The sequence below is a fragment of the Providencia sp. genome, assembly GCF_040396775.1.
Taxonomy (GTDB): Bacteria; Pseudomonadota; Gammaproteobacteria; order Enterobacterales; family Enterobacteriaceae; genus Providencia.
Window position 1 is genome coordinate 1 of record NZ_JBEBNT010000001.1, and the last position, 115343, is coordinate 115343.

General features: G+C 40.4%; 107 protein-coding genes, 3 pseudogenes and 1 riboswitch (1 of these 111 running past the window's edge). Of the genes and pseudogenes, 48 read left to right on the plus strand and 62 right to left on the minus strand.

Annotation, left to right across the window (positions count from 1 at the left end):
• Positions 1-246 precede the first annotated feature (246 nt).
• On the plus strand, positions 247-663 hold the full coding sequence (gene umuD / locus ABWP91_RS00005) for a translesion error-prone DNA polymerase V autoproteolytic subunit (RefSeq protein WP_353241426.1): 417 nt from the start codon (positions 247-249) through the stop codon (positions 661-663).
• Positions 663-1925 carry a translesion error-prone DNA polymerase V subunit UmuC gene (gene umuC / locus ABWP91_RS00010; RefSeq protein WP_353241427.1) on the plus strand — a complete coding sequence of 421 codons (1263 nt, stop codon included), beginning with the start codon at positions 663-665 and terminating at the stop codon, positions 1923-1925. The genes umuD and umuC overlap by 1 nt, the downstream gene beginning before the upstream one ends.
• A gap of 270 nt (positions 1926-2195) precedes the next feature.
• On the opposite strand, the gene ABWP91_RS00015 is transcribed toward umuC, so the two are convergent.
• Complete coding sequence (locus ABWP91_RS00015; protein WP_353241428.1) at positions 2196-2846, minus strand: DUF421 domain-containing protein; 651 nt, start codon at positions 2844-2846, stop codon at positions 2196-2198.
• A gap of 8 nt (positions 2847-2854) precedes the next feature.
• Positions 2855-3301, minus strand: coding sequence for a DUF3290 domain-containing protein (locus ABWP91_RS00020; protein WP_272518172.1), 447 nt, complete (start codon positions 3299-3301; stop codon positions 2855-2857).
• Between the two features lie 1375 nt (positions 3302-4676).
• Between ABWP91_RS00020 and ABWP91_RS00025 the strand changes: the two are divergent.
• Positions 4677-4844: pseudogene (locus tag ABWP91_RS00025) on the plus strand (NADP-dependent isocitrate dehydrogenase); the annotation flags it as partial.
• A 330-nt stretch (positions 4845-5174) separates the two neighbouring features.
• Positions 5175-6353 carry a hypothetical protein gene (locus tag ABWP91_RS00030; protein WP_353241429.1) on the plus strand — a complete coding sequence of 393 codons (1179 nt, stop codon included), beginning with the start codon at positions 5175-5177 and terminating at the stop codon, positions 6351-6353.
• Positions 6354-6749: 396 nt separating this feature from the next.
• Here the strand turns inward: ABWP91_RS00030 and ABWP91_RS00035 are convergent, their stop codons facing one another.
• The 5 genes from ABWP91_RS00035 to nqrE form a co-directional block, all read right to left on the minus strand.
• The gene (locus ABWP91_RS00035) at positions 6750-7196 is read right to left on the minus strand and encodes a GNAT family N-acetyltransferase (protein WP_353241430.1); all 447 of its coding nucleotides are present in this window, start codon (positions 7194-7196) and stop codon (positions 6750-6752) included.
• A gap of 119 nt (positions 7197-7315) precedes the next feature.
• Positions 7316-8302, minus strand: coding sequence for an acetyl esterase (gene aes, locus ABWP91_RS00040; RefSeq protein WP_353241431.1), 987 nt, complete (start codon positions 8300-8302; stop codon positions 7316-7318).
• Between the two features lie 420 nt (positions 8303-8722).
• Positions 8723-9046: a helix-turn-helix domain-containing protein gene (locus tag ABWP91_RS00045; protein WP_353241432.1), complete on the minus strand. Its 324-nt coding sequence runs from the start codon at positions 9044-9046 to the stop codon at positions 8723-8725.
• A 725-nt stretch (positions 9047-9771) separates the two neighbouring features.
• The gene (locus ABWP91_RS00050) at positions 9772-9981 is read right to left on the minus strand and encodes a hypothetical protein (protein ID WP_353241433.1); all 210 of its coding nucleotides are present in this window, start codon (positions 9979-9981) and stop codon (positions 9772-9774) included.
• A 602-nt stretch (positions 9982-10583) separates the two neighbouring features.
• Positions 10584-11183 carry an NADH:ubiquinone reductase (Na(+)-transporting) subunit E gene (gene nqrE, locus ABWP91_RS00055; protein WP_353241434.1) on the minus strand — a complete coding sequence of 200 codons (600 nt, stop codon included), beginning with the start codon at positions 11181-11183 and terminating at the stop codon, positions 10584-10586.
• An 89-nt stretch (positions 11184-11272) separates the two neighbouring features.
• On the opposite strand from nqrE, the gene ABWP91_RS00060 reads away from it, so the two are divergent.
• Both ABWP91_RS00060 and ABWP91_RS00065 read left to right on the plus strand, forming a co-directional pair.
• A complete protein-coding gene (locus ABWP91_RS00060) occupies positions 11273-11491 on the plus strand; it encodes a hypothetical protein (protein ID WP_353241435.1) in 219 nt (72 codons plus the stop codon).
• A gap of 325 nt (positions 11492-11816) precedes the next feature.
• The gene (locus ABWP91_RS00065) at positions 11817-12206 is read left to right on the plus strand and encodes a nuclear transport factor 2 family protein (RefSeq protein ID WP_353241436.1); all 390 of its coding nucleotides are present in this window, start codon (positions 11817-11819) and stop codon (positions 12204-12206) included.
• A gap of 103 nt (positions 12207-12309) precedes the next feature.
• Here the strand turns inward: ABWP91_RS00065 and ABWP91_RS00070 are convergent, their stop codons facing one another.
• Both ABWP91_RS00070 and ABWP91_RS00075 read right to left on the minus strand, forming a co-directional pair.
• Positions 12310-13152 carry an MBL fold metallo-hydrolase gene (locus ABWP91_RS00070; protein ID WP_353241437.1) on the minus strand — a complete coding sequence of 281 codons (843 nt, stop codon included), beginning with the start codon at positions 13150-13152 and terminating at the stop codon, positions 12310-12312.
• Positions 13153-13311: 159 nt separating this feature from the next.
• Entirely contained in the window at positions 13312-14979 is a 1668-nt protein-coding gene (locus tag ABWP91_RS00075) for a methyl-accepting chemotaxis protein (RefSeq protein WP_353241438.1), read from the minus strand.
• Between the two features lie 369 nt (positions 14980-15348).
• Between ABWP91_RS00075 and ABWP91_RS00080 the strand changes: the two genes are divergently transcribed.
• Together ABWP91_RS00080 and ABWP91_RS00085 are read left to right on the plus strand one after the other, a co-directional pair.
• Complete coding sequence (locus ABWP91_RS00080) at positions 15349-15687, plus strand: GlpM family protein (RefSeq protein ID WP_353241439.1); 339 nt, start codon at positions 15349-15351, stop codon at positions 15685-15687.
• 157 nt (positions 15688-15844) lie between these two features.
• On the plus strand, positions 15845-16246 hold the full coding sequence (locus ABWP91_RS00085) for a hypothetical protein (protein WP_353241440.1): 402 nt from the start codon (positions 15845-15847) through the stop codon (positions 16244-16246).
• A 54-nt stretch (positions 16247-16300) separates the two neighbouring features.
• Here the strand turns inward: ABWP91_RS00085 and ABWP91_RS00090 are convergent, their stop codons facing one another.
• Entirely contained in the window at positions 16301-17083 is a 783-nt protein-coding gene (locus ABWP91_RS00090; protein WP_353241441.1) for a class I SAM-dependent methyltransferase, read from the minus strand.
• Between the two features lie 87 nt (positions 17084-17170).
• Positions 17171-17662 carry an N-acetyltransferase gene (locus ABWP91_RS00095; protein ID WP_353241442.1) on the minus strand — a complete coding sequence of 164 codons (492 nt, stop codon included), beginning with the start codon at positions 17660-17662 and terminating at the stop codon, positions 17171-17173.
• A 127-nt stretch (positions 17663-17789) separates the two neighbouring features.
• Between ABWP91_RS00095 and ABWP91_RS00100 the strand changes: the two genes are divergently transcribed.
• Positions 17790-18134, plus strand: a complete 345-nt coding sequence (locus tag ABWP91_RS00100) for a DMT family protein (RefSeq protein ID WP_353241443.1) — start codon at positions 17790-17792, stop codon at positions 18132-18134.
• A gap of 59 nt (positions 18135-18193) precedes the next feature.
• Here the strand turns inward: ABWP91_RS00100 and ABWP91_RS00105 are convergent, their stop codons facing one another.
• Positions 18194-19345 carry a pyridoxal phosphate-dependent aminotransferase gene (locus ABWP91_RS00105; RefSeq protein WP_353241444.1) on the minus strand — a complete coding sequence of 384 codons (1152 nt, stop codon included), beginning with the start codon at positions 19343-19345 and terminating at the stop codon, positions 18194-18196.
• A 272-nt stretch (positions 19346-19617) separates the two neighbouring features.
• Between ABWP91_RS00105 and ABWP91_RS00110 the strand changes: the two are divergent.
• A pseudogene (locus ABWP91_RS00110) lies at positions 19618-20121 on the plus strand (DUF1543 domain-containing protein).
• 54 nt (positions 20122-20175) lie between these two features.
• Here the strand turns inward: ABWP91_RS00110 and ABWP91_RS00115 are convergent.
• A complete protein-coding gene (locus ABWP91_RS00115) occupies positions 20176-20526 on the minus strand; it encodes a hypothetical protein (RefSeq protein WP_353241445.1) in 351 nt (116 codons plus the stop codon).
• Between the two features lie 165 nt (positions 20527-20691).
• Entirely contained in the window at positions 20692-20916 is a 225-nt protein-coding gene (locus ABWP91_RS00120) for a HEAT repeat domain-containing protein (protein ID WP_353241446.1), read from the minus strand.
• Positions 20917-21195: 279 nt separating this feature from the next.
• Here ABWP91_RS00120 and ABWP91_RS00125 point away from each other — a divergent pair, with 279 nt between their 5' ends.
• On the plus strand, positions 21196-21567 hold the full coding sequence (locus ABWP91_RS00125; RefSeq protein WP_353241447.1) for a hypothetical protein: 372 nt from the start codon (positions 21196-21198) through the stop codon (positions 21565-21567).
• A gap of 61 nt (positions 21568-21628) precedes the next feature.
• Here the strand turns inward: ABWP91_RS00125 and ABWP91_RS00130 are convergent, their stop codons facing one another.
• A complete protein-coding gene (locus tag ABWP91_RS00130; RefSeq protein WP_353241448.1) occupies positions 21629-22000 on the minus strand; it encodes a hypothetical protein in 372 nt (123 codons plus the stop codon).
• 367 nt (positions 22001-22367) lie between these two features.
• A complete protein-coding gene (locus tag ABWP91_RS00135) occupies positions 22368-22619 on the minus strand; it encodes a penicillin-binding protein (protein WP_353241449.1) in 252 nt (83 codons plus the stop codon).
• Positions 22620-23214: 595 nt separating this feature from the next.
• Here ABWP91_RS00135 and ABWP91_RS00140 point away from each other — a divergent pair.
• Both ABWP91_RS00140 and yddG read left to right on the plus strand, forming a co-directional pair.
• Positions 23215-24675 (plus strand): alanine/glycine:cation symporter family protein, encoded by a 1461-nt coding sequence (locus tag ABWP91_RS00140; protein ID WP_353241450.1) that lies wholly within the window; start codon positions 23215-23217, stop codon positions 24673-24675.
• Positions 24676-24841: 166 nt separating this feature from the next.
• A complete protein-coding gene (gene yddG, locus ABWP91_RS00145; protein ID WP_353241451.1) occupies positions 24842-25738 on the plus strand; it encodes an aromatic amino acid DMT transporter YddG in 897 nt (298 codons plus the stop codon).
• A 50-nt stretch (positions 25739-25788) separates the two neighbouring features.
• Here the strand turns inward: yddG and yidA are convergent, their stop codons facing one another.
• Positions 25789-26601, minus strand: coding sequence for a sugar-phosphatase (yidA, locus tag ABWP91_RS00150; protein WP_353241452.1), 813 nt, complete (start codon positions 26599-26601; stop codon positions 25789-25791).
• Between the two features lie 228 nt (positions 26602-26829).
• On the minus strand, positions 26830-27213 hold the full coding sequence (locus ABWP91_RS00155; protein WP_353241453.1) for a helix-turn-helix domain-containing protein: 384 nt from the start codon (positions 27211-27213) through the stop codon (positions 26830-26832).
• 346 nt (positions 27214-27559) lie between these two features.
• On the opposite strand from ABWP91_RS00155, the gene mgrB reads away from it, so the two are divergent.
• Together mgrB and ABWP91_RS00165 are read left to right on the plus strand one after the other, a co-directional pair.
• Positions 27560-27694: a PhoP/PhoQ regulatory lipoprotein MgrB gene (mgrB, locus tag ABWP91_RS00160; RefSeq protein WP_490731485.1), complete on the plus strand. Its 135-nt coding sequence runs from the start codon at positions 27560-27562 to the stop codon at positions 27692-27694.
• Between the two features lie 231 nt (positions 27695-27925).
• Positions 27926-29299, plus strand: coding sequence for an amino acid permease (locus tag ABWP91_RS00165; RefSeq protein WP_353241455.1), 1374 nt, complete (start codon positions 27926-27928; stop codon positions 29297-29299).
• 65 nt (positions 29300-29364) lie between these two features.
• Here the strand turns inward: ABWP91_RS00165 and pagP are convergent, their stop codons facing one another.
• Positions 29365-29940: a lipid IV(A) palmitoyltransferase PagP gene (pagP, locus tag ABWP91_RS00170; RefSeq protein ID WP_353241456.1), complete on the minus strand. Its 576-nt coding sequence runs from the start codon at positions 29938-29940 to the stop codon at positions 29365-29367.
• Positions 29941-30534: 594 nt separating this feature from the next.
• Here pagP and ABWP91_RS00175 point away from each other — a divergent pair.
• The 3 genes from ABWP91_RS00175 to thiD all read left to right on the plus strand — a co-directional run bounded on the left by ABWP91_RS00175 (position 30535) and on the right by thiD (position 33910).
• Complete coding sequence (locus ABWP91_RS00175) at positions 30535-32091, plus strand: YjjI family glycine radical enzyme (protein ID WP_353241457.1); 1557 nt, start codon at positions 30535-30537, stop codon at positions 32089-32091.
• Positions 32063-32929 carry a YjjW family glycine radical enzyme activase gene (locus ABWP91_RS00180; protein ID WP_353241458.1) on the plus strand — a complete coding sequence of 289 codons (867 nt, stop codon included), beginning with the start codon at positions 32063-32065 and terminating at the stop codon, positions 32927-32929. Before ABWP91_RS00175 ends, ABWP91_RS00180 begins: the two co-directional genes overlap by 29 nt.
• Positions 32930-33112: 183 nt before the next feature.
• Positions 33113-33910, plus strand: a complete 798-nt coding sequence (thiD, locus tag ABWP91_RS00185) for a bifunctional hydroxymethylpyrimidine kinase/phosphomethylpyrimidine kinase (RefSeq protein ID WP_353241459.1) — start codon at positions 33113-33115, stop codon at positions 33908-33910.
• 49 nt (positions 33911-33959) lie between these two features.
• Here the strand turns inward: thiD and yegS are convergent, their stop codons facing one another.
• The 7 genes from yegS to ABWP91_RS00220 form a co-directional block, all read right to left on the minus strand.
• Entirely contained in the window at positions 33960-34859 is a 900-nt protein-coding gene (gene yegS / locus ABWP91_RS00190; protein WP_353241460.1) for a lipid kinase YegS, read from the minus strand.
• A 439-nt stretch (positions 34860-35298) separates the two neighbouring features.
• Positions 35299-36684: a prephenate-dependent tRNA uridine(34) hydroxylase TrhP gene (gene trhP, locus ABWP91_RS00195; RefSeq protein WP_353241461.1), complete on the minus strand. Its 1386-nt coding sequence runs from the start codon at positions 36682-36684 to the stop codon at positions 35299-35301.
• A 126-nt stretch (positions 36685-36810) separates the two neighbouring features.
• Positions 36811-37506 carry an envelope stress response regulator BaeR gene (gene baeR, locus ABWP91_RS00200; RefSeq protein ID WP_353241462.1) on the minus strand — a complete coding sequence of 232 codons (696 nt, stop codon included), beginning with the start codon at positions 37504-37506 and terminating at the stop codon, positions 36811-36813.
• Positions 37507-37508: 2 nt separating this feature from the next.
• A complete protein-coding gene (gene baeS / locus ABWP91_RS00205) occupies positions 37509-38897 on the minus strand; it encodes an envelope stress sensor histidine kinase BaeS (protein ID WP_353241463.1) in 1389 nt (462 codons plus the stop codon).
• Positions 38887-41988: a multidrug efflux RND transporter permease subunit MdtC gene (gene mdtC / locus ABWP91_RS00210; RefSeq protein WP_353241464.1), complete on the minus strand. Its 3102-nt coding sequence runs from the start codon at positions 41986-41988 to the stop codon at positions 38887-38889. The genes baeS and mdtC overlap by 11 nt, the downstream gene beginning before the upstream one ends.
• Positions 41988-45110 carry an MdtB/MuxB family multidrug efflux RND transporter permease subunit gene (locus ABWP91_RS00215; RefSeq protein ID WP_353241465.1) on the minus strand — a complete coding sequence of 1041 codons (3123 nt, stop codon included), beginning with the start codon at positions 45108-45110 and terminating at the stop codon, positions 41988-41990. Before ABWP91_RS00215 ends, mdtC begins: the two co-directional genes overlap by 1 nt.
• Positions 45110-46360, minus strand: a complete 1251-nt coding sequence (locus ABWP91_RS00220) for an MdtA/MuxA family multidrug efflux RND transporter periplasmic adaptor subunit (RefSeq protein ID WP_353241466.1) — start codon at positions 46358-46360, stop codon at positions 45110-45112. Before ABWP91_RS00220 ends, ABWP91_RS00215 begins: the two co-directional genes overlap by 1 nt.
• A 398-nt stretch (positions 46361-46758) precedes the next feature.
• Here ABWP91_RS00220 and ABWP91_RS00225 point away from each other — a divergent pair, with 398 nt between their 5' ends.
• Positions 46759-47049 carry a hypothetical protein gene (locus ABWP91_RS00225; RefSeq protein WP_353241467.1) on the plus strand — a complete coding sequence of 97 codons (291 nt, stop codon included), beginning with the start codon at positions 46759-46761 and terminating at the stop codon, positions 47047-47049.
• Positions 47050-47124: 75 nt separating this feature from the next.
• On the opposite strand, the gene ABWP91_RS00230 is transcribed toward ABWP91_RS00225, so the two are convergent.
• From ABWP91_RS00230 to purM, 7 genes and pseudogenes are all read right to left on the minus strand, one after another.
• Complete coding sequence (locus ABWP91_RS00230; protein WP_353241468.1) at positions 47125-48480, minus strand: MFS transporter; 1356 nt, start codon at positions 48478-48480, stop codon at positions 47125-47127.
• A 588-nt stretch (positions 48481-49068) separates the two neighbouring features.
• Positions 49069-50349: pseudogene (gene mgtE, locus ABWP91_RS00235) on the minus strand (magnesium transporter); the annotation flags it as partial.
• Between the two features lie 365 nt (positions 50350-50714).
• Positions 50715-52244, minus strand: a complete 1530-nt coding sequence (gene ppx / locus ABWP91_RS00240; protein ID WP_353241470.1) for an exopolyphosphatase — start codon at positions 52242-52244, stop codon at positions 50715-50717.
• 4 nt (positions 52245-52248) lie between these two features.
• Entirely contained in the window at positions 52249-54318 is a 2070-nt protein-coding gene (gene ppk1 / locus ABWP91_RS00245; RefSeq protein WP_353241471.1) for a polyphosphate kinase 1, read from the minus strand.
• Positions 54319-54372: 54 nt separating this feature from the next.
• Positions 54373-54960 carry a spermidine N1-acetyltransferase gene (speG, locus tag ABWP91_RS00250; protein ID WP_353241472.1) on the minus strand — a complete coding sequence of 196 codons (588 nt, stop codon included), beginning with the start codon at positions 54958-54960 and terminating at the stop codon, positions 54373-54375.
• A 245-nt stretch (positions 54961-55205) separates the two neighbouring features.
• Positions 55206-55844 carry a phosphoribosylglycinamide formyltransferase gene (gene purN / locus ABWP91_RS00255; RefSeq protein WP_353241473.1) on the minus strand — a complete coding sequence of 213 codons (639 nt, stop codon included), beginning with the start codon at positions 55842-55844 and terminating at the stop codon, positions 55206-55208.
• On the minus strand, positions 55844-56884 hold the full coding sequence (gene purM, locus ABWP91_RS00260; protein WP_353241474.1) for a phosphoribosylformylglycinamidine cyclo-ligase: 1041 nt from the start codon (positions 56882-56884) through the stop codon (positions 55844-55846). The genes purN and purM overlap by 1 nt, the downstream gene beginning before the upstream one ends.
• Positions 56885-57242: 358 nt before the next feature.
• Here purM and upp point away from each other — a divergent pair, with 358 nt between their 5' ends.
• The 3 genes from upp (at position 57243) to hda (ending at position 60105) form a co-directional block, all read left to right on the plus strand.
• Positions 57243-57869: a uracil phosphoribosyltransferase gene (gene upp, locus ABWP91_RS00265; protein ID WP_047757238.1), complete on the plus strand. Its 627-nt coding sequence runs from the start codon at positions 57243-57245 to the stop codon at positions 57867-57869.
• Between the two features lie 109 nt (positions 57870-57978).
• Positions 57979-59271, plus strand: coding sequence for a uracil permease (gene uraA, locus ABWP91_RS00270; protein WP_353241475.1), 1293 nt, complete (start codon positions 57979-57981; stop codon positions 59269-59271).
• 129 nt (positions 59272-59400) lie between these two features.
• Positions 59401-60105: a DnaA inactivator Hda gene (hda, locus tag ABWP91_RS00275; protein WP_273803179.1), complete on the plus strand. Its 705-nt coding sequence runs from the start codon at positions 59401-59403 to the stop codon at positions 60103-60105.
• Positions 60106-60824: 719 nt separating this feature from the next.
• Here the strand turns inward: hda and arsC are convergent.
• Both arsC and bepA read right to left on the minus strand, forming a co-directional pair.
• On the minus strand, positions 60825-61181 hold the full coding sequence (gene arsC / locus ABWP91_RS00280) for an arsenate reductase (glutaredoxin) (RefSeq protein WP_353241476.1): 357 nt from the start codon (positions 61179-61181) through the stop codon (positions 60825-60827).
• A 10-nt stretch (positions 61182-61191) separates the two neighbouring features.
• Positions 61192-62655: a beta-barrel assembly-enhancing protease gene (gene bepA / locus ABWP91_RS00285; protein WP_353241477.1), complete on the minus strand. Its 1464-nt coding sequence runs from the start codon at positions 62653-62655 to the stop codon at positions 61192-61194.
• Between the two features lie 196 nt (positions 62656-62851).
• Between bepA and ABWP91_RS00290 the strand changes: the two genes are divergently transcribed.
• Positions 62852-63916, plus strand: a complete 1065-nt coding sequence (locus ABWP91_RS00290) for an AI-2E family transporter (RefSeq protein ID WP_353241478.1) — start codon at positions 62852-62854, stop codon at positions 63914-63916.
• 53 nt (positions 63917-63969) lie between these two features.
• Here the strand turns inward: ABWP91_RS00290 and bcp are convergent, their stop codons facing one another.
• Both bcp and ABWP91_RS00300 read right to left on the minus strand, forming a co-directional pair.
• Entirely contained in the window at positions 63970-64440 is a 471-nt protein-coding gene (gene bcp / locus ABWP91_RS00295) for a thioredoxin-dependent thiol peroxidase (RefSeq protein WP_206086558.1), read from the minus strand.
• A 14-nt stretch (positions 64441-64454) separates the two neighbouring features.
• Complete coding sequence (locus tag ABWP91_RS00300; protein ID WP_353241479.1) at positions 64455-65012, minus strand: glycine cleavage system transcriptional repressor; 558 nt, start codon at positions 65010-65012, stop codon at positions 64455-64457.
• 286 nt (positions 65013-65298) lie between these two features.
• On the opposite strand from ABWP91_RS00300, the gene dapA reads away from it, so the two are divergent.
• From dapA to purC, 4 genes are all read left to right on the plus strand, one after another.
• Positions 65299-66207, plus strand: coding sequence for a 4-hydroxy-tetrahydrodipicolinate synthase (dapA, locus tag ABWP91_RS00305; RefSeq protein ID WP_219247522.1), 909 nt, complete (start codon positions 65299-65301; stop codon positions 66205-66207).
• A 16-nt stretch (positions 66208-66223) separates the two neighbouring features.
• A complete protein-coding gene (gene bamC, locus ABWP91_RS00310; protein ID WP_353241480.1) occupies positions 66224-67276 on the plus strand; it encodes an outer membrane protein assembly factor BamC in 1053 nt (350 codons plus the stop codon).
• A 192-nt stretch (positions 67277-67468) separates the two neighbouring features.
• Positions 67469-68128: a hypothetical protein gene (locus ABWP91_RS00315; protein WP_353241481.1), complete on the plus strand. Its 660-nt coding sequence runs from the start codon at positions 67469-67471 to the stop codon at positions 68126-68128.
• A 433-nt stretch (positions 68129-68561) separates the two neighbouring features.
• The gene (gene purC, locus ABWP91_RS00320) at positions 68562-69275 is read left to right on the plus strand and encodes a phosphoribosylaminoimidazolesuccinocarboxamide synthase (RefSeq protein ID WP_353241482.1); all 714 of its coding nucleotides are present in this window, start codon (positions 68562-68564) and stop codon (positions 69273-69275) included.
• 57 nt (positions 69276-69332) lie between these two features.
• Here the strand turns inward: purC and ABWP91_RS00325 are convergent, their stop codons facing one another.
• The 6 genes from ABWP91_RS00325 to ABWP91_RS00350 all read right to left on the minus strand — a co-directional run bounded on the left by ABWP91_RS00325 (position 69333) and on the right by ABWP91_RS00350 (position 73724).
• Complete coding sequence (locus tag ABWP91_RS00325; protein WP_353241483.1) at positions 69333-70133, minus strand: energy-coupling factor ABC transporter ATP-binding protein; 801 nt, start codon at positions 70131-70133, stop codon at positions 69333-69335.
• A complete protein-coding gene (locus ABWP91_RS00330) occupies positions 70117-70983 on the minus strand; it encodes an energy-coupling factor ABC transporter ATP-binding protein (RefSeq protein WP_353241484.1) in 867 nt (288 codons plus the stop codon). Before ABWP91_RS00330 ends, ABWP91_RS00325 begins: the two co-directional genes overlap by 17 nt.
• Positions 70974-71678 (minus strand): energy-coupling factor transporter transmembrane component T, encoded by a 705-nt coding sequence (locus ABWP91_RS00335; RefSeq protein WP_353241485.1) that lies wholly within the window; start codon positions 71676-71678, stop codon positions 70974-70976. The genes ABWP91_RS00330 and ABWP91_RS00335 overlap by 10 nt, the downstream gene beginning before the upstream one ends.
• Positions 71679-72260: an ECF transporter S component gene (locus tag ABWP91_RS00340; RefSeq protein WP_353241486.1), complete on the minus strand. Its 582-nt coding sequence runs from the start codon at positions 72258-72260 to the stop codon at positions 71679-71681.
• 36 nt (positions 72261-72296) lie between these two features.
• Entirely contained in the window at positions 72297-72722 is a 426-nt protein-coding gene (locus tag ABWP91_RS00345) for a PPC domain-containing DNA-binding protein (RefSeq protein WP_353241487.1), read from the minus strand.
• A gap of 357 nt (positions 72723-73079) precedes the next feature.
• Positions 73080-73724 carry an epoxyqueuosine reductase QueH gene (locus ABWP91_RS00350; RefSeq protein ID WP_353241488.1) on the minus strand — a complete coding sequence of 215 codons (645 nt, stop codon included), beginning with the start codon at positions 73722-73724 and terminating at the stop codon, positions 73080-73082.
• Between the two features lie 255 nt (positions 73725-73979).
• Between ABWP91_RS00350 and ABWP91_RS00355 the strand changes: the two genes are divergently transcribed.
• Positions 73980-74432, plus strand: a complete 453-nt coding sequence (locus ABWP91_RS00355; protein WP_219247534.1) for a DUF441 domain-containing protein — start codon at positions 73980-73982, stop codon at positions 74430-74432.
• A 7-nt stretch (positions 74433-74439) separates the two neighbouring features.
• Positions 74440-76461, plus strand: coding sequence for a tRNA(Met) cytidine acetyltransferase TmcA (locus ABWP91_RS00360; protein WP_353241489.1), 2022 nt, complete (start codon positions 74440-74442; stop codon positions 76459-76461).
• On the opposite strand, the gene ABWP91_RS00365 is transcribed toward ABWP91_RS00360, so the two are convergent.
• Complete coding sequence (locus ABWP91_RS00365) at positions 76445-76633, minus strand: YpfN family protein (RefSeq protein ID WP_353241490.1); 189 nt, start codon at positions 76631-76633, stop codon at positions 76445-76447. The genes ABWP91_RS00360 and ABWP91_RS00365 overlap by 17 nt on opposite strands.
• 236 nt (positions 76634-76869) lie before the next feature.
• Between ABWP91_RS00365 and ABWP91_RS00370 the strand changes: the two genes are divergently transcribed.
• Complete coding sequence (locus ABWP91_RS00370) at positions 76870-77262, plus strand: DUF454 family protein (protein ID WP_353241491.1); 393 nt, start codon at positions 76870-76872, stop codon at positions 77260-77262.
• Positions 77263-77308: 46 nt separating this feature from the next.
• On the opposite strand, the gene ABWP91_RS00375 is transcribed toward ABWP91_RS00370, so the two are convergent.
• From ABWP91_RS00375 to ABWP91_RS00390, 4 genes are all read right to left on the minus strand, one after another.
• Positions 77309-77977 (minus strand): M15 family metallopeptidase, encoded by a 669-nt coding sequence (locus ABWP91_RS00375; RefSeq protein ID WP_353241492.1) that lies wholly within the window; start codon positions 77975-77977, stop codon positions 77309-77311.
• The gene (gene dapE / locus ABWP91_RS00380) at positions 77974-79101 is read right to left on the minus strand and encodes a succinyl-diaminopimelate desuccinylase (protein ID WP_353241493.1); all 1128 of its coding nucleotides are present in this window, start codon (positions 79099-79101) and stop codon (positions 77974-77976) included. Before dapE ends, ABWP91_RS00375 begins: the two co-directional genes overlap by 4 nt.
• A gap of 13 nt (positions 79102-79114) precedes the next feature.
• The gene (locus tag ABWP91_RS00385; RefSeq protein WP_353241494.1) at positions 79115-79486 is read right to left on the minus strand and encodes an ArsC family reductase; all 372 of its coding nucleotides are present in this window, start codon (positions 79484-79486) and stop codon (positions 79115-79117) included.
• A gap of 178 nt (positions 79487-79664) precedes the next feature.
• Entirely contained in the window at positions 79665-80285 is a 621-nt protein-coding gene (locus tag ABWP91_RS00390; protein ID WP_353166737.1) for a LuxR C-terminal-related transcriptional regulator, read from the minus strand.
• A gap of 598 nt (positions 80286-80883) precedes the next feature.
• Here ABWP91_RS00390 and maeB point away from each other — a divergent pair.
• From maeB to ABWP91_RS00415, 5 genes are all read left to right on the plus strand, one after another.
• Positions 80884-83163, plus strand: a complete 2280-nt coding sequence (gene maeB, locus ABWP91_RS00395) for an NADP-dependent oxaloacetate-decarboxylating malate dehydrogenase (protein ID WP_353241495.1) — start codon at positions 80884-80886, stop codon at positions 83161-83163.
• 130 nt (positions 83164-83293) lie between these two features.
• Positions 83294-84169, plus strand: coding sequence for a ChaN family lipoprotein (locus ABWP91_RS00400; protein WP_353241496.1), 876 nt, complete (start codon positions 83294-83296; stop codon positions 84167-84169).
• A gap of 127 nt (positions 84170-84296) precedes the next feature.
• Positions 84297-85091, plus strand: a complete 795-nt coding sequence (locus ABWP91_RS00405) for an energy transducer TonB family protein (protein ID WP_353241497.1) — start codon at positions 84297-84299, stop codon at positions 85089-85091.
• Between the two features lie 12 nt (positions 85092-85103).
• The gene (locus tag ABWP91_RS00410; protein ID WP_353241498.1) at positions 85104-87278 is read left to right on the plus strand and encodes a S9 family peptidase; all 2175 of its coding nucleotides are present in this window, start codon (positions 85104-85106) and stop codon (positions 87276-87278) included.
• Positions 87279-87433: 155 nt separating this feature from the next.
• On the plus strand, positions 87434-89695 hold the full coding sequence (locus ABWP91_RS00415; protein ID WP_353241499.1) for a TonB-dependent receptor: 2262 nt from the start codon (positions 87434-87436) through the stop codon (positions 89693-89695).
• A gap of 54 nt (positions 89696-89749) precedes the next feature.
• Here the strand turns inward: ABWP91_RS00415 and xseA are convergent, their stop codons facing one another.
• Positions 89750-91126, minus strand: a complete 1377-nt coding sequence (gene xseA, locus ABWP91_RS00420) for an exodeoxyribonuclease VII large subunit (RefSeq protein WP_353241500.1) — start codon at positions 91124-91126, stop codon at positions 89750-89752.
• Between the two features lie 171 nt (positions 91127-91297).
• Here xseA and guaB point away from each other — a divergent pair, with 171 nt between their 5' ends.
• A complete protein-coding gene (gene guaB / locus ABWP91_RS00425; RefSeq protein WP_219247559.1) occupies positions 91298-92764 on the plus strand; it encodes an IMP dehydrogenase in 1467 nt (488 codons plus the stop codon).
• Between the two features lie 84 nt (positions 92765-92848).
• Entirely contained in the window at positions 92849-94426 is a 1578-nt protein-coding gene (gene guaA, locus ABWP91_RS00430) for a glutamine-hydrolyzing GMP synthase (RefSeq protein ID WP_353241501.1), read from the plus strand.
• A gap of 71 nt (positions 94427-94497) precedes the next feature.
• Here guaA and ABWP91_RS00435 read toward each other — a convergent pair whose 3' ends face one another.
• On the minus strand, positions 94498-95379 hold the full coding sequence (locus ABWP91_RS00435) for a LysR family transcriptional regulator (RefSeq protein WP_353241502.1): 882 nt from the start codon (positions 95377-95379) through the stop codon (positions 94498-94500).
• A gap of 113 nt (positions 95380-95492) precedes the next feature.
• Here ABWP91_RS00435 and ABWP91_RS00440 point away from each other — a divergent pair, with 113 nt between their 5' ends.
• The 3 genes from ABWP91_RS00440 to ABWP91_RS00450 all read left to right on the plus strand — a co-directional run bounded on the left by ABWP91_RS00440 (position 95493) and on the right by ABWP91_RS00450 (position 98911).
• Positions 95493-96476, plus strand: coding sequence for an aldo/keto reductase (locus ABWP91_RS00440; protein ID WP_353241503.1), 984 nt, complete (start codon positions 95493-95495; stop codon positions 96474-96476).
• A 222-nt stretch (positions 96477-96698) separates the two neighbouring features.
• The gene (gene alr / locus ABWP91_RS00445) at positions 96699-97955 is read left to right on the plus strand and encodes an alanine racemase (protein ID WP_502935772.1); all 1257 of its coding nucleotides are present in this window, start codon (positions 96699-96701) and stop codon (positions 97953-97955) included.
• A gap of 218 nt (positions 97956-98173) precedes the next feature.
• Positions 98174-98911 (plus strand): phosphatase, encoded by a 738-nt coding sequence (locus tag ABWP91_RS00450; RefSeq protein WP_353241504.1) that lies wholly within the window; start codon positions 98174-98176, stop codon positions 98909-98911.
• A gap of 68 nt (positions 98912-98979) precedes the next feature.
• On the opposite strand, the gene ABWP91_RS00455 is transcribed toward ABWP91_RS00450, so the two are convergent.
• Entirely contained in the window at positions 98980-99450 is a 471-nt protein-coding gene (locus tag ABWP91_RS00455) for a GNAT family N-acetyltransferase (RefSeq protein ID WP_353241505.1), read from the minus strand.
• Positions 99451-99851: 401 nt separating this feature from the next.
• Between ABWP91_RS00455 and ABWP91_RS00460 the strand changes: the two genes are divergently transcribed.
• Complete coding sequence (locus tag ABWP91_RS00460; RefSeq protein WP_353241506.1) at positions 99852-100052, plus strand: acid-shock protein; 201 nt, start codon at positions 99852-99854, stop codon at positions 100050-100052.
• 106 nt (positions 100053-100158) lie between these two features.
• Positions 100159-100983 carry a 23S rRNA (guanine(745)-N(1))-methyltransferase gene (gene rlmA, locus ABWP91_RS00465; protein WP_353241507.1) on the plus strand — a complete coding sequence of 275 codons (825 nt, stop codon included), beginning with the start codon at positions 100159-100161 and terminating at the stop codon, positions 100981-100983.
• Between the two features lie 42 nt (positions 100984-101025).
• On the opposite strand, the gene mntP is transcribed toward rlmA, so the two are convergent.
• From mntP to pabB, 8 genes are all read right to left on the minus strand, one after another.
• On the minus strand, positions 101026-101607 hold the full coding sequence (gene mntP / locus ABWP91_RS00470; RefSeq protein ID WP_353241508.1) for a manganese efflux pump MntP: 582 nt from the start codon (positions 101605-101607) through the stop codon (positions 101026-101028).
• Positions 101608-101796, minus strand: a riboswitch (yybP-ykoY riboswitch).
• Between the two features lie 151 nt (positions 101797-101947).
• Positions 101948-102406, minus strand: a complete 459-nt coding sequence (locus ABWP91_RS00475) for a DUF986 family protein (protein ID WP_353241509.1) — start codon at positions 102404-102406, stop codon at positions 101948-101950.
• Between the two features lie 90 nt (positions 102407-102496).
• The gene (locus ABWP91_RS00480) at positions 102497-103348 is read right to left on the minus strand and encodes a PTS mannose transporter subunit IID (protein ID WP_353241510.1); all 852 of its coding nucleotides are present in this window, start codon (positions 103346-103348) and stop codon (positions 102497-102499) included.
• Positions 103349-103361: 13 nt separating this feature from the next.
• Positions 103362-104162 (minus strand): PTS mannose/fructose/sorbose transporter subunit IIC, encoded by an 801-nt coding sequence (locus ABWP91_RS00485; RefSeq protein ID WP_353241511.1) that lies wholly within the window; start codon positions 104160-104162, stop codon positions 103362-103364.
• An 82-nt stretch (positions 104163-104244) separates the two neighbouring features.
• Positions 104245-105210: a PTS mannose transporter subunit IIAB gene (gene manX / locus ABWP91_RS00490; RefSeq protein WP_353241512.1), complete on the minus strand. Its 966-nt coding sequence runs from the start codon at positions 105208-105210 to the stop codon at positions 104245-104247.
• Between the two features lie 654 nt (positions 105211-105864).
• Complete coding sequence (locus ABWP91_RS00495; RefSeq protein WP_353241513.1) at positions 105865-107229, minus strand: L-serine ammonia-lyase; 1365 nt, start codon at positions 107227-107229, stop codon at positions 105865-105867.
• A 278-nt stretch (positions 107230-107507) separates the two neighbouring features.
• A complete protein-coding gene (locus tag ABWP91_RS00500) occupies positions 107508-108068 on the minus strand; it encodes a CoA pyrophosphatase (RefSeq protein ID WP_353241514.1) in 561 nt (186 codons plus the stop codon).
• A complete protein-coding gene (gene pabB, locus ABWP91_RS00505) occupies positions 108052-109431 on the minus strand; it encodes an aminodeoxychorismate synthase component 1 (protein WP_353241515.1) in 1380 nt (459 codons plus the stop codon). The genes ABWP91_RS00500 and pabB overlap by 17 nt, the downstream gene beginning before the upstream one ends.
• Positions 109432-109555: 124 nt before the next feature.
• Here pabB and ABWP91_RS00510 point away from each other — a divergent pair, with 124 nt between their 5' ends.
• A complete protein-coding gene (locus ABWP91_RS00510) occupies positions 109556-109741 on the plus strand; it encodes a YoaH family protein (RefSeq protein ID WP_353241516.1) in 186 nt (61 codons plus the stop codon).
• 192 nt (positions 109742-109933) lie between these two features.
• Positions 109934-110299 (plus strand): protein YebF, encoded by a 366-nt coding sequence (yebF, locus tag ABWP91_RS00515; RefSeq protein ID WP_353241517.1) that lies wholly within the window; start codon positions 109934-109936, stop codon positions 110297-110299.
• Positions 110300-110375: 76 nt separating this feature from the next.
• Here the strand turns inward: yebF and ABWP91_RS00520 are convergent, their stop codons facing one another.
• A complete protein-coding gene (locus ABWP91_RS00520) occupies positions 110376-110606 on the minus strand; it encodes a DNA polymerase III subunit theta (protein ID WP_353241518.1) in 231 nt (76 codons plus the stop codon).
• 293 nt (positions 110607-110899) lie between these two features.
• On the opposite strand from ABWP91_RS00520, the gene ftnA reads away from it, so the two are divergent.
• The 4 genes from ftnA to ABWP91_RS00540 all read left to right on the plus strand — a co-directional run bounded on the left by ftnA (position 110900) and on the right by ABWP91_RS00540 (position 113338).
• Positions 110900-111403: a non-heme ferritin gene (ftnA, locus tag ABWP91_RS00525; protein ID WP_353241519.1), complete on the plus strand. Its 504-nt coding sequence runs from the start codon at positions 110900-110902 to the stop codon at positions 111401-111403.
• Positions 111404-111641: 238 nt separating this feature from the next.
• Positions 111642-112028 (plus strand): CopC domain-containing protein YobA, encoded by a 387-nt coding sequence (yobA, locus tag ABWP91_RS00530; protein WP_353241520.1) that lies wholly within the window; start codon positions 111642-111644, stop codon positions 112026-112028.
• Position 112029: 1 nt separating this feature from the next.
• Positions 112030-112926 carry a copper homeostasis membrane protein CopD gene (gene copD, locus ABWP91_RS00535; RefSeq protein ID WP_353241521.1) on the plus strand — a complete coding sequence of 299 codons (897 nt, stop codon included), beginning with the start codon at positions 112030-112032 and terminating at the stop codon, positions 112924-112926.
• Between the two features lie 64 nt (positions 112927-112990).
• Entirely contained in the window at positions 112991-113338 is a 348-nt protein-coding gene (locus ABWP91_RS00540; RefSeq protein WP_353241522.1) for a DUF2511 domain-containing protein, read from the plus strand.
• A 421-nt stretch (positions 113339-113759) separates the two neighbouring features.
• On the opposite strand, the gene ABWP91_RS00545 is transcribed toward ABWP91_RS00540, so the two are convergent.
• Both ABWP91_RS00545 and ABWP91_RS00550 read right to left on the minus strand, forming a co-directional pair.
• Positions 113760-113993: a DUF1480 family protein gene (locus tag ABWP91_RS00545; protein ID WP_206086170.1), complete on the minus strand. Its 234-nt coding sequence runs from the start codon at positions 113991-113993 to the stop codon at positions 113760-113762.
• Positions 113994-114140: 147 nt separating this feature from the next.
• Positions 114141-115343 carry the 3' portion of a PqiB family protein gene (locus ABWP91_RS00550; protein ID WP_353241523.1) on the minus strand. The gene runs 1137 nt beyond the window's last position, so 1203 of the gene's 2340 nt are visible here — the last part of the coding sequence; its start codon lies off the right edge, out of view; it ends in the stop codon at positions 114141-114143.

The window sequence follows — 115343 nt, forward strand, 5'->3', positions numbered from 1 at the left end:
ACATGCGTGTCGAAATGCCACCTAACTCACTCTACAATCAAAAGCAAGCTGAAGCAGAGAGATTCGCTAAGATAGAAGCAGAGCGATTAGCGCAAGAAGAAGCTAAACGTGTAGCAGAGGAAGCGGAAAGGGAAGAGCAGGAAGCTGCGGAACGCGAATAACACGAAGTTATAGAAAATTGATCTTTACATACGCATAAAATGGTTAAATAATACTGTTTATGCATACAGTATTATTTGGTGTCGTATGAAACTAAGATTGATTGAAACAGATGATTTATTAGCAAGCTTTCCCCTCTTTCTTGACAGAGTGCCAGCAGGCTTTCCATCGCCAGCTGCGGATTATGTTGAAGACCGCATTAATTTAAATAGCGCCCTCATTAAGCACCCTGAAAGCACATATATGCTCAGGGTCGAAGGGAATTCAATGATTGATGCGAATATCAATGATGGTGATGTTGTTATTGTTGATAGTGCGGTCACAGCAAAAGAGGGAGATATCGTTATAGCTAGCTTTGAGGGGGAGTTTACGGTTAAGAAACTACACCTAAACCCGCCTATGCTACTGCCTATGAATCCCGCTTATTCACCAATCGTTATTAGTGATGAGCAGGATTTTCAAATATTTGGTGTCGTTACCTACATTATTCATCGGGCTCAATAATGTTTGCGCTTGTTGATGTGAATAGTTTTTATGCAAGTTGTGAGAAAGTCTTTAGGCCAGATCTGGCAGGGAAGCCAGTAATTGTTTTAAGCAATAACGATGGTTGCGTCATTGCACGGTCGTCAGAAGCAAAAAAGCTTGGCGTTAAGATGGGGGAATTGTATTACGAGCGTCGCAATTTTTATAAACAAAACAATATCAATACATTTAGTTCTAACTATGTACTTTATGCTGATATGAGTAATAGAGTCATGTCTTTGTTATCCGTATTCGCACCACGCCTAGAAATCTATTCAATCGACGAGGCTTTCCTTGATTTTACGGGTATGAATAACACGTTTAACCTTGAGGAATACGGCCGAGAAATTCAATCAGCTATCCTGCAAAATACGCACCTTCCCGTAGGCATAGGCATTGGTCCTACAAAAACCTTAGCGAAAATAGCCAACCATGCGGCAAAAACATGGAAAAAAACGGGTGGAGTTGTTGAGCTCTCCTGCAAGCAACGGCAGCGAAAATTATTATCTCTTATCCCAATCGAAGAGGTGTGGGGTATTGGGCGTAGTATATCGGCAAAATTAAGAATTATGGGTATAAATACCGCTCTGGATTTAGCGAATGCACCGGTAGCTACTATCCGTAAAACGTTCGGAGTAACATTAGAAAGAACCTTGAGAGAACTCAATGGTGAGTCGTGTCTTGAGCTTGAAGAAGTCCGAAAAATTAAGCAGCAAATACTGTGCTCTCGTTCATTTGGCCAGAAAGTTTTAGACATAGAAACAATGCGTAAGGCAGTATGTGATTATGCAGAACGCGCAGCAGAAAAGTTAAGGGAAGAGAAGCAACGCTGTAAAATTATCGGGTTATTTATTCAAACTAGCCGTCACGCATCAGGTGAAGATTACGCGAATAGCATCAATATAAAACTAGAATACCCCAGCAGTGATACCAGAGATATTATCAATGCAGCAATGCGAGGGTTAAATACTATTTGGCGTGACGATTACCGATACTATAAAGCAGGCATCATGCTATCTGATTTTACCGATTCAGATGTTACCCAGTTTGATATGTTTTCAACACAAAAGCCATTTCGTAACAGCGATGAGTTAATGAAAACATTAGATGCCATTAATAAGAGTGGGCAGGGGAAAGTGTGGTTTGCAAGTAAGGGCGGTGATAGCGGATATAAAATGAAAAGAGAAATGTTATCGCCTGCTTACACGACTAATTTTGATGAATTACGAGTAGTTAAAAGCTAGGGCATGGGTTGGATGCTTTAAACGCATTACTGAATAAGTAAAAAGCAGGGAGAAGAGCTGTGAAACACAAATAATATGGACTTTGCTTTTTTGCCTGACACAGCTGGGACACAGAGCCAAATTGAATCTAACGGACAACTTTGTGTCAAAGCAGGAGTTAATGTCAGCATCTCTAGACAAGGTAGAACGTGATGACATGCGTAAAATAGCACCTTATTAGCCATAAGGTACTAGAAGTATTATCAGAACAATACAAGGTGCAAACCTGACTTAAATCTCGGTATTATTTTTCTCATATCCATATAAATTAATCCTACCCGACAAATACTCACCTAAATATACTTCACTGATTTTACTGAAACCTTGTCTCGATATATTGTCTTCTAACCACTCAATATCTTTGTTGATAATTTCGAGTAGGTCATGGTTAGCTAAGCCATCAACAATAATTGGATAACGTATATTTTCATCACCGCTTTGGATGATTGTTAATTGTCCATTTTGTTCGAGAACAACGCGTTTTAGCTGCTCTATTTCGTAAATGCCATTTGATCTTAGTTTGAACATCAAATCATTAGCGGAAACGCCATTTTTTAGACACTCTTTAACATTAACACTGCCATTATGTATCAAGGTTATAGGTTTACCATCAATAATTCGCTTAATGAACGGATTATTCTCTTTTAAAAATTTAAGGGCGAAAACAAGCAAAGTCCAGATGATTAACACGAGTATAAATTGCAGTACTGTTATTGATTCATTGTAAATGACACCACCAATAATACCGCCTAGAACATAGTTTTGAACCTGATCCATTGCTGATGAGGGGGCTAAATTGCCTTTGCCCATGAGGTTTATTTGAACAATCAAACATAGGATTCCCAATCCAAGTTTGATAATAATAGGTGTATAAATAATCATTTTATGCCTTATTTTTTTATGATTGTTATTTCGGGATTTGTTAACCAAACTTTTTCTAAGCTGTAAGTTTGTTGATCTAAGCTTAAGTGAATACGGTAATACCGGTCATCAATTTTAATGATGATGCCATCGGATAATTGTACCGAGTTAGAAAATATAGAATTGATATCTACACCTTTCTCTTTTGATAATAACCTTACGAAATTAACCATTTGTGATGATTTTGAGTGTATATTTTGGCTATCAGTATAATCTTCATACTGAATACCTGAAATGAAGAGTAAAAATAAGAAGGCGATAATCGTTAAATCCCGATATTTAGTTTGTAGGCGGTGACGCATATACAAGATAAAAAAAACTATTAATACAAACAAAGTTCCAAAAATAACAATATATTTTAAATAATCATTTATATTAGACTGCGTTTGCAAGTAATCTATCCCATAAAAATTCATATAGACATCATTCCTGATTGTTTACGATATTCATCTTCATTATAGTGATTTATTGCCATTTTAACTCTGGAATTAAAAAATAATTAAGAGTTGTTATACCTTATCCAAGGTTTGTTGGTGATTTCTTTAGCTGGAGTTAAATCACAAAGCATGAATAATATCTATCCATTACTTAAACTATCTCTTTGTATTCTCTGCATGCTGGCGGTTGAATGCCAATATTGGACTTTGCTAGTAGGCAGGTACAATGAGTAGCGCGATACAGCACTGTTACTATCGCTGTAAATAAAAACATGTTTTAAAAAACAGTATTGACCTTAAATCTCAAATGAGTAAATTAGTAATCAGCAGCACAATAAAAGTAGTTAGAAAATGGAAAGAAGTTCTGGGAAAGCCATTTTGCTTTACAGGCCACGAAGTTTGTTATTTGGGATCTAGTTGCTTTCAGGCCTTGTAGTGATTGTGCTGTTCTGCAAAATGGTAGTATTAGTGCGACGATGTAAGGCCTTGTTTTTAATTGATGCTGACGGTTTTTTATTTATGGTAACCGTATGAGCAAAGGGCAACGCATCAAAGAGTATATGTCGCGAGGGGGATGTGCTTGTTTAGATTGCCAGGCTTAGGTTCTGAAAGCGCAGGCAGATGTATGATGAGATAAATAGAGGGAGGATTTTAGTATTAATGCCTAATATTATCTGTAGTAAACGGGTACATTTGAAAGCAGTATAAACGTAGTATTATTTTTTTAAGTTCATTAATGTTAAATTTGAAGTCTGAAGTACCTTAAAAGCCCTAACCGCAATGGTTAGGGCTTTTTAATATTACTTCCTCGTCTTAATTGTAAGTTCTCCCAACAAATCAATAAAACTAACTTTGATAATTTTCTCAGATGGCTCCTTGATACCTTATAGGTTTGGCTAGGTTTAATTAAGATAAGCAAGCTGTAACAGCCTACTTATTGGTTATATTTCCTAAATGTTAATCTTGCGGTTACAGTTGTTAAAAGAACTGTGAACGTCTGTACTTCGCTCAAATCAGACTGTCGACTTTAGTTAACTGATAATACAGTAAAGAGATTTTGAGCAACTATATAAGACGATTGTTGTAAGAGGTTTTTAATCCTAGTTTTGTCCTACTTGAAACTTAGACAAAAAACGTAAGTGGATGTCTGCTCTTCTCTTTGGAGGTTGGCTGACATGGCAGGATTTGAATCTATAGAAATCGACTAATTTGCGGTCAATGTTTGACAATTAGTAGTTATCAAAACTAAGTTAATCATTTATGTTATCAATAACTTAAAAGTCTCTATTTTTACTATGAGAAAGATAAAATAATAATATTATAAATATCAGATGATTATGATTAATGCAGCTATATACTGTTACGCCATATGGGTTGGACTGAAGCGGCTGACTTAATCGTTAAAGGTATGGAAGGCGCAATCGCGGCTAAGACTGTAACTTACGATTTCGAACGTCAGTTAGAAGGCGCTAAATTACTGAAATGTAGCGAATTCGGCGATGCAATGATCGCACATATGTAATTTATTACGTGGTGTGATTAATAACGGGAGCCTAAAAACTCCCGTTTTTTTGTACTTTGAAAAAGTCTTCTGCAAAACAGGCTACAAAATAATTGTTATTTTATAGTTAAAACCTGCCAATATTTTATTCCAACATGGCAATATTATTTATTAAAATTGTTGCTGTGATTTTATGCGCTATATATTAATGAATAAATAGTTTTTAATTCCATTGAAACACCTTGATTGCGTAATTTGTTGTTACAATTTATGCGTGTATTTCATACATAGAGAGATAAAAGGATTATATGATTAATGTAATTTAAAATGATTAAAACCATGGCGCTATTGATGAATAATAAAATAAGTACTTTTTTGTGTGTAACCGCACTAGCTTTTGGGATGTTTACTCCGATTTCTTATGGCGATAATTTGCGTGTTGCTGTAGGTTCTACAGGCTATCTTGGTGAGGTATCACCACCTTTGCGAGTCGTGAACTTTGAGCAACAAGCTGGGACAAGATGGATAAATGCAAACTATCCATTTATTGAATTAATAACGTGGAAAAAAGGTGGAGCCCCGTATTGGCAATTTACATATTATGCTCCAGAAAATGCTTACGGGGTCACACTTGTCAATGAGTTTGATAAAAACAACAAAATTGTTTTATTAATAAACGGTACTTTTAGTACAAGGTATTTGCGTTATAAAGTTCCTGGTAACGTAAATTCAGGGCATGAATGGGAAAGCGCATCTTTTTCGCTGGCAAACTCTAAAATGACATCATCAAATAGGATGTATCATGTTCCTATGGATGGCAACTCAGGCCCATTAAGTTATGGCATAGAACCTAAAAGTGGTATCAGTGGTTATCTTGTTGACAGTGGTAGTGCTGAAAAAATGAAGTTTACCGGAATTATTACAAGCTATTCAGCATATGCACCACAACCGTTAAAAAAAGGCCGTTATTTTGCGGATGACAGATTAATAATGGCCCACCGTGATGGTCCTGGTGATGGCTTTTTAAACAGCCAATCGAATGCGACGTTTATTAATGAGTACCAGGACTTAGGTGTATTTGTGGTGGATACATGTAAAGTTGCGCCACTCACAAATACACAAATTGATTATGGATCTCAATTGGCAGGCACTTATCCTATACCTAAAAACTTAGCAAATTCACTTGCACAGCTTAATGTTAATTGTGTTAATAGTGGCAAATACTTTATGTCGATTAAGCCAATGAATGAGTTGGTTCAAGGTAATCAAACGGGTATGGTGCTAAATGCAGTCAGTGGAGGCGCTGATGATTTACCGTATATTGCCACATCAGTAGGAACCGCGGCTAAAGGTGATGAAGTCTGCCGCACTGACTCTTCAGATGCGGTTAATTACACTGAAAGTAAGCAGGTGTATAGTTCAACAGGGGCAAACTTTACTCAAGGGTTAAATTTTGCACTATGTGCCAATGGGAAAATAGCACCAGGCGCATATCATGGAAGTATGGTTGTTAATTTTCTGATTGAATAATAATGGACTATTGTATGAAATCAAAATAGCCTTTGATGGTTTGTGTTTCAGGTGCCTCTATAAGCTATTGGTATAACTAAGATGAGAATAATTCTCGCCATCTTAATTAACTAAAAGAGGAACACGAGAATGCGAACTAACTCACTAATGAGGTTTTTTGTAAAATTAGCTAATTAACTGAAATATAATGAATTAAATGGCGATTTGATCGCACACTATGTCATTTATTACATAGTGTAATTAAAAACGGGAGCCTAAATATTCCCGTTTTTAGTGTCTAGGAAAATTATTCTACAAAATGATTCGAAACCGGTGTATTAATTTTCAATAGTTAGAGAGAAAACCATAGGGTTGTTTTTAAGGTGTTGAGTTTATAATAAAAATTTATATTTATTATCATTCCTCTTTAAGGTGAATCAACGCAAGCATGTCTTCATTGTCTTCATCCATGCCAATCTCAATGAAACCGAATGAGAAGTAAAAATCTTTAGCGACAGGGTTGTTCGGGTTATAGCATATCCCAATTTCAGTGATTGATTGTGTTTGTTTTATTTCTGTAAGCGCGAGACTCAGAGCTTCTCTACCTATTCCTTTATTTTGATGACGTTGGTCAATCATAAATCGCCAAATTGATATTTTTATTGGACTTTCTTGTACCCACATAAAGAAACCAACAGGTTCATCCTCACAATAAATAGCCCTTACGGTATAATTTTCATTATAGGCGGCTTCAACCAGTGACCAAGTGTTAGATGCGACATAATCTTCTTGCTCATTAGATACGTCTAAAAGACAAATGGGTTCATAGTTTTCGTTTGTCACTGCTTTTAGTGTAATTAGCATAATAGCCTCTGTTTTAGTTTTATACGGTTATTTTACTTGTAAGTATTAAGTAAAAAAAGAGATACAGAGAATTGAGTCATAACGTTTTAAATTAGAGGCTATTTCTTAGCGTTTAGCGTTTAGCGTTTAAGTTGGCCTTTAAAATACGCAGCACCATCTCGAATTGCTTCATCGGCAATATCCATCATACGGCTATAATGTAAAAACGCATGCAAGGTACCTGGGTACATTTTATATTTGCAGGGTATCTTATTGGCATTTAATGTATCAAATAATGCGGTGCTATCATCTAAAAGTGGGTCAAATTCCGCGCTGGCAATAAAGCAAGGTGGAATGTTATCAGTTAAATCGTTATTGAATAAACAGTAGTATGGCGCTTCACGGCTTCCTGACCCACCAAGGTACGCATTATCATAACTTTCAAGGTCTTTTTGTGTTAAGCCATCCCATTCCCCGCCATAAAGGCGACGGCTCGCTGAGTCCTGTAAGCCATAGAGCCCGTACCAAAGCAAATTAGCTTTAATTTCTTGACTTGCAATATTATTATCACGAAGCCAAAGGGTGGTGGCTAATGACAACATAGCCCCAGCAGAGTCGCCAGCAAAGCCTGTCTGGCACATATTAATATGATACTTTTCGGTATTACGAGAATAAAACTGATATACCGTGGATATCTCCTCAATTGCTTGAGGGTAGCGAGCTTCGGGGGATAAAGAATAATCTACACCAATAACGGTGCAGCCAGTATATAATGCCAGCAATCGCATTATCCTGTCGTGGGTATCAAGGTTACCTAAAATAAACCCGCCGCCGTGGATATAAAATAATGTTGCTGGCGTATTGATTGCAGGCTGAAATAGACGAGTGAGGACATTCCCATAAAGCGTTTGGACACTAACATCCTTGGTCGAACGCATGGATGGCGCATCTGCATTCCAAAATTTTCTATCTTCGTTATAAGCATCACGTAATGATGATAAATCAGCATTATTAGGTGAATCAGATGTGTTTTTTGAATAAAAATCAATGACTTTTTTCATTTCTGTTGAAATGAGTTTAAGCACGTTTACTTTATTTTTAAGGTTCATTTTTTCTCCTACCATCATTGTTTTTATTGTAGATGGCTTAGAGTATTAAGATGTGATCATGTTATCCAATATTAAAATTGCTATTTTTTATTAGGCTTTAAAGTAAAAATATTATTTGTAGATTAATTTTTAAAGGTCAGAGGCTTTAATAAGCCCCTGAGTGTAAATACTATGATTAATTATTCTAAATAAATGCTAATTAACTGATTGATGTCGACATTTAAAATTTTAGAGATATAAAACAAAGGATCTGCATAAATGGATTTTTCACCATTTTCATAAGCCAAATAAGATGCTGTTGATATGTATAATAAATTTTCTATTTCATAAGTTGAAATATGCTTTAATATCCTTATTCTTTATGTACAGGCCGGGGTTTTTATTGTTTTTTAACATTTATTTTTCTAAGTTAGATATTAAGTGTTGAATATAATATTCCTATATATAAAGGTATTGATTCTTTTGGGATGATGGATTTAAGTATAACTTCAATCCTAAATCCATAATTTCACCTTCATTTTCCAGCTCTTTGAGTAAAGAAACAAAAAAGGATTCTACACTGATATTGAACTTCATGAGAAATAGTAGTATTAAGCTAAATGAAATGGTGTTAATGCCATTTTCATAACGTGAAATTTGTTGTTGACTAACATTAAGTAGCTCGCTAACTTCAGCGCCCGTCATATCATTTTCAATACGTTTTTGCCTTAAATAATTTCCCACTAAGGTATTAACTTTGCTATTTAAAATAGCACGATCCATATTAACCTCTATTGTTATTAAGAATTTTCTGAGACAAAAAACTAGTCAAATATTCACATCAAGTACAATCGTTTTAAACATTTATTATTCCTCTTTTGATAGGTTAAAGCTATTGACTGATTTCAAACAATTGATTGATATTAATAGTAAAATAATGATAATACATTGAAAAATAAGTGCATAAATTAATTCATTATTCTTATGTACTTTCTTTTCGGCGTACAGGTTGATTAATGCAAATACTCTCTATGCGAGTATTTGCGATAGCATTTTTTATGTATTAATAAATAATAATACGAATAGGTATTTTATTATTATTGTATGGGATTTTATTTATTTACTATTTTAGATGTTATTTTTTATTAGTTTTAATACAAAATAAATTATTGTTTTTTACATTACAAATACAATTTAGAATTAAAATGTTACCTTGGGAAATGTTTTGTTACAATTATTGTAGTGAGATAGGCTCGAATTGCTTTATTACCTCTTTGGAATAGATATAGTTTATTGAAATTCATCGCTGCTTTATATCAAAATTAGGCGGGATAGTTTAGTTTATCGGCATGTTATTTTAAAACTTGATGATAGTGTTGTAATCATTGTCACTAATATGTTCAGATGGCACGAAATGATTTAAAAAGATAGAGGTGAAGGGGGCTCTGATAAATCAGCATTAGGCTGAATTAATCTAGTGGATGATGTATCAGAGCAGTTAGCCTTGTTTACCCATTAGAGCAATGCTCAAAATTATGTTTAGCCTGTTTAATCGCTTGCTTTTCAATCTCCCTCAAGGTGAGGTTCATCATATCTAGCCCTTTGATATCCATTCTGAAATGGTGAGTAGATTTATCATCTCCAGTTAGAATGATATCTAAACCAATTGTTTTGGTATTTTCTTCTAAAATATTTATTTGAGTTAAGTTAAACCGCATGGTGCTACCTTATTGTAAAGTTTTTAATGGTGGTCTTATAAAACTAATACGACTCTATGTTAAATAGCCATGTATTACCTTAACAAAGGGTTAAATATTGTAACGCACAGCGTAAGGTATAACGTAAAATTATACCTTCTGGGTGGGGGCGTCTAAGAGTTGTAAAATGAATGCCTTCATCAACTTATATGACTAATTTTATAGAATGATTGGTTATTAAAAGATAATTGCAGGACACGGTACTTTGGCGTGCTACCGTTGTTATAAAAGATATAAAAAAAGCCCCTGCAAGCAGGGGTATCTAATGGAAATGTATCTGTATAATTATAGTTATAAAGTGCCTATCATTTGAGTCGGCAAATGGATCATACCAGCGTTTATCTTTTAAGCCAATTTAGAGTAAAAATAAAAAGGTGATAATGGTTGGATATTGGATAGAAAAAATTCAGATTGAGAGAGAATCAGGAGCGGGGATATATGTTACTAAGATAAGAGCAAGTCTCTTAATCAGTGGGGTAAAATGTTAAAAAGTAAAAATCCTTATTCACTTTTTAACATAGTGGGATGAGATAATTTTAAAAATATGCATGATTAATGCAAAATTAGAGTGAAATCCCTGAAAAAGACATAAAGCCAAGAGACATTAAACCTACGGTAATAAAGGTGATCCCTAATCCCCTTAACCCTTTTGGAATATCGGAATATTTCATTTTTTCACGAAGGCCTGCGAGCGCGATAATCGCTAGCATCCAACCAATCCCGCAACCTGCACCATAAACAACAGATTCAGTGAATGTGTAGTTTCTTTCAACCATAAAAATGGTTGCACCAAAAATAGCACAGTGAATAGTTAATAACGGTAAGAAAACCCCCAGAGAGTGGTAGAGGGAAGGTATAAATTTATCTAAGAACATTTCTAAGATCTGGACTAGAGCTGCTAAAACAGCAATAAACGTTACAAAGGATAAAAATGATAAGTCAATACCTTCAGCTATAGCCCCGTCTCTAAGAGCATAGTTATAGATCAAGTTATTGATAGGTGTTGCTATAGTCAGTAAGGCAACCACAGTTAAACCTAATTTGAATGAGGTTTTAACTTCTTTAGATACCGCTAGAAAAGTACACATACCGAGGAAGAAACTCAATGCCATGTTTTCAATGAATGCAGCGCGAATAAATATGTTTAAATGATTTTCTAACACAAATTCTCCTTTATATATGCTATGATAACATTTAATAATAAAAACAATTAGTTATATTTAATGTTACCTATATAAATGGGAGATTGCATATGCATAAAACTGCCCCCCAAGAAATTATAGATATCGTTTTCAGGACTTATCCAAGATTACTTGAAAAAACTGATCACTATGAAGTTACCAAAAATGGTAAATATCATAGCTTAAGATTATGGATAAAAGGAGAAGAATTAGCAAGATACATTATTTTAGAAAAGTGTGAAATTTATGGTAGATATTATATTACACATGGATTTTGTGATCTGGACTGAAAAATAATACGAATAGCCTAAAAATAGAGGGTTATTTTGGTTCACAATTTGTTTATTTGATCCAGAGTTATAAAAAAAAGTAATATACCATCATGAATTGCAAGGGTATTTTATGGTTTGTGTGCATATTTAATCGTTTTGATTTTTTAAAAGTTGAAAAGGATATCAAAAGTAGCATAGACCTAATTTAAAGTTTAAGTGTGTTTTAGCAATAAAAACTTGAGGTTAATTATAATGCCTAAAGAATATAGACGCCCCCCTTGAAATAGTTGATTTGCAACATATAACAGAGTAATGGCACTTATAAAAAATCAAGAGGTAACTTGTGGGAAATATACAGTTGGTTAAACAGGCTTTAGATTCAGTGTTAGGAAAGCAAATCGGCTCAATACCTGTTATAGAACAGTTCTTTTCTAGGAACTACATTCAAGTTGTTGACGGTAAAGAAATTGATTTCGATGAATTCGTTGCGCACATGAAGGTATTAAAGGAAGCAACTGAATCAATTAAGATAACAATTAAATCTATCGCAGAGGGTGATAGCTGCGTTCATACTCAACATTTTGCAAAGGCACTGAAAAAAGACGGTTCTTGCAGTGAGTATGAAGTCTTTGCCTGTTTTACTATCTTAGATAATAAAATCGTACGTTGCGAAGAACTTACGCGGATGATTCAAGGTGGTAAGTCTGACCGTGACTTGGGGTCAAGAACTTAACGTATTTATAGGTAGATCATTTGCTGAGCATAAATATGATTTTTTGTTTGTCAGATTAACTGCAAGGTACATGAAATGCCCAGCTTATTGCTGGGCGCGCTCGTTAACATGGATAAGTGAGCTGTAAGCCAGCACCAACCTCTTTAACAGGGGCATGCTTTGCTAAGTGTATCTTAGCTGTTAGGTCAGTACAGTGGCATGGGTGGATCTGCATTAAGTCCTGTTGAGTAAAGTAGTTGCCCGTCTGTTCTAAAATATCATCTGAGGCTTGCTGTAAGTGAAAGCCGCCAATTACCGTGACAATTTTATTTATGCCAGTGACGTGTTTTGCATATTCAACAATATTACAAATACCAGAATGAGAGCAGCCTGTTATCACAATCAGTCCTTCTGTTGTTGTAATTGCGAGTGCTGTGTCATCAAGGACATAGTCATCAACGTGCTGTTGGTTTTCATCCAGTGTTATACCGATAGGTTCTTTCCCTTCAAAATGATTATTTCGAGGTATTTGGCCTAAAAATATAATATTGTCAGATAAATAATATGGTTTTATAGATTCAACACATGTGAAATAAGCATCAAGTACATTTTTGGGCGTGTTCGCACCAATCACTTTCGATTGAAATTGTTTTGGTTTTAATGCATCAGGATGATAAATCAGGCACTTGGCTTGCTTCGTTTCAACATTACGACGGTCAAAATGCTGGATTAAATGGCCTAATCCCCATGTATGGTCATTATGGCCATGTGAAAGCACAAGGTCGGTGATATCGGCTAAGTCAATATTAAGAGTTTGGGCATTATTAATAAAAATGTCAGAGTAACCAGTATCAAATAATATTTTTTTGCCATCAGCTTCAATGTGATAGCAGACACCAGGTTCACCACAAAAATAGCTGTCGATGAGTGTATTGTTATCAACAAGAACGGTAATTTTAATTGTCATAATGGGCTCGTTGTTATTCAAAATAAGCGTTATATGTTATATCAGATAATCTATTGAAAATATTCAATGGCAGGGAAACACGAGTTAAAGAAGAAAGAATATGGAAGAAAATAAGAGCATGGGCACCATGAAGAGTGCCCAGTGGTTTAATAATTTAATTTAGTGAAGTTTTTTAATTTGTAGATCTTTTTTTTGCTCAACGATGTCAGACTTTGGTGTATCTTCGGCTTCAACATGAAAAATAGCAATAATATCTTCCAACAAATTGGATTGGGATTCGAGCGCTTTTAGTGAAGATTGTAATTCACGCGTCATTGAAGCATTCGCCTGAGTTGTGTTATCTAATTCATTGATAGCTAAATGAATTTGGCTTACACCGTGAGTTTGTTCATTAGAGGCAAGCGCAACACTTTGGATCATCTCGTTAATATTAGAGGTATCTTGAGCGATAGAGACAATATTATCGTTAGCATCCGCAGCCAGTTGAAAACAATGATTTATTTTGTCATTTGAATTATTGATGAGTAATTTAATTTCTTTGGATGCTTGCGTACAACTAATTGATAACTCACGGACCTCATTAGCCACGACAGCAAAACCTTTCCCATGTTCACCTACTCGTGCGGCTTCAACGGCTGCATTTAGCGCCAACAGGTTTGTTTGGAAGGCGATATTATCAATTGTAGAGGTGATTTTGCTGATTTCTTTCGAAAAGTCGACGATATCATCCATATTCTCAACAACATCAGAAATTAGCTCATTACTCTTATCTATGGTGAGACTCGTTGCAGACATGAGCTGACAAGATTGGTTTGTGTGTGCGGCATTGAGCTTAAATGAAGAGTCTAATTCTTCAACGCTGGCGGCTGTTTCAACGATTGCTGCGGCTTGCTGGTCTGCACGGATGGATAAATCATGGTTCATTTGAGTGATATCATTTAACTCAACTTTAATATGATGGGTATTGTCATAAATATTTTTTACAATTTCAATGAGCTTACTTTGCATATTAGAGACATGCATTTTAAGTAGCTTTATTTCAGAAAGACCCTTGTTATCAAATTGATGATAAAGAATACCTTGACTGACTTTTTCGATACCATCAATAACTTGGTTGAGAGGGCGGATAAAGAAAAATTGCAAAATAAAACGAATGAACAGTGTGACAATCGTGATTATTGTGATAATCACAATAAGACCAATGATGCTTTGGTTATAAAGCTTTTCGCTTGAGACCGCGATGTCATGGTAACTTGTATTAAGTTGTTGGTGATAATTTATGTAATTCTTTTCAAATGCATCTTGAAATGATTGTGTGGGTTGATTTAAAAAATCATAGGTTTTACCTTCGACTAAGAACACAGAAAGTTCATTCAGTGCCGCATATAATGTATTGTAAGATTTTTCTAACTCAGTAAACGCTGCATTGTTCTGATACATGGAACTTTCAGAAAAACTTTTCCAATACACGTTGGTTTGTGTCATTTTCTGATGATAAAACTGAATAAGGCTGTCGATATCCGTATTCGACGTTTTCATTTTATTGATGATCAGTAAATGGCGAGAGCTTGCGCGGTTTAAGGTATTTCGTGCTTGAAGCAAAGATTGCCACGTATTGTTTAATTCAGTTTGCTCGTTATAAATTACATCCAGATTATTAAGCGTTGCTTGATACTGCTTTAACGAGCTAAAGAAAAACCAGCAAGTTGACAGTAGCAGAACGATCAGCAGTCCTGAAATAAACCAGACCAACGTCGTCGTTTTGAGGCCAGTGAAGGTAAATTTAGCCGAGTTGAATTTAATTTTTTTTGAAGTATCAGACATCATTGATTATTTCCTTTCATACCATCGAGCAGTATGCTTTGAATACATACAAATAACGACTTTCAGACATAACGTTGTTAACCAGGCGCAAATCAAAGCTGTCCAATAGGCTAAAATGTTATATATAGTCACGCGAAAGCATCAGGCGTAGGGACCAATTCAATGTATCGGCACTCGTGATGGATACTTTATATGCAATAATATGACTTAGTTCATAAAAATGAATGAAAAATAGGTATGTTCACTTATTTCTTGAAATAGTTAACAAAATGAAAAGAAAACTTATGAACTGTGGTTTGAATTGATAACGTGGTTAACTTTTCAGCTGTAAGAGACGAGAATAGTCTAAATTTAAAAAGGAATTGAGCGCTTATGTTTTCATTATTCTTAAAGTGTTTAATTGGTGCTATAGCCGTACTTATCATTGCCTTATTTTCTAGAAGTAAGGCCTATTATATTGCTGGACTGGTGCCCTTATTTCCAACTTTTGCACTTATCGCACATGTGATTGTTGTACAAGAGCAAGGCACTGAAGCATTAAGAAAAACGGCATTATTTGGATTATGGTCCTTAATTCCGTATGCGATGTATTTACTCACGGTCTATATATTTGCAACGAAAATGACGGCGTGGGGTAGCTTAAGTTTAGCAACAATAATATGGATAATTACGGCTGCTATTTTAGTTTATATTTGGCAACTTGTTCAGTAAGTAACGATGAGTAGTATTAAGTTAAATTTTCAGTGGAAATATTTTATATGGGTTCTTAGGCTATAAAAATAAACCATCTGATTAGCTTTGAGGTCGCAAAACAATAGGTATAAACTATAATAATATTTACTGATTTCTCGCGGGTTATCTATATAAAATGTTATTAAGATCTTTAGTTTTATTACTTGTCGCTGGGTGTGCATACATTGCAGGAATCATGACAGAAGTCACTCTTGATCCAGAGTTAGATACAGATAGTAGAGTGAGAAGCTCAGTTGAAGACTTCTTGGCATATCCGTCCGCAGCAACGTACAAGAATGTGAAATACTATGTATTAACAAAAAGTGATGAAGGCGAAGAAACAGGTTACTACTGTGGTGAAGTTTTCGGTTTTGAAAATGAGTTGCCCCATGGCTATAAGCGGTTTATTGTTAGGTTACATAAAAATAGAACGGGTAAGGTGATGATTTCAATTCCATTTGTGGAAAAAACAGATGATATTATTCCCCCTGAACAATTTGAATCTGTCTGGGATCGTTATTGCCACCGTGATGAGTAGCTTATTTTAGTAAATTAACATTCGTTAGCCAATAGGCCAACGAATGTAAGATATTTAGCGAATTTTAATGGCTAATGTTGATAGGAATGTTGGCAAATAATGGTCAATAACAAAACGTGGATGTGGCTGCCAGTCTTCCTCAAAACCTGCAATTTGGAACCCTACTTTAATCTGACCACCAATTAAATCTGTTAAAGAGTGACCAAATACAAAAGCTTCTTGTTTTTCATTCTTGAGTGCAATTTGCTCTTCAGATAAAGCACTTAATTCAGAAAATGGCATGGTGTAACTGGGTTTGATGAGGCCTTGTTCATAGTATTTCTTATCCCGATCACCAATAAAAACGATAGGGTTAAAAAAGCTAGATAATAATTTTCCACCTGTTTTTAATACACGGTGACATTCTTGCCAAACAGGATTGACATCTGGAATATACAGGTTAGATATAGGGTGGAAAATAATATCGAACTCTTCATTAGCAAACATGGATAGTGAACGCATATCTCCTTGTACAGTTTCTAATGTTAAATGATCACGTTCTGCGACCATTCTATCTTGCTTAAGTTGTTTTATTGAAAAATCAAAAACGGTAACGTGTGCACCCGCTGCGGCTAATACTGGCGCTTGCTGGCCACCACCAGATGCGAGGCAAAGAATTTTTTTCCCTTTAATGTCACCTAACCAATCTTTTGAAACAGGGCTTGGGGTAAGATGAACTTGCCAGTTGCCTTGTTTAGCTTCCAAAATGGTTTGTGAATCAACTGGTGTAGACCACGCTTGTTGTGATTCGGCTTGTTTATCCCACGCCTTTTGGTTTATAGAAAGAAAATCAGTCATAAAATGTACTCTTTTGATACTAAATTATATTGAGTTTATCAAAAAACGAGCAAATTAAAATAAAAATGTACTGATTAGTACTAAAAATTAACTACCGATGACTAAATAATATTCTATTTCATCGAAGATAAAGTTGGCAGCAACATTCATGCCTAGTTTTTGGTGGGCGGCTAATGAACGCAAATTTTGGGTATTAATAAACGCAACGGGTTTACCTGTATGTAGCGCACAAATTTCATCATATAAGTTTTTAAGGATATTTTTCCCTCTGTAATCTTTATTGATGCAAACGGGCCCATAGAGCCAATTATTTTTCATTAACTCAGGAAATTGTTCGAGAATAAATAGTGCAATGGGTGGTAATGTGGCCGATGATTGACTGAAGCTAAAAACTACGCCGATAATATTCTGAGCAGTAACTGCAATAATGGTTCCTGAGCTTCCCATCAGCATACTCTTGACTTTAGGAAGTGGAAACTCGCCTAGAAGGTCACCGTGGTTAGATGGCGCATTAGCTTGTAATAAATGCGCGACGTTTGGACTGTCATCAAGATCCATTAAGCGATATTGAATAAACATTTAACTCTCCATTTTTCCCCGTTGAAGTAGGTTTTAGAATGAAATGATTAGCCTAATGATGCCATATTGAAATCGTAATTTTTTCATTTCATAATAATGCCAATTATCTTTCTATTATGAAACTAAAATGCTAGCAAAATTATACCCTGTATTTTTACTTGTTATTTCAAATGTTTTTATGATGTTTGCTTGGTATGGACATTTGAAGTTTACGGCAAAGCCTTTATATGTGGTGGTGTTTTTTAGTTGGTTAATTGCTTTTGTTGAATATTGTTTTGCTGTGCCAGCTAACCGATTGGGGCATCAGTTTTACAGTGCAGCAGAGTTAAAAACAATGCAGGAAGTTATCACACTCTGCGTGTTTGTGCTCTTTTCGGTTTTATATTTAGGAGAGAGCATAACAGTTAACCATATTATTGGTTTTGCTCTTATTTTTGCGGGGGCATTTTTTATCTTTAAAGGCCCGTTTTAACATAAAAGGAGCAGGTTAGTGCCTGTTCCTTTTATTTTGGTAGCGTGGGTTCAGGGATATTATGCCCAGCCTTTTTTATGAAACTCTTTTAGAACCGTGACGAATTGTTCCATTTCCTCAGGAGTTCCTAGCGTTAAACGGTTCCAACCTACAGCTGGTGGAAACTCTCTTCCAACCATCACATTAGCGTCTGCCATGCGTTGCTTGTAGGTTTTTACATCGCCATTCACTTTATGGAAGATGAAGTTTGCTTGCGAAGGCGCATATTCCAACCCTAATTCATTTAGTGCTGTTTCGACAATTTTACGCGATAAATTGTTGGATTTAAGGCTGTGATTGATAAAGGCCTTATCTTTCAATGAAGCAAGGGCGGCTACAGCACCTGCTGTATTTGTGTTATCAATGGATAAAAATTCGTCTACGGCAGCAATAACCTCTGGTGCTGCTACGCCATAGCCAACACGTAACCCTGCTAGCGCAAATATTTTTGAAAACGTTCGTGTAACAATAAGATTTTTTTGACCTTTTTTAACTAACTCTATTGCACTGATAAAGTTAGGATCTTCAACGAATTCAGCATACGCCTCATCAACAATAAAAAATTGGTTATCGGAAGCTTTACTCATCCAGCCATCTAACTGACTATGAGGGGTGATCATGGCCGTTGGGTTGTTTGGATTACAGATATAAATCATCGATAAACCATCAAAGTTATTTGCGGCTTGCTCCATTTTTTCTAAATCAAAAGATAAATCTGTTTTTAGAGGGACTTTTGTAATTTGTACGCCAAGTGGAAGCGAGTACAGCTCTGTATAATTGAATGTCGGATCAGGAGTCACAAGTTGAATGTTGATCCCTTGGTTTTTGGCTTTATTTGCCAACATAGCAACAGCAGCTTGGATGGTTTCTGATGAACCATTACCGATACTGATATGCTTATCAGATAAATCATAAAGCGAACCAATATTAGTGATTAATTCAGCTCGAGCATCGTCAGGGTAGCGAAAAGAATTAGGTAAAGCAGCAATAATTGCGTCTTTAGCTTTTGGTGACATCCCTAATGAATTTTCATTAAAATTGAGCAATAACGGGTGCTTAGCGTCTGGTAATTGTGCCGTTGGTGTTTTAGCAGATGCTTGATTGATAAAAGAATTTAGCGCTAATCCACCAGCAACCAATGAAGAGGATTTTAGAAATGAACGACGATCCATAATTATTCCCTGAAATTATTATTTTTGAGTCTATTAGATTACTCAAAATAATTTTAAAGTAAATAATTATATAGTTAAAGTGATTTTTTATTCACTTTGTCGTGTTGTCAACAATGATGCTGAGTAGAGGGCGTAATACGAATAAAGCTAATATGATGAAAATGATAGATAAAAATTTAGACGGTTATTTATCAATAAAAAGAAAAATTGCGAATTGAATTTTAAGGGTTATATAGTTACTTATGTAACTCTTATGGTGAATAGGAGCAAGAATGAAATTATTTATGTTTTACACTGGGGGGAATGAGGGTAAATCTAACATCGAAGTCCATGATGTTCAGTTTGTTGTTGCAGAAATACCGACGGATGCATGGCCTGCATTGAGGGAAGCATGGTTTGGGGACAAAGATAAAATACATATAGATGGTTATGCTCCCATTCAGTGGGTGGATGGGTTTGATGTTATGTTGAGCCGAGAACCTTCAATAAATAGCGAAAAGTTTTATTTTGTCAATGTGGGGGGGGATGCCCCAAACAATTTAGCTGAGTTACATGAGTTTGACTTATTTGTTGGAAAAACAGCAGCTGAAGCGAAACAAAAAGCGATTAAAACGCGATTTGTTGATAGCCAGTAGCAACATAAAGATAATTTGAAAGATGTGGATGACTGCGTGTTACTACATCTAGTTGGTGATTTTTATATTCACCTTACAGAAAATAAGTACGGGGAGCACTTTATGCCACAGTGGCAAGGTTATCAACCCATTGGCTTATAAGAACAATTGGGTTATATAGCCCACAGGGTAGCATTCACTACCCTGGGTTTTCAATTACTGAGCTTGTACTGGTGTATTGGCTGTGATTTCAACTACAGCAACTTTAACCATATACTGTTTGCCGTTTTCACCTTTAGGAACATCTGCAACTATTTTTTTTAGTGCTTCTTCAGGTTGACTGGTTTGTATTGATGTTGAATATTGCATCATTCCGTGATGGCGTTTATTGTAGTTATTATTACGATAGTTATCACAAGGGCGATTGTTATATTGTTGCTGATTTTGGTACCCGCCGCGATGCCAAGAGTCGTTACCATTTCCGTAGCCATCGCCATGATAGGCAAATGTTGAGAAACTTGCTGCCAGTAAACTTGCCGAAATAATTAATGGTTTAAGAATATTCATATTTCATCTCCTTTGGAATATTTATTAATTATTATATTGGCAGCTAAATTAATTAATTCAATTGAATTTACTTATCTCAATAGATAAATCATATTTGATACAATATTCATTCATTATTTCTTCACAATGGAAATAAGTTGTTAAAATAATAAATTTATCGTTAATCTACTGATTGTCTGTAAAAAATTTAGCAAGTTTGCTGAGTGAAGTGATTGATGCAACTGCAATATCTTTATTGTAATCATCACAAAGGTTTAATAATCTGTCGATAGCATGTTGTTGTTCAATAGAACATTTATAGTCACCTAATGCATTAATAGCTGCAATTTTAACATCATTATTTGTACCATAAGTTAATTCAACTAAATTTTTAACGATTTTTTCTTTCATAAATTAATAGACAGTCAAAATATAGGAATACACTAAGTATAAAACTAGAAAGAAAAACTTAAAATGTTTTTTTTATCAATGATTAACAAAATGATATAAAAACAACTAATATTAATAAAAATAAATAATGATAATTAAAAAATAATGTTAGCGACTAAATGATAACGTTGGAATGAAAAAGTAATAAAGTGGTGATATTAAAGGCTCATTTTGTTCACCGTGATGGCTATTATGTCTTTATAATACATTAAGTAAACACATAGTATGAAGGATAACCGTTTGAAACGTATAAAAACAAAGCTCTTGATCGTTTTATTGTTGGCTCTGGGTGTTTTTTCCTACCATTTTTATACCACTATTGGCGATTCAGATGTTGAAAATATCGCTAAGCAGCTGGTAGAAAAGAAATTAAACCAAGCAGGTGCTATCACATTTAAGGACGTCAGAATTACGTTAAAGAGTGAATATAAAGAAGGGGATAGCTACCGAGTATGTGGTCTATATCAAATTGCTTCCCACAATGAAATGCTGCCATTTGTTGCTAATGTGAGTGTGCAAGAGGGGAAAATTTCGACGCATAGTCAATTGTTAGTTAGCGAGACTCCAGAGTTGCAATTTTCAATAGAAAATTTATGTGCCAAAGCACCCTAATATGAAAAAGAGCGCAATAGCATGTTGCGCTCTTTTATTCGGTTGGCAAAATTTACTTGGATTACGACTTATTCAGAAGTAATTCTGTTTGAATCTTACACGCTGAAATTGAATCATTTAGTGATTTAGTAAATTCTGAGTCGTTCTTAAATTGTGATTTATTACTGCGAATGGCATCAATAGCGGACGTAAGATTTTGACGAAGATCCGTCTCTACAGTCTCTAGCTTTTTCAAATCGACATTTTCACTTTTCAATTTTGCGATAGCTTCAAGGGTTAGGTCACTACTACTCTTGTTAGTGCTGTATGCTTCACTTAGCGCTTGGCCAGTTATTTCACAATAATCTTTGGCGGTTTCACTAATATTTAATGGGGCATTGGCTGCCATGGCTAAAGCTGGTGACAGGCAAAGAGCCAGTAATAAACGCTTCATAGTCATACCTCTGTTTGCACTCAATGAATAGTTACTCTAAATAATATCTAGAAACTACTATAGCAGATTAGGACTAAAACGGGGAAGTTGGGTTGTATTTCGCATCATTTCATAAAAAAGAGCCAGTATAAATACTGGCCGCTATAAATTAGCAAAAGCAATGTAAATGAAAATTACGTTATATACTTTATAATATAACGATGAGGGGTAAAGGGGTTTTAGCGAAGAGAGTAAAAATATCATGTTAAGTATGATCTGGATCAGGATTTAAAACAGAGGTAGGAAAGCTAAAGAGGGAGGATGATATAAAAATATTGATAGCTGACTGCAACTTTAACGATGCAGCCAGTCATGAGATGCGTACAGATTACTGATTTTTCAGCCAGTGGCCATGTTTTAAAACATCCTCAACAAGCTCGTGTAAAACGATATGAGCTTCATTGTCATTATGGAAGCCTTTTGTTGTGAAAGTTGTTGGGCCGCTATCATGTGTAATCAACAGGTTGCTGCTTGGGTACACTTCTAAAACTCGCGCTTTTAATTCAGCGCAGAAAGTATCATAAGTTTTGGCTGGGAGCTGTTCAATTGAATCATCGGATACTTTGATATTAATTTCCATGTGTAAGCCTCTTGTCAATAAAGCAAATTTGCGCTCAGTGTATTGTTATCAGAAAGCATAAGCAATATTTATTTTTAGGCTATCATAATTTGATGATTTAATGTTGTAATTATTATTATAAGAATGAACTTGTTCTATTTTTAATAAAATTAGAAATAGACTAATGTTCGAGTTTTGAATTTATTTTTAAACCGTTATTTATAATATTTTTATTTTTGTTTTATGCAATGAATTAAGATTAACCATTAATTTAAATGGTTAGTGGTTTAAAAAAGCAGCTAAAAATCAAACGATTGATTTTTTAAGTGCGAGTTAATTCAAATTTCATTTAATTTGTTGATTTTGTTGTTTATTTTTGGTTCTTCTGATATTTGTTTAAATTGTTTTTTTGTATTTTTAGAGGTTAGTGATTAGTGATGGAAAAAATGAATTTACATTAAAGATAAAAAAATATAATTTCAGAGTTCGATAGGCTGTACATTAATTGTGTATTTATTTGTTTTTTTAGTCTTTATATTAAAATGTTTGGCTGATATGGAGCAAGATTAATGACTAACTATTTACGTTAGTTGATTTAATAAAAAAGGAGAGTAATTTGATAGAATTTATAAACTCATTAACGAATATTATTTGGGGTTCGCTGCTTATTTATTTATTACTTGGTGCAGGGTTATATTTCACAATTCGTTCAGGTTTTATTCAAATCCGGCATTTTGGCCATATGTTTAGTATCTTAAAAAATAGCAACCAATCCGATAGTGCAGGAATTTCTTCATTTCAGGCGTTATGTACTAGCCTAGCAGCGCGTGTTGGGACAGGAAACTTAACAGGTGTTGCTATTGCATTAACTGCTGGTGGGCCGGGTGCAATATTTTGGATGTGGGTAGTCGCGTTACTTGGAATGGCAACGTCATTTGTCGAATGTACATTGGCACAGCTATATAAAACAAAAGATGATCAAGGGAATTACCGAGGTGGGCCTTCATATTATATGCAAAAAGGCTTGAATCAACGTTGGATGGGTGTGCTTTTTTCTATTTTTCTCATTATCGCATTTGGGTTAGTGTTTAACGCTGTTCAAGCTAATTCAATTGCCCAAGCGACTGCAGTTGCTTTTGACTTCAATCCACTTTATGTCGGTATTGGCTTAGTTTTTCTAAGCGGTGTCATTATTTTTGGTGGATTAAAATCAATAGCAAAAGTGGCTGAACTTGTTGTACCTATTATGGCGCTTGCCTATCTGCTTTTAGCTTTCTGGATAGTTGGTCACCATATCGAACGCTTACCCGATGTGTTTACGATGATTATTCGTAATGCATTTGGGCTACAAGAAGCAGCGGGGGGCGCTGTGGGTTATGGTGTTGCTCAGGCGATGACTCAAGGCATTCAGCGTGGTTTGTTCTCTAATGAAGCAGGCATGGGGTCTGCGCCGAATGCAGCGGCTTCTGCGTCTCCTTATCCGCCGCATCCAGCATCCCAAGGGTATGTCCAAATGCTTGGAGTCTTTATGGATACGATTGTTATCTGTAGTGCGACAGCCATTATTATTTTATCGTCTGGGGTATTAGATAGTGGGGTGGATAAAATTAATGGCATCGAATTAACGCAATTAGCGTTGTCATCGGCGGTAGGTAGTTGGGGAAGTACATTTATTGCAATTGCGATATTTTTCTTTGCTTTTACATCAATAATCGCAAACTATGCTTACGCTGAAAGTAACATGATCTTTTTAGAAAATAACCATACTGCAGGGCTATTTATTTTTCGTTTAGCGGCACTGGGTATGGTGATGTTTGGTGCTTTGGCTGAAATGCCATTTATTTGGAAGCTAGCTGATTTATCTATGGGGTTAATGGCCGTGACAAACCTAATTGCGATTCTTTTATTATCAGGGATTGCATTTAAATTAGCCAAAGATTACAACCAACAATTAGCCGCGGGAAAAATTCCCACATTCGATATTAACCAACATCCCGAATTGAAAAAACAATTTGAAGAAGGAATTTGGGAAAAAGAGCAAGTAGAAAAATGGGTTGAAAAAGAAAGCTCGCGTTAATCAAAAAAATATTTAATCATAAAATTCTTAGGTTAATGCCTAGGAATTTTTTTATGTTGTAAAGAAAAGTACTTGCATTCCAATGTGTTGAGCTATAAGGTTTTTTAAAAGAATAATAGTTTTGTTTATTAGGTGTATTTTTGGAAATTAACTGGCAGAGAAAATAATGAAACTAGGTCAATACGCTGCGACACTGTATGGGGTTATTTCTATCCTTCTGTGGAGCACCATGGTTGGGCTGATCCGTAGTGTCAGTGAAAACTTCGGCCCTGTAGGTGGTGCTGCATTAGTGTATACCATTGGTTCGATTGTTTTAGTTTTAGCAATGGGCCTTCCAAAGATAAAACAATACCCTAAACGTTATTTATTTTGGGGGACATTGCTGTTCGTCAGCTATGAAATATGTTTTGTTCTCGCGCTCGGTTTAGCCAATAACCGCCAGCAAGCGATTGAGCTTGGAATGGTGAATTATTTATGGCCAAGTTTTACTATCGCTTTAGCTGTATTTTTTAATCGTCAGCGTTTTACCTTATTACTTGCTATAGGGTTAATTCTTGCATTTATGGGGCTTGTCTGGGTTATTTCCGGCGATCAGCCACTTTCCACTGATTCTATTTTAGCCAATATCCAAAGTAATCCACTTTGTTATTTTCTCGCCTTTATCGGCGCGATTTTTTGGTCATTTTATAGCAATGTAACGAAACGCATCTCAGGTGGGCACAATGGAATGGTGCTCTTTTTTATTATGACGGCAATGGGACTATGGGTTCTCTATTTATTTAGCGCGCCAAGTGAATTTAATATCACGCCAAATAGTCTGACGTTATTACTTATCGCTGCTATTGCGACGGGGGGCGCGAATGCCTTGTGGACGTTTGCTGTCATCAAAGGCAATGTCGCTTTTTTGGGAACGCTATCATATTTCACTCCCGTTATTTCAACGGCATTCGCTTCCGTTTTATTAAGCACAGCATTAACGTTGGGCTTCTGGCAAGGCGTCTTGATGGTTACTATTGGTTCAATTATCTGTTTTCTTGCAACGAGACAAAAACAGATTAGATAGCGTGTGAAAACAGCTCACGTACATGGGCTGTTTTCTGGTTGACTGACGAATTACACATTAACAAATTTATTAATGGCGATAGCGACACCATCTTCTTCATTCGTATTGGTGACAAATTTCGCCATCTTACGTATAGACTCAGCAGCATTGCCCATCGCAACACAAACACTGGCATATTGCAGCATTTGAATATCATTATTTTGATCGCCGATGCTCATGACTTTATCTGGGGTCAGACCCAATTTCTCACAGATTATCTGAAGTGCAGCACCTTTATTGGCAGCTTTATTGGATACTTCAAGAAAATAAGGGCTGGTTCTTGTCAGTGCATAATTTTCGAAGACATTTTCAGGAATATAACTGATACCCATTTCCAAGGTTTCTGGGTGGTCAATCATCATAAATTTTGTGAATGCAAGGGAGTTGTCCATTTCATTGACAGGGCAGTATACCAGCGGCGTATTGGTAAGATAAGCATCCATCACGGTGTAGTGACTAATATGGCGGTTAGTTGTGAACATTGTATTGTCAGCAAGGGCATGCATGTGAATACCCACATTTCGGCTTAATTCTTCAAAATATTGAAAGTCATCAAAGTCTAATGGTGTTTCCACCAAATGACTACCATCACTCGCTTGGTGGATTACGCTGCCATTATTGCTAATGCAATAATTATTAGCGGTATCAAGGCCTAACTCTTTAAGGTAAGGAGCAATCCCTGAAAAAGGGCGTCCTGATGCGAGTACGACATAAACCCCTTTTTGACTGGCTTGTATGACGGCATCTTTAACTGCGGGGGATATTTGATGTTGGGGATTGAGTAATGTGCCATCTAAATCAATAGCAACCAGTTTGATAGACATCCACTGCCTCCTGAAATTAATACATTACCACAGTACCTTACTCTAATTATTCGGAATGTAAATTATCTAAGTGGGTATAAATTAAGGAATGGAGGATAAAAAAACGGTTTTGAACAGCGCGTCATTTCAACGACTGTTCAAAAGTATTAAACGGAATGATGGGTTGAAATGACAATGTGTTAGAACATTAATTAAAAAATTTAAGGTATTAATGTGATTAACACATATTCACTCATACTCTCTGGTTAAGTGCAGCGGTTCTTTGACATCAAGTTGGATTTGGTCATTTTGCCTAAAATCAAATGGCGTAATGCCATACTCCTTACGGAACATATAGGTAAAGTGAGATTGAGAACCAAAACCAAAATCGAGGGCAATATCGAAGATAGATTGGCTACTATTGCGTAATAAATTAACGGCTCCAGCTAAACGGCGCTGGCGGATATATTTTCCCAAGGAAATCCCAGTAACTTCTTTGAATATTTTTTGCATATGCCAAAGTGAGTAGCCAGAGTAGGCTGCGAGCTCTTCCAGATGTATGACTCGACCCAGATGTTCTTCTATCCATTTACTCAACGCATAGACAAGTGCTAAGTGGTTATCTTGTGGCATCTCAAATAATTTCTTGTTTTACGGTAGCTGAAGTATACACAACTTCATTTCCCCATGACAAAGGCTGGTTGTGCGATATTCACCAATTTTTGAATAAAAAAAGCACAAACAGAATAAGTTAACGAAGGATAGCGCTTAAAATAAGCTCAATTATTGTAAAGATGAGCCAATTGCTTATTTTCCTCAAATTTCACGTAAAGGATTGGCGTACTATTCACTATTCGAAAATTTACCTGCAATGCAATTAAAATGCACGGTCATAAAATGACAGGGCATAAGTATTGTAATCATTTGAAAAATAAAAATCATCTTTGTTATTTTGAAGGAATGCCAGGTGTTAGGTCGTATCATTGTTATCACAATTAGCGTTTTACTTGTTTGCCTGTTTCTGTACTTGCTTGCTATGGATAGTGTTTGCGATCAGGGAGGTGATAACTTTATTTTTGGAATTTGCCGTGTAACCGACTTGTTACCATTTTGAATTTGCTTTTTAATGCACAATCCTTGATATTGAAGCGCGATAATAATTATTCAGTATCAGTGCGTAATACACGAATAAATAAAGGCAACAAATCAAAAATGCCTTTACGCCTTGTAAATGTAAAAACAGCATCATAAGAATGTGGTTTTAATAAGAAAATTCAAATAAACTTGTCCGATTATTATAATTTTGGACGATAAAAAGCAAGTAATAGGACGAAAGGGTAAAGTTATGGCGCAAGAGCAGCAAATGCTAAAGCGGGGATTGAAAAATAGGCATATCCAGTTGATTGCATTGGGGGGCGCTGTTGGTACAGGTTTGTTCCTCGGGATTGCAACAACGATACAAATGGCTGGGCCATCTGTACTTTTAGGTTATGCATTGTGTGGCGTTATCGCCTTTCTGATTATGCGCCAATTGGGCGAGATGATTGTACAAGAACCTGTTGCGGGCTCTTTTAGTCATTTTGCTTTTAAATATTGGGGTGGTTTTGCGGGCTTTTTATCTGGTTGGAATTACTGGTTTATGTTTATCCTTGTTGGCATGACGGAGTTAACTGCCGCAGGAAAATACATGCAGCATTGGTGGCCTGAGCTACCAATTTGGGTATCCGCAGTGATATTTTTTATCGCCGTGAATGCAGTCAACTTGATTAATGTTCGTTCTTACGGTGAAACTGAATTCTGGTTTGCATTAATTAAAGTGGTTGCAGTTGTCGGTATGATTATCTTTGGTTGTTACCTCCTGCTAAGCGGTCATGGTGGCCCACAGGCTAAAGTCAGCAACTTATGGGAATATGGTGGTTTCTTTGCGAAGGACTTCCATGGCCTCCTGATGGCACTGGCTATTATCATGTTCTCGTTTGGTGGTTTAGAGCTGGTGGGTATTACAGCAGCTGAAGCAGAAGATCCTGAGAAAAGCATTCCAAAAGCCATCAACCAAGTTGTTTACCGTATTTTAATTTTCTATATCGGTTCACTTGCCGTCCTCTTGGCGCTTTATCCGTGGGTTGACCTCGATGGTAAAACAAGCCCATTTGTCTTGATTTTCCATGAGTTAGGCGATTTACTTGTGGCGAATACCTTAAACTTTGTGATTTTGGTTGCGGCGCTTTCTGTCTATAACAGTGGCGCTTATGCAACAAGCCGCATGTTATTTGGTTTGGCTCAACAAAATAATGCCCCAAGATTCTTAGCCAAAGTGAATAAAGGCGGTGTTCCTGTTATGGCATTGTTGGTTTCGGGTATTGCAACGTCAGGCGGAATACTAATTAGCTTTGTGATGGAAGGAAAGGCATTCGAATTATTAATGTCTTTAGTCGTCACTACGTTGGTATTGAACTGGATTATGATTTGCGTCTCAAACTTGAAATTCAGAGCGGCAATGAATAAACAAGGCATAGCAACCAAGTTTAAGAGTATCTGGTATCCATTTGGTAACTACCTGTGCTTAGCATTCCTGCTATTAATCCTAGGGATTATTTTAACAATGGATGGGTTACGCGTTTCGGTTCTGATGATCCCTGTGTGGATTGGTGTGCTGTGGATTGGCTATCAATTCTCTGGTGCGAAGAAGCAAGATGTCGCGAAACGCCAACAAAGCTAAAATTAAACGTTAAAAAAATGGCCAGTAGATAAACAATCTCTGGCCTTTTTTGTATTACAAGATTCTTACCACTGCCAACGTAACCATGCAAACAACACGTTTCCGTTATTGTAGGTTCCAGGAATATACGTTGCTTGAAGTGAAAGCTTATCATATTCGACCGAAACTAAAGGAAGCGGTGCAGGGATTGGAATGTAATACATATCCTTACGTGCGGTGACACTTAATGTGAACCCCGCTCCCATTCGAAAACCGTCAAGGTCTCCGGGGATCCACATTTTTTGGTAGGCGTAGCCACCAATAGGTTCCCAGTCATTATGTGAATCTTTAAAGGCCATGGCATAAATCGCGTGCCAGTCATTATCTTCATCATAACGGTATTTACCAAAACCAATCCCCCAAGGGCGTTCATTGTATTCATCCGTTTTCTTTTTGTCGTACATTGCACGGTTGTGCCATGTGACAGCTGGAACATACAATTCATACTGGTCAGAATCCCAAGTGGAACTCACATTCCCTTTGAAAGTATCCCAAAGATTGGTTGATTGGTCTTGTGCAAGTGCAGGTGTTGACATGCTAAGGGAAGCACCCAGTAGTATTGAGGTACCGATGACCCATTGTCTCTTTTTATAAACTCTCATTGAAGATCCAGTTCTTTATCGCTGATATAAATGATAATTAGCTCGCTAATGATTATCAGATTAGCATTTTTATAATAATTATGAGCTGAATTATTTTAATTAAGATACGCCAAAGATGACAGTGTTTATTCGATTGTTAAGAAGAATAATTAAATAAGACTGTCGTAGCAGGAGTAATACAGGTAAAAAATGTTCAAAATACAATCATTGATAAAGAGTATTTTAGCCTAGTTTCACATCATTTTGATGTATAACTTTCCTAAAAAGAGTTAGTGAGGTGATTTAAGGCTATTTTTGCAAGGCTAAGATTGGTTTTTATGGATGAATTACATCAATAATCCATAAGAAAAAGTGATTTTTAACACATTTTTTGTGTTGCCAATGAATTGTAATTTCAAATAATTTTAAGGTGTTACGTAATTATTAGTAATAATATTGACCGAGTAGACATTTATGAGAAAAATCCTGCAAACAATGCAGGAAAGTATGACAGACATCAAATAACGAGGGCGCGCAATGGGATGAAATGAGCTTATAGACGGCGTATTGACCGCCAAAGGTGCGCTACAGCACCCAGAAAACAAGGAACCTCCTATGATGAAGCGCCAAGAACCTTTAACCGATTATCAAGCCAAATGTTTGGCCATCGCCACGGATAAATTATTATCACCTAGACAAAAAGCTAACTTTTTAGCCATTGAGGCAGAAAGCCATATCCCTTATCTGGCAATGAGTGAGCCTTTAGCAGAGGCGCTAAATAAGCGCGTTATTTGTGACATGTATGAAGGGAACGCGCCATATAAGCCACGTTATGTTTTACCTGATTACGCGAAGTTTCTTAAACAGGGGTCAAGCTACTTAGAGTTAGCGCCAGCGGAAGATTTTGACGATGCGCTCAATCATTTGATGATTATCTACAATCATGTCCCTTCCGTCACAGGTTTCCCCGTTTTCCTTGGGTATCTCGATAAAATATTAATGCCTTATGTGGGCGAATTTACGGAAGAACAGCTTTATCCGAAGTTAAAACGTTTCTGGGTGATGTTAGACCGTACTTTACCTGATGCGTTTATGCACGCCAACATTGGGCCTGATGATAATATCATTTGTCGTCTGATCCTACGTATTGATGCAGAGTTAAAGCAAGTTGCACCAAATCTAACGTTTGTTTATCACCCGCAAAGAACCCCCGAGTCACTTTTCTTACAAGCTATTGAAAATATATGCGAATGCAGTAAACCGCATATTGCCAATGACCTTGTGCACAGTGCTGCATTCGATGAGCAAGGCTATGGAATTGTCAGTTGCTATAACTCTTTGCCCGTTGCAGGTGGTGGCAGCACATTGGTGCGTATCAATCTACGTGAAGTGGCTTTACGCAGCCAAAACTCTGATGACTTCCTACAAAATCAGCTGAAAAAATATTGTGATTTACAAATGGAACTCATCGAAACGCGCAGTGCGTTTTTATTTGAAGAGTCTAACTTCTTTCAAACCAGCTTCCTTGTGCATGAAGGGTTGATTGAGCCACAGCGTTTTGCACCGATGTTTGGTATTTTTGGTTTAGCAGAAGCTGTCAATCTGTTAATGGAAAAAGATGGGCTGAAAGGCCACTATGAACCCAATTCCCCAGCCTTGCCGTTATCTTATCAAATCAGTGAACAACTGGCGGATTATGTTGAAGCAACCCCAGTTAAATATGGTTATAAACAGCGGGCAATGCTACATGCCCAGTCAGGGATTAGTTCAGATATTGGCACCACACCAGGGGCGCGTCTGCCTTATGGGGAAGAGCCAGACCCCGTTTCACATATTCAAGCCGTTGCACCACATCATAAACACTACCTATCTGGGATCAGCGACATTTTAACCATCGATGAAACCATTAAACAAAACCCTCAAGCGCTTTTGCAACTGTGTAAAGGGGCATTTAGCTGTGGGATGCGTGAATTTACCGCAAACGTGGCCAGCAATGATTTAGTGCGTGTCACGGGGTATATGGTGCGTTTGTCGGACATTGAAAAATTCAAAGCCGAGGGGTCGAGAAGTAATACCACGTGGTTAGGGGAAGAAGCGACAAAAAATTGCAAAATTACGGCACGGCAACAACGAGTGATTAGCCATGAACAATCGATGCGCTACGCTGAATAAAATCATTCCCTTTTCGTGTGTGGATGGGCCGGGAAACCGGCAAGTGATTTTCTTGCAAGGCTGTAATTTGCGTTGCCTAAATTGCCATAACCCATACACCATGGCATTGTGTGATGACTGTGGGGACTGTGTTGCTACCTGTCCCCACGGGGGGCTATCTATGGTGAATGGCAAAGTCATTTGGGACAATGTCGCTTGCCAGCTTTGTGATACGTGCTTGCAAACCTGTACAAAAAATTCAAGCCCAATGACAACGCCACTGAGTGTGAGTGAGGCCATTGGCAGTTTGAATAAGAATGTGATGTTTTTAAATGGTGTGACGGTAAGCGGTGGGGAAGCAACAACTCAGCTTCCTTTTATTGTCGATTTATTTAAAGCCATTAAAGCATCACCCACACTGAATCATTTAACCTGTTTTATTGATAGCAACGGGCACCTTGCAAAAGCAGGGTGGGCGCGGGTGATAGACTACACCGATGGGGTGATGATTGATTTAAAAGCTTGGAGCGATGAATGTGCGTTACGGTTAACGGGGAAAGATAACCAGCGAGTTTTTGAAACTATCCAATTATTAGCAAATGCAGGGAAATTATACGAATTGCGCTTATTGTATATTCCGCAGCAAAGTGACTATCAAGATCATATTGATGCACTGGCGGGATTGCTCAACGCATTACCATCAGCGACGCGAATCAAAATCAATGCATTTCAACAGCACGGTGTGAAAAATGAAGCGGCAAATTGGCCAGCCGCCACTCAAATTGACGTAGAGGCATTTGCGGCTCAGTTGCGTGAGCGTGGTGTTGATAATATTCATTTACCCAATGTGTATTTATAAGACAAGTTAACCCTTTCAATAGAAAATGACGGTTTTAATTCACTAAGTCATTAAAATTCATTCAGTAACCGCTGGTATTTGTTAAATGTTATGAGACAATCGAAGCGGTTTTGTTGTTTGGCTTAAAGTCTATTTTAAACCAATGATATTGACGTGTTTTTTAATCAAGAAGGGGAGCGATTCATGCGTATCAACGCGTTAACCATTGCTGGAACAGACCCATCAGGTGGGGCAGGTGTCCAAGCGGACTTAAAAACTTTCTCTGCGCTTGGGGCTTACGGAACCAGCGTGATGACAGCCTTGGTGGCGCAGAATACCCGTGGTGTACAATCTGTTCAGGATTTGCCTGCTCATTTCGTGGCAGCGCAACTGGACTCGGTTCTCAGTGATGTGCGTATCGACACCGCAAAAATTGGTATGTTATTTAACCAAGCCAATGTCGAGATTGTGGCGAATGCATTGAAACAATACCCGATCCCATTTGTGGTCTTAGATACCGTGATGGTTGCAAAAAGTGGCGATCCTTTATTGTTACCTGATGCGGTTGATGCATTGCGTCAGCAATTATTGCCGTTAGTCTCATTAATCACTCCAAATTTACCGGAAGCGGCGGCATTATTAGATGAAAAAATGGCGCAAACAGAAGGCGAAATGCTGGCACAAGGCTACAAACTCCTTGAAAGGGGCTGCCATGCAGTTTTGATGAAAGGGGGGCACTTAACAGATGCACAAAGCCCTGACTGGCTCATTACCCCACAAGGGGAATGGCGCTTTACCTCTGTGCGCATTAATACGAAAAACACACACGGTACGGGGTGTACGTTGTCTGCGGCGTTAGCGGCATTACGCCCACGCCATCTTGACTGGCAATCGACTGTGAGTGAGGCAAAAGCCTATTTACAAGCTGCATTAGAACAAGCGGACAGTTTGGAGGTGGGGCAAGGAATTGGGCCTGTCCATCACTTTCATGCATGGTGGTAACCAAAACGAACATCAGGGCGCCGAACAAGGTGCCCTGATGTTACACTGTTTAGGTTAACAGGTGGCATTGTGGTGGTAGCCTGCACTGTAAGGCATTTGTTTGAACTTGAAAGGTAAAGGAATCGCCGGATAACGGCTCCCCATCAAGGTTTAGCACCATATTGTGAGGGGAAGAAATTTTTACCCACGTTAAACTTTTTTCAATTAAATGCTCATTTTTATCTGTTGAAAATAAATTGCTTATTAAGGCAGGTAGCACGTCTCGTGAAGGGACAATTAATAAATCAAGTTTACCATCGTTGATGAGCGCATGCGGCGTCAGTTGTTGCCCTCCACCTGCTTGTTTCCCATTACCAATTGCGATAACCAGCGTTTCACCCTCCCACGTAAAATTTTCTGATTCAATACGGCAGATATCGGTTTTCAGTGTGTCAGGGCGTAAAAGACCATTTATCACATAAGCGGCACCACCAAGCGCGGATTTCAGTGCTTCAGGGGTTTCTGTGGTGATCCGTGTACCAAAACCACCCGTCGCCATGTTAATAAAAAAGTATTTTTCATTAACCTGAGCAATATCGATATGAACCGCTTTACCTTTCACTGCTAGGGATAAGGCGGACTCAATATCTAACGGAATATTTGCACTGGTTGCAAAATCATTTGCGGTGCCCATAGGAAGGATGCCTAAAGTAGGGCGCTTTTCAGCTGGAAACTGCATGAGCGTACTTGCAACTGCATTAATAGTGCCATCACCACCTGCGGCAATCACAGTGGTAATGTTATTTTCGATGGCATCGGCAATAAAATCGTGGGTGTCTTGCATTTCCCATGGAATTCGCACTGTAATTAAATAATTTTCTTGGCGCAAATGGTCGATGGCTTTACGCAAATCAGGGTTATTTGATTGCTTGCCATTGAGAATAATCATAGCTGACTGATATTTAATCATAAATACTCATCCATATGGTTTATTATCTAAAATGAGTATAAGGGGGTTGCCGTTGGGAAAGGAAATATTTTATCTTTTTTACAGAAGGGAAGTCAGGGAGATAAAAGGTTTAGATAAAAGAAATGGCTAGCTCAAGGGAGATTGAGCCAGCCAAGGAGGTGGTTCCTAGTCTTATTTTATGACTTTCTAGTTCTTCGTTTTCGATAGTGACTATACGATATTGAATAACCAATTGATGTGATCTGTTGCATAAAATTGGATATTAAGTGCACTTTTAAAAGAAAATGTCAATAACGAGAATGATTCTCAAATAAGAAATGGCATTTAAAGTGAAACTGGTTTATCGATTACGCATAAAAAAGCCAAAAATTCAAATGATTAGATTACGAATTCTTGGCTAGATAATTATATATTTATTATCGAAACTTATCGCTAAGCATTAGCTTACAATGTGGTTCTCTGACTGAGGTTGGTGCGGGTCGCGCGTTGTTGCCCCTGCAAGGTTACGGATCAACAAACCAAAATTGACATCAACATCGTCAGGAATAGGCAAATACACAATATGGCCATTACCTGGTGCAACATCGATAGCGTCACCTTTGCGATTTGTTAAGGCATCGAGGGTAAACACGATATTGCCCGCAGGTGTCATCATTTCTAAGCTATCGCCCACGCTAAATTTATTTTTAACGTCCACTTCTGCAAGGCCATTGACGCGTTTACCTGTAAATTCGCCGACAAACTGCTGGGTATCTGACACGGAATAGCCGTATTCATAAGTTTGATAGGCATCATGAGTATGGCGGCGTAAGAAACCTTCGGTATAACCACGGTGAGCTAACCCTTCTAAGGTAGACAGCAACGTTGGGTCGAATGGTTTACCGGCAACGGCGTCATCAATTGCACGGCGATAAACCTGTGCAGTACGCGCACAATAATAAAAAGATTTAGTACGGCCTTCGATCTTCAGTGAATGAACACCCATTTTGGTCAGGTTTTCAACATGTTCAATGGCACGAAGGTCTTTAGAGTTCATGATATAGGTGCCGTGTTCATCTTCAAACGCAGTCATATATTCGCCTGGGCGTTTGGCTTCCTCAATCATAAACACTTTATCCGTTGGCGCGCCAGCACCCAATGTTGGGGCAACGTTTTGCACAGGGATAGGCTCATGAACATGAACAATGTTACCTACATCATCTTCTTTACCTTCTTCCACTTTGTATTCCCAACGGCAGGCGTTGGTGCAGGTGCCTTGGTTTGGGTCACGTTTGTTAATGTAACCCGATAACAGGCAACGGCCTGAATACGCCATGCACAATGCACCGTGGACGAACACTTCCAATTCCATATCTGGCACTTGCTGGCGGATTTCTGCAATTTCTTCTAAAGACAATTCGCGGGATAAGATCACGCGCGTCAATCCCATTTGTTTCCAGAATTTTACCGATGCCCAGTTAACCGCGTTTGCTTGAACGGATAAATGAATATCCATATCAGGGAAGGCTTCACGCACCATCATAATCAGACCTGGGTCAGACATAATCAGTGCATCAGGGCCCATTTCAATAACGGGTGTTAAGTCACGAATAAAGGTTTTTAATTTGGCATTGTGTGGTGCGATATTGACCACCACATAAAATTTCTTACCCAGTTCATGGGCTTCTTGAATGCCTTTGGCGAGATTTTCGTGGTTAAACTCGTTATTACGAACGCGTAGGCTGTAACGGGGTTGCCCTGCATAGACGGCATCGGCGCCATAGGCAAAGGCATAGCGCATATTTTTTAATGAACCGGCAGGGGATAAAAGCTCTGGTGTAAACATGGTTTGTCTCTATCTGATATCAAGTCAGCACCATTTCAGCGGAAATGGTGTATTAAGGGCGGTGATTTTAACGCTAATTGTGTCAAAAACCAAATATCCCTTAATAAAAGTACGTCTATTGAGTGTTTAAACGTCATCCCAACGGTAACCTAGTCCATAAATTGAACGAATAAAGGTTTTTTCGTTATCGAGTGATTCTAATTTACGGCGTAAATTTTTCACATGGCTGTCGATTGTGCGGTCTGTGACGACGCGATGGTCATCATAGAGAATGTCGAGAAGCTGATCGCGCGAGAACACGGTGCCTGAGTTATCGGAAAGAAACTTGAGCAACCGAAATTCTGCTGGGGTGAGTTCAAGCAATTTTGTGCCATAACGCACTTGGAACGCATTTTCGTCAATAATCAATTGTGTTGAATGATGGGATTGGGACGGCACAGCAGCAACTTGGCAACGGCGCAAAATAGTTTTAACGCGAGCGACCACTTCCCGTGGGCTAAAGGGCTTGCAAATATAGTCGTCAGCACCAATTTCTAGTCCTAATAGGCGGTCGATTTCCTCTGTTTTTGCTGTCACCATTACGATAGGCACATCACTGAATTTGCGTAATTCACGGCAAACGGATAACCCGTCTAAACCGGGCAGCATTAAATCCAATAATATCAGGTCAGTATGATTATTTTGTACATAAGGGATCACCTCATCACCGCGGCTTAATAAGGTGGGGTGGTAATTCGCCGCTTGCAGGTAATCAAACAACAGTTGGCCTAATTTAGGTTCATCTTCCACAATCAAAATATGGCCATTGTGACTTTCTGCCATGATCAAACCCCTTTTTCCTGAGATTGTATCGGTAATGTGATAGTGATTTTGACACCGCCAAGGGATGAAGGTGCTGCGGTGATGGTACCATTATGCGCTTCGACGATATTATAGCAAATGGCTAACCCTAAACCTGAGCCGCCACTGGCACGGTTACGGGAACCTTCCGCACGGTAAAAACGTTCGAAAATATGTTGGCATTGCAATGCTGTCAGACCCGGCGCGCTATCTTGCCAAACAATAGACAGCTGATGGTGTTGCTCTGTGGCATTAATGGTAATTTGCCCCTCTGGATCCGTATAACGCAGGCTGTTTTCCATCAAATTATAGAATAGCTGATTAATACGATCTGGGTCAGCAAACACAATGGCGTGCTCCATGAAGTGACGAGAAACTGTCAATTGTTGGTCTTCAATACGCCAATGGGATTGCCCAATAACCATATCCAGTAAAGGAATAATATCAATAGGTTGCTTACGGTAAATCAAAGAGCCACGGTCAGAAAGCGACAACTGATGCAAATCATTTACTAGCTTAATCAGCGTGTGGGTTTCATTGAGGAGTGAATTAATAGTTTCTGGTGTCGCTTGGCGTACACCATCTTGCACTGCCTCTAATTCACCGCGTAAAACGGATAACGGTGTGCGTAGCTCGTGAGAAATGTCTGCCATGTAATCTCGGCGCATTTGCTCATTTTTTTCGAGGGTAGAGGCTAGGTGGTTGAAATCTTTTGCTAATTGGCCTAATTCGTCTCGGCCTTCTTCAGGTACGCGAGTGGTAAAGTCACCACGCGCTAACTGGTTAGTGCCTTCAAGTAAACGTTTGATTGGCTTTAAAAAGCTACGAGCGAGAAAAATAGTGGCAACCAGCGCCACAAACAGGGATAGCCCTGCAATCACCCAGCTGGTATACAGCTGTTTACTGTCAAAGCGGCGGTCAAGGGCACTGCTGATACCGTCTTCATAGCTGGCAACCAGCCAACCCACAGTTTTCCCGTCATCGGTGATAATCGGTTCACGGATCACTTTGCTTGGCGGTGAGATTTCTTTACCAAAAATCAGTCTATCTTGGGTGTCATAGACCCAAAATATCGTCCGCCAACGTTGGCGCATAGGGCCACGGTGTTGCTGGTGTTCAACTGAGCGTAAAATGCGGAAAAAAGTGCGTTCATCGCCTAATAAAAAGCGCCAATTTCCTGTTTCTTGATATTGTTCAGCAAGGGCTGCGGATACCTGCTCGACCCGCTGTTGGTCATTTTCTTTAATATAATCAACAAACCCATGTTGGAAACTCATGCGCACGCCTTGGTGCATGATCACCACAAGTAACAAGCAGGTGGCGAATATTGCCAGAAACAGGCGGGTACTCACACTGTTAAACCTAAGCTTCATGGTGTTTCTCCGTTTTAAGGCGTGACGCTGTTTTTCTGCTTGCCCAACGTTGTCTTAAGCTATCAAAACTTAAATAGACCACGGGTGTGGTGAACAGCGTGAGCAGCTGGCTCATGATCAAACCGCCCACGATGGTGATACCCAGCGGTTGACGTAATTCTGCGCCATCCCCGCTACCTAAAACTAAGGGTAAAGCACCAAAAATTGCGGCCAAAGTGGTCATCAATATGGGGCGGAAACGCAATAAACTGGCGCGAAAAATGGCTTCTCGAGCGGTTAAACCCGCGGTTCGTTGGGCTTGGATCGCAAAGTCCACCATGATGATGGCATTTTTCTTCACAATACCAATAAGCAACATGATGCCAATTAGTGCGATTAAACTAAATGGTGTATCAAATAATTCTAAGGCTAATAATGCACCGACCCCCGCAGAGGGTAAGGTAGACAAAATCGTCAGTGGGTGAATGTAGCTTTCATACAAAATACCGAGTACTAAATAGACGGTGACGATAGCCGCTAAAATCAAAAAGAGCTGTGATTTCAAGGTTTCTTGGAAAACCTGCGCGGTACCTGCAAAGGTACCCCGTACCGTTGAAGGCACACCAAGGGCCGTCATGGTTTTTTCAATTTCCACCATCGCATCATTCAGTGTGTAGCCATCTGCCACGTTAAAACCGATAGTAGATGCGGCGGATAACCCTTGGTGATTTACACTAAGTGGCGCATTAGCGGGTTGCCAACGCGCAAAGTAGGAGAGGGGGATCGCTTGTCCGGTTTTGTTAATCACGAACATTTTATCAAGGGCGCTGACATCTTGGGTATATTCAGGCGCGACTTCCATTACTACTTTATATTGGTTCATGGCTTCATAGATGGTGGAAACTTGGCGCTGGCCAAAGGCGTTATTCAGTAAACTGTTGGCTTCACGTACGTCGATCCCTAATTGTGCCATTAGGTCTCTGTCATACGTGATGGCCATTTCGGCGCCTTTGTCTTCTTTATCGGAGTTCACGTCGGTTAACTGTGGAAGTTCACCTAACGCTTTACGGATAGCCGGCTCCCAATCTCTCAGTGCATTGAGTTCATCGGCAAGCAAGGTAAATTGGTAGCTGGCATTTGCTTGGCGACCGCCGACACGGATATCTTGCACCGGCATCATAAATAAGTTTGCCCCCGGCTCGTTGGCAAGCTTGGTGCGTAAACGGTTGATAACGGTCGCTGAATTTTCAGTGCGCTCCCCAAGGGGTTTCAGGGATATATACATAAAGCCACTGTTAACCCGGCTGCCACCTGTAAACCCAGTCACATTATCGATAGCAGGGTCTTCTTTGACCTGCTCCATAAAGCGGGTCATTTTTTCTTTCATCGATTGGAACGAAATACTTTGGTCAGCACGGACAAAGCCCAATACTCGGCCTGTATCTTGTTCAGGGAAAAAGGCTTTAGGAACCGTGATATATAAATAAACATTGAGCCCAATAGTGGCAAATAAAATGGCTAATACGCTGCGGCGGTGGTTTAACACCCAGTTCAGTGCAATGCCATAGCGTTCTTGAACCCACAGCAAAACACGGCCAAAGCCACGGTGCTTGGCTTTCACATTTTTTCCGCGTTTTTTGAGCAAATAGGCGCACATCATCGGGGTCAGGGTGAGGGAAACAACCAATGAAATTCCAATTGCGGTCGCAAGGGTGATGGCAAATTCACGGAAAAGCCGCCCTACCAGCCCATCCATTAAGAGGAGCGGGATAAACACCGCGACTAGGGAAATACTCATGGAAACCACGGTAAAACCGACTTCATGTACCCCTTTGACGGCGGCCATAAAAGGTTTCATGCCATTTTCAATATGACGGGAGATATTCTCCAGAACCACTATGGCGTCATCGACCACAAAGCCGGTGGCAACAGTTAGCGCCATCAATGAAAGATTGTTAAGGCTAAAGCCACATAAATACATGGCAGTAAAAGTCCCAATTAACGAAACGGGTACGGCAATAGCAGGAATTAAAGTGGCACGCCCAGAGCGCAGGAACAGCAGAACCACTAAAATAACCAGTGCGACGGCGATTAACAGGGCGCGTTCCACTTCCGCAAGGGAAGCACGAATGGTCGGCGTTCTATCCTGCGCAACTTTGAGGTCAATAGCGGCGGGGATCATGTCCCTAAACTCGGGGATTTCAGCCCGTATGCGGTTGACGGTTTCAATAATATTGGCGCCCGCTTCACGGCGAATAACAATCAAGATGGCAGGCTTGCCATCTGCCATACCTGCGGCACGGACGTTTTCAATGGAATCTTTTACATTGGCAACATCACTGAGCTTAACCGCATTACCTGCCTTATAGTGGACAATAATAGGGCGATAATCGGCGGCTTTTTTCAGCTCATCGTTGGTTTGCACCTGATAGCGTTTTTCGTTGTCGTTAATGTAGCCTTGGGGTTGACGCACGTTGGCACTGCTAATGGCTGAGCGCACGGCATCAAGGGAGACACCTTGGTTGAATAATGCGGTAGGGTTTAATTCAACACGCACAGCGGGGAGAGAACCTCCGCCCACAGACACTTCACTGACCCCTTCAATTTGTGCAATGCGTTGGGCAAGGCGCGTTGAGGCGATATCATAAATTTCCCCTGTCCCCATGGTTTGCGATGTCATGGTTAAAATCATGATAGGCGCATCGGATGGGTTCGACTTGTAGTAACGCGGACGACTTGGCATGCCACTTGGTAACAGGGTTTGGGCGGCATTAATGGCGGCTTGGACTTCACGGGCCGCATTGTTGATATCTTTATCGAGGTTAAATTCAAGGGTGATGGTGGTGCGACCCAGCGCGCTGCTTGAAGTCATCTCGCTGATCCCTGCGATACTACCTAATGAGCGTTCTAACGGGGTTGCCACGGAAGATGCCATAGTTTCAGGTGATGCACCAGGAAGTGACGCTGTCACGTTAATTACGGGGTAGTCCACTTGGGGAAGCGGTGCGACAGGTAAAAAGAGAAAGCTTAATGCACCGCACAAGGTGATCGCCACACTAATCAGCGTGGTAGCAACGGGGCGGCTAATAAACAGGGCAAAAAAGCGTTTCATTACGACACCTGCGCCTTATTCATTTGACGGCGTGCTTTTAAGTAATGTGACAAACGGTCAAATAACAAATAAATCACTGGGGTAGTGAACAGCGTTAAGATCTGGCTCATAATCAAACCGCCTACCATGCAAATCCCCAATGGTTGGCGCAATTCAGCGCCCACACCTGTACTGAGCATTAATGGTAATGCACCTAGCAGAGCAGCCATTGTTGTCATCAATATTGGGCGGAAACGTAATAAACAAGCTTGATAGATGGCATCGTATGGTGACATGCCTTGCTCTCGCTCTGCAGCAAGGGCAAAGTCAATCATCATGATGGCGTTCTTTTTCACGATACCAATCAATAAAATAATCCCTATTACCGCGATCACATCGAGGTCTTTTCCTGCCATCATTAAGGCGAGAAGTGCCCCCACGCCTGCGGTTGGTAAGGTGGAAAGGATGGTAATTGGGTGAATAAAGCTTTCATATAAGATACCCAGCACGATATACATCGCTACAATCGCGGCTGCGATTAGCCAAATGGTGCTGCTTAAGGCGGCTTCAAAGGCTAACGTTGCACCTTGGAATTGCGTGGTGATGGATTTTGGTAGCGAAATTTGTGATTCCGCGAGCTTAACCGCATTGACGGCAGATTCCAGCGACGCGCCATCGGCCACATTAAATGAGAAGGTAACGGCTGGGAATTGGTCAAGGTGATTAATCGCCAATGGACCATAACCCTCTTGAATATTCACTAAGGTGCTCAGTGGCACAATGGCCCCATCAGTGCCTTTTAAGCGGATATCATTCAGGGCATCCATCCCATCACGAGTTTGCGTATCATGCTCTAAAATGACGCGATATTGATTCGATTGTGTGTAAATGGTCGAGATCATGCGCTGGCCGAAGGCATTGTATAGCGCGTTATCGATGGATGACATGGTAATGCCAAAACGGCTTGCCGTATCACGGTTAACATTCACGTAAGCAACTAACCCTTTATTTTGCCAATCGCTACTCACGTCGGTCAATTCAGGTTGTTGCTCTAACTCACTCATCAACTTAGGTACCCACGTCGATAACTCATCGAGGGTACTGGCTTGCAGGGTGAATTGATATTGAGTACGTGCAACTTGCGTATCAATAGTTAAATCTTGCATCGGTTGCAGGTATAAATTCACCCCAGCAATGTTATCAACGGATTGTTGCAGGCGAGCAATAATGGCCACCACGCGATCTTCACGGTCATCAAGGGGCTTCAAGGTAATTTGAATGCGTGCGTTATTCAGTGTTGCGTTTGTACCATCGACGCCAACATAGGTTGTGACGTTGTCAACAGCAGGGTCGGCGAGGAGCTTGTCCGCGACTTCTTGCTGTTTTTGCGCCATTGCAGAAAATGAAATTGACTGCCGACTTTCAATGGAGCCTTGGATAATGCCGCTATCTTGTAATGGGAAGAAACCTTTTGGGATCCACATATACAGCAAAACGGTAAGTACCATGGTGCCGAGTGCAACAGACAGCGTGAGCCATTGGTGATTTAAAATTCGTTTCAGCCAGATGGCATAACCTGCCACCATACGGTCAAAAAATCGCTCACACGCTAACTCAAAACGGTTATGTTTATGCTGTGATTCTGGTTTTAATAACCGTGCGCACATCATTGGGGTCAAGGTGAGGGAGACTACCGCTGAGATCAAAATGGCGACAGCAAGGGTAATGGCAAATTCACGGAATAAGCGGCCAACAATATCCCCCATAAACAGCAGCGGGATTAACACTGCGACAAGGGAGAAGGTCAGGGAGATAATGGTAAAACCGATTTCCCCTGCGCCTTTTAATGCGGCAACCAGCGGTTTATCTCCTTGTTCTAAATAGCGAGAGATATTTTCGATCACCACAATCGCATCGTCCACCACAAAGCCGGTGGCGATGGTTAGCGCCATTAACGTCAGGTTATTCACGGAAAATCCGCAAAAATACATCACCGCAAAGGTGCCCACTAATGAAAGGGGAACCGCAATGCCAGGGATTAACGTGGCAATGCCGTTGCGTAAAAAGAGATAAATAACCATAACAACCAGCGCGATGGCTAACATCAACTCAAATTGTACGTCGTTGACTGATGCGCGAATGGTGCTGGTTCTATCCGTTAAGATATCGACATTAACGGATTTAGGAAGGCTTTCAATAAGTTCAGGCAATAATGTGCGAATAGTATCCGTGGTTTCTATGACGTTTGCACCGGGTTGGCGCTGAACGTTAATCACGATAGCTTGCTCGTTATTTGCCCATGCCCCTAGATAGGCATTTTCGGCACCTTCTTTAATGGTCGCAATATCCCCAAGGCGAACGGGGGCACCATTTTGGAATGCCACAATTAACTTGCGGTAATCTTCAAGGGATTTCATTTGGTCGTTGGCAGAAAGGGTCACTGCGCGTGTTGGGCCGTCAAAACTCCCTTTAGCTGAATTGACGTTGGCATTATTAATGGCGACACGGATGGTTTCGCTGTCCAGCCCTTTGGCGGCCATCGCTTGTGGGTTTAGGTTCACGCGAACAGCAGGGCGCTGGCCACCCGCGAGCGTCACTAAACCAACGCCATTAACTTGGGAAATCTTCTGCGCAATACGCGTTTCAATAATATCTTGCACTTGAGTTAACGGCATCGCATCGGATGTGACTGCTAATGTTAAAACAGGCGGATCCGCGGGGTTCACTTTGTTATAAATAGGGGGATACGGTAAATCTGATGGAAGTAGGCTGCTGGCGGAATTAATCGCGGCTTGTACTTCTTGCTCGGCAACCTCTAATGGCAATGAAAGCTGGAACATCAAGGTGATGACGGACGCACCACCTGAGCTCTGAGATGACATCTGTTTTAAGCCTGACATCTGCCCAAATTGGGTTTCAAGGGGAGCGGTAACCGCAGAGGTCATCACATCAGGGCTTGCACCGGGGTACAAGGTTACAACCTGAATTGTTGGGTAATCGACCTCAGGTAAGGCGGAAACAGGTAAGAAGCGATAGCCAATGATCCCTGCTAATAAAATTGCCACCATAAACAAGGTGGTCGCAACAGGGCGTAAAATAAATAGGCGAGAAGGGCCGCCACCTTTCAACATTTCAGGCCGCATTACGCTTTCTCCGCGCTAGACGGTTTACCTTTGCGAGGTTCTTTGTCTTTTTTGGCTAGGCTTTCTGGGGTAACGACCTCAACAGTAGTACCATCAGTGAGTTTATCAACACCGTCTGTAATGACTTTTGTATTGGCAGCTAAACCACTTTCAATCACCACTTGTTGGCTATCTTGCATACCCACTGTTACTGTATGCTTACTGACTTTATTATCCTCACTGAGGATCCACACATAATGGCCTTCATTACCCATTTGCAATGCGGCGGTAGGGATAACCACTGCATTTTGCAAGGTTTCAACCTGCATCTTCACATTAACAAATTGGTTCGGGAACAGTTTTTGTTCCTCATTGGTGAAGCGCGCTTTAATTTTTAATGTGCCTGTAGCTGCATCAATTTGGTTATCGGTACTGAGCAATTCGCCACGGGCAATCAGTACAATATTATTGCGGTCCCACGCTTCAATCAGCACATTTTTACTGGTTGCTTGAGCTTGTTGGATTGCTGGGATGTCCCCTTCAGGTAACGCAAAAAGCACATCCGCAGGCTGAGTTTGGGTGATTACCACAATCGGTGTCGAAGTCCCAGAGGAGACAAAATTCCCCACATCCACTTGCTTTAACCCTACACGGCCTGAGATAGGGGCGGTGATTTTGCTGTAGGTTAATTGCAATTTGGCGCTATCAACCGCGGCTTGGTCAACTTTAATACTGCCTTGGGCTTGCAGCACTAACGCACGCTGGTTATCCAGTTCTTGTTGTGAAATGACTTTTGTGCCCGCTAATTTCTGGTAGCGCGCTAAATCCAATTGGGCATTGGCAAGCGTCGCTTTATCTTTTGCGAGCTGGCCTTCTGCTTGGGCTAATTGTACTTCAAACGGGCGAGGGTCAATTTGTGCCAGTAAATCCCCGGCATTGACATATTGCCCTTCGATGAAATAGAGCTTCATCAATTGGCCTTCAACGCGGCTAGTGACAGTCACCACATTGGCCGCTTGAACGGTTCCTAAGCCTGACAAAAACCGTGGTACCACTTTTTGTTCTGCAACAGCAAATTGCACAGGCGCTAAAACGCGGGGCGGACGGCCCATTGCACTGCGTTGTGAATTGGGTTTGGCAACGGCACTTGAGTTAGGCGTGCTTGTCGGTTTTTCTTGATTGTAAAAATACCAAGTGGCTCCGGCTGCCACAATGATGGCAACAAAAATAGCAGAGCGAGTAAAAGATTTGCGGCGATTTTGCTTATTCATTTTTGGTCATTCGCTTAACTCAAAAGAGTGGATAAAATTAGTCTGGCTTTGAGGCAAAAAACTAACTGAAAAGAGTCAGTTACACATACTAATAGTTTAGCCTTATAGGCACAAAGAAAAATGGAGGAATTATGAATAAGTGTCAATTTATGTGGCGGGAAATACAGGGATTTGTCATGTAAAACGGACAAATTGTTTTTAGGACAATCTTCAAGATTTCAAATGAGAAAAATTATCATTTAAATTCAGTTGATTATGACTTTTATATATAATTTGAATATGAATTATATCTGTTTATATAAATAATAAATTAGTTAAAAAAGAACAAAAATACTATTGTGTCCACGTGTTCAGCACAAAAAATTAACTTAACTCAATATAATAAAAGGATTTTATTTATGGCGTTACTCGATATGATGAACATCGCTGAAATGGCGTATGAAATTGCAAATACTGCAAAAAGTAAAACTGAAAAGGGCGCAGTTACCGCAGGTTTAGACGCTGAAATTGCAGAAATTGGCCGCGGCTTCCAAGGTTTCTTTAATCAAGCAGTAAAAGATATCCAACAATTAGAAGCATTGGTGTCCACCTCGGCACAATTTAAACAAGATGATAGCGTGGCAAGTCAAGCGCCTGTAGAGATTAATTATTTAGAAATGGCTTTTGCATTGCCAATCGCAACAATGTAATCAGTTAATAAATAAAAAAATGGCCTCTGTTTGAAATTCAACAAGAGGCCATTTCATTGATGTATAACAGATTAACTACTGAGTGGCACGGGTATTTAATACGGGTGCACGATCATCCGTTAAGTTTTCTTTCGCTGTCCAACCTTTCCAAGACAGTGGTAAGAAGGCAACGGCAACCGCTAACAATGACACACCGGCGACATAATACGCGGGAGCCATGTGAGACTGTTGCAACCATGCGCCTGTTAAGATTGGGGTTAATCCACCAAAGATGGCGTAGGCAACGTTATAAGCGAATGACAAACCTGAATAACGGATTTCAGGTGGGAATGCACGGGTACTGATAATTGGTGTGGTCGCAATCGCACCAACAAAGAAGCCCATCAAGCCATAGTTAAAGATTAATGTACTGGCCGCAATATCCGTTGATAACGACGAATAGAAATAAATCGCGGTGACAGCCAAGCCGCCCCATGACAAGGTCATTGACGTACGTGTCCCCGTTTTATCCCCTAACCAACCCCAGAAAATACAGCCTAAGGTTAAGGTTAAAGTGGCGGCACAGTTTGCTTGCAACGCAATATTACGGTCAATATTGTAGATGCCTTTTAAAACCACGTCTGGCGTCATCAAAATCGTTACAACAATCGCGGTGGATAATGACCAAGTCAGTGCTGCGGTGATCATGCAGGCTTGTTTATGGGATTTAATAACGGTTTTTACCGGTAATTCTTGGGATAACGCTTTCTTCGCCGCTAACTCTTTAAAAATAGGCGTTTCTTGCAAGAAACGACGTAAATACACAGAGATAAAGCCAAAGATACCGCCCAAGATAAACGGAATACGCCATGCAAAATCATGCACTTCAGCAGCGGTATAGGTGCGTTCGATAATAATCGCAACGATCGAGCCCAGTAAGATACCACCGGTGATCCCAGACGTTAACGTACCAACACCTAAACCGTAGCGTTGTTTCGGCGTATGTTCAGCGATAAATACCCATGCACCTGGCATTTCACCCCCGATAGCGGCGCCTTGCATAATACGCATTAACAATAATAACAGCGGCGCTGCGGCACCAATTGTTTCAAATGTTGGCAAGAAACCGATGACAAACGTTGGAAATGCCATCAAGAAAATACTTAAGGTGAACATTTTTTTACGGCCAATTTTGTCACCAAAGTGAGCCATAATAATGCCGCCAAGTGGGCGAGCAAGGTAACCTGCCGCAAACAAGCCAAGTGTCGCCATTAGCGCGAGAAATTCATTATCCCCAGGGAAAAAGAGCTGAGAAATAATTTTCGCGTAAAAGACGAAAATAACGAAGTCATAAAATTCTAGTGTGCCGCCTAAAGAGGACAAGCCTAACGTTTTATAATCTTCTTTGCCCAACGGTCGCGCCGAGGGCTGGCTAGCTGTTTGCGATGTCATAGTACTATCCTTCTCAAATACCTGAAAATACCACGATGATATAAATTCAGGGTAACAAGCATTTACTCAAAATAATGAGCCAATATATTTATAGGGTGCAGATAAGAGGTCGAAAACGTTGGATGGGTATAACGTAGTTCAATACACAGTATCTTTTTGCATACTCATATTTATAGCAGGAAATTCTATATTCTGTAAACCGCAATACTCAAAACAAGCATGATATTCTCATTAGTTTCCATTGCCTGAGATTAACATCTAATGAGCCTATAAATAACCTTATATGATGTTAAGAATACGTATTTTGCAGAATATCGTATATTTAAAATGACGATATATTTAGCTGATTATGATTAATTTAATAATTTCTTACTATTTAATATAATGAAATAAGCACTAAATATAATTAATTGAATATTATTTTTAATGAATATAATAGATAAACACACTAATAAAATAATAAATACGTCGTAAAGTAATTTGTTTGTTGATTTTGATTTGGAATGTTTATGTGGTTTTGTGGGGAAATAGCAGAGTTTTATAAACCGTGCATGCTCTAAACTATCATTGAGCATGCACGAACAAATATTATACTAAGAATAGGGTAGCAAGACCGAGGAAAATAAAGAAACCGCCAGTATCGGTGATAGCGGTGATCATAACACTAGAACCAATAGCAGGGTCTTTGCCCATTTTGATCATAATTAGCGGGATAAGCACACCCATAATCGCGGCCATTAATAGGTTTAGTACCATTGCAAGCGTCATGACGGCCCCCATTGCAATGTCGCCATAGAGGAAATAGGTGACAACCCCCATGATGCCGCCCCAGACAATGCCGTTGATAAAGGCGACACCTAGCTCCCTGAGCATTAAGAAGGAGAAACTACCGCTTTGAATTTGGTGGAGCGCGATTGCCCTCACGATCATGGTGATGGTTTGGTTACCCGTGTTCCCCCCAATCCCTGCCACAATAGGCATCAAGGTGGCGAGAGCAACCAACTGGGAAATGGTGTCTTCAAACACACCGATTACGCGGGATGCAACGAAAGCCGTACACAGGTTAATAGCCAGCCATGTCCAACGAGTTTTAACCGCTTGGCCAACAGGAGCAAAGACGTCTTCTTCGGGGCTTAACCCCCCCATACGACGAATGCTGTTATCATTTTCTTCGCTAATGTTATCAACGATGTCTTCAACGGTTAGACGACCCATCAACAAGCCGTTACTGTCAACAACGGCGGCAGAAATTAAGTCATACCGTTCGAACGCGCTCGCTGCATCTTCCCCTTTTTCATCAGGTAAGAAGGTGACCGTATCGGTTTTCATCACATCCGCGACAATTTTATCAGGGGATTGCGTCAAAATGGTGGTTAAGGGAAGTTCCCCTTGCAGATAATTGTTGTTATCGACCACGAAAATTTTATCGGTGGCTTCTGGAATTTTGCCGCGTTGACGCAGATAACGTTGAACCGTTTTTAACGCCACATTTGGGCGGACGGTAACGAATTCGAAATCCATCATTTGACCAACGCTGTCTTTTGCGTATTGTAAAACTTCGCGAATACGACTGCGTAGGCTTGGTTCTAAATAGGTGAGTAGGCGGCGCATGGTGTCGCGCGGCAGGTGTTCGGCAATATAAGCTTGCTCATCCACATGTAGGCTAGCCACTGCGCGAAGCAGTTCTCTATCTGACATGTCTTTAATCAGGCTGTCCCAGACAGAGACTGAAGCCTCAACAAGTACTTCACCGCGCTCGTTATTATCAACCAAACGCCATAAGGCGAGACGCTCATCGTAAGGCAGCATCTCTAAAATGTCGGCGATATCCGCGGTGTGTAAATCAAGGAGTAATTCTTTAACAGTACTGATCTTTTCACTAATTGCTTTGTCATCAATACTGACGTGTTGATCATTTTCAACAAGCGCATGGACGAATTCTTCGTCATCTAAAAAAAGCGTCAGGATCTGCTGGCGAATGTGTGCCAGCTTTTGTGAGTGCGGGTTAACCATTGGCCCCACATCGTTTGAGAAAGCAGATTGTGACATTTTAATCCTTAAAACAATAGCCGCGCCGAAACGCGTTTTATTAATTCGTCTGCGAGCGGACGAAATTTATTATCATTATTGTCGCCCATTTGAATAATATATCAAATAGTCGTGCTAAACAGGCAGTGATTTCCGCGCTTAGCGGAAAAAAAACAAGAAGAAATCACCACAATAATGGCTGAAAGTTATTCATTCTCCGCACATATACTTAATGACCAACCAGGAACATCCTCCCAATAACCACTTTCTTTCTCTAAATCCAGTAACATCAAGGCATTTTGCTCAAGATATTCGGCGGGTAAATAAAGTGTCCAATACCCATCATCAGTTTCAATGCGCAGTGATGAAGGGGTGGTGGTGGATTGTCGTTGATTATTTAATAAAATAGCGAGCCGTAAAATCTGAATTAACGGCATAAATTGTTTGCGTTTAAATAGATTAAACTTAGGGATATCATCGTACTTTATGGCACGTCGATGGTTTCTAACCAGCGTGGCTAACAAAAGCTGTTGTTCTTGGTTAAAACCGGGCAAGTTGGTATTTTGTAGGATATAAGCCGAGTGCCGGTGCATACCACTGTGGTTAATGCTTAAACCCACTTCATGGAGCATCACCGCCCAAATTAGGATAGATTCCAACTGTGGGTTGAGTTGCTTAGGGTTTTGTTGCCCCCATTGGTAATAAAGCTCCTCCATCGTTTTCAACACCCGTTTCGCTTGCTCTCTATCAATATTGTAATGCTCGGCAAGGCTTAGGGCGGTGCGCTGGCGGATATCTTGATGGCGAAAACGACCTTCCATTTCATATAAAACGCCTTCACGCAAGGCGCCATCGGATAATCGCAACTCTTTAATCTCTAAGGAATCAAACACGGCGAGCAAAATGGCTAAGCCAGGAACAAAAACCTGCTTGCGTTCATTGGAAAGGCCTGGGATATCTAACGAAGAAAAAGATTTATATTTCAATACCATGCTTTTGATTTCAGCAAGGCGTTCACGGGTAATAATCCCGTCCTTATAGCCAAGTTCCAATAAAACTCCGTGTGCGGCTTTAATCGTACCTGACGCCCCCATTGCCACATCCCATGTGTATTTTTTAAACAGGATGGCGGTACTTTCTAATTTTAAGCAAGCCGCGAGGTAGGCACGGTTAAAAAATTCAGGTGTGATGGTTTCATTGGGAAAATAGCTTTTTGCAAAGCTAACACAACCCATACGGCGGCTTTCAATCAATAATGGCTCGAATTTTTCACCGATAACAATTTCGGTGGAGCCACCGCCAATATCTAAAACCAGCTTACGGCCTTTTTCTGGTTGGGTGTGTTCAACACCCATAAAAATCAAACGCGCTTCTTCTTGCCCAGAAATAATTTCAATGGGATAGGGCATGATCTCTTTTGCGCGTTGCAAGAAATCTTTCACATTGGTTGCGACACGTAAAGAGTGGGTACCGACAATACAGACGTTATCAGGGGAAAAGCCTTGCAGGCGTTCAGCGAATAGTGCCAAGCAGGAAAGCCCACGTTCTATTGCTTCTTCACTTAGTTCATTGGTATCGCTCAGTCCATCAGCAAGATGAACTCGTTTTTTTAGGCGAGTCAGCACTTGAAGTGCGCCATTAACGACGCGCGCAATCACCATATGAAAGCTATTTGAACCTAGGTCAATGGCCGCAATTTCTTGGGGTCTTGGTGCTGATGTTGTTGTTATTGGCATAGTATCAAGCTCGGGTATCTGGCGTTTCAAGTGATTTCAAATGTTCATAAATGGCAAGCTGAGAACGAATTTTTCGCTTATTGCCGCGGGGAACATAATGATTACTTAAATCTTTGTCAACATAACGCGCTTTTACGGTATCACTGAATTGTAATTCCAGAATATCCAAAACCCGTTGTTTTAAAAGGGGATCAACTAATTGAACCGCGACCTCAATTCGGTAGTCAATGTTTCGCGTCATCCAATCCGCTGAAGAAATAAAGACTTTGTCATCACCGGCATTGGCAAATACGTAAACACGGTCATGCTCTAAAAAACGGTCAACAATGCTGGTGACTTGAATATTTTCGCTGTAACCCGCTTGGCCAGCTACTAGTGAACACATTCCGCGAACTAATAGGCGAATTTTCACCCCTGCATTGGAAGCATCATAAAGCTTATCAGTCAGTTCTTTATCAACTAAGTTATTAATTTTTAATGTGATACCACTTGGTAAGCCTTCAAGGGCATTGGCAATTTCTTGGTCGATTAGTGCCGTTAATTTTGTTCGCGTATTTTGTGGTGAAACCATCAAATTATCGAAAGTGACAGGGCGATATGGGTTTTCAATAAAACTAAATACACGGCGCACTTCATTGGTAATTTGCTCGTTAGCTGTTAACAAGGAATAGTCAGTGTATAACCGTGCTGTTTTTTCGTTAAAGTTCCCCGTGCCAATGTGGGCGTAGCGAACAATTTGCCCTTCTTCCATTCGGGAGATGATAAATAATTTGGCGTGGATTTTCAGTCCAGGTGCGGAGAAAATGACGTGAACACCCGCCTCCGTGAGCCGCTTCGCCCAATGAATATTTGCAGCTTCATCAAAACGTGCTTGTAATTCAACGACCACAGTGACTTTTTTGCCGTTGTGCGCCGCGTGGATCACCGAATCGATGATGCGCGAATCTTTTGCGACACGGTAAATATTGATTTTGATGGATAACACATTTGGGTCAAATGAGGCTTGGCGTAATAACTCCAAGGTATGTTCGAAGGTGTAATATGGATAATACAACAGCACATCCCGCTCACGAATGGCATCAAAACCGTTGCGGAAATTATCAAACCAGCGGTGGCGTAAACGGGGGAGTGGCTTGTTTAATAAGTTTTTATTTCCTTCATTGGGGAAATTAATAAAATCTTTGAAATTGTGATAACGGCCACCTGCAATGACGGAGTCATCGTTGGATAACCCTAATTTTTCACGTAATAAGGCAACCATTTCATCAGGCATATCCCGTTGATAAACAAAACGCACAGGTTCCGCGGTTAAGCGCTGTTTTAACGTTGACGACATGATTTCCAGTAAGCTGGACTCCATTTCGGTCGCGATATCGTATTCGGCGTCACGGGTCATTTTCATGGAATAGGCATTAAGTTCGTCGTAATCGAAAAAGCCTTTGAAAATTTCATCAAGGGTGTAGCGCAGAATGTTATCGATTAGAATCATGGATTTGCGACGTTTTGGCATCTCAGGCGGGAGATTCACAAACCGCGGGACTTTATCCGATGGGATTTCTAGCAGCGCATATTGAATATCACTGCCATGAATTATTTCAACCGCAAGATAGGTATAGTCATCTTTTAGAAACTCAACTAAGTCCGTATCTGGATTGATTAAAATCGGTGTAATGTGCTGGCGTAAATTTTGACGAAAATACTGACGCAGCCAGATTTGTTGGCGCGGGGAAATTTGACGTTCGTTAATCAGAAAGATTTGGTTTCGGGCCATTTCAAGCAGTAAGTCATTATATAAAACGTCAAATTCTTGTTCTTGTTTGGCGACTTTTGATTGAATACGCTTGAGTAAATGGCGAGAGCCACTGGCCGAACCACGCTCTTCGTTAATTAAAATACGGCGCTTTACATCAGCAAAGCGCACTTTATAAAATTCGTCTAAGTTATTGGAATAAATGCCCAAAAAACGCATTCGCTCAATCAGCGGGTTACGCTTATCGGCGGCTTCTTGTAAAACACGTTCGTTAAAAGACAGCCAGCTGAGCTCTTTTTCATGATAGAGACGTTCTTGGGACATTCTGACTCCGTATTAGACGCTTATTACTTAATGGCGATTGTATCAGCCAGTTAACTATATGTGATGCTTAATTGCGTTATCTTGTGCGATGACGCTTTTCGGGTTTTCTGATTGCTGTTTCATCGCAAAATATTGCTGTTGGAAAACGCACATACGGATAGCCGTATGGTAGCGACCATTCACGAAAAACTCGTCGATCAATTCACCTTCAGTATGGAAGCCAAGTTTATTATAAATGTGGATCGCTTTGACATTTTCTTTATCAACAATAAGATAAAGTTTATATAAATTTAATACAGAGAAAGCATAGTCCATTGCCAGCCTTGCTGCTCGGCTTGCATACCCATGACCTTGATGGTGCGGGGCAATGATAATTTGGAATTCAGAGCGGCGGTGAATATAGTCAATTTCAACCAGCTCAACTAACCCAACTTTTTCGCTATCATTTTCAACGATAAAACGGCGTTCGGATTGGTCATGAATATGTTTGTCGTAAAGATCACTTAGCTCAACAAACGCCTCATAGGGCTCTTCAAACCAGTAGCGCATCACACTGGCGTTGTTATCAAGTTGATGAATAAACGCTAAATCTTCACGTTCAAGTGGGCGCAACCTAAACGGATGAACTTGCCCGGTAGTCATAAAACACCTCTATTGGTTATGAAAAAACATTTTTTGCTTAAATAAGGATACCACTTATTTGAGATAAAATAATGACATAACACAGAGAGATCATCCCCTTGTTGAAGAATAGTTCACTTTATGCAGAGCTAAGTGGTTAATCGCTGAAAAAACAACCAGATAACAGGTTGTATATTAACCAGCTCTAGCACAACAAAAAGGGTGGAAATTCCACCCTTTAATTCGTTATTTATACAGTAAATAAACTACTCATTAGCATAACCCTGTTGGGGGAGCGCTTTGCCATCTAATACGGCTTTACCGTCGACCATCGTTAAGCGGTTATCACTAAACCATTGTACAACCAGAGGGTAGATAACATGCTCTTGCGTTTTCACGCGCTCAATCAGGTCTTCTTCGGTATCTTCAGGGAAAACAGGCACGTTAGCTTGTAAAATTACAGGGCCGCCGTCTAATTCTTCAGTGACAAAGTGAACGGAAGTGCCGTGTTCTTTATCGCCATTTTCCAAGGCCTTACGATGAGTATGTAGCCCAGGGTATTTAGGTAATAAAGAAGGGTGAATATTGAGTAATTTCCCTGTGAAATGAGTCACAAATTCAGGGGATAAAATACGCATAAACCCAGCTAAGACCACTAAATCGGGCTGGTACTGCTCAATAAGCGATAATAAAGCGGCATCATAGGCTTGGCGATTTGCATACGTTTTTGCATCAAGGAAAGCGGCAGGGATCCCTGCCTGCTGTGCCCGCACTAGCCCATAAGCCGTGCTTTGGTTGCTCACTACGGCAACAATTCGACCCTTTATCGTGCCTGATTGGCAACCTTCAATGATCGATTGTAAGTTACTGCCACTGCCAGAAATGAGGACAACAATTTTTTTCATTAGCGGATCACAACCTGCTCTTCACCGGCAGGTAATTGGCCGATTGAGCCAATTTGCCATGCATTTTCACCCAGTGATGTTAATAACGTTAATGCGCCGTTGACCTCACTTTGTGGCAGAGCAATGATGATCCCAACACCGCAGTTAAAGGTGCGGTACATTTCATGGGTACTAACATCACCAGCGTGTTGTAACCAGCTGAAAACAGAAGGCCATTGCCAGCTGCTACCATCGATAATGGCTTGGGTGTTATCAGGAAGAACGCGGGGGATATTTTCCCAGAAGCCGCCACCCGTAATGTGCGCAATCGCATGGATGTCATTCTTCGCGATTAGTTCCAGCACGTTTTTCACATAAATACGTGTTGGTTCTAATAAATGGTCAGCCAATGATTTACCATCTAATTGTTCGGTTTCTGGGTTCGTTTTGCTGACTTCTAAAATTTTACGCACTAATGAATAGCCGTTTGAATGAGGACCACTTGAGGCGAGGGCGATTAATGCATCCCCTGCGCTGACTTTACTGCCATCAATGATTTCAGAGCGTTCAACCACACCGACGCAAAAGCCTGCAACGTCATAGTCTTCACCATGGTACATACCCGGCATTTCAGCAGTTTCACCACCTACTAATGCACAGCCAGATTGTTTACAGCCTTCAGCAATCCCTGTGATGACGCTGGCAGCGGTATCAACGTCTAATTTACCTGTTGCGTAGTAATCAAGGAAGAATAATGGCTCAGCCCCTTGAACAATAAGGTCATTGACGCACATAGCAACTAGGTCAATTCCGATTGAATCGTGACGTTTTAAATCCATTGCCAGACGTAATTTTGTACCAACACCATCGGTACCTGAAACAAGTACAGGCTCGCGGTATTTTTGTGGCAGGGAACATAATGCACCGAACCCACCAAGACCCCCCATCACTTCGGGACGACGCGTTTCTTTTACAACACCTTTAATACGTTCAACCAGTGCGTTACCTGCATCAATATCGACACCGGCATCTTTATAGCTGAGAGAGGTTTTATCAGTCACTACGGCCCCCAAGGCAATTACATTTTTGAGAAAAATAACATCATGGGCCGTATTCTAACAGGCAAAGCAAACGTTTGCGATAGCTTTGTGAATGAAAATTATTATGGCTAGAAATGGCAGAAAGTGAGCGTGTTCACAAGGTGAAATGTGCGTGGTATTTAAATATTGGCAAAAAAATAAATTCAGGAGATCATCAACATGCAACTTAACCGATATGGGGTATACTATTTTAAAAAAGTTTGCCTAATCGTTGATGTTTTGACCAAAATCAAACGTAATCTAGTGGCATTCATGGTTAAAAGAGTTATAATCCCGCGATTTTTTTGTCCGCCAGCGTCTAAAATAGTAGGAGAAACCCATGAAGATCGTTGAGGTAAAACACCCTCTCGTTAAACATAAACTTGGCCTGATGCGAGATCATGATATAAGCACCAAACGCTTTCGTGAACTGGCCTCAGAGGTTGGTAGCCTACTGACTTATGAAGCAACCGCTGACCTAGAAACTGAAAAAGTGACTATTGATGGTTGGTGTGGTCCTGTCGAAATAGAACAAATTAAAGGTAAGAAAATCACCGTAGTACCAATTCTCCGTGCAGGTATTGGTATGATGAATGGTGTATTAGAAAGCATTCCTAGCGCACGTATCAGTGTGGTTGGTGTTTATCGTGATGAAGAAACACTGCAACCTGTCCCTTATTTCCAAAAACTGACTTCAGATATCGATGAGCGTATGGCGTTAGTTGTTGACCCTATGTTGGCAACGGGTGGTTCGATGATCGCAACTATCGATTTACTGAAAAAAGAAGGGTGTAAGTCAATTAAAGTTTTAGTTTTAGTTGCGGCACCAGAAGGGATCAAAGCATTAGAGAAAGTCCACCCAGATGTTGAACTGTATACGGCTTCCATTGACCAGTATCTCAATGAAGAAGGTTACATTGTTCCGGGTCTCGGTGATGCGGGCGATAAGATATTTGGTACTAAATAAAAATAAGCCGACTGAGAAGTCGGCTTTTTTTTGATTTATTGAATGAGATGAAACGTTTGCAAGCCTTAAGGGGCTTGCATAAATCATAGCTAAAAGGGGATAAGCTAAAATGACACGTCGCACCATTGGTGTTGAAGAAAGGCCACCATTACTACAAACCATTCCACTGAGTTTTCAGCATCTTTTTGCGATGTTTGGCGCAACCGTTGTCGTACCCATTTTGTTTGGTGTAAACCCAGCAACAATCTTGCTGTTTAACGGCATAGGGACATTAATCTACCTCTTTATCTGTAAAGGCCAGATCCCTGCATATTTAGGGTCAAGTTTTGCTTTTATTTCACCGGTGCTGATTTTACTGCCATTAGGTTATGAACTGGCACTTGGTGGCTTTATTATTTGTGGTGTGCTGTTTTGCCTTGTGGCGTTAATTGTCAAAGTGGCGGGAAGGGGCTGGATCAACGTCATGTTCCCACCTGCAGCGATGGGGGCGATTGTTGCCGTTATCGGGTTAGAGCTCGCACAAACGGCAGCGGGTATGGCAGGTTTACTGCCAAAAGATGGTGCTGCGGTTGATACCAACACTTTAATCATTTCATTAACCACGTTATCGGTTACCATTTTATGTGCGGTCATGTTCCGCGGGTTCTTATCGATTATCCCTATTTTAATCGGGTTCTTAACGGGGTATGCATTGTCATATTTTATGGGCATTGTGGATTTCACCCCAGTGATTGAAGCGCCTTGGTTTGCTATCCCAACATTCTATACCCCACGTTTTGAGTGGTTTGCTATCCTCACTATTTTACCTGCGGCATTAGTGGTTATCGCAGAACACGTAGGGCACTTAGTGGTTACGGCCAATATCGTTGAGCGGGATTTAATGAAGTCCCCAGGTTTACACCGTTCGATGTTTGCTAACGGTTTCTCAACAGTGTTATCTGGTTTCTTCGGCTCAACGCCAAACACCACCTATGGTGAAAACATCGGCGTGATGGCGATTACTAAGGTTTACAGTACTTGGGTTATCGGTGGGGCGGCGATTATTGCGATTTTGTTATCGTGTATCGGTAAATTAGCTGCGGCTATCCAATTAGTGCCTGTACCAGTGATGGGCGGTGTTTCTTTATTATTGTACGGAGTCATCGGTGCATCAGGTATTCGTGTCCTGATTGATTCGAAGGTTGATTACAATAAACCACAAAACTTAATTTTAACTTCTGTGATCTTGATTATCGGGGTGAGTGGTGCGGTTATTCACATTGGGCAAGCTGAATTAAAAGGGATGGCATTAGCGACTATAGTCGGGATCTTTATGGCATTGCTGTTCCGCTTTATTACCTTTGTCCGCCCTGAAAAGCAGTTTATTAACAGCGAAGTTAAAGAGCTAAATAACGATAAGTAAGCGCATTTTTTAATTTCAGACAATTGCCGCTGTGGTTAAAGCAGCGGCAATTGAACGGGATCCTGTTCATCTAATCGCTTTTTTTGTGGTAAACTGTTTAGCGAAAATTGATTTGTACAGCCAGAGGCGATTCTGAACACACCATCACAGCTTTCACTACCACTTTATCTACCGGATGATGAAACCTTTGCCAGCTTTTATGCAGGGGAAAATGATGCGTTGCTATCTGCTATCAAATCTGCAATTAACCAAGCCCACGGTAGCTACATTTATTATTGGTCACGTGAAGGTGGCGGAAAAAGCCATTTACTCCATGCTGCATGTGCAGAGCTTTCAGAGCAAGGCGTTGCTGTTGGTTATGTTCCGTTAGATAAACGTGCCTATTTTGTGCCTGATGTCCTTGAAGGCATGGAAAACCTATCACTGGTATGTATTGATAACATTCAATGCATAGCAGGGGATGAAGAATGGGAAATGGCGATTTTCAATTTATATAATCGTATTCTCGAAATTGGCCGTACCTGTTTGTTGATCACCAGTGATCGCCCACCTCGTCAGATTGACCTCAAATTGCCTGATTTAGCTTCTCGTCTTGACTGGGGGCAAATTTACAAACTGCATCCATTAAGTGATGAAGATAAAATCTACGCCTTACAATTACGTGCTCGCATGCGTGGTTTTGAATTGCCTGAAGATGTATGCCGTTTTGTGCTTAAACGCCTCGACAGAAAAATGGGCACGTTGTTTGATATTCTCAACAAGCTCGATCACGCCTCGATTGTTGCCCAGCGCAAACTCACCATTCCGTTTGTTAAAGATATCCTCAAACTATAGTAGTATTACTGTCTTAATTATTAAAATAGCCTTAAACTTGAATGGCAATGGTATTTAAAATAATAAATATAAAAGATATGGTTAGTTGACTATAAAAAAATAGTATTTTAGATTTTTCTTTACTATAAAATAAAGTAAGGAAATCAAATCATGAACGAAAGGGAATATATAGGTTCTTTTACAGTAACAGCAAGCTCTTCATTATTTCAGACAAAAAACAACTCAATTATTAGATAAGAAAATGAATACGTGGTCTAGTGGGCTGAAAGAACGATTTTTAACACATATGCCATCCATATCTGCTCCGCCAAAACAATCCCGCCAAAACAATCTAAGTACCCTAATATTATTGGTAGTGCTAAGAGTGCTGTATCATCAGAATTAACTAAGAAAAATATAGATGACAACTTAAAAGGAGATAATGAATAAATGAAAATTTTGTTGTACTTTATCTATTTTTATTTAAGTTTATTTGTTATTTTTTTGGCGTTATAGTCATAAGCCAATTAATTAACCAATTAAATATACTCTATAAGGTTGGTAAATTTTCTTATGGTAAAAGTGACTTTATTGAAGCAATAATAATTTCAAATATAGTGGGTTTTTCCACTGCTTTTTTTTTTACCATACTGAGCTATATGGAATATAAAGGTCAGAAATAACAAAAAACCAGTCTTAATTTTTCAGTGAGACTGGTTTTTGCTTATTAAGAGGAATTTTTACAAAATCTCCAACACTTGCTCTGGTGGGCGGCCTAAACGGGCTTTATCACCCTTAACCACAATAGGGCGTTCAATCAATTTAGGGTTTTCATGCATCGCTTTAATGAGTTGATCTTGTGTTAAGCTGTCATCGCTTAAATTCAACTCTTTATACTGATCTTCCTTCGTACGCATTAATTGACGTGCATCTTTAAAACCTAACATTTTCAGTAATTTTTTAATCTCAGCAGCAGTCGGTGCTGTTTTTAAGTATTCAACCACCGTTGGTGAGACCCCTTTTTCTTCTAAAAGCGCTAAGGTTTCACGGCTTTTCGAGCAACGTGGGTTATGGTAAATCTTAATTGGATCCGTCATTTTTGAGTCCTTACGGTTTTGCGTTTTCATCACGTAATTGTAGTTTTCTCAATGCATCAATACGTGCATCGTAACGTTGTTGTTCATAACTGCCTAAACGGCTTTGGCGGCTGGCATCACTTAAGTAATTGATTGCCGTGTCATAACCACCACGAAGTGCGAGGCCTTCTGCATAAGCGGCAAGCTCTTCCGGGCGATTGCCTTGCTTAGCTGACGCTTCAGCCAGCAAATCCCAACCAATCGGGTCATCAGGGTAATCAAAGGTATATTTGTTCAGTAGCGTAGTCGCTTCTTTATACTGATGGTTGTTGATTAATGCATTCGCCAAGTTAACAATAAATACGGTATTTTTCGGTGATTTTTTTAGCGCATTTTGCAAACGAGTAACCGCTTTCGTTGCTTGGTTTTGTTCAATGTCGATATCAGTCATGCTATCGATAAACCACGGGTTATCCGGCTGTTTATTTAGCAGCTCAGTGAGGATTTTTCCTGCATCTGCATATTTTTTATCCTGTGAAAGGATCAGTGCCTTACCATATTGCGCAGCGAGTTGTTCATTTGACGTGCCTTTTTCGTAATTTTCAATGATCTGGTCAAGGGCATGTTTTTGCTCGGTGCCATACATGGCTAAAATACGGACACGGGCTAACATAAAATCTAAAGATGAAGGTACGCTAACTTTGGGTAATTGGCTTGAACGGTTACGCGCATCCGCTAAACGGCTGTCGGGAAGGGGGTGCGTTAACAAAATTTCAGGTGGTTTAGACATATAGCGGGTTTGGTCAGCCATGGTTTGCATAAAATCCGCCATCGCATGAGGGTCAAAACCAGAGCGACGCAATGTTTGCAGACCAATACGGTCTGCTTCTTGTTCATTTGCTTGGGTGAAACTGATCATCCCTTGTTGCACACCCGCCATCGTACTTGTCAGTGCAGCAAAGCCCGCTTGTGGGTTGGCCATCACTAAAAGGAGTGAGCCGATTGTCCCTGCAATAGCTAACGGCGTGGTGCTTTTTTGGTCTTCCATCATTCGCGCAAGGTGTCTTTGCGTGACGTGGGAAATTTCGTGCGCCATTACCGACGCGAGCTGGCTTTCATTTTGACTATAACGGAATAAGGCAGAATGCAGCACCACGTTGCCGCCAAAGTAGGCATAGGCGTTGATATTTGGGTTATTGACTAAATAAAACTTAAACGGGGTTTTAACTGAGTCCGCATTCTTTACTAAGCGCATGCCAATCTTGTTAACATACTGAGTTAAAAGAGGATCGTAAATCAGTGGTGTGCTGGCACGAATTTGCCGGGTAATGGCATCACCCATAATGATTTCTTGATTAATACTGAGCGTACCGCCCGCAGTGGTACCAATGTCGGGTAAGGTATCTTCAATCGCACTATAAGCAGGCAATACGGCACCATTCATAAGTGCTGCGATCATGAAAGCTAATAGTGGGTATTTCAATTTTTTTTTCATGAAACGTGAGTATCCCATACAACGTTTAGAATTTAGGGTAAGTACCAACTTTATTTCGAGCATATAAACGCAAGGCATTAAATAACTCGAAAAGTTTAAAACACATGATAGCAAAAGCTATCGTAAAATCTGTTATTCGGTATAATTTTCGTTAATTTAGGAACTGTCCTTCGCATTAATTCCTCAGGAGCAACACATGCTGGAATTGTTTTTACAATGGTACCGTCGGCGTTTTGCCGACCCACAAGCCGTGGCACTGTTTACATTACTGGTCTCAGGTTTTGTGATCATCTTCTTTTTCAGCAGTATACTGGCTCCGTTGCTAGTGGCAATTGCCTTGGCCTATTTGCTTGAATGGCCAACAAATATGCTACAGCGTGCTGGGTTTTCCCGTGCACTTGCCGTCAGTATCATTTTGACCTTGTTTGCCGGAATAAGTGCCATGGTTATTTTAATTATTGCGCCAACGGCATGGCAACAAGGCATTAATTTGATGTCCGATCTGCCAAGCATGGTTAACCGCTTCAATGAATTTGCGCAAAAACTGCCTGAGCAATACCCTGCATTAGTTGACGTGGGAATAATTGATATGATGGCAGACAATCTGCGTAGTCGTTTGTCAGGGATTGCAGACTCGGTGGTTAAGGCATCGGTGGCATCATTAATAGGGATTTTTTCCCTCGCAGTGTATTTAGTATTAGTGCCATTAATGACCTTTTTTCTTCTAAAAGATAAAGAACGTATTAGCCGCAGTTTTTTAAAATTGCTACCTAAAAACCGTTTGTTGGTGGGGAAAGTTTGGGTTGAAATGAACGAACAGATAACCAATTATCTACGCGGTAAAGTGACAGAAATGGTGATAGTCGGCGTCGCAACCTATTTATGCTTTGCCTATTTTGATTTGCGTTATGCCGTGTTGTTATCGGTGCTTGTGGGTGTCGCGGTGCTGATCCCCTATATTGGAGCGGTAGCCGCTACTATTCCTGTCGTTATTGTTGCATTGTTTCAATACGGCATTGGTAGTGAATTTTGGTATTTGATGTTAGTTTATTTAGTTATTCAAGGGCTGGATAGCAACGTTGTGGTGCCATTACTATTTTCAGAGGCCGTTAATTTGCATCCATTGGTAATTATTTTGTCCGTGGTGGTATTTGGCGGGTTATGGGGCTTTTGGGGTGTTTTCTTTGCGATCCCGTTGGCGACCTTAATTAAAGCGGTTATCCATGTTTGGCCAGAAGAGCCAGTCGAAGCGGCTAAATAAATAATCAATTATAGTGCTGTATGGGATATACAGCACTACTGAATTATAAAATATTATGCGTTTGCGTTGATGTACGCGAGAACAATTTCGTGGTGGTTGGTGGTCTTGAAATCATCAAAAACATGTTCGATTTTCCCTGTTGGGTCGACTAAGAAACTAATACGGTGGATCCCATCGTAGGTTTTCCCCATAAATTGCTTTTCGCCCCAAACGCCAAATTGCTCGCACACTTGGTGGTCTTCATCGGATAACAGCGTGAAATTCAACATTTCTTTTTCAGCGAAACGCGACAGTTTCTCTGGTTTATCTGTGCTAATCCCTAAAACTTCGACGCCTTTTGCTTTGAGTGTATCCATCTCATCACGTAAGCCGCACGCTTGAACAGTACAGCCGGGAGTCATCGCTTTCGGGTAAAAGTAAACTAATACGCGCTGACCCTGGTAATCAGAAAGATTGATGATCTCACCATCTTGGTCAGGAAGGCTAAATTGTGGCGCCTTATCACCGGCTTTCAATGGGTTCATTACATATATCTCCGTTAACTCTGCATATTGGGGTTGTTAACAATACTGATGTTGCCTTTGGCATTTAGCATTGTACATAGTTGTTGAAATTTATTCTTTATAATTATGCCATTGTCGTCCAACGGGTCATGTGCAGTAATCTGAATTTCCAGTTGAGCAGGCATGTCATTATTGGCTGGTTGAGTCTTAGAAACAAGTTCTGCGATATTGCATTGTGAAGTTGTAAATAAATTTGTGAATTGCTCGACAATTCGAGGTGCATCATCGACAACTACATTCACAGTAACTGTAGATGGGTAATAGGTTATTTGAACACTTTGGGTTCGCTTCATGACGATCAGCAAGTCGAGTTCAGCCCCCTTGGGTGGCAAAGTTGCCTCAAGCAGGGTAATCGCATTCCAGCTACCCGATAACATCATAATGAAGGTAAATTCCTTGCCAAACATCGCTAAGCGACTATCTTCAATATTACAGTCACACTCACTAACAAGGCGTGTAATCGTGTTCACAATGCCCGGACGATCTGTTCCCAGCGCAGTAATGACAAGAAATTGCTGTTCAGTCTTAGGCAAAGTCTATTCCTTATTTTTTTGATTATGCCAGTTAAACATTTGATTAAAATATAGCCTTAAAACGAGACTATAAAAACTGACGCACACTTTGAATAAGGAAACCATAAAAAGTGACATCTGCCAAGAGGTGTCACTCACTCTTGCGAGAAAAGTCAGTGAATTATTACTTCTATTTAAGTTAACTACGCTGGCATTAACAAAATTCATTAAAATCTTGCTGTTGGGTGGTTTTCTTCTTGGAAATGAAAACGTAACATGGAGGTTCAATTATTTAAGGGGTATCGCTATGGCTAATGGAAACGCAAACTACAAAGATTTTTTAACGGGAAGCATTGTTGCCGTTATCACACCAATGGACTCAGCTGGGCGCTTAGATAAAGCCAGTTTAAAGAAATTGGTCGATTACCATGTTGAAAGCGGCACAACAGCCATCGTTTCTGTTGGTACTACTGGTGAGTCTGCGACGTTAACGCATAAAGAGCATGTGGATGTTGTGAAAGCAACATTAGAGCTGGCTGATGGGCGTATCCCGATTATTGCAGGGGCGGGGGCGAATGCAACTGCAGAAGCAATTTCGCTGACAAATGATTTTGAAAACAGTGGTGTAGTTGCTTGCCTGACCGTAACGCCATATTATAATAGGCCTTCTCAGGAAGGGTTATATCAACACTTTAAAGCAATTTCAGAAAACACGAGCTTGCCACAAATTCTTTATAATGTACCATCACGTACTGGTTGCGATATGTTACCAGAAACTGTGGGGCGTTTAGCAAAATTGGCGAATATTGTCGCAATTAAAGAAGCGACAGGGAACTTAGCACGTGTTCATCAAATCAAAGAGCTGGTTGATGATAATTTTGTGCTGCTAACTGGTGATGATGCGACCGCACTTGATTTCATGCAACTGGGCGGAAAGGGCGTTATTTCAGTGACTTCGAACGTTGCTGCCGCGCAGATGGTAAAAATGTGTGACTTAGCGCTTGCAGGCAAATATACTGAGGCGCGTGAATTAAATAAAAAACTGATGGGCTTACACCAGCAGTTATTTGTTGAACCGAATCCAATTCCAGCGAAATGGGGTTGTCATCGCTTAGGTCTGATTGCAGATGGAACATTACGGTTACCTATGACACCGTTAACTGCCGCAGGCCAGCAAAAAGTTGAGGACGCTTTAAAACTCGCTGGGTTACTGTAAAATTTAGGGAATTTTAATGGCAACATTATTGCAAAAATCGAAGGTTATGAAGGTTGCTGGCCTGTCACTTGTTGTGTTACTGGCAGCCTGCTCCAGCGATCAGCGCTATAAACGTCAGGTCAGTGGTGATGAGGAATATCTTAACGCCGCGCCATTGAAAGTGTTAAATGTGCCGCAAGGGATTACATTGCCTGCACAAAATGGTGAATATGACATTCCAAAAACGACGTCAACAGGTCCAGTTGGAAAAGCGTTGGATATTCGTCCACCAGTACTGACGATTTCGCAATTAGCGGGTTCGCGCACGGAAGATAGCGCCGAGGCAAGCCGTTTGTTGCTAGAAAATACACCTGAAAACAGTGCTCTATGGTCACAAGTTACGATGATCTTAGAGCAACGAGGTATTCCAGTTTCCTCGAAAGATGACGGTACGCATTCTATTGAAACCGATTGGGTAAAATGGGATCGTGCAGATGAAAACGTCCCAATGGAAAGCCGTCATAAAGTGTCAGTTAAACCTGAAAATGGCATGATTGCCTTGACGGTGACGAGCTTAGGTATGCGCCAAGGGGATGAAACCATTACGGATGTCGTTGAAATTCAGCGTTATAACAAATTGTTATTAAATGAATTAACTGACAACTTGTATGCGTTACGTGATACATCAAACAAAAACAGCCTGCAAAACGCTTATGGCATCATTGATGTACAAACTGGCAGCGATGACACAGGTTTACCACTGATTGTTGTCCGTGCGCCGTTTGATGCTGTTTGGGAACGCTTACCACACACCTTAGAAAGCGTGGGTATGAAAGTAGGTGACCGCACGCGTTCTACGGGTTCTGTGATGGTAACTTACAAAGGCTTAAGCAGTTCTGAGTGGCAAGCGCTGGGTATTGATGACCCAACAGTGCCAGAAGCAGACTATAAAGTGCAAGTGGGTGACTTAAACAACCGTAGTACGTTGCAGTTTATTTCGACAAAAGGCGTTGCGTTAACGCAGAAACAAAATGACGAAATGGTTGCAGCATTAAAAGCGGCGTTTAGTAAAGCCCCTGCAAAGAAATAATCACGCCGTTTTGGTCGTTAAAAATAGAAACCGTGGCTCTGTTAGCCGCGGTTTTTTTATGGATAAACAAATAATAATGTTCGATTAGCTATATTAATAATCGATACAGCTAGCGTATATTTTGATGAATTTATCACCAGCAATTTTTCGGATATACTTCATTTAATATCAATAACAGCGCGGAGGTGAAACGTGCATAATCACTCGACGAAACCCATAAAAGACGGTAGCAGCGATATTATGCCAAGAAAAATTTCAGGGACGGAATTTAACCAAAAATTACGCATTACCCGCCGAAATGTCGAAGACACGCTACGTTTTTTAACAGAAGGTGTGAGTGAATTTGTACTTCCTAATTTTGCCTTACCCGAAGGCTATCGGTTAGTGAAATCACGAAAGAAGGATCAGTACCGCTTAATTGCCGAAGGCGAGAAGCCTGAAACGGTGTACTTGGTTGAACTGCGATTTCGACAGGATATTGTAATAGGGAAAACCACGTGTACTCAGGTTAAAGTGTGGCGAACTTTTGCACCTGATCATAAAGCGACCATTAAGGATTTACCTGAAAGGTTCTTCGTTTATTTGCTTAACACATACAATATTATGGTGACGGATGAAGAACAAACTGAAGATGGGCAACGTTTTTGGGAGAATATGATTAACTGGGCATTTTTTAATCATTACTTTGTCTACGCCTCTAATGGCGAAGAAGAAGAGAGGCCCCTTGCCCGTATTGCCAATATGGAGGATTTTTACCTTAACTGGATGGACGTGTACTGGGGGAAAGACAAGGATATTCATCCACATAAATTAGTTGTTATTAGTCAATCACCACTGAACCAATCCAAATAATAACTCTGATTATTAATCAGTTTATTCATTATGCCGCTTCCTTTTGTTATCAAAGATATAGCTAGCTAATTAGTTATTAGCAAATTAAAGGCGGATTCTTCATTTTAACTCCTCCCATTATTAATGATGACTTCAATAGAAAAAACAAATGGACAAAAAATCAGTGTTTATCGCTAAGTAATCGTTTGCGTCAAGCGGGAAATTTTATTATCATAATAGGCATTGAAAGATAAAATATTGAATATCAGTAAGTTAGATAAGTTGCATGGTTTGATGGCTAACTGACTGAAACAGAGCAAAAAATTAACAGTGAAAGGGCGATTTTATTCGTTTTCTATCTCCCGTTAATTTTGTGTTCTGCAAAACAGTGCCACAAAATCTATTCATGTATTGTTTTTCTCTATAGTTTAATCACATCTCTGGAGTGTGTAAGATGCAAAAGAAAGCTGAGTTGTATCGTGGCAAGGCAAAAACTGTCTATACCACTGAGGATCCTGACCTGTTAGTTCTGGAATTCCGTAATGATACATCAGCACTCGATGGTGAGCGTATCGAGCAATTTGACCGTAAAGGCATGGTCAATAACAAGTTTAACCACTTCATTATGACCAAGTTAGAAGAAGCGGGTATTCCAACACAAATGGAAGCGCTGCTGTCTGACACCGAAGCATTAGTCAAAAAATTAGACATGGTGCCGGTTGAGTGTGTGATCCGTAACCGTGCCGCAGGTTCATTAGTGAAACGCTTAGGAGTTGAAGAAGGGATGGTGTTAAACCCACCTCTATTTGACTTATTCTTAAAAGATGATGCTAAACACGACCCAATGGTTAACGAATCTTACTGTGAAACCTTTGGTTGGGTGAGTAAAGAAAACCTCGCCAAAATGCGTGAACTTAGCTACAAAGCCAACGATGTGTTAAGTAAGATTTTTGCAGATGCAGGTTTGATTTTAGTTGATTTTAAACTGGAGTTTGGCTTATTCAATGGCCAAGTCGTTCTGGGGGATGAATTCTCCCCAGACGGTAGCCGTTTATGGGATAAAGAAACCTTAAATAAAATGGATAAAGACCGTTTCCGCCAAAGTCTTGGTGGTTTAATCGAAGCTTATGAAGAAGTTGCGCGCCGCATCGGGGTTCAATTAGATTAATCATTTCCTATAAATAGAACGACTTTAGCCTGCTTAGCAGGCTATTTTTTTATCTAATCAGGGGGAAATGAAATTTTTAACCCATGTTTTAGGTGTGACTGATTCAGATGATAATGCCAATGTTTGACTCAATGAAATCAAAGTAGGGGCAGGAAGAGCAGACTCAACTTGCAATGCAGGGTGATTGAGCACCTCAATCGGTGAGCCGTCAGCAATCAGTTTTCCATGAGATAAATGTAGCGCTCGTTTAAAATGACGTGCTACAAAATCAAAATCATGGCTAATCGCCACAATGGTCGTATTTTTATCTCGTTGTAAATTTAGCCAGTTTTCAAACCGCTGCATCCATAACGCATCAAAATCGCGGCTAGGTTCATCAAGTAATAAAAGTGGTGGCGAAACAGCCTCTAAACAGGCAACCGCAACCATTCTGCGTTGCCCCGCATGAAGGTCAAGAGGGTGTTTTTCAGCTACATCAGCTAAGTGGCAAAGCTCCAGCGCATTTTGTACGCGTTCAGCAATGACCTCTTTTGCCAGCTTTTGTCGCTTTAGCCCGAAAGCGACCTCTGCTTTAACCGTGCTGTGGAAAATTTGCTTTTCAGCCTCTTGGAATAAGATACCGACTTGGTTAGCGCGTTCTGGGGCCGTTAATTGGACAAGTTGCTGATCATGCAGCCGTAAATTACCCTGATTAGGGGATAATAACCCAGCAAGAAGCCGTAAGAGTGTGGATTTCCCCGCGCCATTATCACCGACAAGGGCAACCCATTCCCCCGCTTGCACACTGAACGACAAATCAGCAATATTATCGATATCTGAGCTTGGCCAGCGGTAACTTAAGTCATTGAGCTCTAGCATATAACTCCTTAAACGCATTCACTAATTGAGTTTCATTTCGAGGAATTACGCTTTGCCATTTGTTGGTTTTGACTAACTCACCGACCACGCGCCATGCATCGGGCATATTAATTGAGGGTAGTGTGTGGGGAAAAACGGTCTCTAAAGCGCCTTTGGAAATTGTTCTCCCTGCGTCGACAAATACGCAACCAGTACTGAGTAACAGAAAATCCTCACAGAAACTGATAGCAGGTAACAAATTACGCTCAAATAATATGACGCTGCAATTTGTTTGAATCGAATAGTGTTTCAATTGAGTTAATAGTCGCCCAGTCGCACTGGGCGTCAGTCGACTAAAAGCCTCATCCAGCAACAATAATTGTGGGCGCATAGCTAGGGCACTCGCCAACACAACACGCTGTGCTTCGCCACCAGATAAGGTCGCAGGGTGCCGATGCCTGAGAGACTCACAAAACGTGAAGGCGATGGCATACTCTACGCGCTGGGTAATTTCACTTTCAGTAAGGCCTAAGTTTTCGGGACCAAAAGCTATTTCTTGTTCAACCGTAAATGTGCAGCCTGAAAGCTGTAAATGCGGTGATTGCTGAATATATTGGCGCGTAACAGATGTTTGGACTAATGAGTTATTGACTAGCGGTTGTTGTAATACTTCGGTTAACCCTGTTAATTCACCGTGCAATAAATCCCCATGCCAACCGGCAAGAAGCTGCGCTAATGTGCTTTTTCCACTACCGTTTCCCCCTAATATGCAAAGCCACTGTCCTGCATTAAGCTGGAGATCAATGGGCCCAAGTAAAGGTTGCTGCGCACCTTGGGGAATAAATTGCATTTGCTGTAAATTTACCACCACAGAGCTAACCCACCTTCAATAAATATCATTAATAACAGGCTGTAACGTAATACAACTTGCCAGAGGTTATCCACTGGCGGGTTTAATGTTGTGCGTTTGGCACTATAACGAAAAGCATGCATATCCAGTGCTGCGCCACGAATACTTAACTCACTTAATGTATTGCTAGCTAAGGGGAACAAAATGGCAGGTAATGAAGTGCATCGTTGCCAAAAATTTCCATCAAGGGGAACGCCTCTTGCTAACTGTGCTTCACGGATAATATTCAGTTGTTGCTTAAGTTGTTCAGCAAGCAATAGAGGCCCAGCAAGAAGGTAAGAAAAGCTAGCAGGTAGCCTGCTAGCGAATAAAGCACGGATAAACCGCTCGGTTGGAACATATTGTAGCCAGATCTGGGAAGCACTGATGATGGTGAGTAGCTTAAACCATAAAGATAAAGCAAACTCAGGACGGCTATTTTTCAATGTTTCACCCGTCAGTAATTGCGCTAACCAGCCCCCGTGTATCAGCCATAAACCTAACCCCATCGGGAGCATAAACCACGCGACAAATTTCCAGCGAAAGCGAGCGGGTTGCCACGATAATAAAGCAATAAACGTGCTGCACCCCAGCAGAACCAATGGCCAGCCCAGCGGCAAATATATGGCACTGGCACTGAGCCAAAGCCATACGGTTAGTGAGGTAAAAGGGTGCATTTAACGCACCTTCGCCATATTAGGATAGTTACGCTGTACGCGCTCAGGTAATTGACGAACCAATAACCATGCGATAAGTGCGGAGATAATTTTATCGGCAATATTTGCACCTAATACTGTAATTGCAACGGATTCAAGTAAGTTGTCGCCTACAGCATGGAAATAAGCAACAAAGAAGTCTGCACCGCTACCGGTTGTTCCGCCAAACAAGTAAGTACGAATTGGCACAGCAACAATCATTAATGCAAAGGTGATGACGACACCTGATAAAATCACTCTTGGTAGCGTACGAAACCCGCCAGCACGGGCTAATAGGCCAGCGCTTAACCCAATCATCATTGCGACGGGGGCAAAAGCTGCTGCAATAGGCCCGCTTAATAATCCCCATAATAAGTTAGTGAGTAGACCAGTTGTTAATGCGGCCCAAGGCCCCGCGAGTAATGCACAAATAATAGTGCCAATAGAATCGAGGAAAATAGGCAGTTTTAACATGGAGCTTAATTGGCCAACAACCATGTTGATCGCGATTGAAAAAACAATTAGCGTCAGTGTACGACTGGAAATAAACGATGACTTACTCATAAGAAAACCATTCCTTGCAAAAATAAAATATGAAAATCAACGTGAAATAACAACAAGCTCTTCGTAACCTGAAAGAGCACAGGGTTCTCGTGTAAAGGCGATATTTTCAAGTTCGCCAATGACTAACTCCAATGTGGTTCTAACGCTACAGCCCGGCATCATATGTCCACCATGCATCTGACCATTTTCATCAGAAACGGACATGTGAAGATGCTCACCACTGGCTTCTAAGGTGCCAATTAACGAGACAATTTCAAATTTCCCACAGGTGTGATTTGTATCTTCTTGTCCTGCAAAACGTAACGCAACATTTGTTAAGCTCCCGACACAACCTGCTATAAAAGCGGCTTGGAACCCATGCAAAGCAATTTGTTTTCTTAACGTTAATAAAACGTCTTCACCTGGAAGCAAACGCACAGCAATAAAACGCGCGTTTGAATAAGGGGATAATGTTTGGGTCATGTTTTCAATCCTAGAGCTGAAATTGTGCGCAATGTCGCACAACCATGTAAAACATTAAAATGATAAATAATGCTAGGTTATAAGTTTTTGTGTATTGATTACTCAGGGGCATTATACGCAATAATTGAAGGGTTTCTGGGGGGATAGGCCATTTGAGGCAAACTTCAGGAAAACACACTGCAAGTTGGTGTTTATGGTGTGGAAAATCAAAAAAAAGGATTAGTTAAAAATTAAAGAATGATGAATATTCCGAGAATTTAGTTTAAGTTTATTCCCTCGATGTGAAAAAACAGCACAATCATGGTTTGTTTTTACATTTTGATGGTTTGCCATGGATTATGCTGGGAGGGAAATTTGCTATGGCGTGTAATAGAGAACGCCAATTTTAATTATATCTCGCCCTTGGGACTTCCGATGTTTATTCGTATCCCTCAATGAGTAAATGCAACCACAGTATTCTTGTTGATAAAACTGCTCACGTTTACTTATTTCGATCATCCGAGCAGAGCCGCCTTTTTTGCGCCAGTTATAGTCCCAATATTGCATACCTTCATAAGGTGCAACGGCACGTTTACCGCAATCATTGATTTGCTGCATATCTTTCCAGCGCGAGATCCCAAGTGAACTGGAGATCACAGAAAACCCATTTTCGGCGGCATACAATGCAGTGCGTGCAAAACGCATGTCAAAACACATAGTGCAACGAATTCCACGCTCAGGCTCATCTTCCATTCCTTTTGCGCGTTCAAACCAATTATCGGTATCATAATCAGCATCAATAAATGGAATGTTATGTTTTTGAGCAAAGCGAATGTTTTCTTCCTTGCGGATTAAATATTCTCTTTTAGGATGGATGTTAGGGTTATAAAAGAAAATTGTATAATCAATACCAGAGGCCTGAATGGCTTCCATGACTTCCCCTGAGCAAGGGGCACAGCAGGAGTGCAATAACAGTTTGCTGGCATTTACAGGTAAAGTGAGTTTTTCTCGCGTTATATTCATAAAAAATTCTTATGTTGAGTCTGTTTGCTGGCAGTATAAAACAAACGAATAGAAATTAAAGTGATAACTGTTACTGATGAGTATTTGAAATGTAATGTCTGGGTGAATAAAAACCACGAGTCTAATACTGGATAGGGTTAATAACAAAAAGAGTTGATGTAATTGTTTGCTTCTTAACTAATGTGTCAATAACATGTTTTAAAATAAGTTATTTTACTGCTCACAAAAAATTGCCAGTTTTACAGGGAAAAATCTATGAGTCACGTTGACCCCACATTAATCATTCTTTTGGTCTTAGCTGGGTTAGGGATTATTAGCCATAATATGACCGTAACACTTGCTATGTTATTTTTATTGGTTGTCCGGATAACACCACTCAATAATTACTTCCCATGGATTGAGAAATATGGGTTAACCATCGGGATCCTGATTTTAACTATTGGGGTCATGGCGCCCATTGCGAGTGGCAAAATCAGTGCGGGTGAAGTACTGGGGTCATTTTTAAATTGGAAATCTATTCTGGCAATCGTCATTGGTATTGCGGTTTCTTGGTTAGGGAGCCGTGGGGTGGCATTAATGTCAAACCAACCCTCGACTGTCGCTGGGCTGCTTGTTGGCACCGTGATTGGGGTTGCCTTATTTAGAGGTGTGCCTGTTGGGCCGTTGATTGCCGCAGGGATATTATCATTATTAATTGGGAAATCTTAATCACCTCATGAATGATTTACTGTCTGCCTGCGTTGAGCAGCTGCGTATATTGGGTTTTCGTCGCTTGTTAGTTTTATCTGGCGATGATAAATGGATTACTCATCAATTAATTGAAATAAAAACCAATTTAACTGGGGATTGGGTCACTCTTTCTTCAGAATTACCCAATAGTGAGCGACCAGAAAATGCCCATTTATTGCTGGGGCGTGAGTTCTTGCATGGTGTTTTTGATGCACGCAGAGGCGTGCACAGTGAAGCCCTTGCCATGCTATCTGGCACGTTAAAGGCAGGTGGGTTGCTGGTTTTTTGTACTGTTCGGCAAGAGGTTTGGCCGAACCATCCTGATATTGACAGCTTACGCTGGAATGAACAGCATGGCATTATTCCAACGCCCAATTTTGTTCACCATTTACAACGCACAATGAGTAACTCGGAAGGCGTTATTTTTTACCAGCAAGGTAATAACCCAAACATAAAATTGCTGAATAATTATCCTACTTGGTTACCGCCTACAGGGCAATTAACAAAGCAACAGCAACAAGTCTTGAACCAATTATTATCTGCTACCACAGGCGTTTGGGGGATCATTGCGCCAAGAGGCCGTGGGAAATCAACAGTGGCGGGTCAGCTCATACAACAATGGCAAGGCGAGTGTTGGTGTTGTGCGCCAGCGAAAGCATCCACTGAAGTGCTCGCACAACATGCGGTTAAACCATTACATTTTTGGGCACCAGATGCGTTACTCACTTATTGCCAAACAGGGCATAAAATAACCGCAGATTGGCTGATTATTGATGAAGCCGCGGCTATCCCAAATTATCTATTACGCCAGTTGGTTGATTATTTTCCTCGGGTATTATTAACAACCACGGTTGATGGCTATGAAGGGACTGGGCGCGGTTTTATGTTGAAATTTTGTGCAAGCTTACCCACATTCATACGATTAAATCTTGATGAGCCTATTCGTTTTGCACGCCATGATCCGCTCGAAAACTGGCTCAATGAGGCTCTATTATTACAAGAGCCAAATGCAACTTTTATACCGAATGCGAGTGTTGAATATCAATCAGTTAGTCAAAGTGAGTTAGCAACAGATGAACGCAAATTAGCGTCCTTTTATGGCTTATTAATGAGCGCTCATTATCGAACCTCACCATTAGATTTACGCCGCTTATTAGATGCAACAAAACAGCATTTTATAGCTGCGTTTAGCCAACCAAGTGATGAGCGTTTTTTAGGGGCGCTATGGATGGTGGATGAGGGTTCATTAGATGAATCGTTGAGTTGGCAAATTTGGGCAGGACTACGTCGTCCTCGCGGGAATTTAGTTGCCCAATCATTAGCCGCGCACAGTTATTTTCCGCAAGCTGCACAGTGGAAATCGCAACGGGTGATGCGCATTGCTGTTGATGCCCATTATCGGCGACAGCAAATTGGCCTGACGCTACTTGAACAGCAAAAACAGAATTGTATCGCACAACATGTTGACTTTCTTTCTGTGAGTTTTGGTTTAACGCCTGATTTACTTAAGTTTTGGCAAAAAGCTGGGTTTAGACTTATTCGAATTGGTTCTCAGAAAGAAGCCAGTAGTGGCTGTTATACGGCGATGGCGGTTTTACCTCTATCATCAAGATCTAAGCAATTATGTGAGCAGGGTGAAATTTTGCTTCAGCGGGATCTCCACTGGCGAACAGATCTAACTGCATTTTCCCTTCGTTCAACGGGTGACCAGCAACTTAAACAAGAGGATTGGGTTGAACTAATTGGTTTTAGTGAGTTTAAACGGCCAGTTTCGGCCAGCCAAAGTGCCATTTTACGTCTTTTAACTCAGATTTCTGATCCTGCGCCTCTTTTACGAGATTACTTTGAACAGGGGCAGTCATTAGCGGAAATTTGCGAAGAATTTAAGCTAACAGGGCAAAAACAGTGGTTAAACAGAGTGAGAGCGCAGGTTGGTATTTTTGTTAGGCAATACCAGCCAGCATTATTATCAGAGATTATTCAAAAGGTGACTACTTCTTGTCCTTAGGCCAATCATCTTCATCATCCCACAAATGGTTATTATCTTTGTGGGGAGGGATCTCGGGTTTATCATCAAGAAACTTTTTAGGGTCAAGCTTCATCATTTCTTTGACGGAATTCCAAATCAGCCCAACCAAGAGAAGCGGAATTATCCACCAGTAGTCTGCTAACCATTGCATTTTTTATCACCATTTATCATTTTTACTTTGTCGCTGTGTGAGTTTATAACGTTTATACCACTAATGAGCACTGCACGATATAAACCAACGATTTCACTGATGGGTTTAAACAGGGAAAAGCGACTTTTCATTAAACACGTTTACGATTACAGTATATCATTGATATTACTGTGAGTTACCACATGTTTATCAGGGTTTTTACTTTTGTATGAGTTTGCAAAGGAGCGCAGGCAAATTTGAAAAAAATCCTTCTTATTATACTCGGTTGGCTGGCTGTGGCGCTTGCATTTGCAGGCGTGGTATTGCCTGTCTTACCCACAACGCCATTTTTATTATTAGCGGCATGGTGCTTTTCGCGTTCCTCACCACGTTTTCATCATTGGCTTTTGTATCGCTCATGGTTTGGTGGTTATCTACGTCATTGGCAGAAGCACAAAGGGCTACCAAAAGGCGCTAAACCTAAAGCGATTACCTTAATTTTGCTTACCTTTTCGTTATCGATTTGGGTTGTGAGCTATTTGTGGTTGAAAATTGGTTTATTTGGATTACTTTGCTGGTTGCTTATTTTTATGTATCGGCTTCCCGTTGTTGAAGAGCCCATACCGACGCGTGATAAAACAACCCCATAGGCCCATATTGGGTTTATGGGGGTAATAAAAAGGAAGGGGTTAAATGTTACTCTGGAATTTTAATATAGCGGTTAAAAACATAATCTAGGTTGCTGATTAACCAGTTCTTTCCCAAGATATCTTCTTGTTCTAACACTTGTTTGATAACATCTGGTGTCAATAATTGTTCCGCTTCATGTGAAAGCGGCCAATAGCTAATATGCCAAGGTTCATAGGCAACACCCGCATTTTTCGCCGTGAAAGGGCGGTAAAAATCAAAAGTAGCCATGTTGTCTGACAACCAATCATTTAACTGGGAAAGGTAACCTCCAGGTTCATACTCCCAAGGCTCTAATTGCAATGTTTGCCCCACAGGAATGCGTAGGGGGTCATAAACATCAATTTCGGTCCCCCAATGATGGCGACTTGCACCGGGTAACGCAGACCAATGCAAAATGGCTTCACACAGTTCGCCTTCTGAAAGCTGAGTAATATCAAGGGGCTGACTGTGAGTGTCTAGAACAGGGCGTTTACCTGCAAACTTCTCATTCCAGATCAGTTGTTGTCGTGCAAAATCACGAAATGCACTTGCCGATTGCAATTTAAAGCCCGCTTTTGCAGCGGTTTGCTGCATCGCAAGGAAGGCTTTAGTTGTATTAAATTGCAAACGGTGAGGACCACCAAGAGTGACTAAGTGATCCGTCGAACGGCCTGTCAGCATTTCAATTGTGATCATAGGACTAGCTGCTCCATTATCCGTTCATAAATCAGTGCCAGCTGTTGTAAATCATCCACGCTAACGCATTCATCGACTTTATGAATGGTGGCATTTAATGGTCCTAGTTCAATAACTTGCGTGCCCATTTGTGCAATAAAACGTCCATCAGAGGTTCCACCGCTGGTGGATAACTCAGCCGTGTAGCCTGTTAATTCTTGGATTGCTTGTAAGGTAGCCGAGACTAACTTGCCACTATCAGTTAAAAATGGTTGGCCAGATAGCGACCATTTAATTTTATATTTCAATCCATAGCGAGATAACATATCCGTGACCCTGTCACGAATTGCAGTATCAGTTAATTCTGTACTAAAACGGAAGTTAAATTGGACAAATAACTCACCTGGAATGACATTACTCGCCCCTGTACCTGCGTGTATATTGGCAACTTGCATTGTGGTAGCTGGGAAAAATGCATTGCCGTTGTCCCATATTGTCGTGGTTAACTCTTGTAAAAAGGCCGTTGCACGGTGGACAGGGTTATCGGCAAGGTGCGGGTAGGCAACATGGCCTTGAGTACCAAGCACGGTTAAATCAGCAGTAATTGACCCGCGGCGGCCATTTTTGATGATATCACCGAGCTTCGACTGGCTTGAGGGCTCACCCACTAAGCAATAATCAACCTTTTCGTTACGCTGTATCAGTGTTTCGACAACTTTGACTGTACCGTCGTGGGCATCGGCCTCTTCATCCGAAGTGATTAAAAAGGCTAAACGACCTTGGTGGTCAGGGTGTTTTTTAACGAAACGCTCTGCGGCGACAACCATTGCAGCAACAGAACCTTTCATATCTGCGGCGCCGCGACCATATAGATGTTGATTAATAATTGTCGGGGTGAATGGTGGTGTTTGCCAACTTGCGCCATTTCCCGCAGGGACAACATCCGTGTGGCCTGCAAATGCTAATGTTGTCCCTGTACCGCGGTGCGCCCAAAAATTGAGAGTCTTCCCAAAAGGCATCGCTTCAACGATAAAACCGATTTTTTGTAGTCTCTCGGTGAGTAAGGCTTGGCAGCCCTGATCATCAGGGCTAACTGAAGGGCGTGAGATAAGCTCTTTTGCTAATTGAATAACAGGACAATCCATTTCTATCACCTAACTACTGAGTAAAAGTGTGGTACTCATCGGCACTAAAACCGACTAAATAACGGTTATCTGCTGAAATTAACACAGGGCGTTTAATCATAGCGGGTTCAGCGAGTAATACTTCTTTTGCACTTGTTGCATCAACAACTGCATTTTTTTGCTCATCGCTGAGTTTACGCCAGGTTGTGCCACGTTTATTGACTAAAACTTCCCAATCAACATGTTCCATAAAGACAGAAAGTAAAGCATCGTCTAGGCCATCAACACGATAATCATGGAATTGATAGTCGATCCCGTTGTCTTCTAAGTAGCGGCGTGCTTTTTTAATGGTGTCACAGTTTTTAATTCCGTACATAACATAAGGAGAAGAAGGGGATTTAGACATACAATTTTCCTCAAAAGCGAATGATTTACGTAACATAATGCGGGAAAATGCATTATGGGTCTACCCCCAACAATACAAATAAAAGCAGGTATTTATTCCGATGGTTATAATAGATATTGTGTACAATCATAATAACTAATATTTATTATATAATATGTAGTTGAATAGTTTATATCGATTATTTTGAACGCATATAAATTAAGCTGGCTTCGAGTCGTGAACGCACGCGCAATTTTTTTAGAATATTTCGAATATGTACTTTAACGGTTTCTTCAGAGATAAAAAGTAACTTGGATATTTCTCTATTCTTTAAGCCTGCGGCGAGTTCATGCAAAATTTCACACTCCCTTCGCGTTAAGGTGGATAGTGGGTCATTAGACTGATGGCGGGTCATTAAATGTTGATAAATTTTCTCGCTGAATACATGTTGCCCGGCGGATGCTTTTTTCATGCTGTAATATAGCATATCAAGTTCACTACTTTTTAATAAATAACCTTGGGCTCCAGCATCAATGGCACCATAAATATCCGTCTTGATTGTCGATGCAGATAAAACTAATAAATAGCTATTTAAGCACTGCTTTCGTAGCATTCGAATAGTTTCAAACGTTTTATTGCCATGCATATTGGTATCTATCACAATGAGGTCGGGTTGCAGGTTTGTCGCGATGCTTAAGGCTTCGGTACAATTACAGCTTTCGGCCATCACAACGAAATGTTCATCGGTATTGATGAGCTGACGCAATCCAAAGCGTATAATAGGGTGCTCATCAACAATCATTACTGTGTAATTAGACATAGAAGGTTCCTTTGTTATGTCTGAAACGTCACTAACTACTTGGACAGAAGTGATGAAAATAATCACTATTTTGACGTTAATATAGCCATGTTTATTATTTAATATGCAAATGACTATATATTTAATATGTATAATATTGTTTGACATTACTGAGATAAAATATGTGAATCGTAATTTAAGTGTGAAATTAAGATAATTTTTACTGATTTTTGATAATACATTAAATTTGGAAAAATAATATCGGTAATTTGAGTAATTTAAATGATATTTCATGAATGATAAGAATTAAACTAATTAACATATAATTAATGTATTAATTAATTTGGAGGTTTAAATAGAATGTCGTTATTAGTAAAAATGATTATATTTTTGATGGAATTATTATGTGTTTAATTAGTTAGAGACTATTTTCACCATTTAAGTAAGAAAATAAAGCTAAACAACACTTAAAAATGCAGGTGTTTTATCCACTTTGTTTTTGCAAATTCCTGCTTATCAAAAGATTTTTCTGGAAATTGCCAGCATGATCATGATTTGCTAGTGAGATGTGTTTATACTGTTATCGCTCTTACCTTACCTATTTTGAAAGGACTTGACGATGGATGATAAATTAAAACAAAGTGCTCTTGATTTTCATGAGTTTCCACATCCTGGGAAAATAACGGTTACCCCGACAAAACCCTTAACAACCCAACGAGATCTTGCATTAGCGTATTCACCTGGCGTTGCAGTGCCATGCCTTGAAATTGCCGATGATCCACTTAAAGCTTATCGTTATACAGCTAAAGGTAACTTAGTGGGGGTTGTATCAAACGGAACGGCTGTACTTGGTTTAGGGAATATTGGCGCCTTAGCCGGTAAGCCAGTCATGGAAGGAAAAGGGGTCTTATTCAAAAAGTTTTCTGGCGTTGATGTCTTTGATATTGAAGTCGATGAAACTGATCCTGATAAATTGGTTGATATTATTGCTTCTCTTGAACCGACCTTTGGTGGGATCAACCTAGAAGATATCAAAGCGCCAGAGTGCTTTTATATTGAGCAAAAATTACGTGAACGCATGAAGATTCCTGTGTTTCACGATGACCAACACGGTACGGCGATTATCTGTACAGCAGCGGTAATTAATGGCCTGCGCATTGTGAAAAAAGAGATTGGCGATGTTCGCTTAGTGGTCTCGGGCGCAGGGGCAGCATCAATCGCGTGTATGAATCTGTTGGTTGCATTAGGCCTTAAACGTGAAAATATCACTGTTTGTGACTCAAAAGGCGTAATTTTTAAAGGCCGTGACGAACGTATGGATGTCACGAAAGCCGCTTATGCGATTGAAGATAATGGTCAGCGTACATTAGCGGATGCGATTCCAGATGCTGACATTTTCTTAGGTTGCTCCGGCCCTCGTCTATTAACACCAGAAATGGTGAAAACGATGGCGAAAGACCCGTTAATTTTAGCGCTTGCGAACCCTGAACCGGAAATTTTACCGCCGCTAGCGAAAGAGGTTCGCCCAGATGCTATCATCTGTACAGGCCGTTCTGATTACCCAAATCAGGTTAATAACGTATTATGTTTCCCATTCATTTTCCGTGGTGCGCTGGATGTTGGGGCGACAACCATTAACGAAGAAATGAAACTGGCTTGTGTTTATGCTATCGCTGATTTGGCACTTGCAGAACAAAGTGAAGAAGTGGCTTCAGCATATGGTAACCAAGATCTGTTCTTCGGGCCTGAATATATCATTCCAAAACCATTTGACCCACGTCTGATTGTTAAAATTGCCCCAGCCGTGGCGAAAGCGGCAATGGATTCCGGTGTGGCAACCCGCCCAATTGCGGATTTTGACGCGTATATCGAAAAATTAAACCAATTTGTTTATAAAACAAATTTATTTATGAAACCGATTTTCTCCCAAGCGAAAACAGCGAAAAAACGTATTGTTTTAGCGGAAGGGGAAGAAGAGCGCGTACTGCATGCAACGCAGGAACTGGTTTCATTAGGTTTGGCATTCCCAATTTTAGTGGGACGCCCTAGCGTTATTGAAATGCGTATTCAAAAACTGGGCCTCCACATTGAGTTAGGCAAAGATTTTGAAGTGGTCAACAATGAAAATGACCCACGTTATAAAGAATACTGGCAGGAATATTACCAAATCATGAAGCGCCGTGGTATTTCGCAAGAAATGGCTCGCCGTGCCGTGATTAATAACCCAACGCTAATTGGCGGTATCATGGTGTTACGTGGTGAGGCTGATGGTATGATTTGCGGTACAGTAGGCAGTTATGGCGAACACTATGAAGTGGTAAAAGATCTGTTTGGTTTCCGTGAAGGTGTCCATACGGCAGGTGCTATGAACGCATTATTGCTGCCAACGGGTAACACTTTTATTGCGGATACCTACGTCAATGAAGACCCAACCCCTGAAGAGTTAACGGAAATTACCTTGATGGCAGCGGATACCGTGCGTCGTTTTGGTATTGAGCCAAAAGTGGCCTTGTTATCTCGCTCAAGTTTTGGTTCTTCTAATTGTCCTTCCGCACAAAAAATGCGTGATACCTTAGCGATGATCAAAGCGCGTGATCCACACCTTGAAATTGATGGTGAAATGCATGCAGATGCAGCATTGGTTGAGTCCATTCGCAAAGACGTGATGCCAGATAGCCCGTTAAAAGGCTCTGCTAACCTGTTGATTATGCCAACAATGGAAGCTGCTCGTATCAGTTATAACTTGCTACGTGTGACCAGCTCTGATGGCGTGACCGTTGGGCCTGTACTCATGGGGGTTGCGAAACCTGTGCATATTTTAACGCCAATTGCCTCTGTTCGTCGTATCGTGAACATGGTGGCACTGGCTGTTGTTGAGGCACAAACAAACCCACTCTAATATTTCAGTTGGTTTGTCTTTAAATTAAGCACAAAGGGCTTCCATGTTTATAGGAAGCTCTTTTTTAATTGAAAATGATTATCATTATCTGTATTTTGTGGGCTTCATCTGCATAACGGAAAATAAAATAATGATATCAAAACGCTTTATTGGAAAAGCTACCGCATTACTGGCAGGCCTAGTATTACTGGTGGGGTGTGTTCAGAAATCCCCGCAAAAAACACTTCAACTCGATGATAAACTCGTAGAACAAAATCAATTGATTGATTTATCCACGGGGGGATCAATTACACCAGAGCAACTGGTCCAGCAACTCGCTCAATCTTCCCATGTCATTGTGGGGGAAAAACACGATAATCGTTATCACCACCAAATAGAACAGTGGCTAGCCCAAGAAATGCAGCAGGTAAGGCCGCAAGGTGCTGTTTTATTGGAGATGATGACACCCTCGCAACAGAATGAATTCAATAGAGCAAAAGCGGAATTGCAGGGTAATGCTTATATCCGTGATGAGCGCTTACAAGCGGCGATTAAATGGAACACAGGTTGGCCATGGGATCAATACGGTGAGCTGATTAAGCATGTTTTAGCGCAGCCTTACCCTGTGTTAGCCGCAAACTTAGATAAAGATGTTATTACAAAGGCTTATGCCAATCCGCCTAAATTAACGGGGGCGCATTCAACTCAACCCGTTGTACAAGAGATTATTAGTAAAACGATTGAATCTTCACATGGTGGTGAATTGACAGCTGAACAGGTCACCAAAATGACGGTTATCCAACAAATGCGCGACCGTGCAATGGCCAACGCTTTGATTAATGCGCCGCAGCCCGCATTGCTGTTTGCTGGGGGATATCATGCAACTCGCGCTATTGGCGTACCGCTTCACTTACAAGATTTATCGCCAGAAACGGAATTTAAGGTGTTAATTATTTCAGAAAAAGGCAGCGAGATTGATAACTTACATGCCGATTACGTCTGGTATACCCCAACAAGTGATGAATAGTCAGGCTAATTAAGCTAAACAAATATTAATAATGTGAATGAATTAGCACTATTTGTAATAAATAGTTTTCATTTGCATTTGTTATTGATTATCATTTGCGTCCTTTGTTGTTACGTGAAAGATTAAAATGTCGACGATCACTTTAGAATACGCTAGAACGACGAAAAACAGTGGTGCTTTTGCTTTGGCCGTTATTCTGCATGTTGCAGTTATTCTCCTTTTTTTAAAGGTCACTGAAAATGATTGGCAACATTTATTACCGCCTCCATCTGTGGTGATGGAAATTTCCATTGAATCACAAGCAACACAGTTAACTGAAACTAATATCGGTGAAACTCAAGAGCTCGCGATTGCCAGCCAAGCGCAAGAAGCGGTTATGGATGATGTTGTTATCCCTTCAGTGCCGATTAACGAAGAGGCTGAAGTGCTAGTGACAAAGGTGGAAAAGAAGAAAACTACACCAGTGCCTAAAAAAGAACGTAATGACGTGAAAAACAAGCGTATTAGTGAGTTGGAAAGTGATAACTCAAAAGCCAGCGATGCCCCTGTAACAAGTGATGCAGCCGCGAAGCAACAAACTGAGCGTGTTGCGGCTGCATTTAACAGTCATGCCCAATCAGACGATGAGCAACGCCAATGGGAAGCGCTAGTCCTTGGGCAACTGAATAAATTTAAGCGTTATCCAGTGGATGCCAAACGGCGTAATCGCATTGGAAAGCCAGTAATTAAATTTGAGGTAGATGCACAGGGATATATTGTGAATAGTGCATTAATCAGAAGCTCAGGCACAAACTCATTAGATAGAGAAGCGCAACGGGTACTCACTCGAGCCGAGCCTTTACCAATACCGCCAGCCAATATGTTAGCTCAAGGCAAAGTGACGGTAGAATTGCCGATTGATTTTACGATTGAAAATAAATAATCAGGGTAAAAAATGCGAACGCACTTAAATAGATTGTCAGGCTTATCAGGAGCCGTTAAATTTTGTCTTATTGCATTATTGGGATTACAGACAAGCGCAGTGTTTGCGGAGGAACGAATGACAGCACCGATGGCCAAAAAACAGCCTCATACGATGACAATTCACGGTGATACCCGTGTCGATAACTATTATTGGTTAAGGGATGACGAGCGCAAAGCGCCAGAGGTCATTAACTATCTCACCCAAGAAAATGCCTATACACAGCAAGAGCTTAAATTAGGCGACTCATTAAAAAAAGAAATTTATGATGAGTTATTCTCACGGATGAAACAAGATGACGAATCCGTTCCGTACGATTTTAATGGTTACACCTATCGCACACGGGTTGTTGCTGGGAAAAACTATGCAATTTATGAAAGGCGCCAAGTAAATAGTCAGGGTGAATGGGTTGTTTTGGTGGATGGTAACCAGCGTGCTGAAGGTGCAGAATATTATCGCATGGGGGCGTTAACTATTTCACCCGACAACACCATGATGGCAATTGCAGAAGATAGGCAAGGGCGTAACGAATTCGCGGTTTCATTTCGTAAAATTAATGAAAGTCAGTGGCAAAATGATGTTCTGCTGAATACATCAGGCAATATTGTTTGGGCGAACGATAACCAAACTTTATTCTATGTGAATAAAGACAAGCAAACTTTATTACCTTATCAAGTGGTTAGCCATAAATTAGGCACAAAGCAAGCGCAAGATAAACTACTGTACGAAGAAAAAGATGATACGTTTTACGTGAGCCTAAGCAAATCGACTTCGAAAGACATTATTTTTATTGGCATTACCAGTACTGAGACATCTGAATATCGGTTTATCGATGCTAACCACCCTGACAAAGCGATTGAAACCTTTAAACCTCGCCAAACTGGTGTGGAGTACTACCCTGACCATTTCAATGGAAAGTTCTATATTCGCTCAAACCATCAAAACCCTTTATTTGGCTTGTATACCAATAATAATGCAGAAAAGCATGATGATTTTGTTGCGTGGTCGACATTAATCGCTCCTCGCGATGATGTTGATTTAGAAGGGTTTGAACTCTTTAATAACTGGCTGGTGCTTGAAGAGCGGGCGAATGGGTTGGTAAACATCCGCCAAATTGATTGGCAAACCCAGCAAGAAAATTATGTGACGTTTGATGACCCTGCGTATATGGCATGGATATCCAATAATCCAGAACCTAATACCAATAAATTGCGTTATGGTTATTCATCGATGACCACGCCGTCTTCTGTGTATGAAATTAATATGCAAACGCAAGAAAAACAGTTACTAAAACAAGAGGATGTCAAAGATTTTGATAAAGCAAATTACCAAAGTGAACGTTTGTGGATAACAGCGAAAGATGGCGTAAAAGTTCCCGTTTCATTGGTTTATCGCAAAGACCTATTTAAACAGGGTAAAAACCCATTACTTATCTACGGTTATGGAGCGTATGGTTATGGTTTAGACCCATCATTTAGTTCATCAAGGTTGTCTTTGTTAGACCGTGGTTTTGTCTATGCTATCGCGCATATTCGTGGTGGGGGTGAGCTGGGTAAAAAATGGTATTTGCAAGGTAAGACTATCCATAAGATGAATACCTTCACTGACTTTATCGATGCAACTAATGCACTTATTGACCAAGGTTATGGGCAAAAAGGGCATATTTATGCGATGGGGGGCAGTGCAGGCGGTTTATTAATGGGGGCCGTTGTGAATATGGCGCCTGAGTTATATGAAGGCGTAGTTTCTGCGGTGCCGTTTGTGGATGTTGTGACCACAATGCTTGACCCTTCAATTCCATTGACCACAGGGGAATATGATGAGTGGGGCAATCCAGAAAACGAAGAGGCTTATTGGCGCATAAAATCCTATAGCCCTTACGACAATATTAAAGCACAGCGTTACCCACATATGTTGGTGACTACGGGCCTGCATGATTCTCAGGTTCAATATTGGGAACCTGCTAAATGGGTGGCTAAATTACGCGACATGAAACAAGGTAATTCCTTATTGTTATTAGAAACCAATATGAATGCAGGGCACGGTGGTAAATCTGGGCGTTTTAACGCACTTGATGATATTGCATTAGATTACAGTTTTCTTTTAATGCTAGAAGATAAAGCAAAATACTTTCCTTATTTAAAATAGTTTATTTAATCTAATAATAACCCCCTAAATATGTGAATATATAATTTAGGGGGAAACATTTTTTGATAATTCAATTATGGGTATTGAATTTATTTTCTCTATTGGAATGCACTGTGGGCGCGAATTGAAATATTGCGTTTACAGGAATGGTTTAAATGAAAAATAAAATAATAATATTGAGTGCGAGTATGGTTTTTACCGGCGCTCAGGGCATTGCTTTGGCTGAAAATACACAGCAAGAAAATCAAGGCAAAGAAAAGATTGTTAAATTTAGCCAATTAAAAGTATCAGGTGCACAAAAACAAACACCGTTGGTTAAAGCACTGGAAAAACCCGGTGCTTACAGCGCTGTTGGTACGGAAAATAAGTTACAAGGTATGGATAAAATCATCCGTACTATGCCTGGAACGTACACCCAAATGGATGGTAGCCAAGGCACTATCAACGTGAACATTCGTGGCCTGAGTGGTTTTGGGCGCGTTAATATGATGGTGGATGGTGTCACACAAAGTTACTACGGTATTTCGCCTAGCCAATACACGCATGGGCAACAGCCCAATAATGATTTCGGGGCGTTAATTGACCCTAATTTTATTGTTGAAGTTGAGGTAGAAAAAGGGCAATTAAATGGCAGTAATAGTGTGAATGCTTTAGCGGGTAGCGCAAACTTTCGTACTCTCGGTATTGATGATGTGATTTTTAAAGATAATTTATATGGACTACGTAGCAAAGCAAGTTGGGGAGATAACGGACTTGGCTATAACGGTATGGTTTCCGTTGCAGGAAAAACATTATTAAATGATGGGGAAGGATATTTTGGTGGTTTAATTGCCATCAGCGGTCACAATATTCCCGGAAGTTATAAAAATGGTGCGGGATATGACAGTGATGATTTTGCAACGGATTCAACGTTCAAACAAAAGCCTCAATCACAATTAACCAAATTAAAATACAAACCCAATGATACACATGAATTAGAGTTTAGCGGCCGTTTTTTACAAAATAAATTAACTCGCCGTAAAATTGATAGTGAAGATTATTACCTTAAATATAAATATACGCCATTAAATGAACTAGTGGATATTGAGGTGCTGGCAAACCACAGTAATAGCAACCAAAAGTTTGAAGGGGATTCCCTTGGGTGGGCTTTAAGAGAGGGCGGGTCTAAAAATATTGCAGATGGCCTTAATATCTCAAATACGAGCCGGTTTTCTTATGGAGATGTCGATTTTCAATGGAAAATCGGTTCTAAATTATCGAAAACGAAATACCAAAAGACAGTAAGCTCAGTTATTGATGATGACACATTAAAATATAACCCTTTTTCCCCAGAAGGCACACTGGATTTATCCAGCGGTTATACGCAACTAGAAGCGAAATACGATATTTATACGGCGGTATTTGATTTGAATTATATGCACTACCGTTTAAAAGGTTATAAACCCGCTTGCGATGAAACTGAGAAATGTTTCCCTCAGGAAGAAGCTAATATTAACTTAAAAGAGAGCGGTTTTAACCCTGGAGTATTATTTTCTGCTGAAATCATACCTGAATTCCAGCCTTTTGTGAGTTATGCACATTCAATGAGGGCACCCAATTCACAGGAAGTTTTTTATTCACAAAATGGCGGGCAAAGTATGAACCCATTTTTAAAAGGTGAAAGAGCAAATACGTGGCAGGTTGGGTTTAACAGTTTAAAACCTGATTTATTTGTTGAAGGCGACCAATTTAATCTGAAAGCGTTGTGGTTTAATACAAAAATTAAAAATTACATTACGAGCAAGCCATATTTATTGTGTAAGCCAACAAATGCGGTTGAATTAGAATGGTGTTTGATGAACGATGATGTTTGGGACAACGAATTTCCGAATATTACTCAAAAAAGCTATATCTATTCGAATGAAATAAAAGACGTTAATTTGCGTGGTTATGAACTGCAAGCAAACTATGATGCAGGTGTATTCTATTCAATGCTTTCTTATACAAAAGAGACTGGAGATCAGCCTACTTCCATTGCGAAAATCGCAGATTTTAGTGCGGGAGATTTTACGGAACTACCTGATTATTATCTAACTTTAGATTCAGGTGTCCGTTTATTGGATGAAAAGTTAACATTGGGAACGACGGTTACATGGACTGGGCCATCCAAACGTATTGGTGTTGAATCTATTGTAGATAATGAAGGGAATGCTTTAAAAGATAAATATGAAAAGCAGCCAACCGTGATTGATTTATACACCGATTATGAAATCAACAAGAACGTCAAATTGATGATGACAATAAATAACGTAACAAATAAAAATTATTCTGATGCACTAAACCGTTCAAATTCGACAGCAATTATGGAGGAACGTGGTAAACACAATGCGACGGCAAGAGGGCGTACTTATATGTTGGGTGGGCAAATTCGTTTCTAATTAGGGTTAAAATATGGGTTTCATTAAATTAAAAAGATGAAACCCATAAAACAGTTAATTTGTTTTTCTTGTGGCGCGCCTTGCTTTTACTTTTTCAATATGGGTAATTTCACTTTCTACCCAACCATCATTTAAGCGCGTTCGCAGTTGTTGCCCCAGTTTAACTTGAGTCGTTTTTTTCAAAACGGCGCCATCAGGTGCCTCGCTGATGCTAAAGCCACGCGCAAGTGTTGCTAATGGGCTAACAGCTTCCATTTTTGAACACGCCACTGCAAAACGTTGCTTATAATTATTTACTAACTGCGTCATCATATTTTGTAGATGATATTGTGTTTGTTGCAGATGGCGTTGTTGTTTTTGCAATTGCGGTCGTAAATCATTTTGTTGCAGGCGACGGTTGGCTCTATCAAATTTAACTGAGGCAGTTTGCAATTGACGAGTCATAGACTGAGCAAGCTTTTGTTGCAATAAATTCAGCTGGTTATGTTGCCTTGCTAAACGTAATTGCGGGTGTTGCTGTTGTAAACGGTGGTGGAGCTTAGCAAAGCGTTGCTGTTGCCCAGCAATGTAATAATCCATCGCCATTTCAAGGTGTTGCTGTGCCGATTTTATTTGGCGTAGCATTTCTTGTTGGTTGCGGCTGACTAGTTCTGCGGCAGCGGATGGGGTTGGTGCTCTCACATCAGCCACATAATCGGCAATGGTGACGTCAGTTTCATGCCCCACGGCACTGATGATCGGCAATTGGCTTGAAAATATCGCTCTTGCGACGATTTCCTCATTAAACGCCCATAAGTCTTCTAATGAGCCACCACCACGGCCAACAATCAATACATCACATTCACGACGTAAATTCGCTAATTCAATCATACGTGCGATTTGTGCAGGGGCGAGATCTCCTTGAACTGCAGTGGGGTAGATAACAATTGGCAGTGAAGGGTCACGGCGGCGAAGAATATTTAAAATATCGTGTAAAGCCGCGCCCGTTGCTGAGGTAATAATTCCCACGCATTTTGCTGGGGTGGGTAACGGTTTTTTATGCAGTGTATCGAACAAACCTTGCGCACTTAGCGCTTGTTTTAGCAATTCGAAGCGTTGCTGTAATAACCCTTCGCCCGCGGGCTGCATACTTTCGATGATTAACTGGTAGTCACCACGGGGTTCATACAATGTGACGGTGGCGCGCACTAAAACCTGTTGCCCATTTTGAGGACGGAAGGTCACTCTTGCATTTTGTCCACGGAACATCGCCGCACGAACCTGCGCACGGTCATCTTTCAGCGTCAGATACCAATGGCCTGAACTTGGCTGAGAAAAATTGGAAATTTCTGCGGTTAGCCATATCCGCCCCATTTGCTGATCAAGAAGTTCGCGAACGGCAAGGTTAAGCTTACTAACAGAAAAAATTGCACTATTTTGTGAAGTCGACATGTGAGCCAGATCAAATTTTAAAACAAGGACTTAATCGCTAAATACTAACCTAGCTATCGGAGTTATCAAGTAATTTTTCAAAAAAAGGCTGGAAGCAACCGATTACGGTGTGTATAATGCCGCGGCAATATTTTATACCTTTCCATAACGCTGCCTGGTGGGATATTGCCTATGTTACGCATTAAAAAAGAAGCACTAACTTTCGACGATGTATTACTCGTTCCTGCACACTCAACTGTATTACCAAATACGGCTGATCTCTCTACTCAACTGACTGCAAACATCCGCCTGAACATTCCAATGCTTTCTGCAGCAATGGACACCGTCACCGAATCTGACCTTGCAATCGCCTTGGCTCAAGAAGGTGGGATTGGCTTTATCCACAAAAACATGTCTATCGAGCGCCAAGCGGAAGAAGTTCGCCGCGTGAAAAAGCATGAAAGTGGTGTTGTTACTGACCCTGTTACTGTTACCCCAGATACCACTATCCGCGAAGTGCAAGAAATGGCTGAGCGTAATGGTTTCGCAGGTTACCCAGTCGTGGCGAAAGACAATTCATTAGTCGGTATCATTACCGGCCGTGATGTGCGTTTCGTAACAGATTTAGATCAACCTGTTACTGCGGTTATGACGCCAAAAGAGCGTTTAGTGACGGTCAAAGAAGGCGAAGCACGCGAAATCGTATTACAAAAAATGCATGAAAAACGTGTAGAAAAAGCCTTAGTTATCGACGATAACTTCCACCTATTAGGAATGATCACCGTTAAAGACTTCCAAAAAGCGGAACGTAAACCAAACGCGTGTAAAGACGACCAAGGTCGTTTACGTGTTGGCGCTGCGGTGGGTGCTGGCGGTGGCAACGAAGAGCGTGTTGATGCGCTGGTTGCGGCAGGTGTTGACGTTTTACTGATTGACTCTTCACACGGCCATTCTGAAGGTGTATTACAACGTATTCGTGAAACTCGCCAAAAATACCCTGACTTACAAATCATTGGTGGTAACGTAGCAACAGCAGAAGGCGCAAAAGCGTTGGCCGATGCTGGCGTGAGCGCAGTGAAAGTCGGTATAGGCCCAGGTTCAATCTGTACAACTCGTATCGTAACGGGTGTGGGTGTACCTCAAATTACTGCAATTGCAGAAGCGGCGGAAGCACTTGAAGGCACGGGCATTCCGGTTATTGCCGATGGTGGTATTCGTTTCTCTGGTGACATTTCCAAAGCGATTGCAGCGGGTGCTGCGTGTGTGATGGTGGGTTCCATGTTCGCAGGGACTGAAGAGTCTCCGGGTGAAACTATTTTATTCCAAGGTCGTACTTACAAAGCATACCGTGGCATGGGCTCATTAGGGGCAATGTCTAAAGGCTCTTCAGATCGTTATTTCCAATCGGATAATGCTGCAGATAAATTAGTGCCAGAAGGTATCGAAGGCCGTGTTGCTTACAAAGGCCGCCTGAAAGAAATCATTCACCAGCAAATGGGTGGTTTACGTTCCTGTATGGGGCTGACGGGTTGTGGTACGATTGACGCTCTGAGAACAAAAGCGGAATTTGTCCGTATCAGTGGCGCAGGTATTCAAGAAAGCCACGTACACGATGTGACTATCACAAAAGAATCACCAAACTATCGTTTGGGACAATAACCGATAACTTTACAGGGTAGCGTGCTGGTGTCCTGCACGCTACCAATTTTTATTTTTGACTTGAATTTTTGGAATTCTCCTCAAATGACAACAAATATCCATAAGCATCGCATCCTTATCCTTGACTTCGGTTCGCAATATACACAGCTGATTGCCCGCCGTATCCGTGAAATTGGCGTTTATTGTGAACTCTGGGCGTGGGACGTTACAGAAGAGCAAATTCGAGAATTTAATCCAAATGGTATTATTCTTTCTGGTGGCCCAGAAAGTACGACTGAGAATGATAGCCCACGTGCGCCAGACTACGTCTTCAATGCAGGTGTGCCTGTATTAGGCATCTGCTATGGCATGCAAACTATGTCTATGCAACTTGGTGGGGCGGTTGAAGTTTCAGGTGAGCGCGAGTTTGGTTACGCTAACGTTGAAATCACTGAACAATGTGAACTGTTCCGTGATATCAAAGACTCTCTCAATGAAGCGGGTAAACCTGTTTTAGACGTGTGGATGAGCCATGGCGACAAAGTAACGGCTATTCCTGCTGACTTTAAAACCATCGCAAGCACGCCAAGCTGCCCGTATGCCATCATGGCAAACGAAGAGAAAAAATTCTACGGTGTACAATTCCACCCTGAAGTGACTCACACTCACCAAGGCCTGAATATTTTAACGCGTTTCGTTAAAGATATTTGCCAGTGTGATGCATTATGGACACCTGCGGCGATTATCGAAGACACCGTTGCACGATTAAAAGAGCAAATCGGTGATGACCACGTATTACTGGCATTGTCAGGTGGTGTTGATTCTTCCGTTACTGCATTACTGTTAAACCGTGCCATTGGCAAACGCTTAACCTGCGTTTTCGTTGACAACGGCTTATTGCGTTTAAATGAAGCTGACCAAGTAATGGAAATGTTCGAAGGTAAGTTTGACCTGAACATTATTCATGCGAAAGCCGAAGACCGTTTCTTAAACGCGCTGGCAGGGATCAGCGACCCAGAAGCGAAGCGTAAGAAAATTGGCCATGTGTTTATCGAAGTTTTCGATGAAGAATCATCTAAACTGCCAAACATCAAGTGGTTAGCGCAAGGTACTATCTACCCAGACGTCATTGAGTCAGCAGCTTCTGCAACGGGTAAAGCACACGTCATTAAATCTCACCACAATGTGGGTGGGTTACCTGATGACATGAAGCTTGGTTTAGTTGAGCCGTTAAAAGAGCTGTTCAAAGACGAAGTGCGTAAAATCGGTTTAGAGTTAGGCCTGCCTTATGAAATGTTATATCGCCACCCATTCCCGGGCCCTGGTTTAGGGGTTCGTGTATTAGGTGAAGTGAAGAAAGAGTACTGTGACTTACTGCGCCGCGCAGATGCTATCTTTATCGAAGAACTGCATAAAGCAGATTTATATCATAAAGTTAGCCAAGCATTCACTGTGTTCTTACCTGTTCGCTCTGTTGGCGTTATGGGCGATGGCCGTAAATACGACTGGGTTGTCTCATTGCGTGCAGTTGAAACCATCGACTTTATGACCGCGCACTGGGCTCACTTACCTTACGATTTCTTAGGCCGTGTTTCTAACCGTATCATCAATGAGGTTAGTGGCATATCCCGCGTAGTTTATGATATCAGCGGTAAGCCACCTGCGACTATTGAGTGGGAATAATCCCGCAATAAGAATCAGCTGGCACTGACTAGCAAAATAACGACTTAAGCCCATGTAAAAGTGGGCTTTTTTTATGGCATCAATTTTTCTTGATTATCAGAAACTAATGCAGTCAAAAAATCGGCGACAACACGTATTCTTCGTGAATGGGCGAGGTCGGAATGAATGGCTAGCCAAATTGATTGGTCGCAGCCAATATCATCCAGTAGACAAATCAAACCCATTTTTCTTGCAATAAAATGGGGTAAAACCGCAAGCCCGAGGCCAGTTTGTACAGCACTGAATTGAGCCGACATTGTGGTCATGGTTAACCGGCAACGCCTTCCTCTGAGCGCTCTTTCTAGCCACTGTGCGGAATTAAGGTGCTGTTGTGCTTCAGACCAGCCTATAAAATCATCATGTTCTAAGTTGTTAGGTCTATTTGGATTTGGTCTGCGTTGTAAATAACTTTCTGAGGCATAAAGACCGAACCCAAGAGTACCTAATTTGCGGATCCGTACATTACCACTCTCAGGTCTCACCATTCGTAGAGCGATATCGGCATCTCGTCGATGCAAATTAACGGTTGAAACACCTGTGACAATTTCGAGGGTTAGATTAGGGTTAACGTCAGTTAGCGATGGTAGAGCAGGGATAATAAGGTGGTCAGCTAAGCCTTGCGCGGTTGCTAGGCAGACATGGCCCATAACGTTTTCATTCTTTTTGTGCGCAGCATTGCTAAATGCGAAGCCTGCTTGCTCTAAAGCCTCTGCTTGTGAAATTAACGCACTTCCTTCATCCGTAAGTTTATAACCAAGCTGATCGCGGGTGAATAATCGAATGCCTAATGCTTCTTCGAGTCGTTCTAAGCGTCGTGATGTCGTTGCAATGCCCAGTTTTAATACCTTGGATGCAGCACTTAGTGTGCCTTCTCGTGCAATAGCTAAAAATATTTTGGCATCATCCCAGTTCATTTGTTTTTCTCACCATTTTCCATTTTTGGAAAATTGATTGTTAACATTGCCCATATGAATCGTCATTTTAGGAAAATATACTCAAATACGTTAAATAAACCAAGGGGCATATGATGAAAAAACGTATTTTAGGAAATGGGCTCGAAGTTTCTGCTATAGGGCTAGGTTGCATGGGAATGAGTGAGTTCTATGGACCACAAGATGACCAAGCCGCGATGGCTGTGCTACATAAGGCGGTCGAACTTGGTTGCACAATGCTAGATACAGCCGATACATATGGCAATTTTCATAACGAAGAATTGATTGGAGATTTTCTTAAACAGACGGATGTGGATATCAAGATTGCGACAAAGTGTGGCATTGTACGCCGCCCAGGGGAATATGAGCGTAGAATCGATAATAGCCCTGAATATATTCGCAGTGCTTGTGAGAGTTCATTACGTCGATTAGGTGTCGATTGTATTGATTTGTATTACATTCATCGCTTAGACCCAAAGGCATCAATAGAAACGACAATGGAAACATTGGCTAAATTAGTTGCAGAGGGGAAAATTGCACACATAGGGCTATCTGAAGTGAGCGCGGCTACGCTTAAACAGGCACATTCTGTGTTTCCCATTACCGCAGTCCAAACAGAATATTCCCTTTGGACGCGTGATGTTGAAGCTGAAATTTTGCCAGCTTGCCAAGAACTGGGTATTGGCTTTGTTCCGTATTCCCCTTTAGGGCGTGGATTTTTAACGGGGCGTTTTAATAATAAGAGTTCGTTTGAAAGTGGCGATTTTCGAAATGGATTACCACGCTTTACATCTGAGAACCTCAAAGCTAACAGCACATTATCTGATTTTATTATTCAGATGGCGGAGCAAAAATCATGTTCACCTGCACAGATTTCACTGGCGTGGTTGTTGGCTCAAGGAGATAACATTGTGCCAATACCTGGAACGAATAAAGTAAAACATCTTGAAGACAACTTTCGTGCAGCTGATATTTGTTTAAACTCAGAGGATTTACATCAAATTAAACAAGTCCTCGAGCATTTTCAACCTGCGGGATCCCGATATTCTGTTGAGGGTATGAAGGGGATTAATGCTTAAATAGGGATTAATCAGGGAATAACAGTGTTTAGGCATCTGATATTTAATGGATGCCTTTATATTATCAATACGAAATGATCTTGTAAGATAACTTGGTTTTTTATGCGGTTAAAATGAATTATTACTTGTTCAATTTTCTTAAATTGCTATCATCCAAAGAAGTTATACATTTCATGTATATTTCTATATCCCACAATCATAAAAATAATGAGTTGGGGCAACATGACAACAGTTAAGGAAAACCTTGTGGCATTTCGTTTAAAATATCTGGCATTACTTCCTCTTCTTGTTGCGGCAACCGCTTGCCAGCAGCCAACCAACACAAATAACGCTTCAATTGCAACACCAGCAGCGCAGGTACAGCCTGTTGTTGTGAATAATTCATGGATTGAAATTTCAGAAAGTGCATTGGATTTTAATATCAAAAAAGTTCAAGCGCTATTAGGGGATAAATCATCCATGTGTGCCGTTCTCAAAGGCGATGCTTATGGGCATGACTTATCGTTAGTCACGCCAGTGATGATTGCCAATAATGTGCAATGTATTGGCGTGACTAATAACCAAGAATTAAAAACGGTGAGAGACCTTGGTTTTAAAGGCCGTTTAATGCGCGTTAGAAGTGCAACTGAAAAGGAAATGGCGCAAGCGACACAGTACCAAACGGAAGAATTGATTGGTAACTTAGAAATGGCGCAGCGCTTAAATGTCATTGCGAAACAGCAAAATAAAGTCATTCCTATCCACCTTGCGTTAAATTCTGCCGGTATGTCACGTAATGGCTTAGAGGTGAGCACCCCTGCCGGCCTTAATGAAGCGAAGCTGATCTCACAGTTACCGCAGTTAAAAATTGTCGGCATTATGTCCCATTACCCAGAAGAAGATGAGGCACAAATCCGCAAAGATCTCGCTAAATTTAACAAAGAGTCTCAACAAGTATTAAATGTGACGGGTCTAAAACGTGAAGATGTCACACTACATGTTGCGAATACTTATGCAACAATTACTGTGCCTGAATCATGGTTAGATATGGTGCGTGTTGGTGGTATTTTTTACGGTGATACTGTTGCAACCAACGACTATAAACGTGTGATGACATTGAAATCAAACATTGCTTCAGTAAATCATTATCCGAAAGGCAACACCGTTGGATATGACCGTACCTTTACATTGAAACGTGACTCTATTTTAGCGAATATCCCGGTGGGTTATGCTGATGGTTATCGCCGTGTATTTAGTAATACTGGGCATGCGCTGATCAACGGCCAGAAAGTGCCTGTATTAGGAAAAACCTCAATGAATACCGTGATGGTGGATGTAACCGATTTAAAACAAGTACGTCCGGGTGATGAAGTGGTGTTCTTTGGTAAACAAGGCAATGCAGAAGTCACAGCTGAAGAAGTAGAAGATATCAGCGGTGCATTATTTACAGAAATGTCTATCCTTTGGGGCGCAACCAATAAACGCGTCTTAGTGGATTAAATTTATTTTTCACTCAACATATTTTAACCCGCATTGATGGCGGGTTTTTTTATTCTAAAAACAACTTAGGATTGTATGCAATATATTGTCATGTGTTGATAAAGTGCTGTTTAGTTGAATGACTCTCGAAACCGTCACGTTGATATGTTAGCTTGGTTGAACCTTGTCTGAGTGGATAGGCTCAGAAAGCAAATAGTAGAATAAGAAGGATGTTATTTATGTATCAAGTTGATTTACATGCCCATACCATTGCCAGCACCCATGCTTACAGTACGGTTAATGAATATTTTGCCGAGGCAGCAAGCCGTGGGGTAAAGCTATTTGCAATCACCGACCATGGCCCTGAAATGCAAGATGCACCGCATGAATGGCATTTTGGTAATATGCCTATTTTGCCTCGCATTGTCGATGGCGTTGGTTTACTGTATGGCATTGAAGCGAATATCAAAAATAAGCTAGGTGAAACAGACTGTAATGAAAAAATTGCGCGTCACTTAGACATTATTCTCGCTGGCTTTCACGAACCCGTTCTTGAACCGCAAAGCCTTGCAGATAATACCGAAGCAATGATTGCGACGATCCGCAGTGAAAAAGTTCAAATTATTACGCATCCTGGTAACCCCAAATATCCGATTGATATTAAAGCTGTTGCTCAAGCTGCGAAAGAGTGCAATGTGGCGTTAGAAATGAATAATTCATCTTTTCTACATTCAAGAGCGGGTAGTCAACAAAACTGCCTAGAGATTGCGAAAGCAGTAAAAGAAACAGGGGGCTGGGTTGCGCTAGGCTCTGACTCCCATTTTGCGGGTTATTTAGGGCGTTTTGATCGCGTAGTGGAAATGCTTGAATCGATTGATTTTCCTCAATCACAAATCTTAAATGTGACCCCACGTCGAGTATTGGATTTTCTTGGATCCCATGGACGTAAACCAATCCCTGAATTTGCTGATTTTTAGTTATCTAATAAGATAATTTGCAAATAATAGAGCCGTTATAAAAATTAACGGCTTTTGTTTTTTGTGTCTTACAATGCTATTTTCATGTGAATACACGCAAGATTAGCCTGAGCAAGTGCTGAATAATAGTTATCATGGCGAATAGGCGTGAACCCATGTTTTTGGTAAAAGCGTTCTGCATTCGGGGATGAATCTAAGGTCAGGGTACTTATTTTTCGTTTTTTCGCCTCGGCCTTTATTGCATCTAATATTAAGCCAGCAGCGCCATGCCCCATATACTCTGGTAGCGTGAATATCGCATCAATACTATTTGATTCTAAATTTAAAAAACCCGTTGATACGGCTTCATCACGTTCATTTACAGCAACAAAAAATGGGTTGTTCTCAACCATTTTTATGTAGCTTGGGGGCATTTCATCAGGCGTCCAATTGCAAATTGTTTGTGGATCATAGCTATTTTTACAGCCATGACGAATGGCTTGGTTACGAATAAACCATAACCGTTTGGCTTCTTTTGGTGAGGCTAATCTAACTTTCATTTTTTACCTACATAATGTCATGCATATCATTTTATTAAAGCCAAAAACAAAAGATGAAAGCAAGTTATAAAAGTACCAGTAAGCTAAATTTGTGCAGAAAAGCTAAAAAAAAGCGATAACAAATTAATTGATTTTAAATAGGTGATTATAATTAAAAAATTGAAATCAAAAAATAACAAGTAACTAATCCATTGTTTTTAATGAATATTTTATGATTTGATTTATAATAAAAATAAAATGAAAAAGTAAATAAATAATCAACAAACTGCAAATATATATACACAAAAATAACCTATAAAAAATTTATAAATCTTTAAAGTTGTCCTATTGCGGGGAAATATTAATTTGTGATTTATTAGTGTTGCAAGAACATCCTTGCTTTAAAATTCTAAGGTACAAAAATGAAAACGTTATTAGCAATCGCAACGGTTATGTCTATTGCTATTTCTGGTGCTGCATTAGCGAATACAACGGTAAAATCTGAGCCTGTTTCACCTATCGCACAATCGCATCAAGCTGCTAAATCATCTCACATGAAAGCAAAGGTTGAGAAAAAAGCAGCGAAAGAAAAGCATGTTGAAAAAAGTAAATCAGCGAAATAATCAGTTATAAAATTCGTTAACGTCACGGTGCCATGGGATATTTTTCATGGCGCTGCATCATTGCTAATGTGGTATACTAGTCATTATTTTGCTATCAGTGACTTATATGAATTATCAATGCCCACTTTGTTTCACACCTCTCTTACAAACTCACCATAGCTATCGCTGCGAAGCAAATCACCAATTTGATTGTGCGAAAGAAGGGTATGTTAATTTACTACCTGTGCAACATAAGCGCTCGAAAGACCCTGGCGATAGTGCTGAAATGATGCAAGCCCGCCGTCAATTCCTTGATGCAGGGCACTATCAACCCATGCGTGATCAAGTGGCTGAAAAGCTGGTTAAATTTTTACCTGCAAATCATTTATCAGTATTGGATATCGGCTGTGGTGAAGGGTATTACACTGATTACTTTTTGCAAATATTGAAAAATAAATTTGGTGACATTCAAGTTTTTGGTTTGGATGTGTCAAAGGCAGCAATTCGTTATGCGGCTAAGCGTTATAAATCAGTTAATTTCTGCGTCGGTACTAGCCACCGTTTACCTTTCTCTGAAACAAGTTTAGGGGCGATTGTGCGTATTTACGCGCCTTGTAAAGCCGAAGAATTAAGCAGAGTATTGGCCGATAACGGCATATTAATTACTGTCACTCCAGCAGCAGAGCATCTGCAAGAATTAAAAGCACTTATCTACGATGAAGTTAAGTTGCACCCCGTTAAAGGCGAGGATTTGCCTAATTTTAAATTACTGGATGAAAGCCAATTAAATTATACGATGGCACTGACGGGTCAAGAGGCTTATGAATTGTTAGCAATGACACCATTTGCGTGGCGGGCATCTGAAGAAGTGAAGCAAAATTTGCAGCAAGCGGAAGTGAAAAATTATACGGCAGATTTTTTAATTCGAATCTATCAATACCAAGCAGCGTAACCTTGGTAAAGCCCCCTAAGAGAAGTAGGGGGCAATCAATTCTTATGGGGCGTACATAAATAGTTCGAGGTGTTCAAACAAGATATTAAACCCGATACCAATTAATACCACACCACCAATAATCTCTGCTTTTTTGCCTAATAATGGTCCAACATAACGGCCTATCATCATACCAATAGTTGCCATAATCATGGTCATTAAGCCGATGGTCATTGCGGTATGAACAATATCTACTTGTAAGAAAGCGAGACCTAAGCCAATCGCCATCGCATCTAAGCTCGTTGCAATGGCTGAAAAGATCAAGCTTGTAGAGCTGTGGCTCGAAGGTTTTGAACAACATTCTTCATCTTTTGTTTTAAGGCTCTGCCAAATCATGCGAGCGCCTAAAACAAACAATAATGCAAATGCAATCCAGTGATCCCAACGAATAACATACTGGCTAGCGAGAATACCAATTCCCCAACCAATAATAGGCGTGATAGCTTCAATAAAACCAAATATAAATCCGGTACGAAGGATTTCTCTAAAACGGGGTTTATGCAGGACGGCACCTTTGCAAATTGCAACTGCAAATGCGTCCATTGATAGCGCAAGGGCTAAGACAAGGGTAGCGTAAAAACTCATAACATAACCTCGGTTGGGTGTTTCCATATACACATAAACTACCCCCAACCTAAGGTGTGTTTATGTGTCTATGGTCTTGCCAACCAGATTATGGTGTCCGCACCACGTTTGAAACCAAACGAGTATGTTGATACGGACTTTCTGGAATTAATATATTTCCAGAACAGGCTACTCCCCAATGACGTGGAAAGAAAGATACCACATTTTATTTTAAAGGCAACACTTAATTAATTGTGGATATTAAACGGTAGTGAGAATTATTATCAATTGGTTTAATAAGAAAAAAAAGGTTAATTATATTTTTAATTAACCTTAGTATTTCTATGAATATATATAATAATTATTTATGATTAATAAGAAACTCATAAATGCGTTGTAAATCATCAAGATGAGAGACTTGAATGTGGATTTTCTTTTGCTCTAACCCTATTATCAGAATACCATCCTCTGATAAATTCATTAATTTTATTCTATCGTAAGAAATAAAAGTATTGGCAAAATAAAAACCAGTTTGTTTAAAAAATAACTTAGGTGTTCTAATAAATGCCAAGTAGACTGACATAAATATAGTAATCATTAATAAGTAAGTGGTTAATAAATTACCATGTCGAACAATATTTGTATAAATAACAATGCAGATTAAGACAATAAAAATAATGGCATCAACGCGATGTTTTCGTTTTAAGTTAATTTTTAATAGCGTTTTACCTTTTAGCAAATGCTGAATAAATTCATCATAAATAGCATATACAAGCATGATCAAAATGATAATGGCGAGAATAACATCATTTAAGGTCATTGGTGCGCCCTTGGCTAAGTAAACATATGACAAAGCTTAAAATTAAAAAAGGGAGGCTGCAACCTCCCTTGATTAAATATTAGAAAAAAATTATGGCGCTAAGAATTTCAGCCAAGCACCTAAAATACCCAAACCGAAGAAGCCAATAATAATCCACAGCGCATTCACTTTACGGCGTAATAACCACATACAGCCGAATGTGAGTAGCAGAGGGACTAACCCAGGCATTAATTGGTCGAGGATCATCTGGACGGTCGTAATATCTTCAACACCCGTGGTTTGGTTTTTAATGCGCGAAACCTCGAGCGGGATATTCACATGGGTCCATTTATTGACAAGGGCCCCCATAACGAATAAACCGAGTATGGATGCTCCCTCCGTCAGTTTTTGTAGGAAACCACCGCCCATATCTTGAACGATATCAATCCCTTTCTTATATCCGTATGCAACACCATAATAACGGGTTAATAAACGGACTAAGTTAAATAAAACGAAGAACAGAACAGGGCCAAGTAAGCTACCTGTCATCGCGATACCCGCACCTAATGCTGCGAATACAGGACGAACGGTTCCCCAGAATATAGGGTCACCAACCCCCGCTAAAGGCCCCATCAGACCTACTTTGATACCGTTTATCGCAGCATCGTCAATGTCGGCACCATTTGCACGTTGTTCTTCCATCGCCATGGTCACACCCAGAATAGGGGCAGCGACATATGGGTGGGTATTAAAGAACTCTAAGTGACGTTTAATTGCTTGTTTTCTATCGTCATTGTTTTCTGGATAAAGACGACGAATAACAGGCACCATTGAAAAACAAAAACCAAGGGCTTGCATCCGTTCAAAGTTCCAAGAACCTTGGAATAAGTTGGAACGCAGGAACACTCCGCGAATATCGCTCTGTGTCAGTTTTTTCTCTGTAGACTGAGTTGTATCAACCATGTTTGCGCTCCTCCTAGTCTAATTCGTTATCAAGGTTATTGTTGCTATTGCCTTGTGTGACAACAACTTGCGATTTATTGTATTTCGGACTGAGCTGGATATACAGAACAGCCATAACCACACCGATGACACCGAGGGCAACAAGGTTAAAGTCTGTAAATGCGGCAGTGACAAAGCCTAAATAGAAGAACGGCATTAAGTAGCCAGCACGCATCATGTTAATAACCATTGCATAACCAACAACGACGATCATACCCCCCGCAATGTTCAGACCGCTGGTCACAACTTCAGGAATGGAGCTTAATAAGTGTTGAACTTCAGATGTACCGACAGAAATAGCAACAATAAGCGCAGGGATCGCAACACGCATCGCTTGTAGGACTAATGCACTGACATGAATAATGCTTAGGGACGCTAAGTTTCCACTGATTACAGCGCGGTCAGCCGCGTGCTGGAAGGCAACGGTGATAGTACGAACGATGATTGTTAATACTTGCCCCGCAGCGGCCAGTGGGATTGCCAAGGCAATACCTGCACCGATGCTTTGGCCACCTGCGATAACTAAGATAGTTGAAATGATGGAGGCTAAAGCCGCATCCGGTGCAACAGCCGCACCGATATTCATCCAACCTAACGCTATCATCTCCAGCGTACCACCGATGATGATACCTGTTTTCATGTCTCCCAGAACGATACCTATAAGCGTACAAGCAACGAGAGGGCGGTGAAACTGGAATTCATCGAGGATTGACCCCATACCGGCGATACATGCGACGATGAAAACCAGTACTATTTGAACAACGGTAAGTTCCATTGTTTAATCTCCTGTAACCAACAAGTTTTAAAATCTGTTTGAGTAATGGTTTAAAAAGTAAAATTAAAAGTTTGATAACACATTATTTTTTGAGCTTATTAATTAAGTCCATCATGAAGACTTTGCTGTCTGATGAAACTTTGCGGACTTCTAGCTCAATTTTTTTGTCGTTCAAATAATTAAAGGCATCGATATCAGCTTGGTTGATGGAAACCGCATTGGTCACCATAGTTTTACCTTCATGATATGCCATACCACCAATATTGACGGATTTAACCTCCACACCTTCCTCAACAATACGCTTCACATCAGTTGGGTTAGTAAATAACAACATTACACGCTCCCCCGCATATTTGGGGTTGTTATAGACGCGAACACATTTTGCAACGTCAACAACGTGAGCCGTAACCCCTGGAGGCGCAACTTGTTTTAACAGTGTCGAACGGACTTGGTCTTTTGCGACCTCATCACTGACGACGATAATACGTTTGACTTGGGTCTCTTTTGTCCAGCGCGTTGCAACTTGGCCGTGAATTAAACGGTCATCAACACGTGCAAGGGCAATCACCATATGTTCACCGGGACCGGCTTTTCGAGCTGGAGCTGGTGGTGTGGTGCTTGCAACAACAGGCGCAGGATGTGCTTCAACTTCTTTAAATTTGAGTGGACGAATACCGCCACGACCCGTTTCTAATGCAACAGTAATAAGCTTATCCAAAGATGGGTTATCATCGCGGCACATAAAGGTTTCAACCAACATTGGAACATTCACACCAGTGATAATGTCACAATTATTGCGTTCATTCGCAATACGGTTAGCAGCGTTAAATGGGCTACCTCCCCAAGTATCGACAAGGAATAGCAGGCCATTTTCTGTATTTAAGTTTTCCAGTTTCTGTCTGTACTTTTCAAGCAGGGTGTCTGCGTTCTCCCCAGGGATAAAATCAATAAACGAGACATTATCTTGCTCGCCGATTAACATTTCGGTGGTTCGGAGAAGCTGCTCAGCGGCGACTCCGTGGGTACCAATCATAATAGCTATACTCACTATTTTTCCCTCATTGATAGATAAAACGAAATATTATCTGTAGATAAATTGGACACTAAAGTTAGACTCCTTTTTATCAATTTCCCCTGTATCATAATATTAGCTGAATAATTACAATTTACTCATGGCGGTCACGAGTCAGCTATCTGAATTATTAGTATGAAGTACATTTGTAGCATATCATTTTGTTTTAACCTAAAAACTTGTTTCGCGTCAGAAAAATAAGAATATACCTAAAAATACTTAATAATTTGCGATTAATAACTTTTTATTTGTTATTTGTTGATATCTAATTTCTAAAATAAATTATTTTCCAGTGTAAATTATTGTTATCGGTAACAAAATGTAGGTGAAAAATTGCTTATCATTGATTTTATGATTAAAAAATAACCGATTTTGTATGATAAATACTGAGTGAAGTGAACTAACAAAATGTGTTTTTAGAATTAAATAGTATTAATTTGCGATTGTGCTGATTGGCGAAATTGAACGAAATAAGCCATGTGTAAACAAAATAGCGTGAGGAATTGATTAAATAAATTTGTTGATAATGTGAGGGGTTAGTGAATAAAAGTGAATAACATTGTATGGATGGAGAATAGAAAACGCCCTTCAGATAACTAGAAGGGCGTTCAAGGGAAGAAACAGGTTTTACTAGTCACATTGGACTTTGATTGCTAAACCGCCGCGAGAGGTCTCACGGTATTTTGCATTCATGTCTTTCCCTGTTTCATACATAGTTTCAATGACTTTATCCAATGATACACGTGGCTCACTGGTTCTGCGAATAGCCATCCGCGCTGCATTCACAGCTTTGACGGAGGCAATCGCATTACGTTCGATGCATGGCACTTGAACTTGGCCCGCAACAGGGTCACACGTGAGACCTAAGTTGTGTTCCATACCAATTTCAGCGGCGATGCACACTTGCTCAGGGCTACCACCGAGTAATTCTGCAAGGCCTGCGGCAGCCATCGAACAAGCAACACCGACTTCGCCTTGGCAACCGACTTCAGCACCTGAAATAGACGCATTCATCTTATACAGAATACCAATTGCGCCAGACGCTAAGAAATAACGTAGGTAAAGTTCAGGCGTGACAGGTTCGATGCAGTGGTTGTAATAAGCCAGTACTGCGGGAACGATCCCACATGCACCGTTAGTCGGTGCAGTAACAACCCGTCCACCTGCCGCATTTTCCTCATTCACCGCAAGGGCATACATATTAATGAGGTCAATGACATTCATTGGGTCATTCGATAGTTTACTGGATGATGTCACAATACGGTTCAGAGCAGGCGCACGGCGTGGTACACGTAATGGCCCCGGTAGTACGCCTTCAGTATTTAAGCCTCGCTCAATACATGCTTGCATGGTGTGCCAGACATCAGCAAAGTAAGCGTCGATTTCTTCTTTTGAGTGAAGATCGAGTTCATTTTTCATCATCAGGCTGGAAATCGATAAACCTGATTTTTTGCAATTTAGCAGTAATTCATCTGCTGAATTAAATGGGTAGGATACAGGCTTGCTATCGACCGCTGATTCACCAAAGTGCTCTTCATCGACGATAAAACCGCCACCGATTGAATAATAGGTTTTGGTATAAATTTCGTCATTCCCTGCAAACGCATGAATGGTCATGCCATTTTCGTGTAACTCTAGGTTATCTTGACGGAAATTCATACCATCTTCACGTGGGAAATCAACTAATTGAGTTCCATTCGCTAAAGGTAATTTTTCAGTGTCTTCTACCGTTTTTATAAAAGTTGGGATAGATTCAATGTCAACGGTGGCAGGTAAGTTACCTGCTAGGCCCATAATAATGGCGATATCAGTATGGTGCCCTTTACCAGTAAGCGATAATGACCCATAGACGTCAACAGAGATTCGAGTGACGTTAGGTAAGAGATTTTTGCTCACTAAATCATCGACAAATTCTTTACCAGCTTTCATTGGACCAACGGTATGAGAGCTTGACGGGCCAATGCCCACTTTAAACATGTCGAAAACGCTTATCACGCAGGACTCCTTAAAAAAAGTTGAAAATAGAGTGCTTTATTTTAAAAGGCGCTACTTTACTGTTATTTAGTAGTGTTAACCAGTAAGTTTAAAGTATTTTTTGAAATAAGGTAGTTGCTTAGGAATAATTGATTGTAAATAGCACAATCTGCTTGTGTTTTGCTTTAAATTTATACAGTCGAAACAATAAAATTAGGAATGATAGGGAAGCAGATAAAAGCTAGTGTAAAATTTTTGATTGAAAAGTTAGTTTTGTATGGTTGTTTATGCTGTAGTGGCTAATCTAATTGCAATGCTAATTGATGAAGAATGGAAGCCGTCAGACCCCAAACGAGATGACCGTTATACCAATAGAAAAAAATTCGATTTTCACGGCCTGAACGTTTGATATCCACATATTTATGTTGTCCCAATGACAACGCATCAAAGAGAGGAACTTCGAAAATGGAGGCAACTTCACTTGGGTTTGCTTGATATTGAATGTTAGCAGGCAGTAAGCCAACAACAGGAGTCACTTCATAGCCCCCATAACTTTGCAGCGGTGCAAGTTGCCCCAGTACCTTCACTTTCTCAGGTGGGATAGCGACTTCTTCAAAAGTTTCACGTAGTGCAGTATGAATTAATGAGCCATCTTCGGGATCTTTCGCACCCCCAGGAAAGGCCACTTGCCCTGCATGGGAACGTAATAATGGCGATCGCTGGGTCAGTAGTAGCGTTGGGTTAGGTTTATTAATAATTGGTAATAAAACCGCAGCCGATTTCCCCGTCTGGCGCTGTGCCTGACGGGTTGTCGGTAAAGTAAACTGAAAACGGTTGATAAAGTTATTCAGCTCGGTCATCCGAATTTAACGCTCCTAATAAAGGTAGAATAAGGCTCAATTTGTCGAAAGTTTCTTGGTATTCTTTATCGGCTTGGCTATCTGCCACAATACCACCGCCTGCCCAGCAATAAATCTGCTTTTTATAGGTCAATAAAGTTCGGATAGAAATGTTAGTGTCCATATTGCCACAGAAACTAATATAGCCTATTGCACCGCAATATCCATGTCGGCGATGAGGTTCTAACTCTTCAATAATTTCCATTGCACGAATTTTAGGCGCTCCTGTAATGGACCCTCCAGGGAAGCAAGCTTGCAATAAATCGGTGGCTTGGTATGGACTGTCTAATCTAGCCGTGATTGTGCTGACCAAGTGGTGAACGGCAGGGAAAGGTTCAACCACAAACAATTCTGGCACTTTAACCGTTCCCGGTTTGGCAACACGGCCGATATCATTGCGTAATAAATCGACGATCATTAAGTTTTCTGCACGGTCTTTAGGGGAGTTAGCCAGTTTGCCAGCTTGAGCCAAATCGTCTTGTTCATCTTCTAAACGTGGAAGTGTGCCTTTAATCGGACGCGTTTGGATATCGCCGTCTTGCAATAAAATAAAGCGTTCAGGGGAAATGCTAATGACGGCATTTTCCGGTAGACGTATAAAGGAAGAGAATGGGGCGCCATTCTCTTCAAGCAATGCAAGGAATGCGTTCCATTCATCACCTTTATATTTGGCTTTAAAGCGCTGCGCTAGATTGATTTGATAACAGTCACCACTGCGCAAATATTCATGAATACGCGCAATGTTTTGCTGATATTCATCCTCTGTCATATTGGATTGCCAAGGTGTATTGAGCTTAAACTTATTTTTGCGTGGTGTTTTCTGGCTTTGCAGCCAAGTTAAACGCGCCTCGGCATCTTCATGGCTAATCAATGTGACGGTTTTATCTTGGTGATCAACAATCAGTGCCCATAAGTAGATGCCGACAGCCATATCGGGAAATGTTAATTCCGTTTTCGAGATTTCTGGGATTTTTTCAATACGGCGGCCAAGGTCATAGCTCCAAATACCAAGGGCTCCACCATTAAATGGCAACGTGTTATCCAATATTTGGTTTGTATGGTGTTTATCAAGTTGCGCTTGCAGTAGGGCGAAAGGTGAGGCTTCAGAAATAATAGGTTCTTGATTCTGTTCTGTAATTGTTGTCTGTGACTGATAGGTTGTAAGTGTTGTAATAGGATCAGCAACAATAATATCAAACCGGTTATGTGAGTGTTTCGCATTGCCCGAATGCAATAGCATCGCCCAAGGCTGGTGAGCGAGAGGCGTAAAATAATCGATTGCCGCTGTTGGGCTGTAAGGTAACTGAATTTTATTAATAATCATGGTGATAAGTTTACTTTTTCGTAAGTGATTCTGGCCAGACTAACAGATACTCTTATCTTAATAACCGAAGAGATGTTAAAATCTTAATTATTGATTTTAGTCTTTTATGAATGAGGTTTAAACCATGTTATCAGGAATACCCGCACTTAATCATGAAGAACAGCAAGAAGCGGTGGAAAAAATTCACCAATTAATGGCTGACGGTATGAGTAGTGGCGAAGCAATTGCACTCGTTGCACAAGAAATTCGTGAGAAACATCAAGGCAAAGAACAAGTTCACGTACTTTTTGAAGATGAAGATGAAAATTAATAATAAGTAAACATACTATTAACATTCATACATGAATCTGATAGATTAATATTAGTTAAGTCATTCTGTTTATCAATGTCGTTAGAAAATAACTTACAGATAACGCGCAAATTTAACACCTTCTTATAGGCTTAAATAGGCAGCAAAACTAATCAAAAATCTTTACCTAACAATTAGGTATCGGAGGAGAGTATGGAAGCGAATAAAAAAATTGCTATTGCTCTAGGAACGTGTGCTCTTGTTTTTAGTTCATTCGCGTTAAGTGTTAACAAGGAAGAGGGTAAGGCTGCACCGTTTGTAAGCTGTGGTGCGCTAACTGAACCACAAATTGCGGCTCAGGTTAAAAGTGATTTTATGCATAATCGTTTACCACGCTGGGCCGAAGAAAAAGCCGCGCTCGGTAAAAAAGCCGTTGCTTGGGTTAACGATAATGAAGTCACAAAGACTGAGACAGGGTATACCGTTCCGTTAGTGGTTAGAGGTTCGAAATCTGACCTACGTTATTCTGTTTCGGTAGATTGCCAAAATAATACGGTGACCTATAACACTTCTAAATAATTGAGTAGTACTCAATTATACGCGATTATATTGATGAATTTACAATGAAAAAAGAGGGATATCCCCCTCTTTTTTCTTAACGGTTTCTGGGTTCGTAAGGTAACCGCGAAAAATTTTGTGATAACTGACGGTAATAAACTAGCCGTTCTCTAAAATATTCCCTCAAATGCTCGGGTTGTTCCCGCTCAACAGCATCAGCAAGAATGGCAATGTTATAGCGTTCTTTGAATGCGACGCCAGATGCCAATAAGTCAACGTTAATTTTATCCATTTCGTTTTTGGGTAATAAAGCAAGATTGTGGCTCATTTTAAATCTCTATCACTTAATGGGACTTAGGAATATTGTAGCGATTAAATGAGAAGAAGTCTCAATTCTTTATCGAAAAGAACGTGAAATTATAATCAAAATAATATAGTTTTATATTTAATTAATAATTTTAAAAACAGTGAAAGATAATGATATTGATTATTATTGTTTTTAACAAAAGTTATTAATAATCAGTAAATTGGATTTTTTTGTTTTCAGAATGTTTTAGGGTTTTAATTATTGTAATACTGTGCATAATAGCCTCAGGAATATTTAAACATTAAGGTAAAAATATGTTAACTACTGGTATGGTCGAAAAATTAAACGAACAATTAAATCTTGAGTTTTACTCTGCAAACCTTTATTTGCAAATGAGTGCGTGGTGTAGCGATAAAGGTTATGAAGGTGCAGCCGCTTTCTTAAAGGCCCACTCTCAAGAAGAAATGGAACATATGCAGCGTTTGTTTGATTACCTTAGCGATACAGGTGCATTGCCATTATTAGGGCAAATCGCGGCACCACCTGTTGATTTTAAATCTATTGCGGATGTTTTTAATCAAACGTATGAACACGAGCAACTGATTACGCGTGAAATTAATAAATTAGCTCACTTAGCGATGACAACACAAGATTACTCAACGTTTAACTTCCTGCAATGGTATGTTGCAGAACAGCACGAAGAAGAGAAACTATTTAAATCTGTGTTGGATAAACTGGACATGGTGGGTGAGTCTGGTAAAGCGCTATTCTTACTGGATAAAGATTTAAAAAATCTGTCATCAACAGCACACATTTAATTTTGTGTTGTGAGTTGGTCATGACTAAAATGTAATCTATCTATTTGATGTATAAAGACCTTATTAGGCTTATGGACAAAAGTGATTAATTTCAATGTTCATAAGCCTTTTTCTTTTCATTTTGTGTGAATACTCACAGGATGAGCCCTTAAATCCCGTTTTTAAGCGGCACAAACCATTTTTTTCCGTATAATGATTGGCAAACATTCTAAATTCACCTGCAAATTAAGAGGTTACTATGCCAATTACCCATATTAAATCTTCATGGCGTAAACTGAGTGCGATTGCCGTTCTATTCTTAGGGATGTCTTTCCAACAAGCTTTTGCTCATGCACATTTAAAAGATCAACTTCCTGCTGAAGGCGCTGCGGTTGAGCAAACACCTGAGTCCATCACGCTAAATTTCTCTGAAGGCATCGAAGTTAACTTTACGAAGGTATCTATCATTGGCCCTGAAAAAAATATTATCAAAACAGGGAAAGCGACATTAGACGCTAACAATGATACGAAAGTGATTGTGCCTGTTGAAGATAAACTGACGTCAGGCAAATACGATGTTAACTGGAGTGTTGTTTCAGTTGATGGTCATAAAACCAAAGGGACCTATAGCTTTACAGTGAAATAATATGTCACTTGAAGCGTTTTATACCTTAATTCGTTTTATTCATTTTATCGCTGCAATATTGATGTGTGGAATGTCAATATTTGCGGCGTTGCTCAGTTGTGGGCAATTTAGCTATTTAATTAGTCGTTATTTGAATAAAGGGATTAACTTCTGTGCTGTTGTCACCATTGTGACCTCTTTTGGCTGGATGTTAGCACAAGCGGGTTTAATGGGCGATGGCTGGGAGGACGCGACGGATTGGGATATTTGGCAGGGTGTGCTCGGAACATCATTTGGCCAAATTTGGCGCTGGGAGTTACTATTCTCGGTGATTTTATTGGTGGTTTTGTTTGTTAAATCTATCAAGATCCGCCTGCACCTTATTTTAATTCTATCTATTATTCTTCTTGGGTTACACGCACTTATCGGCCATGCTGCGATGCAAGATGGCATTGTTGGTGCGCTTCATCGCTTTAATCAATTTGTTCATCTTGTTAGCTCAGCCTATTGGTTTGGGGGCTTATGGCCATTTTTAATCTGCATTCAATTCTTGCGTAACAAACGTGAACTTGTGGCAGGAATGGATACACAAATTATTAATACGATGCAGCGGTTCTCGCGTTATGGGCACGTCGCAGTCGTTTTGGTGGTCATCACTGGTGTTATTAGTGCAATAAGCATTTTACCGCAATGGCCGATGGTGTATTCAGGCTCTGAATATCAATCTCTACTTTGGTTTAAGATTATATTGGTCATGGGGATGTTGATGTTGGCATCAATTAATCGCTATTATATCGTGCCAAGGATCAAGCAAAAAGGGCAAGTCAGTTACCTGATCATCAATAGTTGGGTTGAATTATTGCTTGGGACAATGGCGATTTTAGCGGTAGCTATTTTTGCCACTTATCAACCTGTGTAGCAAAACCACTCTATTTATTTGATAATAGCGCCTTATTATCTCATTCGTTTACAAGGTCATTTCAATGAAATCTAAACTCATTATTTGCTTATTATTGGTTGGCGGGACAATTAGCGCGGCTGTTGCTGCCCCTTTAACATCCGTTAGTAAAAAACAATTTGGCGATGATTGGCCATTTACACGTGAAGAAGTGATGTTGGAATGTCGCAGTAATGGTGCGCTGGTGGTGATCAATCCAGCGACATTAATGCAGTATCCATTAAATGATATCGCCGCAACCCAAATGAATAATAAAGAAATTAAAGGCCAACCTATCGATGTTTTACTCAAGCCGATTGAGACCACTAAAAGTGTTGAAGAGCGTGTTTTGCCGTTGAAGGAAGCCGCTGCGAAATTGTGTGGTAGTAAGTAGGGCGTTTTAAGGTGGTTTTATTATTGCAGAAAAAGAAAGAGGGAAACGGTTATCCATTAAAAAATGTTATATATCAATGAGGTAATGGATTGAAAGGTTTTGCTGATTACTTACATAGGTATGACCTATTGAACAAATAGTTCAATATTAGAAAATTAAACAATAAATTGTGTTAATAATATGTAAAAAAATTGATAATTAATGTGGCAATAACGTGCATTGAAAGCTAGTATTAGGGTGTACTTTGTTACGTCTCAATGGCAATTTTAGCGCACGGCTCTGCCAGAGCCATTTCCCAAGGCCCGGTAATCGGAATCTACCAGGCCTCTTTTTTTGCCTCTCGTTTTGCTGTCGTACATATTGACTCATCGATAGTAAGCCAATCATCTTTGCATTAATCACGTTGTTACCTAATAAACGACTAAGCAACTTTCATAACCCAATGATGGTTTTCTTTGTCATAGCGGTGGCGGTATAACAGCACAGGTTTTTCATCAATAGTTGCAGGGATACTCGTGTGTTCATCCCAACCATCTAACTGCATACAAAAATCGGTATCAGAATCACAGGGAATACTCACCGTGTCGCTTTTATGAGTCTCCATAACGGCATCATTGATTTCATAGGAAGATATTTTCAATTTAACTATACACATAATCACACCTCATTGATTGATTTTAGCTGTACAAATTCAGCCCAACGAGATTAAGCATAGTATAAATGGAATCTATTTCCAAAATATTTTTTTTGCAGTATGAAAAGGAAAGGTGCATTGTTGGGTTAACAAGCACCTTAGTAGCGGTTATTTTTTAGGAATAGAGGTTCCCCATTCCAAATAGTCGCTTGGCGGCTCTAATTTCAGAATGAAGTGCTGTTCAGGCTTAGCGTTAGGTGATAAAGGCACTGTTGGCGGGGTTGCAAACACAATACCACCACGAACAAATTGTTTAAATGTTCCGCTTTTAACTACGCCACCCGTTAAACCAAAGGAAAGGTTGAAACCAGAAGATAACCAAAATTGGGTATTATCACGCACCAGATATTGATACTCTTTACCGATACGAGTCGCAACATAAACGCGATCGGAAAGCTCTCCCAAATAGAGTCCTGTAACAACACCGACCTCTAATCCTCTAAAGAGAATTGGCGTTCCTACTTGGACTGAACCGACATCAGTAGCATCAAGGTAGACAGTTAAGCCATCGAGATAACGCGAATCAGTAATATTGGCAGCTTGTAACTCAAATTGGTAACGACTTTTATTACTTCTGCCAGGCTCTGCACTAATATAAGGCTGAAGTAAGCTGTCTAAATTATTTAAACCTGCAGGTGATAGCTCTGGTGTGACAACAGCAAATCGGCTACCTAGTTTAGTGAATGTACTCACGTAATCGGGGTAGAGGATTGCCTTAGCCTGCACTTCGCGTTTGTCCGCAGAGAGCTTTAAAGATTCAATTTGACCGATATTAATACCTAAGTAGCGAATTGGCATTCCTTCAGACAACTTAGAAGCATCAAAGGTGGTTAATGTGACAACGCTGCCAATGGCTTTTGCAGAAGTCTCATTCGGATACAATGTATGTTGACGGGCTTTATTAACGGTGGAATTGTCAAAATTATCAAAGCTAATTGCACCACTAATTGCACGGCTGAGCGGGGCAGCTTGGACGGTTAAACCATTGCTGTTCAGTGCGACTTTTGCCCCACCTTCCGCCCAAAAAATACTGTTATCAGTAAGTAGATGGCGATATTCATTGGAAATATTGACATCAATGGCAAACCCCGATTTTGTCGGTTTAATGGCAATAATCTTCCCAACGGAAAATTGGCGATAAAGCACGACAGAACCTGTTTGGATATCGGGTAACGTTGCAGCGTTGAGTGTAATTGTTGTTGGTGGTGAAACGCCCAGAATACCCGCTTTAGCATTTTCGTCACTGCGATAGAGTGGGAAGGTGGCTGGGAGTTTTTCTTGGCTATTTCCGACAATTACGTGAACTCCACC

Excerpts from the sequence above, each read along its gene's own strand:
- umuD (WP_353241426.1), top strand. The coding sequence starts at position 247 with ATGAAACTAAGATTGATTGAAACAGATGATTTATTAGCAAGCTTTCCC.
- umuC (WP_353241427.1), top strand. The coding sequence starts at position 663 with ATGTTTGCGCTTGTTGATGTGAATAGTTTTTATGCAAGTTGTGAGAAA.
- ABWP91_RS00015 (WP_353241428.1), bottom strand. The coding sequence starts at position 2,846 with ATGATTATTTATACACCTATTATTATCAAACTTGGATTGGGAATCCTA.
- ABWP91_RS00020 (WP_272518172.1), bottom strand. The coding sequence starts at position 3,301 with ATGAATTTTTATGGGATAGATTACTTGCAAACGCAGTCTAATATAAAT.
- ABWP91_RS00030 (WP_353241429.1), top strand. The coding sequence starts at position 5,175 with ATGAATAATAAAATAAGTACTTTTTTGTGTGTAACCGCACTAGCTTTT.
- ABWP91_RS00035 (WP_353241430.1), bottom strand. The coding sequence starts at position 7,196 with ATGCTAATTACACTAAAAGCAGTGACAAACGAAAACTATGAACCCATT.
- aes (WP_353241431.1), bottom strand. The coding sequence starts at position 8,302 with ATGATGGTAGGAGAAAAAATGAACCTTAAAAATAAAGTAAACGTGCTT.
- ABWP91_RS00045 (WP_353241432.1), bottom strand. The coding sequence starts at position 9,046 with ATGGATCGTGCTATTTTAAATAGCAAAGTTAATACCTTAGTGGGAAAT.
- ABWP91_RS00050 (WP_353241433.1), bottom strand. The coding sequence starts at position 9,981 with ATGCGGTTTAACTTAACTCAAATAAATATTTTAGAAGAAAATACCAAA.
- ABWP91_RS00060 (WP_353241435.1), top strand. The coding sequence starts at position 11,273 with ATGCATAAAACTGCCCCCCAAGAAATTATAGATATCGTTTTCAGGACT.
- ABWP91_RS00070 (WP_353241437.1), bottom strand. The coding sequence starts at position 13,152 with ATGACAATTAAAATTACCGTTCTTGTTGATAACAATACACTCATCGAC.
- ABWP91_RS00075 (WP_353241438.1), bottom strand. The coding sequence starts at position 14,979 with ATGATGTCTGATACTTCAAAAAAAATTAAATTCAACTCGGCTAAATTT.
- ABWP91_RS00080 (WP_353241439.1), top strand. The coding sequence starts at position 15,349 with ATGTTTTCATTATTCTTAAAGTGTTTAATTGGTGCTATAGCCGTACTT.
- ABWP91_RS00085 (WP_353241440.1), top strand. The coding sequence starts at position 15,845 with ATGTTATTAAGATCTTTAGTTTTATTACTTGTCGCTGGGTGTGCATAC.
- ABWP91_RS00090 (WP_353241441.1), bottom strand. The coding sequence starts at position 17,083 with ATGACTGATTTTCTTTCTATAAACCAAAAGGCGTGGGATAAACAAGCC.
- ABWP91_RS00095 (WP_353241442.1), bottom strand. The coding sequence starts at position 17,662 with ATGTTTATTCAATATCGCTTAATGGATCTTGATGACAGTCCAAACGTC.
- ABWP91_RS00100 (WP_353241443.1), top strand. The coding sequence starts at position 17,790 with ATGCTAGCAAAATTATACCCTGTATTTTTACTTGTTATTTCAAATGTT.
- ABWP91_RS00105 (WP_353241444.1), bottom strand. The coding sequence starts at position 19,345 with ATGGATCGTCGTTCATTTCTAAAATCCTCTTCATTGGTTGCTGGTGGA.
- ABWP91_RS00115 (WP_353241445.1), bottom strand. The coding sequence starts at position 20,526 with ATGAATATTCTTAAACCATTAATTATTTCGGCAAGTTTACTGGCAGCA.
- ABWP91_RS00120 (WP_353241446.1), bottom strand. The coding sequence starts at position 20,916 with ATGAAAGAAAAAATCGTTAAAAATTTAGTTGAATTAACTTATGGTACA.
- ABWP91_RS00130 (WP_353241448.1), bottom strand. The coding sequence starts at position 22,000 with ATGAAGCGTTTATTACTGGCTCTTTGCCTGTCACCAGCTTTAGCCATG.
- ABWP91_RS00135 (WP_353241449.1), bottom strand. The coding sequence starts at position 22,619 with ATGGAAATTAATATCAAAGTATCCGATGATTCAATTGAACAGCTCCCA.
- yddG (WP_353241451.1), top strand. The coding sequence starts at position 24,842 with ATGAAACTAGGTCAATACGCTGCGACACTGTATGGGGTTATTTCTATC.
- yidA (WP_353241452.1), bottom strand. The coding sequence starts at position 26,601 with ATGTCTATCAAACTGGTTGCTATTGATTTAGATGGCACATTACTCAAT.
- ABWP91_RS00155 (WP_353241453.1), bottom strand. The coding sequence starts at position 27,213 with ATGCCACAAGATAACCACTTAGCACTTGTCTATGCGTTGAGTAAATGG.
- ABWP91_RS00165 (WP_353241455.1), top strand. The coding sequence starts at position 27,926 with ATGGCGCAAGAGCAGCAAATGCTAAAGCGGGGATTGAAAAATAGGCAT.
- pagP (WP_353241456.1), bottom strand. The coding sequence starts at position 29,940 with ATGAGAGTTTATAAAAAGAGACAATGGGTCATCGGTACCTCAATACTA.
- ABWP91_RS00175 (WP_353241457.1), top strand. The coding sequence starts at position 30,535 with ATGATGAAGCGCCAAGAACCTTTAACCGATTATCAAGCCAAATGTTTG.
- ABWP91_RS00180 (WP_353241458.1), top strand. The coding sequence starts at position 32,063 with ATGAACAATCGATGCGCTACGCTGAATAAAATCATTCCCTTTTCGTGT.
- thiD (WP_353241459.1), top strand. The coding sequence starts at position 33,113 with ATGCGTATCAACGCGTTAACCATTGCTGGAACAGACCCATCAGGTGGG.
- yegS (WP_353241460.1), bottom strand. The coding sequence starts at position 34,859 with ATGATTAAATATCAGTCAGCTATGATTATTCTCAATGGCAAGCAATCA.
- trhP (WP_353241461.1), bottom strand. The coding sequence starts at position 36,684 with ATGTTTACACCAGAGCTTTTATCCCCTGCCGGTTCATTAAAAAATATG.
- baeR (WP_353241462.1), bottom strand. The coding sequence starts at position 37,506 with ATGGCAGAAAGTCACAATGGCCATATTTTGATTGTGGAAGATGAACCT.
- baeS (WP_353241463.1), bottom strand. The coding sequence starts at position 38,897 with ATGAAGCTTAGGTTTAACAGTGTGAGTACCCGCCTGTTTCTGGCAATA.
- mdtC (WP_353241464.1), bottom strand. The coding sequence starts at position 41,988 with ATGAAACGCTTTTTTGCCCTGTTTATTAGCCGCCCCGTTGCTACCACG.
- ABWP91_RS00215 (WP_353241465.1), bottom strand. The coding sequence starts at position 45,110 with ATGCGGCCTGAAATGTTGAAAGGTGGCGGCCCTTCTCGCCTATTTATT.
- ABWP91_RS00220 (WP_353241466.1), bottom strand. The coding sequence starts at position 46,360 with ATGAATAAGCAAAATCGCCGCAAATCTTTTACTCGCTCTGCTATTTTT.
- ABWP91_RS00225 (WP_353241467.1), top strand. The coding sequence starts at position 46,759 with ATGGCGTTACTCGATATGATGAACATCGCTGAAATGGCGTATGAAATT.
- ABWP91_RS00230 (WP_353241468.1), bottom strand. The coding sequence starts at position 48,480 with ATGACATCGCAAACAGCTAGCCAGCCCTCGGCGCGACCGTTGGGCAAA.
- ppx (WP_353241470.1), bottom strand. The coding sequence starts at position 52,244 with ATGCCAATAACAACAACATCAGCACCAAGACCCCAAGAAATTGCGGCC.
- ppk1 (WP_353241471.1), bottom strand. The coding sequence starts at position 54,318 with ATGTCCCAAGAACGTCTCTATCATGAAAAAGAGCTCAGCTGGCTGTCT.
- speG (WP_353241472.1), bottom strand. The coding sequence starts at position 54,960 with ATGACTACCGGGCAAGTTCATCCGTTTAGGTTGCGCCCACTTGAACGT.
- purN (WP_353241473.1), bottom strand. The coding sequence starts at position 55,844 with ATGAAAAAAATTGTTGTCCTCATTTCTGGCAGTGGCAGTAACTTACAA.
- upp (WP_047757238.1), top strand. The coding sequence starts at position 57,243 with ATGAAGATCGTTGAGGTAAAACACCCTCTCGTTAAACATAAACTTGGC.
- uraA (WP_353241475.1), top strand. The coding sequence starts at position 57,979 with ATGACACGTCGCACCATTGGTGTTGAAGAAAGGCCACCATTACTACAA.
- arsC (WP_353241476.1), bottom strand. The coding sequence starts at position 61,181 with ATGACGGATCCAATTAAGATTTACCATAACCCACGTTGCTCGAAAAGC.
- bepA (WP_353241477.1), bottom strand. The coding sequence starts at position 62,655 with ATGAAAAAAAAATTGAAATACCCACTATTAGCTTTCATGATCGCAGCA.
- ABWP91_RS00290 (WP_353241478.1), top strand. The coding sequence starts at position 62,852 with ATGCTGGAATTGTTTTTACAATGGTACCGTCGGCGTTTTGCCGACCCA.
- bcp (WP_206086558.1), bottom strand. The coding sequence starts at position 64,440 with ATGAACCCATTGAAAGCCGGTGATAAGGCGCCACAATTTAGCCTTCCT.
- dapA (WP_219247522.1), top strand. The coding sequence starts at position 65,299 with ATGGCTAATGGAAACGCAAACTACAAAGATTTTTTAACGGGAAGCATT.
- bamC (WP_353241480.1), top strand. The coding sequence starts at position 66,224 with ATGGCAACATTATTGCAAAAATCGAAGGTTATGAAGGTTGCTGGCCTG.
- purC (WP_353241482.1), top strand. The coding sequence starts at position 68,562 with ATGCAAAAGAAAGCTGAGTTGTATCGTGGCAAGGCAAAAACTGTCTAT.
- ABWP91_RS00325 (WP_353241483.1), bottom strand. The coding sequence starts at position 70,133 with ATGCTAGAGCTCAATGACTTAAGTTACCGCTGGCCAAGCTCAGATATC.
- ABWP91_RS00335 (WP_353241485.1), bottom strand. The coding sequence starts at position 71,678 with ATGCACCCTTTTACCTCACTAACCGTATGGCTTTGGCTCAGTGCCAGT.
- ABWP91_RS00340 (WP_353241486.1), bottom strand. The coding sequence starts at position 72,260 with ATGAGTAAGTCATCGTTTATTTCCAGTCGTACACTGACGCTAATTGTT.
- ABWP91_RS00345 (WP_353241487.1), bottom strand. The coding sequence starts at position 72,722 with ATGACCCAAACATTATCCCCTTATTCAAACGCGCGTTTTATTGCTGTG.
- ABWP91_RS00350 (WP_353241488.1), bottom strand. The coding sequence starts at position 73,724 with ATGAATATAACGCGAGAAAAACTCACTTTACCTGTAAATGCCAGCAAA.
- ABWP91_RS00355 (WP_219247534.1), top strand. The coding sequence starts at position 73,980 with ATGAGTCACGTTGACCCCACATTAATCATTCTTTTGGTCTTAGCTGGG.
- ABWP91_RS00360 (WP_353241489.1), top strand. The coding sequence starts at position 74,440 with ATGAATGATTTACTGTCTGCCTGCGTTGAGCAGCTGCGTATATTGGGT.
- ABWP91_RS00365 (WP_353241490.1), bottom strand. The coding sequence starts at position 76,633 with ATGCAATGGTTAGCAGACTACTGGTGGATAATTCCGCTTCTCTTGGTT.
- ABWP91_RS00375 (WP_353241492.1), bottom strand. The coding sequence starts at position 77,977 with ATGATCACAATTGAAATGCTGACAGGCCGTTCGACGGATCACTTAGTC.
- dapE (WP_353241493.1), bottom strand. The coding sequence starts at position 79,101 with ATGGATTGTCCTGTTATTCAATTAGCAAAAGAGCTTATCTCACGCCCT.
- ABWP91_RS00385 (WP_353241494.1), bottom strand. The coding sequence starts at position 79,486 with ATGTCTAAATCCCCTTCTTCTCCTTATGTTATGTACGGAATTAAAAAC.
- ABWP91_RS00390 (WP_353166737.1), bottom strand. The coding sequence starts at position 80,285 with ATGTCTAATTACACAGTAATGATTGTTGATGAGCACCCTATTATACGC.
- maeB (WP_353241495.1), top strand. The coding sequence starts at position 80,884 with ATGGATGATAAATTAAAACAAAGTGCTCTTGATTTTCATGAGTTTCCA.
- ABWP91_RS00400 (WP_353241496.1), top strand. The coding sequence starts at position 83,294 with ATGATATCAAAACGCTTTATTGGAAAAGCTACCGCATTACTGGCAGGC.
- ABWP91_RS00405 (WP_353241497.1), top strand. The coding sequence starts at position 84,297 with ATGTCGACGATCACTTTAGAATACGCTAGAACGACGAAAAACAGTGGT.
- ABWP91_RS00410 (WP_353241498.1), top strand. The coding sequence starts at position 85,104 with ATGCGAACGCACTTAAATAGATTGTCAGGCTTATCAGGAGCCGTTAAA.
- ABWP91_RS00415 (WP_353241499.1), top strand. The coding sequence starts at position 87,434 with ATGAAAAATAAAATAATAATATTGAGTGCGAGTATGGTTTTTACCGGC.
- xseA (WP_353241500.1), bottom strand. The coding sequence starts at position 91,126 with ATGTCGACTTCACAAAATAGTGCAATTTTTTCTGTTAGTAAGCTTAAC.
- guaB (WP_219247559.1), top strand. The coding sequence starts at position 91,298 with ATGTTACGCATTAAAAAAGAAGCACTAACTTTCGACGATGTATTACTC.
- guaA (WP_353241501.1), top strand. The coding sequence starts at position 92,849 with ATGACAACAAATATCCATAAGCATCGCATCCTTATCCTTGACTTCGGT.
- ABWP91_RS00435 (WP_353241502.1), bottom strand. The coding sequence starts at position 95,379 with ATGAACTGGGATGATGCCAAAATATTTTTAGCTATTGCACGAGAAGGC.
- ABWP91_RS00440 (WP_353241503.1), top strand. The coding sequence starts at position 95,493 with ATGAAAAAACGTATTTTAGGAAATGGGCTCGAAGTTTCTGCTATAGGG.
- alr (WP_502935772.1), top strand. The coding sequence starts at position 96,699 with ATGACAACAGTTAAGGAAAACCTTGTGGCATTTCGTTTAAAATATCTG.
- ABWP91_RS00450 (WP_353241504.1), top strand. The coding sequence starts at position 98,174 with ATGTATCAAGTTGATTTACATGCCCATACCATTGCCAGCACCCATGCT.
- ABWP91_RS00455 (WP_353241505.1), bottom strand. The coding sequence starts at position 99,450 with ATGAAAGTTAGATTAGCCTCACCAAAAGAAGCCAAACGGTTATGGTTT.
- ABWP91_RS00460 (WP_353241506.1), top strand. The coding sequence starts at position 99,852 with ATGAAAACGTTATTAGCAATCGCAACGGTTATGTCTATTGCTATTTCT.
- rlmA (WP_353241507.1), top strand. The coding sequence starts at position 100,159 with ATGAATTATCAATGCCCACTTTGTTTCACACCTCTCTTACAAACTCAC.
- mntP (WP_353241508.1), bottom strand. The coding sequence starts at position 101,607 with ATGAGTTTTTACGCTACCCTTGTCTTAGCCCTTGCGCTATCAATGGAC.
- ABWP91_RS00475 (WP_353241509.1), bottom strand. The coding sequence starts at position 102,406 with ATGACCTTAAATGATGTTATTCTCGCCATTATCATTTTGATCATGCTT.
- ABWP91_RS00480 (WP_353241510.1), bottom strand. The coding sequence starts at position 103,348 with ATGGTTGATACAACTCAGTCTACAGAGAAAAAACTGACACAGAGCGAT.
- ABWP91_RS00485 (WP_353241511.1), bottom strand. The coding sequence starts at position 104,162 with ATGGAACTTACCGTTGTTCAAATAGTACTGGTTTTCATCGTCGCATGT.
- ABWP91_RS00500 (WP_353241514.1), bottom strand. The coding sequence starts at position 108,068 with ATGACCGAGCTGAATAACTTTATCAACCGTTTTCAGTTTACTTTACCG.
- pabB (WP_353241515.1), bottom strand. The coding sequence starts at position 109,431 with ATGATTATTAATAAAATTCAGTTACCTTACAGCCCAACAGCGGCAATC.
- ABWP91_RS00510 (WP_353241516.1), top strand. The coding sequence starts at position 109,556 with ATGTTATCAGGAATACCCGCACTTAATCATGAAGAACAGCAAGAAGCG.
- yebF (WP_353241517.1), top strand. The coding sequence starts at position 109,934 with ATGGAAGCGAATAAAAAAATTGCTATTGCTCTAGGAACGTGTGCTCTT.
- ABWP91_RS00520 (WP_353241518.1), bottom strand. The coding sequence starts at position 110,606 with ATGAGCCACAATCTTGCTTTATTACCCAAAAACGAAATGGATAAAATT.
- ftnA (WP_353241519.1), top strand. The coding sequence starts at position 110,900 with ATGTTAACTACTGGTATGGTCGAAAAATTAAACGAACAATTAAATCTT.
- yobA (WP_353241520.1), top strand. The coding sequence starts at position 111,642 with ATGCCAATTACCCATATTAAATCTTCATGGCGTAAACTGAGTGCGATT.
- copD (WP_353241521.1), top strand. The coding sequence starts at position 112,030 with ATGTCACTTGAAGCGTTTTATACCTTAATTCGTTTTATTCATTTTATC.
- ABWP91_RS00540 (WP_353241522.1), top strand. The coding sequence starts at position 112,991 with ATGAAATCTAAACTCATTATTTGCTTATTATTGGTTGGCGGGACAATT.
- ABWP91_RS00545 (WP_206086170.1), bottom strand. The coding sequence starts at position 113,993 with ATGTGTATAGTTAAATTGAAAATATCTTCCTATGAAATCAATGATGCC.